Annotated in this window: 120 protein-coding genes and 2 tRNA genes (2 of these 122 running past the window's edge); 20 read left to right on the forward strand and 102 right to left on the reverse strand. The window is 69.7% G+C overall.

Going from position 1 to position 109,866, the window contains the following annotated elements; all coding sequences use genetic code 11:
• From nusG to C6C15_RS13060, 3 genes are all read right to left on the reverse strand, one after another.
• Nucleotides 1-538 carry the 5' portion of a transcription termination/antitermination protein NusG gene (gene nusG, locus C6C15_RS13050; protein ID WP_060923013.1) on the reverse strand. 497 nt of this gene lie to the left of the window's left edge, so only the first 538 of its 1,035 coding nucleotides appear in the window; its start codon is at nt 536-538; its stop codon lies beyond the left edge, outside the window.
• Nucleotides 539-580: 42 nt separating this feature from the next.
• Nucleotides 581-853: a preprotein translocase subunit SecE gene (secE, locus tag C6C15_RS13055; protein WP_025102339.1), complete on the reverse strand. Its 273-nt coding sequence runs from the start codon at nt 851-853 to the stop codon at nt 581-583.
• A 39-nt stretch (nt 854-892) separates the two neighbouring features.
• Nucleotides 893-965: transfer RNA gene (locus tag C6C15_RS13060), tRNA-Trp, on the reverse strand.
• A 192-nt stretch (nt 966-1,157) separates the two neighbouring features.
• On the opposite strand from C6C15_RS13060, the gene C6C15_RS13065 reads away from it, so the two are divergent.
• Together C6C15_RS13065 and C6C15_RS13070 are read left to right on the forward strand one after the other, a co-directional pair.
• Entirely contained in the window at nt 1,158-2,978 is a 1,821-nt protein-coding gene (locus C6C15_RS13065; protein ID WP_105950308.1) for an HSP90 family protein, read from the forward strand.
• Nucleotides 2,979-3,006: 28 nt separating this feature from the next.
• Nucleotides 3,007-5,799, forward strand: a complete 2,793-nt coding sequence (locus C6C15_RS13070; protein ID WP_105950309.1) for a hypothetical protein — start codon at nt 3,007-3,009, stop codon at nt 5,797-5,799.
• A gap of 62 nt (nt 5,800-5,861) precedes the next feature.
• Here C6C15_RS13070 and poxB read toward each other — a convergent pair whose 3' ends face one another.
• The 8 genes from poxB to gabT all read right to left on the reverse strand — a co-directional run bounded on the left by poxB (nt 5,862) and on the right by gabT (nt 16,373).
• Nucleotides 5,862-7,586, reverse strand: a complete 1,725-nt coding sequence (poxB, locus tag C6C15_RS13075; RefSeq protein ID WP_060923243.1) for a ubiquinone-dependent pyruvate dehydrogenase — start codon at nt 7,584-7,586, stop codon at nt 5,862-5,864.
• A gap of 40 nt (nt 7,587-7,626) precedes the next feature.
• On the reverse strand, nt 7,627-8,064 hold the full coding sequence (locus C6C15_RS13080) for a pyridoxamine 5'-phosphate oxidase family protein (RefSeq protein WP_105950310.1): 438 nt from the start codon (nt 8,062-8,064) through the stop codon (nt 7,627-7,629).
• 123 nt (nt 8,065-8,187) lie between these two features.
• Complete coding sequence (locus tag C6C15_RS13085; RefSeq protein WP_025102344.1) at nt 8,188-9,552, reverse strand: NAD-dependent succinate-semialdehyde dehydrogenase; 1,365 nt, start codon at nt 9,550-9,552, stop codon at nt 8,188-8,190.
• Nucleotides 9,553-9,618: 66 nt separating this feature from the next.
• Nucleotides 9,619-11,085 (reverse strand): NAD-dependent succinate-semialdehyde dehydrogenase, encoded by a 1,467-nt coding sequence (locus tag C6C15_RS13090; RefSeq protein ID WP_105950311.1) that lies wholly within the window; start codon nt 11,083-11,085, stop codon nt 9,619-9,621.
• 14 nt (nt 11,086-11,099) lie between these two features.
• Nucleotides 11,100-12,656, reverse strand: coding sequence for an APC family permease (locus C6C15_RS13095; protein WP_025102346.1), 1,557 nt, complete (start codon nt 12,654-12,656; stop codon nt 11,100-11,102).
• The gene (locus tag C6C15_RS13100; protein WP_085606317.1) at nt 12,656-13,540 is read right to left on the reverse strand and encodes a universal stress protein; all 885 of its coding nucleotides are present in this window, start codon (nt 13,538-13,540) and stop codon (nt 12,656-12,658) included. Before C6C15_RS13100 ends, C6C15_RS13095 begins: the two co-directional genes overlap by 1 nt.
• The gene (locus C6C15_RS13105; RefSeq protein ID WP_025102348.1) at nt 13,540-14,922 is read right to left on the reverse strand and encodes a flavin monoamine oxidase family protein; all 1,383 of its coding nucleotides are present in this window, start codon (nt 14,920-14,922) and stop codon (nt 13,540-13,542) included. Before C6C15_RS13105 ends, C6C15_RS13100 begins: the two co-directional genes overlap by 1 nt.
• A gap of 89 nt (nt 14,923-15,011) precedes the next feature.
• Nucleotides 15,012-16,373 (reverse strand): 4-aminobutyrate--2-oxoglutarate transaminase, encoded by a 1,362-nt coding sequence (gabT, locus tag C6C15_RS13110; RefSeq protein WP_105950827.1) that lies wholly within the window; start codon nt 16,371-16,373, stop codon nt 15,012-15,014.
• A gap of 93 nt (nt 16,374-16,466) precedes the next feature.
• Here gabT and C6C15_RS13115 point away from each other — a divergent pair, with 93 nt between their 5' ends.
• Nucleotides 16,467-17,975, forward strand: a complete 1,509-nt coding sequence (locus tag C6C15_RS13115) for a PucR family transcriptional regulator (RefSeq protein ID WP_105950312.1) — start codon at nt 16,467-16,469, stop codon at nt 17,973-17,975.
• A 29-nt stretch (nt 17,976-18,004) separates the two neighbouring features.
• Here the strand turns inward: C6C15_RS13115 and C6C15_RS13120 are convergent, their stop codons facing one another.
• Nucleotides 18,005-18,394, reverse strand: a complete 390-nt coding sequence (locus tag C6C15_RS13120; RefSeq protein WP_083370911.1) for a riboflavin kinase — start codon at nt 18,392-18,394, stop codon at nt 18,005-18,007.
• A complete protein-coding gene (locus C6C15_RS13125; RefSeq protein WP_105950313.1) occupies nt 18,391-18,900 on the reverse strand; it encodes a flavin reductase family protein in 510 nt (169 codons plus the stop codon). The genes C6C15_RS13120 and C6C15_RS13125 overlap by 4 nt, the downstream gene beginning before the upstream one ends.
• 103 nt (nt 18,901-19,003) lie before the next feature.
• Between C6C15_RS13125 and C6C15_RS13130 the strand changes: the two genes are divergently transcribed.
• Entirely contained in the window at nt 19,004-19,606 is a 603-nt protein-coding gene (locus tag C6C15_RS13130; protein ID WP_025102352.1) for a PadR family transcriptional regulator, read from the forward strand.
• A gap of 19 nt (nt 19,607-19,625) precedes the next feature.
• Here C6C15_RS13130 and C6C15_RS13135 read toward each other — a convergent pair whose 3' ends face one another.
• From C6C15_RS13135 to C6C15_RS13165, 7 genes are all read right to left on the reverse strand, one after another.
• The gene (locus tag C6C15_RS13135; protein WP_105950314.1) at nt 19,626-20,510 is read right to left on the reverse strand and encodes a ribokinase; all 885 of its coding nucleotides are present in this window, start codon (nt 20,508-20,510) and stop codon (nt 19,626-19,628) included.
• Nucleotides 20,503-21,882, reverse strand: a complete 1,380-nt coding sequence (locus C6C15_RS13140) for an NtaA/DmoA family FMN-dependent monooxygenase (protein ID WP_105950315.1) — start codon at nt 21,880-21,882, stop codon at nt 20,503-20,505. The genes C6C15_RS13135 and C6C15_RS13140 overlap by 8 nt, the downstream gene beginning before the upstream one ends.
• Nucleotides 21,883-21,990: 108 nt before the next feature.
• Nucleotides 21,991-22,839, reverse strand: coding sequence for an ABC transporter permease (locus C6C15_RS13145; RefSeq protein ID WP_060921266.1), 849 nt, complete (start codon nt 22,837-22,839; stop codon nt 21,991-21,993).
• A complete protein-coding gene (locus C6C15_RS13150) occupies nt 22,832-23,629 on the reverse strand; it encodes an ABC transporter ATP-binding protein (protein WP_029989074.1) in 798 nt (265 codons plus the stop codon). The genes C6C15_RS13145 and C6C15_RS13150 overlap by 8 nt, the downstream gene beginning before the upstream one ends.
• On the reverse strand, nt 23,629-24,732 hold the full coding sequence (locus C6C15_RS13155; protein WP_231919652.1) for an ABC transporter substrate-binding protein: 1,104 nt from the start codon (nt 24,730-24,732) through the stop codon (nt 23,629-23,631). Before C6C15_RS13155 ends, C6C15_RS13150 begins: the two co-directional genes overlap by 1 nt.
• Nucleotides 24,733-24,809: 77 nt before the next feature.
• The gene (locus tag C6C15_RS13160; RefSeq protein ID WP_105950316.1) at nt 24,810-25,940 is read right to left on the reverse strand and encodes a DUF6226 family protein; all 1,131 of its coding nucleotides are present in this window, start codon (nt 25,938-25,940) and stop codon (nt 24,810-24,812) included.
• 22 nt (nt 25,941-25,962) lie between these two features.
• Nucleotides 25,963-27,408: a helix-turn-helix transcriptional regulator gene (locus C6C15_RS13165; RefSeq protein ID WP_060921263.1), complete on the reverse strand. Its 1,446-nt coding sequence runs from the start codon at nt 27,406-27,408 to the stop codon at nt 25,963-25,965.
• 242 nt (nt 27,409-27,650) lie between these two features.
• Here C6C15_RS13165 and aceA point away from each other — a divergent pair, with 242 nt between their 5' ends.
• From aceA to C6C15_RS13180, 3 genes are all read left to right on the forward strand, one after another.
• Nucleotides 27,651-28,976, forward strand: a complete 1,326-nt coding sequence (gene aceA / locus C6C15_RS13170; protein WP_025102360.1) for an isocitrate lyase — start codon at nt 27,651-27,653, stop codon at nt 28,974-28,976.
• A gap of 108 nt (nt 28,977-29,084) precedes the next feature.
• On the forward strand, nt 29,085-30,719 hold the full coding sequence (gene aceB / locus C6C15_RS13175) for a malate synthase A (protein ID WP_105950317.1): 1,635 nt from the start codon (nt 29,085-29,087) through the stop codon (nt 30,717-30,719).
• Nucleotides 30,720-30,808: 89 nt separating this feature from the next.
• Nucleotides 30,809-31,240, forward strand: coding sequence for a hypothetical protein (locus C6C15_RS13180; RefSeq protein ID WP_025102362.1), 432 nt, complete (start codon nt 30,809-30,811; stop codon nt 31,238-31,240).
• Between the two features lie 16 nt (nt 31,241-31,256).
• Here C6C15_RS13180 and C6C15_RS13185 read toward each other — a convergent pair whose 3' ends face one another.
• Nucleotides 31,257-31,775: an Lrp/AsnC family transcriptional regulator gene (locus C6C15_RS13185; protein WP_029989076.1), complete on the reverse strand. Its 519-nt coding sequence runs from the start codon at nt 31,773-31,775 to the stop codon at nt 31,257-31,259.
• Between the two features lie 106 nt (nt 31,776-31,881).
• On the opposite strand from C6C15_RS13185, the gene ald reads away from it, so the two are divergent.
• The gene (ald, locus tag C6C15_RS13190) at nt 31,882-32,976 is read left to right on the forward strand and encodes an alanine dehydrogenase (protein ID WP_029989077.1); all 1,095 of its coding nucleotides are present in this window, start codon (nt 31,882-31,884) and stop codon (nt 32,974-32,976) included.
• An 81-nt stretch (nt 32,977-33,057) separates the two neighbouring features.
• Nucleotides 33,058-34,260, forward strand: coding sequence for a pyridoxal phosphate-dependent aminotransferase (locus C6C15_RS13195; protein ID WP_025102364.1), 1,203 nt, complete (start codon nt 33,058-33,060; stop codon nt 34,258-34,260).
• Between the two features lie 86 nt (nt 34,261-34,346).
• On the opposite strand, the gene C6C15_RS13200 is transcribed toward C6C15_RS13195, so the two are convergent.
• The 18 genes from C6C15_RS13200 to C6C15_RS13285 form a co-directional block, all read right to left on the reverse strand.
• Nucleotides 34,347-34,748 carry a VOC family protein gene (locus tag C6C15_RS13200; protein ID WP_025102365.1) on the reverse strand — a complete coding sequence of 134 codons (402 nt, stop codon included), beginning with the start codon at nt 34,746-34,748 and terminating at the stop codon, nt 34,347-34,349.
• Nucleotides 34,749-34,841: 93 nt separating this feature from the next.
• Entirely contained in the window at nt 34,842-36,263 is a 1,422-nt protein-coding gene (locus C6C15_RS13205; RefSeq protein WP_060921258.1) for a GntP family transporter, read from the reverse strand.
• 39 nt (nt 36,264-36,302) lie between these two features.
• The gene (locus tag C6C15_RS13210; RefSeq protein WP_060921257.1) at nt 36,303-37,193 is read right to left on the reverse strand and encodes an NAD(P)-dependent oxidoreductase; all 891 of its coding nucleotides are present in this window, start codon (nt 37,191-37,193) and stop codon (nt 36,303-36,305) included.
• On the reverse strand, nt 37,190-38,617 hold the full coding sequence (locus C6C15_RS13215) for a four-carbon acid sugar kinase family protein (protein WP_105950318.1): 1,428 nt from the start codon (nt 38,615-38,617) through the stop codon (nt 37,190-37,192). The genes C6C15_RS13210 and C6C15_RS13215 overlap by 4 nt, the downstream gene beginning before the upstream one ends.
• Before the next feature lie 136 nt (nt 38,618-38,753).
• On the reverse strand, nt 38,754-39,464 hold the full coding sequence (locus C6C15_RS13220) for a FadR/GntR family transcriptional regulator (protein WP_025102370.1): 711 nt from the start codon (nt 39,462-39,464) through the stop codon (nt 38,754-38,756).
• Complete coding sequence (locus tag C6C15_RS13225; RefSeq protein WP_105950319.1) at nt 39,461-40,591, reverse strand: UDP-N-acetylmuramate dehydrogenase; 1,131 nt, start codon at nt 40,589-40,591, stop codon at nt 39,461-39,463. The genes C6C15_RS13220 and C6C15_RS13225 overlap by 4 nt, the downstream gene beginning before the upstream one ends.
• Nucleotides 40,588-40,992, reverse strand: a complete 405-nt coding sequence (locus tag C6C15_RS13230) for a MaoC/PaaZ C-terminal domain-containing protein (RefSeq protein WP_060921254.1) — start codon at nt 40,990-40,992, stop codon at nt 40,588-40,590. Before C6C15_RS13230 ends, C6C15_RS13225 begins: the two co-directional genes overlap by 4 nt.
• Nucleotides 40,989-41,444, reverse strand: coding sequence for an FAS1-like dehydratase domain-containing protein (locus tag C6C15_RS13235; RefSeq protein WP_105950320.1), 456 nt, complete (start codon nt 41,442-41,444; stop codon nt 40,989-40,991). The genes C6C15_RS13230 and C6C15_RS13235 overlap by 4 nt, the downstream gene beginning before the upstream one ends.
• 92 nt (nt 41,445-41,536) lie before the next feature.
• Nucleotides 41,537-42,274: a GntR family transcriptional regulator gene (locus C6C15_RS13240; RefSeq protein ID WP_025102374.1), complete on the reverse strand. Its 738-nt coding sequence runs from the start codon at nt 42,272-42,274 to the stop codon at nt 41,537-41,539.
• A gap of 14 nt (nt 42,275-42,288) precedes the next feature.
• Entirely contained in the window at nt 42,289-43,203 is a 915-nt protein-coding gene (locus tag C6C15_RS13245; protein WP_105950321.1) for a PfkB family carbohydrate kinase, read from the reverse strand.
• Nucleotides 43,200-44,042, reverse strand: coding sequence for a carbohydrate ABC transporter permease (locus C6C15_RS13250; RefSeq protein ID WP_105950322.1), 843 nt, complete (start codon nt 44,040-44,042; stop codon nt 43,200-43,202). The genes C6C15_RS13245 and C6C15_RS13250 overlap by 4 nt, the downstream gene beginning before the upstream one ends.
• A 1-nt stretch (nt 44,043) precedes the next feature.
• Nucleotides 44,044-44,925 (reverse strand): carbohydrate ABC transporter permease, encoded by an 882-nt coding sequence (locus C6C15_RS13255; protein ID WP_025102377.1) that lies wholly within the window; start codon nt 44,923-44,925, stop codon nt 44,044-44,046.
• Between the two features lie 65 nt (nt 44,926-44,990).
• Entirely contained in the window at nt 44,991-46,274 is a 1,284-nt protein-coding gene (locus C6C15_RS13260) for an ABC transporter substrate-binding protein (protein ID WP_139833308.1), read from the reverse strand.
• Between the two features lie 19 nt (nt 46,275-46,293).
• Nucleotides 46,294-47,298: an SIS domain-containing protein gene (locus C6C15_RS13265; protein WP_158698561.1), complete on the reverse strand. Its 1,005-nt coding sequence runs from the start codon at nt 47,296-47,298 to the stop codon at nt 46,294-46,296.
• A gap of 191 nt (nt 47,299-47,489) precedes the next feature.
• The gene (locus C6C15_RS13270) at nt 47,490-48,287 is read right to left on the reverse strand and encodes a sulfite exporter TauE/SafE family protein (RefSeq protein ID WP_025102380.1); all 798 of its coding nucleotides are present in this window, start codon (nt 48,285-48,287) and stop codon (nt 47,490-47,492) included.
• 46 nt (nt 48,288-48,333) lie between these two features.
• Nucleotides 48,334-49,881: a tripartite tricarboxylate transporter permease gene (locus C6C15_RS13275; protein ID WP_025102381.1), complete on the reverse strand. Its 1,548-nt coding sequence runs from the start codon at nt 49,879-49,881 to the stop codon at nt 48,334-48,336.
• Nucleotides 49,881-50,441, reverse strand: coding sequence for a tripartite tricarboxylate transporter TctB family protein (locus tag C6C15_RS13280; RefSeq protein WP_105950324.1), 561 nt, complete (start codon nt 50,439-50,441; stop codon nt 49,881-49,883). Before C6C15_RS13280 ends, C6C15_RS13275 begins: the two co-directional genes overlap by 1 nt.
• 1 nt (nt 50,442) lies before the next feature.
• Complete coding sequence (locus C6C15_RS13285; protein WP_025102383.1) at nt 50,443-51,462, reverse strand: Bug family tripartite tricarboxylate transporter substrate binding protein; 1,020 nt, start codon at nt 51,460-51,462, stop codon at nt 50,443-50,445.
• 160 nt (nt 51,463-51,622) lie between these two features.
• Between C6C15_RS13285 and C6C15_RS13290 the strand changes: the two genes are divergently transcribed.
• On the forward strand, nt 51,623-52,843 hold the full coding sequence (locus C6C15_RS13290; protein ID WP_105950325.1) for a PAS domain-containing protein: 1,221 nt from the start codon (nt 51,623-51,625) through the stop codon (nt 52,841-52,843).
• Nucleotides 52,844-52,898: 55 nt separating this feature from the next.
• On the opposite strand, the gene rplQ is transcribed toward C6C15_RS13290, so the two are convergent.
• The 45 genes from rplQ to C6C15_RS13520 all read right to left on the reverse strand — a co-directional run bounded on the left by rplQ (nt 52,899) and on the right by C6C15_RS13520 (nt 83,362).
• A complete protein-coding gene (rplQ, locus tag C6C15_RS13295) occupies nt 52,899-53,471 on the reverse strand; it encodes a 50S ribosomal protein L17 (protein WP_025102385.1) in 573 nt (190 codons plus the stop codon).
• A 34-nt stretch (nt 53,472-53,505) separates the two neighbouring features.
• Nucleotides 53,506-54,495 carry a DNA-directed RNA polymerase subunit alpha gene (locus C6C15_RS13300; RefSeq protein WP_025102386.1) on the reverse strand — a complete coding sequence of 330 codons (990 nt, stop codon included), beginning with the start codon at nt 54,493-54,495 and terminating at the stop codon, nt 53,506-53,508.
• Between the two features lie 130 nt (nt 54,496-54,625).
• Entirely contained in the window at nt 54,626-55,024 is a 399-nt protein-coding gene (gene rpsK / locus C6C15_RS13305; protein WP_017829189.1) for a 30S ribosomal protein S11, read from the reverse strand.
• Between the two features lie 30 nt (nt 55,025-55,054).
• The gene (gene rpsM / locus C6C15_RS13310; RefSeq protein ID WP_025102387.1) at nt 55,055-55,429 is read right to left on the reverse strand and encodes a 30S ribosomal protein S13; all 375 of its coding nucleotides are present in this window, start codon (nt 55,427-55,429) and stop codon (nt 55,055-55,057) included.
• Between the two features lie 146 nt (nt 55,430-55,575).
• Nucleotides 55,576-55,692: a 50S ribosomal protein L36 gene (rpmJ, locus tag C6C15_RS13315; RefSeq protein ID WP_005050492.1), complete on the reverse strand. Its 117-nt coding sequence runs from the start codon at nt 55,690-55,692 to the stop codon at nt 55,576-55,578.
• Between the two features lie 97 nt (nt 55,693-55,789).
• Nucleotides 55,790-56,011, reverse strand: coding sequence for a translation initiation factor IF-1 (gene infA / locus C6C15_RS13320; RefSeq protein WP_017201569.1), 222 nt, complete (start codon nt 56,009-56,011; stop codon nt 55,790-55,792).
• A gap of 173 nt (nt 56,012-56,184) precedes the next feature.
• Nucleotides 56,185-56,856: a DsbA family protein gene (locus tag C6C15_RS13325; protein ID WP_105950326.1), complete on the reverse strand. Its 672-nt coding sequence runs from the start codon at nt 56,854-56,856 to the stop codon at nt 56,185-56,187.
• On the reverse strand, nt 56,856-57,707 hold the full coding sequence (map, locus tag C6C15_RS13330; RefSeq protein ID WP_060921246.1) for a type I methionyl aminopeptidase: 852 nt from the start codon (nt 57,705-57,707) through the stop codon (nt 56,856-56,858). The genes C6C15_RS13325 and map overlap by 1 nt, the downstream gene beginning before the upstream one ends.
• A 1-nt stretch (nt 57,708) precedes the next feature.
• Nucleotides 57,709-58,332, reverse strand: a complete 624-nt coding sequence (locus tag C6C15_RS13335) for an adenylate kinase (RefSeq protein ID WP_029989083.1) — start codon at nt 58,330-58,332, stop codon at nt 57,709-57,711.
• Entirely contained in the window at nt 58,329-59,651 is a 1,323-nt protein-coding gene (gene secY / locus C6C15_RS13340) for a preprotein translocase subunit SecY (RefSeq protein WP_025102391.1), read from the reverse strand. Before secY ends, C6C15_RS13335 begins: the two co-directional genes overlap by 4 nt.
• A gap of 153 nt (nt 59,652-59,804) precedes the next feature.
• Nucleotides 59,805-60,422: a 50S ribosomal protein L15 gene (gene rplO / locus C6C15_RS13345; RefSeq protein WP_025102392.1), complete on the reverse strand. Its 618-nt coding sequence runs from the start codon at nt 60,420-60,422 to the stop codon at nt 59,805-59,807.
• Nucleotides 60,422-60,607 carry a 50S ribosomal protein L30 gene (gene rpmD / locus C6C15_RS13350; protein ID WP_017201575.1) on the reverse strand — a complete coding sequence of 62 codons (186 nt, stop codon included), beginning with the start codon at nt 60,605-60,607 and terminating at the stop codon, nt 60,422-60,424. Before rpmD ends, rplO begins: the two co-directional genes overlap by 1 nt.
• Nucleotides 60,607-61,305: a 30S ribosomal protein S5 gene (rpsE, locus tag C6C15_RS13355; protein WP_025102393.1), complete on the reverse strand. Its 699-nt coding sequence runs from the start codon at nt 61,303-61,305 to the stop codon at nt 60,607-60,609. The genes rpmD and rpsE overlap by 1 nt, the downstream gene beginning before the upstream one ends.
• Nucleotides 61,302-61,661 (reverse strand): 50S ribosomal protein L18, encoded by a 360-nt coding sequence (rplR, locus tag C6C15_RS13360; protein WP_025102394.1) that lies wholly within the window; start codon nt 61,659-61,661, stop codon nt 61,302-61,304. Before rplR ends, rpsE begins: the two co-directional genes overlap by 4 nt.
• Before the next feature lie 2 nt (nt 61,662-61,663).
• Entirely contained in the window at nt 61,664-62,200 is a 537-nt protein-coding gene (rplF, locus tag C6C15_RS13365) for a 50S ribosomal protein L6 (protein WP_025102395.1), read from the reverse strand.
• 6 nt (nt 62,201-62,206) lie between these two features.
• Complete coding sequence (gene rpsH / locus C6C15_RS13370) at nt 62,207-62,605, reverse strand: 30S ribosomal protein S8 (RefSeq protein ID WP_025102396.1); 399 nt, start codon at nt 62,603-62,605, stop codon at nt 62,207-62,209.
• Nucleotides 62,606-62,737: 132 nt separating this feature from the next.
• Nucleotides 62,738-63,328: a 50S ribosomal protein L5 gene (gene rplE, locus C6C15_RS13375; protein ID WP_025102397.1), complete on the reverse strand. Its 591-nt coding sequence runs from the start codon at nt 63,326-63,328 to the stop codon at nt 62,738-62,740.
• Nucleotides 63,328-63,687 (reverse strand): 50S ribosomal protein L24, encoded by a 360-nt coding sequence (rplX, locus tag C6C15_RS13380; RefSeq protein ID WP_025102398.1) that lies wholly within the window; start codon nt 63,685-63,687, stop codon nt 63,328-63,330. The genes rplE and rplX overlap by 1 nt, the downstream gene beginning before the upstream one ends.
• Before the next feature lie 2 nt (nt 63,688-63,689).
• The gene (gene rplN / locus C6C15_RS13385) at nt 63,690-64,058 is read right to left on the reverse strand and encodes a 50S ribosomal protein L14 (RefSeq protein WP_025102399.1); all 369 of its coding nucleotides are present in this window, start codon (nt 64,056-64,058) and stop codon (nt 63,690-63,692) included.
• On the reverse strand, nt 64,055-64,372 hold the full coding sequence (gene rpsQ, locus C6C15_RS13390; RefSeq protein WP_025102400.1) for a 30S ribosomal protein S17: 318 nt from the start codon (nt 64,370-64,372) through the stop codon (nt 64,055-64,057). Before rpsQ ends, rplN begins: the two co-directional genes overlap by 4 nt.
• A complete protein-coding gene (gene rpmC / locus C6C15_RS17370; RefSeq protein WP_025102401.1) occupies nt 64,372-64,689 on the reverse strand; it encodes a 50S ribosomal protein L29 in 318 nt (105 codons plus the stop codon). The genes rpsQ and rpmC overlap by 1 nt, the downstream gene beginning before the upstream one ends.
• Complete coding sequence (gene rplP, locus C6C15_RS13400) at nt 64,689-65,108, reverse strand: 50S ribosomal protein L16 (RefSeq protein WP_025102402.1); 420 nt, start codon at nt 65,106-65,108, stop codon at nt 64,689-64,691. Before rplP ends, rpmC begins: the two co-directional genes overlap by 1 nt.
• A complete protein-coding gene (gene rpsC / locus C6C15_RS13405) occupies nt 65,108-65,860 on the reverse strand; it encodes a 30S ribosomal protein S3 (protein ID WP_025102403.1) in 753 nt (250 codons plus the stop codon). The genes rplP and rpsC overlap by 1 nt, the downstream gene beginning before the upstream one ends.
• Nucleotides 65,860-66,258 carry a 50S ribosomal protein L22 gene (gene rplV / locus C6C15_RS13410; protein WP_025102404.1) on the reverse strand — a complete coding sequence of 133 codons (399 nt, stop codon included), beginning with the start codon at nt 66,256-66,258 and terminating at the stop codon, nt 65,860-65,862. The genes rpsC and rplV overlap by 1 nt, the downstream gene beginning before the upstream one ends.
• 25 nt (nt 66,259-66,283) lie before the next feature.
• Nucleotides 66,284-66,565, reverse strand: a complete 282-nt coding sequence (gene rpsS / locus C6C15_RS13415) for a 30S ribosomal protein S19 (RefSeq protein WP_017201589.1) — start codon at nt 66,563-66,565, stop codon at nt 66,284-66,286.
• 12 nt (nt 66,566-66,577) lie between these two features.
• On the reverse strand, nt 66,578-67,417 hold the full coding sequence (gene rplB / locus C6C15_RS13420) for a 50S ribosomal protein L2 (protein ID WP_025102405.1): 840 nt from the start codon (nt 67,415-67,417) through the stop codon (nt 66,578-66,580).
• A 20-nt stretch (nt 67,418-67,437) separates the two neighbouring features.
• Complete coding sequence (gene rplW / locus C6C15_RS13425; RefSeq protein ID WP_025102406.1) at nt 67,438-67,761, reverse strand: 50S ribosomal protein L23; 324 nt, start codon at nt 67,759-67,761, stop codon at nt 67,438-67,440.
• Nucleotides 67,758-68,420 carry a 50S ribosomal protein L4 gene (gene rplD / locus C6C15_RS13430; protein WP_025102407.1) on the reverse strand — a complete coding sequence of 221 codons (663 nt, stop codon included), beginning with the start codon at nt 68,418-68,420 and terminating at the stop codon, nt 67,758-67,760. The genes rplW and rplD overlap by 4 nt, the downstream gene beginning before the upstream one ends.
• A gap of 2 nt (nt 68,421-68,422) precedes the next feature.
• The gene (gene rplC / locus C6C15_RS13435; protein ID WP_025102408.1) at nt 68,423-69,082 is read right to left on the reverse strand and encodes a 50S ribosomal protein L3; all 660 of its coding nucleotides are present in this window, start codon (nt 69,080-69,082) and stop codon (nt 68,423-68,425) included.
• Nucleotides 69,083-69,090: 8 nt separating this feature from the next.
• The gene (rpsJ, locus tag C6C15_RS13440) at nt 69,091-69,399 is read right to left on the reverse strand and encodes a 30S ribosomal protein S10 (RefSeq protein WP_017201594.1); all 309 of its coding nucleotides are present in this window, start codon (nt 69,397-69,399) and stop codon (nt 69,091-69,093) included.
• An 858-nt stretch (nt 69,400-70,257) separates the two neighbouring features.
• Nucleotides 70,258-70,470 (reverse strand): hypothetical protein, encoded by a 213-nt coding sequence (locus C6C15_RS13445; protein WP_025102409.1) that lies wholly within the window; start codon nt 70,468-70,470, stop codon nt 70,258-70,260.
• Between the two features lie 146 nt (nt 70,471-70,616).
• Entirely contained in the window at nt 70,617-71,810 is a 1,194-nt protein-coding gene (gene tuf, locus C6C15_RS13450; protein WP_025102410.1) for an elongation factor Tu, read from the reverse strand.
• 166 nt (nt 71,811-71,976) lie between these two features.
• Nucleotides 71,977-74,091 (reverse strand): elongation factor G, encoded by a 2,115-nt coding sequence (gene fusA, locus C6C15_RS13455; protein WP_025102411.1) that lies wholly within the window; start codon nt 74,089-74,091, stop codon nt 71,977-71,979.
• A gap of 96 nt (nt 74,092-74,187) precedes the next feature.
• Nucleotides 74,188-74,658: a 30S ribosomal protein S7 gene (rpsG, locus tag C6C15_RS13460; protein ID WP_017201608.1), complete on the reverse strand. Its 471-nt coding sequence runs from the start codon at nt 74,656-74,658 to the stop codon at nt 74,188-74,190.
• A 5-nt stretch (nt 74,659-74,663) separates the two neighbouring features.
• The gene (gene rpsL, locus C6C15_RS13465) at nt 74,664-75,032 is read right to left on the reverse strand and encodes a 30S ribosomal protein S12 (protein ID WP_018187369.1); all 369 of its coding nucleotides are present in this window, start codon (nt 75,030-75,032) and stop codon (nt 74,664-74,666) included.
• A 227-nt stretch (nt 75,033-75,259) separates the two neighbouring features.
• A complete protein-coding gene (locus C6C15_RS13470) occupies nt 75,260-75,907 on the reverse strand; it encodes a spermidine/putrescine ABC transporter substrate-binding protein (RefSeq protein ID WP_186326386.1) in 648 nt (215 codons plus the stop codon).
• A gap of 49 nt (nt 75,908-75,956) precedes the next feature.
• Nucleotides 75,957-76,385: a hypothetical protein gene (locus tag C6C15_RS13475; RefSeq protein WP_025102413.1), complete on the reverse strand. Its 429-nt coding sequence runs from the start codon at nt 76,383-76,385 to the stop codon at nt 75,957-75,959.
• Between the two features lie 71 nt (nt 76,386-76,456).
• Entirely contained in the window at nt 76,457-77,557 is a 1,101-nt protein-coding gene (locus C6C15_RS13480) for an ABC transporter (protein ID WP_105950328.1), read from the reverse strand.
• A 111-nt stretch (nt 77,558-77,668) separates the two neighbouring features.
• Nucleotides 77,669-77,821 (reverse strand): hypothetical protein, encoded by a 153-nt coding sequence (locus tag C6C15_RS17230; protein WP_167627836.1) that lies wholly within the window; start codon nt 77,819-77,821, stop codon nt 77,669-77,671.
• 64 nt (nt 77,822-77,885) lie between these two features.
• A complete protein-coding gene (locus C6C15_RS17135) occupies nt 77,886-78,536 on the reverse strand; it encodes an HAAS signaling domain-containing protein (RefSeq protein ID WP_060921242.1) in 651 nt (216 codons plus the stop codon).
• A gap of 2 nt (nt 78,537-78,538) precedes the next feature.
• Complete coding sequence (locus C6C15_RS13500; RefSeq protein WP_025102416.1) at nt 78,539-78,865, reverse strand: PadR family transcriptional regulator; 327 nt, start codon at nt 78,863-78,865, stop codon at nt 78,539-78,541.
• A 48-nt stretch (nt 78,866-78,913) separates the two neighbouring features.
• Complete coding sequence (locus C6C15_RS13505) at nt 78,914-79,828, reverse strand: sugar ABC transporter permease (protein WP_025102417.1); 915 nt, start codon at nt 79,826-79,828, stop codon at nt 78,914-78,916.
• A gap of 1 nt (nt 79,829) precedes the next feature.
• Nucleotides 79,830-81,434 (reverse strand): maltose ABC transporter permease MalF, encoded by a 1,605-nt coding sequence (gene malF, locus C6C15_RS13510; RefSeq protein WP_105950330.1) that lies wholly within the window; start codon nt 81,432-81,434, stop codon nt 79,830-79,832.
• Nucleotides 81,435-81,506: 72 nt separating this feature from the next.
• The gene (locus C6C15_RS13515; protein WP_025102419.1) at nt 81,507-82,718 is read right to left on the reverse strand and encodes a sugar ABC transporter substrate-binding protein; all 1,212 of its coding nucleotides are present in this window, start codon (nt 82,716-82,718) and stop codon (nt 81,507-81,509) included.
• 170 nt (nt 82,719-82,888) lie between these two features.
• Nucleotides 82,889-83,362, reverse strand: coding sequence for an NUDIX domain-containing protein (locus C6C15_RS13520; protein ID WP_234024152.1), 474 nt, complete (start codon nt 83,360-83,362; stop codon nt 82,889-82,891).
• 84 nt (nt 83,363-83,446) lie between these two features.
• Here C6C15_RS13520 and C6C15_RS13525 point away from each other — a divergent pair, with 84 nt between their 5' ends.
• Both C6C15_RS13525 and C6C15_RS13530 read left to right on the forward strand, forming a co-directional pair.
• On the forward strand, nt 83,447-83,935 hold the full coding sequence (locus tag C6C15_RS13525; RefSeq protein ID WP_025102421.1) for a YajQ family cyclic di-GMP-binding protein: 489 nt from the start codon (nt 83,447-83,449) through the stop codon (nt 83,933-83,935).
• 415 nt (nt 83,936-84,350) lie between these two features.
• Nucleotides 84,351-84,983, forward strand: a complete 633-nt coding sequence (locus tag C6C15_RS13530; RefSeq protein ID WP_105950332.1) for a GntR family transcriptional regulator — start codon at nt 84,351-84,353, stop codon at nt 84,981-84,983.
• On the opposite strand, the gene C6C15_RS13535 is transcribed toward C6C15_RS13530, so the two are convergent.
• The 6 genes from C6C15_RS13535 to C6C15_RS13560 are packed head-to-tail and all read right to left on the reverse strand — an operon-like array spanning nt 84,974 to nt 90,929.
• Nucleotides 84,974-85,984, reverse strand: coding sequence for an alpha/beta hydrolase (locus C6C15_RS13535; RefSeq protein ID WP_105950333.1), 1,011 nt, complete (start codon nt 85,982-85,984; stop codon nt 84,974-84,976). The genes C6C15_RS13530 and C6C15_RS13535 overlap by 10 nt on opposite strands.
• A gap of 36 nt (nt 85,985-86,020) precedes the next feature.
• Nucleotides 86,021-87,052, reverse strand: coding sequence for a hypothetical protein (locus C6C15_RS13540; protein WP_105950334.1), 1,032 nt, complete (start codon nt 87,050-87,052; stop codon nt 86,021-86,023).
• Nucleotides 87,053-87,112: 60 nt separating this feature from the next.
• The gene (locus C6C15_RS13545) at nt 87,113-88,486 is read right to left on the reverse strand and encodes an FAD-dependent oxidoreductase (RefSeq protein WP_025102425.1); all 1,374 of its coding nucleotides are present in this window, start codon (nt 88,484-88,486) and stop codon (nt 87,113-87,115) included.
• 58 nt (nt 88,487-88,544) lie between these two features.
• The gene (locus tag C6C15_RS13550; RefSeq protein ID WP_105950335.1) at nt 88,545-89,606 is read right to left on the reverse strand and encodes a polyprenyl synthetase family protein; all 1,062 of its coding nucleotides are present in this window, start codon (nt 89,604-89,606) and stop codon (nt 88,545-88,547) included.
• Nucleotides 89,607-89,649: 43 nt separating this feature from the next.
• A complete protein-coding gene (locus C6C15_RS13555) occupies nt 89,650-90,369 on the reverse strand; it encodes a class I SAM-dependent methyltransferase (RefSeq protein WP_025102427.1) in 720 nt (239 codons plus the stop codon).
• Nucleotides 90,366-90,929 carry a DUF402 domain-containing protein gene (locus C6C15_RS13560; RefSeq protein WP_105950336.1) on the reverse strand — a complete coding sequence of 188 codons (564 nt, stop codon included), beginning with the start codon at nt 90,927-90,929 and terminating at the stop codon, nt 90,366-90,368. The genes C6C15_RS13555 and C6C15_RS13560 overlap by 4 nt, the downstream gene beginning before the upstream one ends.
• Nucleotides 90,930-90,964: 35 nt before the next feature.
• Here C6C15_RS13560 and C6C15_RS13565 point away from each other — a divergent pair, with 35 nt between their 5' ends.
• The gene (locus C6C15_RS13565; RefSeq protein WP_105950337.1) at nt 90,965-92,218 is read left to right on the forward strand and encodes an isochorismate synthase; all 1,254 of its coding nucleotides are present in this window, start codon (nt 90,965-90,967) and stop codon (nt 92,216-92,218) included.
• Nucleotides 92,219-92,230: 12 nt separating this feature from the next.
• Here the strand turns inward: C6C15_RS13565 and C6C15_RS13570 are convergent, their stop codons facing one another.
• Genes C6C15_RS13570 through C6C15_RS13580 form a run of 3 tightly spaced genes read right to left on the reverse strand, consistent with a single transcriptional unit; the run spans nt 92,231 to nt 95,104 of the window.
• Nucleotides 92,231-93,073 (reverse strand): polyphosphate kinase 2 family protein, encoded by an 843-nt coding sequence (locus tag C6C15_RS13570; protein WP_060921231.1) that lies wholly within the window; start codon nt 93,071-93,073, stop codon nt 92,231-92,233.
• Nucleotides 93,074-93,089: 16 nt separating this feature from the next.
• On the reverse strand, nt 93,090-94,739 hold the full coding sequence (gene menD / locus C6C15_RS13575) for a 2-succinyl-5-enolpyruvyl-6-hydroxy-3-cyclohexene-1-carboxylic-acid synthase (protein WP_105950829.1): 1,650 nt from the start codon (nt 94,737-94,739) through the stop codon (nt 93,090-93,092).
• Nucleotides 94,740-94,753: 14 nt separating this feature from the next.
• On the reverse strand, nt 94,754-95,104 hold the full coding sequence (locus C6C15_RS13580) for a PLD nuclease N-terminal domain-containing protein (protein WP_025102432.1): 351 nt from the start codon (nt 95,102-95,104) through the stop codon (nt 94,754-94,756).
• Between the two features lie 74 nt (nt 95,105-95,178).
• Here C6C15_RS13580 and C6C15_RS13585 point away from each other — a divergent pair, with 74 nt between their 5' ends.
• The 3 genes from C6C15_RS13585 (at nt 95,179) to C6C15_RS13595 (ending at nt 98,438) form a co-directional block, all read left to right on the forward strand.
• The gene (locus tag C6C15_RS13585; RefSeq protein ID WP_025102433.1) at nt 95,179-95,598 is read left to right on the forward strand and encodes a hypothetical protein; all 420 of its coding nucleotides are present in this window, start codon (nt 95,179-95,181) and stop codon (nt 95,596-95,598) included.
• A 64-nt stretch (nt 95,599-95,662) separates the two neighbouring features.
• Entirely contained in the window at nt 95,663-96,316 is a 654-nt protein-coding gene (locus C6C15_RS13590; RefSeq protein ID WP_105950338.1) for a DsbA family protein, read from the forward strand.
• A gap of 49 nt (nt 96,317-96,365) precedes the next feature.
• Nucleotides 96,366-98,438: a bifunctional lysylphosphatidylglycerol flippase/synthetase MprF gene (locus tag C6C15_RS13595; RefSeq protein ID WP_105950830.1), complete on the forward strand. Its 2,073-nt coding sequence runs from the start codon at nt 96,366-96,368 to the stop codon at nt 98,436-98,438.
• 38 nt (nt 98,439-98,476) lie between these two features.
• On the opposite strand, the gene C6C15_RS13600 is transcribed toward C6C15_RS13595, so the two are convergent.
• On the reverse strand, nt 98,477-99,754 hold the full coding sequence (locus C6C15_RS13600) for an MFS transporter (protein WP_234024153.1): 1,278 nt from the start codon (nt 99,752-99,754) through the stop codon (nt 98,477-98,479).
• Between the two features lie 70 nt (nt 99,755-99,824).
• Between C6C15_RS13600 and C6C15_RS13605 the strand changes: the two genes are divergently transcribed.
• Nucleotides 99,825-100,490 (forward strand): TetR/AcrR family transcriptional regulator, encoded by a 666-nt coding sequence (locus tag C6C15_RS13605; RefSeq protein ID WP_025102437.1) that lies wholly within the window; start codon nt 99,825-99,827, stop codon nt 100,488-100,490.
• Here the strand turns inward: C6C15_RS13605 and arfB are convergent.
• Together arfB and C6C15_RS17140 are read right to left on the reverse strand one after the other, a co-directional pair.
• Nucleotides 100,456-100,896: an alternative ribosome rescue aminoacyl-tRNA hydrolase ArfB gene (gene arfB / locus C6C15_RS13610; RefSeq protein ID WP_105950339.1), complete on the reverse strand. Its 441-nt coding sequence runs from the start codon at nt 100,894-100,896 to the stop codon at nt 100,456-100,458. The genes C6C15_RS13605 and arfB overlap by 35 nt on opposite strands.
• A 41-nt stretch (nt 100,897-100,937) precedes the next feature.
• A tRNA-Ile gene (locus tag C6C15_RS17140) sits at nt 100,938-101,013 on the reverse strand.
• A 220-nt stretch (nt 101,014-101,233) separates the two neighbouring features.
• On the opposite strand from C6C15_RS17140, the gene C6C15_RS13615 reads away from it, so the two are divergent.
• On the forward strand, nt 101,234-102,061 hold the full coding sequence (locus tag C6C15_RS13615) for an SDR family oxidoreductase (protein ID WP_105950832.1): 828 nt from the start codon (nt 101,234-101,236) through the stop codon (nt 102,059-102,061).
• Nucleotides 102,062-102,079: 18 nt separating this feature from the next.
• Here C6C15_RS13615 and C6C15_RS13620 read toward each other — a convergent pair whose 3' ends face one another.
• From C6C15_RS13620 to C6C15_RS13640, 5 genes are all read right to left on the reverse strand, one after another.
• Nucleotides 102,080-103,486, reverse strand: coding sequence for a DUF6716 putative glycosyltransferase (locus C6C15_RS13620; RefSeq protein WP_105950340.1), 1,407 nt, complete (start codon nt 103,484-103,486; stop codon nt 102,080-102,082).
• Complete coding sequence (locus tag C6C15_RS13625; protein WP_025102446.1) at nt 103,483-104,355, reverse strand: N-acetylneuraminate synthase family protein; 873 nt, start codon at nt 104,353-104,355, stop codon at nt 103,483-103,485. The genes C6C15_RS13620 and C6C15_RS13625 overlap by 4 nt, the downstream gene beginning before the upstream one ends.
• A gap of 92 nt (nt 104,356-104,447) precedes the next feature.
• Nucleotides 104,448-105,608: an acylneuraminate cytidylyltransferase gene (locus C6C15_RS13630; RefSeq protein ID WP_105950341.1), complete on the reverse strand. Its 1,161-nt coding sequence runs from the start codon at nt 105,606-105,608 to the stop codon at nt 104,448-104,450.
• A gap of 11 nt (nt 105,609-105,619) precedes the next feature.
• Complete coding sequence (locus tag C6C15_RS13635) at nt 105,620-106,984, reverse strand: polysialyltransferase family glycosyltransferase (protein WP_105950342.1); 1,365 nt, start codon at nt 106,982-106,984, stop codon at nt 105,620-105,622.
• Nucleotides 106,984-107,961: a glycosyltransferase family 2 protein gene (locus C6C15_RS13640; protein ID WP_199787657.1), complete on the reverse strand. Its 978-nt coding sequence runs from the start codon at nt 107,959-107,961 to the stop codon at nt 106,984-106,986. Before C6C15_RS13640 ends, C6C15_RS13635 begins: the two co-directional genes overlap by 1 nt.
• Nucleotides 107,962-108,330: 369 nt before the next feature.
• Here C6C15_RS13640 and C6C15_RS13645 point away from each other — a divergent pair, with 369 nt between their 5' ends.
• Both C6C15_RS13645 and C6C15_RS13650 read left to right on the forward strand, forming a co-directional pair.
• Nucleotides 108,331-109,257: a hypothetical protein gene (locus tag C6C15_RS13645; protein ID WP_105950343.1), complete on the forward strand. Its 927-nt coding sequence runs from the start codon at nt 108,331-108,333 to the stop codon at nt 109,255-109,257.
• Between the two features lie 9 nt (nt 109,258-109,266).
• A complete protein-coding gene (locus tag C6C15_RS13650; protein WP_060922389.1) occupies nt 109,267-109,557 on the forward strand; it encodes a DUF4229 domain-containing protein in 291 nt (96 codons plus the stop codon).
• A gap of 234 nt (nt 109,558-109,791) precedes the next feature.
• Here the strand turns inward: C6C15_RS13650 and C6C15_RS13655 are convergent, their stop codons facing one another.
• Nucleotides 109,792-109,866, reverse strand: the 3' portion of a protein-coding gene (locus tag C6C15_RS13655) for a 1,4-dihydroxy-2-naphthoate polyprenyltransferase (protein ID WP_105950344.1). The gene runs 894 nt beyond the window's last position; the window shows 75 of its 969 coding nt (coding positions 895-969); its start codon lies off the right edge, out of view; its stop codon occupies nt 109,792-109,794.

Genomic DNA, 109,866 nt, shown 5'->3' on the forward strand with positions numbered 1-109,866 from the left:
CGAGCGTCGACTTGCGCTGCTCGATGTTCGCCTTGACCTTGCGCTCGAAGCCGGCGTACGAGTGGATGACGTACCACTTGCCGGGGAGCATGCGCAGGTCCATGCGGAAGGCCTCGTACGGGTCTTCCTCGGAAGCCGACTCGTCGTCGTCGGACTCGGCGGCGGGACGGTCGTCCTCGCCGTTCACGTCAGGTCCCTCGTACGGGGTGACCTCGTCGGCCGCCTCGGCCTCCTGCTCCGCGACCTCCTCGGCCACGGAATCGTTGAGGACCTCGGCGGCGGCTTCGGACTCCGCGGCTTCGTCCAGGTTCAGAGCGTCGTTCACGATGGCGTCCGCCTCCGGGTCGTCGATGTCGATGTCGATGTCTTCCGTCTCCTGCTCGCCGTCCTCGTCCTCGACGTGGACGGCGACGTGCTCGGCAGAGGTGACCGAGAGCTCCTCGGCGGCGAGCACGTTGCCCTCCTGGGCCTCGTCCTCCTCGCTGGACTGCTCTGCGGCGGTCGCCCAGTCGGCGTCGTCGGAATATCGTTCAGACACGTTGCTTCTTCTCCATAGCTGCGGCTGTCGCCGCGGGGGTCATCAGCCAGGGATTCCGAACACGTAGTGCGTCAGGAGCCCGAAGACGTAGTCGAGACCGTAGACGATGCCCATGACGATCAGGACGAAGACGAGCACCACACCCGTGAACTTGAAAAGCTCCTTGCGGGTCGGGGTGACGACCTTGCGCAGTTCGGCGATGACCTGGCGGATGAACAGGGCGATGCCCCCGAAGAACCGGGAGAAGGGGTTGCCCTTCTTCTGGCGCGTGGCGCCGGCCGCGACGACGTCGCCGCGCGGTTCGTCCTGATCCATCCTGAATGTACCTTTCGTGTGTCAGCGTGCGCTGACGCGCAGGGCGGACAGGAATCGAACCTGCAACCTGCGGTTTTGGAGACCGCTGCTCTGCCAATTGAGCTACCGCCCTAGAGACCCGGAGGTCTCGGGGATGCCCTCCCCACCCTGCCACCGGCCGATGTCGTAGACGCCAGGCACGGCGAAAGAATGCAGAGAACAACTGCTCACCAAGCATACGGCATCGATCCGGTGGTGCCGAACAGGAAGCGGAACCCGCGTTGTTGCTAGGCTCGGCGGGCGGACGAAGCAGGAAGGGACGCATGTGAGTGGGGATGTGCAGCAGTTCCAGGTGGATCTGCGCGGAGTCGTCGATCTGCTCAGCCGGCACATCTACTCCAGTCCCCGGGTCTATCTGCGGGAGCTGCTCCAGAACGCGAGGGACGCGATCGCGGCGCGCCGTGAGGTCGACGGGGGCGGGAGCCGCATCCGCATCACGCCGCTCACCGCGCAGACCGGTGAGTTCGTGCTCCGCGACGACGGGGTGGGCCTGACCGCAGCCGAGGTCGCCGATCTGCTCGCGACCGTCGGACGCAGCTCCAAGCGGGACATCTTCGACCTCCCCCGGAGCGACTTCCTCGGCCAGTTCGGCATCGGGCTGCTGAGCTGCTTCATGGTCGCCGACACCATCGTCATCCGCTCCCGCAGCGCCAGAGGCGGACCCGCGGTGGAGTGGACGGGCAGCGCCGACGGCACGTTCCGCGTCGCGGAGATCGACGACGACCTGCCGATCGGCACCAGCGTGCACCTCGTGCCGCGCTTCGACGCCGACGAGCTGCTGCGGCCGGCGGCCGTGCACGAGCTCGCGACCACGTTCGGGGAGTTCCTGCCGGTGCGGGTGACCATCGACGCGCCGGGCGGGGACATCGACGTGACGCGCGAGCCGCCCTTCCTCGACCCCGCCGCCGACATCGAGGCGGCCGTGCAGTACGGTCGCGACCTGCTCGGGGCCGCCCCGCTGGACGTGATCCCGCTGAGCGAGCCGGCGACCGGGACGCAGGGCCTGGCGTACGTGCTGCCCTTCGCACCCCCGCCCGGCGCCCGCCAGGCGACCCGTATGTACCTGGGGCGCATGCTGCTGTCCGAGCGCGTCGACGACGTCCTGCCCGACTGGGCCTTCTTCGTGCGCGCCGTCGTCGACTCCACCGGCCTCGCGCCGACCGCGAGCCGCGAATCCCTCGTCGAGGACACGGCCCTGGAGCGCGTCCGGGAGCAGCTCGGCGCCGGGATCCGCCGCTGGGTGCTCGAACTCGGGCTGCGCGAACCGCATCGTCTCGCGCAGTTCGTCGCCGTGCACGAGGTCGGACTCAAGTCCCTGGTGCGCCACGATGAGGAGCTCGCGCGCTTCATCACCCGCTGGCTCACCGTGGAGACGACGCACGGCACGATGCGGATCGGCGAGCTCGTGGAGCGTTACCCTCACGTGCGCTACGCCCAGACCGTCGACGAGTTCCGCCAGGTGGCGGGCATCTCCCCCTCGGACGAGGTGCTCGTCAACGGCGGCTACCTCTATGACGCCGATCTGATCCGCCTGCTCCCCGACCTCTACCCGCAGGTCACGGTCGAGCAGGTCGATGTGACCGGGGAGCTCGATCGCCTCGACCCGCCGCCGCTCGACGACCGGGACATCGCGATGGCGTTGGAGTCCCGCGCCGGCGCCGTGCTCGCCGCCTCCGACTGTGCCGTCGTGGTCAGGGCGATCGATCGCCCCGAGCTGACCGGGCTCTACGTCGCGGATCCCGAGGTGCTGCGGACGATCGATCGCGGACGCACCAAGGGCATCGCGAGCACGCTCTGGGGCGGGGTGCTCGACCGCATCGACCAGACGCTCTCGTCCGCGCGAGACGACGACCTCACGGCGCGGCTGTGCCTGAACTGGTCCAACCGCGTCGTCCGCGCCCTCGTCCGCGTCGAGGACGACGCCGTGTTCGCGCGCACGGTCCAACTCCTCTACATCCAGGCGCTCCTCGCAGGTCACCACCCGCTCTCGGACGCCGATCGGGCGCTCATGACCAGCGCCCTCTCCGACCTCGTCTCGCTCTCCGCCGGGATCGAGGGGGACACGCTCCCCTTCGACGCGCGCTGACACCCCCGACTACCCGAAAGGGCCCTCCATGGCACGTCCGAAGAAGCGCTTCCAGCAGCTCATCGAGGAGATCGATCGCACCCCGTGGGGCCCGGCCGAGCAGGCCCTCGTGGCGGAGGCCGTCGCGCTGGCCATCGAGATCGGCGATGAACGGCTGGAGTACGAGGCCCGGATGCGCCAGACCGCCTCGGCGAACATGGTCGGGGCCACCGACGTCATGCTCAACTCCTTCGCCTGGTGCCTGGCGCATCACGACGCCGACCCGCAGCGGTTCCCCGCCGACCTCGACAACGGCGGGGCCGACCTCATGTGGCAGTTCAAGTGGATGGCGTCGTCCCTGCGCTCCTCCCCCGCCTTCTCGCAGGAGCAGATCGCGGCGGTGCTCGACGACATGGAGGCGCACTACCGCGCCGCAGGGCTCGGCCTCAGCGGCGTGCTGACCGCCCGCTTCGAGGACGCCTGGGATGCCGGTCGGTTCGACGCCGCCGAGGCCCTCCGGGTGCAGCTCGAGGCCACGCCGCGCGACGAGCACAGCCACTGCGATGCGTGCAGCCGCAGCCAGTTCGCGGGATTCTTCGCGGAGACCGACCGGGACGCCGACGCGATCCGCCTCGTCGAGGAGATGCTCGAGGGCGGGTTCTCGTGCGGCGAAGAGCCGGAGCACGCCCTGTCCCGCGTGCTGCTGCCGTATCTGCGTGCCGGTCGCGCGGAGGACGCGAAGACCGCGCACCTGCGCAGCTACCGCCTGGCGAAGGACAACCCGGACAACCTGCGCATCGTGGCCAACAACATCGTGTTCGCCGCGATCACCGGCAACGAGGCGCGGGCGCTGGCCCTGATCGAGAAGCACATCGCGTGGCTGGCCCACGACGGCCTCAACGTCGACGCGCACTTCGCCGCCCTCACCGCCTTCGCGGTCGCTCTCGACCGCGTCACCGCCGCCGGACACGGCGACACCCCGGTCCGCGGCGCCGACGCCCCGGCGCTCGTGCCGCTGCTGGGCGCGCACGACGGCCCGTGGAGCGCCGCCGAGCTCGCCGCGACCGCCTGGTCGACGGCCGAGCGCATCGGCGCACAGTTCGACGAGCGGGACGGCACTGACGGCCACGCCCGCAGCCTCGCCCGGATGCGCGCTCTCGCCGACGAGAGCTACGACGTCCCGATCCGCTCCGACGCGTTCGTCGCCCCCGCGCCGGCCACGACCCCGACCGACCCGGACGGCTGGTTCGAGCGGGCGATGCAGCTCGCGCAGTTCGGCGCCGAGCAGGAGACCCTCGCCGCCCTCCCGCACGCCCTGGAGATCGACGACGCCGCCAAGCGCGCGCAGCTCCTGTCGATGCACCTCGGCATCCTCGTCGCACTCGATCGCGTGGACGAGGCCGAGCGCCTTCTCCCCGAACGGATCGCCGCGCTTCGGGCCGCCGGGAACGACGCGCAGGCCGACCTCGAGGAGCGGCTCGGCCTGGCGACCTTCGGCCTGCACACCGACGAGACCATGGCGGCGCTCGAAGAGGAACTGGCCGAGGCCGACCGTCTTCCCGCGTGGTCGCGCGGCGATCTGGCGATCAGCCGCGCGTCGCTGCACCTCCGGGCGGAGGAGCCGGATGCGGCGCTCGACCTCGCCGAGCTCGCCGCGCGCTCGTTCGCGGAGGCCGAGGACACCCGGCTGTCCAACACCACGACCCTCGTGGCGATCGGCGCCGTGCTGAGCAAGGGCGACCTCGACGCCGGTCGCACGCTCCTCGACCGCTTCCTCTCCCAGGAGGACCTGTCCGCCGGACACCGGGCCCACGCGCTGCAGACCCGGGCCCGCGTACGCGGCGGCACGGGTGCGTACCAGGACGGGGCCGTCGACGCCGACGAGGTGTGCCGGCTGCTCGCCGAACTCGGCGCCACCCGCGCTCTCGCCGAGGCCCATGTGCTCGCGGGCGCGCTCTGGGAGGACGCCGAGGAGCCCGAGAAGGCCGTCGCCCGCTACCGTCTGGCCGCTCGCCTGCAGGACGACGGCGATCGCACCGGCGTCGACTTCCGGCTGGCCAGGGCGATGCTCCGCGCGGGAGACGCGGAGGAGGCAGCCGAGCTCTTCGGCGACGTGCTCCAACGCGAGGAGAACGCCGAGACTCCTGCGGGTTCGCGCGCCATGACCGCCTCGCTCCTGGCCCGGTCGCTCGCCGAGTCCGGCGAGTTCGGTCAGGCGGTCGGCGCACACGGCTACGCGGCCGAGCTGTTCGGGCAGGCGGAGTCCCACGCCGACCAGGCCATGGCCATGACGGAGCAGGCGAAGATCCTCGCCCGGTTCGAGGAGCACGACGACGCCGTCCGGCTGCTGGAGGGCGCTGCGGACATCGTGCGGCGTGCCCCCGAGGCCGTCGGCGCGCTGTCCGAGGTGCTGCACAGCCTCGGCCAGGCCTACGCAGGCCGGGGTGACGAGCGCGCCTTCCCGCTCTTCGACGAGGTCGCCGAGCTCGCCCAGGAGCATGAAGCCGGCTGGCTGCTCGCTGACGTGACCGACTCTCGCGGCCGCGCGCTCGCTCAGCTGGGCCGGACCGATGAGGCCGTCGCCGCGGCTCTCACCGCCGCCGACGGTTTCGCGGCGCTCGGCGACCAGGGCGCCGCCGGAAGCTCGGAACTCTTCGCGGGCCGGGTGCTCGCGGGGAACGACCGCCCGGCCGATGCCGTGCCGGTGTACCGGAGCGCCCTGGAGCATGCCGAGGGCTTCCCACCGCTGCGTCAGGTGGCGGCGCTGGAGCTCGGCGACATGCTGGAGGCACTGGGGCGGCACGCCGAGGCCGCAGAGGTCAGGGCACTCGTCGAGAGCTGACACGACACCGGCTCGGGATCCGGAGGGGGTCCCGAGCCGGCGTCACGTGGCGGAGGGCCGCGTCAGAAGAGCTGACGCCAGTTCGCCCGTGCGAGGTCGAGCAGCTCGTCGCCGCGACCCGACATGACCGTGCGGATGGCGTAGAGCGCGAAGCCCTTGACCTGCGCGGCCTCGATCGCGGGCGGCATGGACAGCTCCTGGCGCTCGGTCACGACGTCGAGGAGCGCGGGACCGTCGTGCGCGAGGACCTCGCGGACGGCCTCCGGCAGATCCTCGCTGCGCTCCACCCGACGGGCGAAGATGCCCATGGCCTCGGCGATCGCCGCGAAGCTGGGGTTGTCCAACCCGGTGCCATAGGTGACGAAGCCGGCGGCCTTCATCTCCAGCTCCACGAAGTTCAGCGACGAGTTGTTCACCACGATCGTCTTGACCGGGAGACCGTTCTGGGTGAGCGTGAGCAGCTCGCCGAGCATCATCGCGAGGCCGCCGTCGCCGGCGAGCGCCACGACCTGACGATCCGGATGCGCGACCTGCGCGCCGATGCCGTGCATCAGGGCGTTCGCCATCGAGCCGTGCGTGAACGATCCGATCAGCCGGCGCCCCTCGGTCATGGACAGGTAGCGCGCGGCCCAGACGGTGGGCGAGCCCACGTCGGCGGTGAAGATCGCGTCGTCGGCGGCGTACTCGTCCAGCAGTCGGGCGAGGTACTGCGGATGGATGGGCCGCTTTCCCTTGGCCGGCACCGCGAGCTCGTCGAGCTTCTTCCGCGTCTTCCGGTAGTGGGCCACGGCGTCGTCGAGGTGGCCGCGGTCGTCCTTCCGCGCGAGACGGGGCAGCAGGGCTTCGGCGGTCGCCTTCACGTCACCGACGAGGCCGAGGTCGAGCGGGTGGCGCTTGCCGAGCTGGGACCCGCGGATGTCGACCTGGATGGTGGTCGCGTGCTCCGGGTAGAACTGCTCGTACGGGAAGTCGCTGCCGAGGACGAGGAGCGTGTCGGCGGCCTCCATGGCCCGGTAGCCGGACGCGAAGCCGAGCAGCCCGGTCATCCCGACGTCGAACGGGTTGTCGTACTCGATGAACTCCTTGCCCCGCAGCGCGTGGACGATGGGGGCTCCGAGCGCGTCGGCGAGCGCGATCACCTCGTCGTGCGCGCCCTCCACGCCGGCCCCGGCGAGGATGGTGACCTTCTTCGCCGCGTTCAGCATGGTCGCGGCCTTCTCCAGCTCCGGGCCGCTGGGCTGGATCAGCGGGCGGGTGCGCTCGATCACCACGGCGCGGTCGTCCGCGATCTCGGACAGCGCCACGTCACCCGGGATCACGAGGACGGCGACGCCGCGCTGCTCGATGGCCGCGCGCATCGCGATCTCCATCAGCCGCGGCATCTGCGACGGGTCAGCAACGTACTCGACGTACACGCTGCACTCGCGGAACAGCTCCTGCGGGTGGGTCTCCTGGAAGTACCCGGTGCCGATCTCGACGGTCGGGATGTGCGCGGCGATGGCCAGCACCGGCACGCGGGAGCGCTGCGCGTCGTACAGGCCGTTGATGAGGTGCAGGTTGCCGGGGCCGCACGAGCCCGCCACGACGGCGAGGTCTCCGGTGGTGCCGGCGTCGGCCGCGGCGGCGAAGGCGGCGGACTCCTCGTGGCGTACGTGCACCCAGCGGATCCGGCCGTCCTTGCGGAGGGCGTCCGTGAGTCCGTTCAGGGAGTCGCCCGGGATGCCGTAGACCCGGTCGACTCCGTTGGCGTTCAGAGTCTTGACGATGTTCTCAGCGACGTTGGCCATACCCCGACCCTACGCCCGCCGAGGCCTCCCCGGGCCGGGCTCAGTACTCCTGCGGGCCGTCCCGGTCGGGCTCGGGATCGCGCCGGAACGCGCGGCCGGACACCGACGCCGGGGCGATGCGCACGTACACGCGCTTGTCGGTCGGGATCCACGGACGCAGACCCGCCGCCTCCGCCCGCTCGATGTCGGCGTCGGTCTCCAGAGCCTCCGCACGCCCGCGCACGATGACGCTCCAGGCGGCGGTGTCCGTGTGGTCGTCGACCTCGAAGAGCACGTCGGCGTTGACCGTCAGCTCGAACAGCTTGCTCCCGGGGGCCGTGCGGAACAGGAGTCCTTCGCCGTCCACGGCATAGTTCACGGGGAAGATGTCGATGGTCTCGCCGACCCGGGTCACGAGCCGCCCGAGCTCCTGGCTGCGCAGGTGCTCCCAGCTCTGCTCCGCGGTGAGGGACTGGACCGGATCCGTGTGCGCACTCATGCCGCCATTGTGCCTCGTCTGTCCTCGACGCGCACCCCCGTCGACCCGGCCCCTCTCGTGCGAGCGGCCCCCTTGCGTGCGCACGCAAGGGGGCCGCTCGGCCGCAACGGGGTGGGTCGACGGTCAGCCGATGCGGATCAGCTTCTTGTTGACGAACTCGTCGGCGGCCAGGTGGCCGAGCTCCCGAGCCGTGCCGCTGCGCTTGATGCCGCCGAACGGGAGCTCGGGGCTGTCGGCGAGCACGAGGTTCACGTAGACCATGCCGGCCTCGATCCTGTCGGCCACCCGCTCCGCCTGCGCCTCGTCCGTCGTGAAGACGTAGGAGCCGAGACCGAACGTGGTGTCGTTGGCCAGCGCGACCGCCGCCTCCTCGTCCGCGACACGGTAGACGACGGCCGCGGGGCCGAACAGCTCCTCGCGGTAGACGTCCATCTCCGGGGTCACGTCGGCGAGCACGGTCGGTGCGAAGAACGCCCCGTCGCGCGTGCCGCCCGTGAGCAGGGTCGCACCTTGGGCCACGGCGGTGTCGATCTGCTTCTGCAGGTTCTCCGCCGCCGCCTCCGACGAGACCGGGCCGAGGACCGTGTCGTCGAGCGTGGGATCGGTCGCCTCGACGGCCGCCATCGCCGCCGTGAACTTCTCCACGAACGCGTCGTAGAGGTCGTCGACGATGATGAAGCGCTTGGCGCCGTTGCAGGCCTGCCCGTTGTTGTCGAGGCGTGCGTCCACGCCCGCCTGCACGGTGGCGTCGAGGTCGTCGGTGGAGAGCACGATGAACGGGTCGGACCCGCCGAGCTCCAGTGCGACCTTCTTGAGGTTGCGGCCCGCGACCTCGGCGACCGCGGCGCCGGCACGCTCGGAGCCGGTCAGCGACACGCCCTGCACCCGCCAGTCCGCGATCATCGCCGCGATCTGGTCGTTCGTGGCGAGCACGTTCTGGTACGCGCCCTTCGGGAAGCCGGCGTCGTGATAGATCGCCTCGATCGCGCTCGACGACTCCGGGCACTGCGGCGCGGGCTTCAGGAGGATCGTGTTGCCGACGATCAGGTTCGGCGCGGCGAAGCGCACGATCTGGTACGCCGGGAAGTTCCACGGCATGATGCCCACGAGCGGTCCCAGCGAGGAGCGGCGGATGATCGCCGACCCCTCCCCGAGGATCTTGATGGGCTGGTCGGCCATGATGTCCTCGGCCTGGTCCGCGTAGTACTCCGCGATGTCGGCGGCGAAGTCGACCTCGCCGAGTGCGGCTTCCCGCGGCTTGCCCATCTCGCGCACGAAGATGTCGGCCAGCTCCTCGCGGCGCTCGCGGTGCAGCTCGGCTGCACGGCGCAGCAGCGCGGCACGGTCGGCGACCGTGGTGGAGCGCGACCACTCGCGGTGGGCCTCGTCCGCGGCGGCGACGGCCTCCTCGATCTGCGCGTCGGTGAACGTGTCGTACGACGCCAGGGTCTCGCCGGTGGCGGGGTTGACGACGGCGTAGTCGGTCATGAGTTGTCCTCTCGTGTGCTGGGGCCCTTCGACAGGCTCAGGGACCCAGGCCGTTCAGGGGGAAGGTCAGGAGACCGGGATCAGCGTGTACTTGGTGGACAGGTACTCGTGGATGCCCTCGAAGCCGCCCTCGCGGCCGACGCCGGACTGCTTGACGCCGCCGAAGGGAGCCGCCGCGTTGGAGACGACACCCACGTTGAGACCCATCATGCCCGTCTCCAGCGCGTCGATCATCCGCTGACCGCGCTGCAGGTTCTCGGTGAAGACGTAGGAGACCAGGCCGTACTCGGTGTCGTTGGCGAGGCGCACGGCCTCGTCCTCGGTCTCGAAGGTCGCGATGGCGAGCACCGGGCCGAAGATCTCCTCGCGGAGGATCGCGGAACCGGGGACGACGTCGGTGAGGACCGTGGGCTCGTAGAACGTGCCGGTGCCCTCGAGCGCCTTGCCGCCCGCGAGCAGGGTCGCGCCGCGCTCGACGGCGTCGTCCACGAGCTCGCCGGCCTTGGCCACGGCGTTCTCGTCGATGAGCGGGCCGATCGCCACGCCCTCCTCCGTGCCGCGGCCGATCTTCATGCCGTTGACACGCTCGGTGACGCGCTTGGCGAACTCGCCCGCGACGTCCTTGTGCACGATGAAGCGGTTCGCCGCCGTGCAGGCCTGACCGATGTTGCGGAACTTCGCGGCGAGAGCGCCGTCCACGGCCTTGTCGAGGTCCGCGTCGTCGAACACGACGAACGGCGCGTTGCCGCCGAGCTCCATCGACACCCGGAGCACGCCCTCGGCGGCCTGCGCGATGAGCTTGCGGCCGACCTCGGTCGACCCGGTGAAGGACAGCTTGCGCAGACGCGGGTCGGCGATGATCGGCGCCGACAGGGCGCTCGACTTCGAGGTCTGCACGACGTTGACGACGCCCTTGGGCAGACCGGCCTCTTCGAGCAGGGTCGTGAAGAAGATGGTCGTGAGCGGCGTGAGTGCCGGGGGCTTGATCACCACGGTGCAGCCGGCGGCGAGGGCGGGGGCGATCTTGCGCGTGGCCATGGCGAACGGGAAGTTCCACGGCGTGACGAAGAACGACGGACCGACGGGGCGCTGCGACACGATCATGTGACCGGTGCCCTCGGGGTTCAGGCCGTAGCGGCCGCTGATGCGCACGGCCTCCTCGCTGAACCAGCGGAGGAATTCGCCGCCGTAGGCGACCTCGCCGCGGGCCTCGGCGAGGGGCTTGCCCATCTCGAGCGTCATCAGCAGCGCGAGGTCCTCCTTGCGCTCCTGCACGAGATCGAACGCCCGGCGGAGGATCTCGCCGCGCACGCGCGGTGCCGTCGCGGCCCACTCCTCCTGCGCGGCGACGGCGGCGTCGAGCGCCCGGATGCCGTCCGCGGGGGTGGCGTCGGCGATCGTGCGGATCACCTGGTTCGTCGAGGGGTCCTTGACGTCGAAGGTCGCGCCGGTCTCCCCCTCGATCCATTCCCCGCCGATGAAGAGGCCGGTGGGGATGCTGTCGAGCAGCGCCTGCTCGTTCTGAGTGCTCATGGATTCTCTCTCTTTCAGACGGACGTGGGACGACGACGACGGCTGGGCGGAGCGTCCATACCCAGCGTCTCGCCGCGGAAGAAGGCGGGGCGGCGGATGGCGTTCCAGATCATCACGGCGATGCCGACGACGATGATGAGGATGCCGAGGATGAAGACGATCCCGATGCCGCCGATCTCCGACCCGGAGCCGTAGGCCGGGTCCATGGAGTCGATCAGCGTGGTGAAGAACAGGATCGCCAGGATGATGCCGCCCACAAGCGGGAACAGGAAGGTGAAGAAGACGTTCCGCGCCGAGTCGAACCACTGCTTGCGGAAGTACCAGACGCAGGCGAACGCGGTGATCCCGTAGTAGAAGCAGATCATCATGCCGAGCGTGAGGATCGTGTCCCACAGCGTGTCCTCGCTGACCACGCGCATCACCGCGTAGAACGCGGAGGCCACGATGGCCGACACGATCGTGGCGTAGCCCGGGGTGAAGAACCGCGGGCTCACCTTCGCGAACGACTTCGGGAGCGCGCCGTAGTGGCCCATCGCGAGCAGGGTGCGGGCCGGACCGACGAACGTCGACTGCAGCGACGACGCCGAGCTCGTGAGCACCGCGAGGGAGACGAGGAACGCGAGCGGCCCGAGGATCGGTCCGGAGAGGTGGAAGAACACGTTCTCCTGGATGTCGCCGTTGCCGAGGCCGAGCTCCCCCGTGCCGACGCCCGCGAACATGATCATCGCGACGGCGAGGAGCAGGTAGAGCGAGACGATCGTGAGCACGGTGACGGTGGCCGCCCGCCCAGGGGTCTTCTCCGGGTCCTTCGTCTCCTCGTTCATCGTGAGGGTGACGTCCCAGCCCCAGAAGATGAAGATCGACAGCGACAGACCGGCGGCGACCGCGCTGAACGACGAGATTGCGAACGGGTTGAACCAGTTGAGGTCGAACGGCTGGTAGTCGAAGCCGTTGCCGCCCACGGCCTGCACGATCGCGGCGACCGCGAAGAACACGAGCACGAGGATCTGGAATCCGACGAGCCAGTACTGCAGCTTCTGCGTGGTCTGCATGTCGCGGTACGACACCCACGTCGCGCCCAGCATGAAGAGCAGGCAGACGCCGATGTTGATCCAGGTCACGCCGGCGAGATCGGCGATCTCCGCGTTGCCCGTGATCTGCGACAGCAGCAGGAACAGGAAGTCGACCGCGACGCCGGCGAGGTTGGAGAGCACGAGGATCGTGGCGACCACGAGGCCCCAGCCGGCCATCCAGCCCACCCACGGCCCGAACGCCCTGGCGGCCCAGGTGAAGGACGTACCGGAGTCGGGCATGCGGTTGTTGAGCTCGCGGTAGCCGAAGGCCACGAGGAGCATCGGGATGAAGCCGACGAGGATGATCGCCGGGATCTGCGCGCCGACCTCGGACGCGGTGGGGCCGACGGCGGCCGTGAAGGTGTAGGCGGGGGCGATGCACGAGATGCCGATCACGACGGCGCCGATCAGGCCGACGGTGCCGGCGCTCAGGCCCTTCGTCGAGATTCCGGTCGTGACGCCGGATGCGGGCTCCGTCGCCCGGTTGGTGCTGCTCATCAGCGGTCTCCTGCTTCATCGCGGGTACGCGGGACGACGATCATGGGGACGGGCAGCTCGTGCAGCATCTTCGCCGCCGTGGAGCCCAGGAAGAGTCGGCGTGGCTGCGCCAGCCGGCTGGAGCCGACGAGCACGACCTCGCCGGGGAGCCAGGAGAGCCCGGCGACGGCGTCCTCCACCGTCTCGCCGGGGGCCTCCTCGACGACGGCGCCGAGACCGTCCGGCAGCCGCTCGGCGGCGACGGCCAGCACCTGGTGCGCGTGCTCGCTGCCGGCGAGGCGGATCGCCCCGGTGTCGAGTCCCGGGGGCACGTCGAACGGCACGAGCGACACCAGCCGCAGGCTCACCTCGGCGGCGCCGGCGAGGGCGACGGCCTGGTCGAGCACGCCCTCCGCGCCGGGCCGGGTGCCCACGGCGACGGTGACGCGCGGGAGCACGTGGTCGTCCTGCTGCGCGAGACCGGACGGCGCGAGGGCCACCGGGATCGGCGAGGAATGCAGCAGCTCCGACGCGACGCTGCCCAGGCGGTGCCGGCCGAAGAGGCCTCCACCGGCCGTGCCGATCACGATGACGCTGGCGTCGAACTCCTCACCGGCGGCGATGAGGCCCTCGGCGAACGACTCCGAGAAGCGCACGTGGCCGCTGCGCACGAGCTCCTGCGGCAGACGCACCACCGCGTCCTGCAGCCAGCTCCGCGCCTGCTTCCGGATGACGTCCTCGTAGGCGCGCTCCGGTGGCACGGCGGCGCTCCGGGTCCCCTCGGTCGGCAGCACGATCACGAGGTGCAGGGTCGCGCCGATGCTGCGCGCCAGTCGTGCGCCCAGCGCCGCCGCGTCGGCCCCCGCATCCGTCGCCGTGTAGCCGACGACGACCGAGCCGGTCATCAGCCGATGCTCTCGGGAGCGCCGGCCTCGCGGCGGGCGTCGACGATGTTCGCCGCGACGAGGTGGCCCATGCGGATCGCCCCGTCGACGTGCTGGTAACCCGCTCCGGCCATGTCGCTGCAGGCGAAGTGGATCGGTCCGACCGGCGTGCGCAGGTCGGCGCCGTAGCGGTGCAGACCCCCGAGGTCGAAGCTCGCGGCGTACGCGCCGCGGGTCCACTCCTCGCTGCCCCAGTCGCTCTCGTAGTAGACGACCGGGTTCTTGGCCTCGGGACCGTAGTAGTGCGAGAGCGACTCGAGGATGCGCTCCTTGCGCTCCTCGGCCGACAGCTCGAACACGCCGTCGGCGTTGGCGTCGGACACGAAACCGACCAGGGTGCCGCGCTCGTCCCCGTGGTTGGTGTTGTCGTACGCCTCGTGCGAGAGCTCGTACGGGCTGAACGCCGTACCGCTCAGGCCCTGCTCGCGCCAGAACGGGCGGTCGTAGACGGCGTGCACCTTGATGACGAAGCCCATCGACAGGTGCTGGTGCAGCTGGTGCTGACGACGGGGCAGCGGCGGGACGAAGGAGATGCGGTTGTAGAGGATGGGGGCGTGCGCGAGGATCGCGTACCGTGCCCGGACCGTGAGGTCGTCGGTGGTCGCCACGACCCCGTCCTCCGACCACTCCAGGCTGCGGACGGGCTGGTTCAGCAGCACGTCGTCACCCAGGCGCTCGGCGAGGCGCAGCGGCACCTGCTGGAGCCCTCCCACGACGCGCTTGTCGAGGATGAAATCGGCGTCGACGAGATTCGAGTACGAGCCGGCGGACGCCGCCATCAGCAGCGACTGCAGGAGCGAGAAGGCATGGGTCGGCTTGGTCAGCATCGCCGAGCCGGTCGCGAAGGCGAGGTTGCGCACGGCCTCGTCGTCGTCGGTCTGCGACCGCAGCCAGGCGTCCCACGAGATGGAGTCCCACTCGGCCGCGTTCGGGTGCTCCCACGGCTTGTCCGGGTCGATCTCGGCGACGAGGGCATCGAGGATGCCGGTGATGCGGGCGATCACGGCCTCGGTCTCCGCCGACACCGGGAACATCTCGCCCGTGAAGCGGTGGGCCTGACCATCCGGGCCGACGTAGACGCTGTCACCCTCGCGGTAGCGGCTGTAGGTCTCGAGCCCCAGCTCCTCGATCGTGTCCTTGAGGGCGTCCTGGTCGGGCGAGACCCACTGGCCGCCGATCTCCAGCATGGCGCCGTCGATCACGTCGGTCCACAGCCGGCCACCCACGCGGTCGCGGGCCTCCAGCACGGCGACCGACAGTCCGGCCTTCCGCAGGTCGTTGGCCGCCGTGAGCCCTGCGGCTCCGGCGCCCACGATCAGCACGTCGCGGGTGATCTCAGCCATCTGCAACTCCTTCGTCGTCGGGGGATGCGGGGGAAGAAGTACCGGTCGCGTCCCGAAATCCCCCGATCCGGGGACGCGACCGGACAGTGTCAGGCGCCGGCGAGCGCCTCGGCCACGACGTCGAGGCCCTCGTTCAGCAGCTCGTCGCCGATGGACAGCGGCGGGAGGAAGCGGATGACGTTGCCGTACGTGCCGCAGGTGAGGACGATGACGCCCTGAGCGATGCACGCCTTGGCCACGGCGGCCGTGAGCGCGGCGTCCGGAGCCTTGGTCTCCGGGTCCACGAACTCGGCCGCGACCATCGCACCGTGACCGCGGACGTCGCCGATGCGGGCGTCCTCGGACTGGAGGGCGGTGAGGCGGCCGATGAGGATCTCGCCGATCTCGCGGGCCCGCTCGATGACGCCGTCGTTCTCGAACACGTCGATGGCCGCGAGCGCCGCCGCGCAGGCGATCGGGTTGCCGCCGTAGGTGCCGCCGAGGCCGCCGGAGTGCGAGGCGTCCATGATCTCGGCGCGACCGGTCACGGCCGCGAGGGGCAGCCCGCCCGCGATGCCCTTGGCGGTGGTGATGAGGTCGGGCTCGATGCCGAAGATCTCGCTGGCGAACATGTGCCCGGTGCGGGCGAACCCGGTCTGCACCTCGTCGGCGATGAAGACGACGCCGTTCGCGCGGCACCAGTCGACGATCGCGGGGAGGAAGCCGTCGGCGGGGACGATGAAGCCGCCCTCGCCCTGGATGGGCTCGATGATGACGGCCGCGAGGTTGTCGGCGCCGATCTGCTTCTCGAGCTGGAGGATCACGCGGGCCGCGGCCTCTGCGCCCTCGAGTCCGTCGCGGAACGGGTAGGACATCGGCGCGCGGTAGACCTCGGGGGCGAACGGGCCGAAGCCGCTCTTGTAGGGCATCGACTTCGCGGTCAGCGCCATGGTGAGGTTCGTGCGGCCGTGGTAGCCGTGGTCGAACGCGACGACGGCCTGGCGTCCGGTGTGCTTGCGGGCGATCTTGATCGCGTTCTCGACGGCCTCGGCGCCGGAGTTGAACAGGGCGCTCTTCTTGGCGAAGTCACCGGGGGTGACGCGGTTGAGCGCCTCGGCGACGCCGACGTACGACTCGTACGGCGAGATCATGAAGCAGGTGTGGGTGAACTGCGCGGCCTGCGCGGCGACGGCCGCGGCGACCTTCGGGTGCGCGTTGCCGACCGTGGTCACCGCGATGCCGGAGCCGAGGTCGATGAGCGAGTTGCCGTCGGCGTCGACGACCACCCCTCCCCCGGCGGCGACGGCGGCGACGGGCACGGTGTGTCCGACACCGGCGGCGACGGCGTCCGCCTTGCGGGCGAGGACCTCGGCCGACCGCGGGCCGGGGAGTTCCGTGACGAGGCGACGCTCCTGCGGGAGGTCGGGGCCGCCGAGGGGGACTGCGGGTGCTGCGGTGTCGAGGAGAGCCATGTCGCGAGCGTACGGCGGCATCGGAGACACCCGCATTCGCCGGGTCGTACAATCGGAGAACTGATTTCGCCGTCTCGTACAACCGGAGATCGCATGGCCCCCACCGATCCACCAACGCTGTCCGCCCTGCTGCGGCGCCGTGATCTGGATTTGCGCCTCGTCTCCGCCGCCGCGGACCTGCCGGACGGCGCACTCGACCGTCCGCTGCGCTGGGTGCACAGCTCGGATCTCGCGGATCCGACACCCTTCCTCGCGGAAGACCTGGTGCTCCTCACCACCGGCGCCCAGTTCGACGACGCGGACGCCATCCCGCCCTACGTCGTGCGCCTCGCCGAGCGCGGGGTGCTGGGGCTCGGGTTCGGCACCGACGTGCATCGCTCGGGCACGCCGGAAGAGTTGATCGCGGCGTGCGCCGACCAGGGCATCCCGCTGTTCGAGGTGCCGTACCGCACGCCGTTCATCGCCGTGGCCCGCGCCCACTCCGAAGCGATCGCGGCGCAGGCCTACGCCCGGCGCACCTGGGCGCTCGACACCCAGCGCGCCCTGGCCCTCGCCGCGCTCCGACCGCGCGGGCTGGACGCCATCGTCACCGAACTCGGCCGTCGGCTCGACGCCTGGGCGGGCATGTTCGATGCGACGGGGGACCTGCTCGTCACCCACCCCCGGGACGCCCTCTCCGCAGGCGTCCGGGAGGAGCTCGGGACGCGGGTCCAGGAGATCCTCGACCGCGGACTCGAGGCAGGGCAGTCCCTCACCCTCGAGGCACACACCTTCATGCTCTTCACGGTGGGGCGGGGCGGGCACCTGCGCGGCGTGCTCGCCGTGGAGGCCGACGCCCTCGACCAGGAGGCCAGAGCCGTCGTCACGTCGGTCATCGCGATGGCCGGACTCGCGCGGGAGCAGAGCGAGCAGCTCGCGCGCGGCCGTCGCCGCCTGCACACGCAGCTGCTGCGCTCGCTCCTGGGCGACGACCCCGGCCTCGCGCGCCGGGTGCTCGGGAGCCTCCCGCCCGCCCCCGTGGTGGTCGCCGTGACGGGAGACGCCCCGGCGGAACCGCTCCTGGACTGGTGGGAGCGCCGGCGCCTCGACCACGGCACTCCCGCGTTCCTCGCCGATTCCGAGGACGGCGTCGTCATCTGCATCTCCGCGACCGACGAGCCGCTTCTCGACGATGTGGCCGCCCGCTTCACCGCCCGCGTCGGCGTCTCCGCTCCGGAGGGGTACGACGCCTTCTCCCGGGCCCACGCGCAGGCGCTCGTCGCGCTCCGTCAGCCCGGCACGAGCGGTGCCGTCCGGTACGCCGACACGGTCGGGTCGAGCCTGCTCACCGCTCTGGCCACGGATGAGGCCCGGCTCGTCGCCGAGTCGCGACTCGCCCCGCTCCGGGAGCACGACGCCGCCCACGGCACCGCGCTCGAACACGCGCTGCGCACCTGGCTCGACCACGACGCGCGGGCCGAGCAGGCCGCCGCCGCCTTGGGCATCCACCGGCACACCCTCCGCTCCCGGGTCTCCCACGCCGGAGCCCTCCTCGGGGTCGACCTGACGACCTTCCCCGCCCGGGCCGAGGTGTGGGCGCTGCTGCAGACCGCGCGCGACTGACCCGGCCCCGAACCCGCGTCGACGGGGGCTCAGCCGGCGAGGAGCCGCCGGGAAGCGGCGACGTCCGCGGCGGTCCGGGCGACGAGCTCCTCCACCGCGTCGAAACGGAGCGTCGGCCGGAGCAGCGCCACGAGCTCGACCGACAGCCGCTGTCCGTAGAGGTCGCGGTCGACGTCGTGCAGGTGCACCTCGAGACGCCGCGCCCGGTCGCCGCAGAACGTCGGATTGACACCGACGCTCGCCGTCGCCTCCCACCGTCGGTCGTCGCCGGGCAGCCGCACCCACGCCGCATAGATCCCATCGTCGGGCAGCAGGCGCTCGGGCAGGGCGAGGTTCGCGGTCGGGAAGCCGAGCAGCCGCCCGCGACCGTCGCCGGGGACGACCAGGCCGGAGAGCACCGGGAGCGCCGGTCCGGTCACACGTCTGCGGCGGGCGAGATCGCGCAGTAGCGGCTCTGGTGGAACACGAGCGGCTCGACGTCGTCGAAGAGCGTCACGTCCTGGATCTCGTAGAGCGCGATCTCGTGGTCGCCGCCGTCGAAGGTGCTGTGCAAGCGGCAGGTGAGCCAGAGTGCGGCGTCGTCGATCAGCACGGCCCCACCCTCCGAGCGATGCCAGGCATGGCCGCCGAATCGGTCTCCTTCGCGCGCGGACAGCGAGCGGCTGAGCGGCTCGTGGTGCGCGGCGAGGACGCTCATCCCCAGTTCGGGGACGGCTCGGAGCACGGGCCACGTCTTCGAGGTGCGGGCGGCGCTGACGGCGACGAGCGCGGGCTCCAGCGAGATCGAGGTGAAGGAGTTGACCGCCATGCCGACGGCACGGTCCTCGACGTGGGCGGCCAGCGCGACCACACCGGTCGGGTAGACGGAGAAGGCGCGACGGAGAGCGCGGTCCCGCGGCAGGGCGTCGGTCACGGCAGTGGTCATCACAAAGTCCTTTCGTTAGTCAACTTTGACTAGTTCGAATCATATGCATTTTTGACCATGCAAACAACAGATTTCACGACACCGAGCCATTAGCATGAAGCGCATGTCGACCACCCGCCTCGTCGTCCTCGGCGCCGTCAAGCAGTTCCAGCCCGTTCACGGCTACTTCCTCCGCCGCGAGCTCATGACGTGGCACGTCGACGAATGGGCGCACATCCAGCCCGGTTCGATCTACAACGCCCTCCGCGCGCTCGAGGTCGACGGCTACGTGGCGGAGAGCGGCACCGAGACCGAGGGCAAGCGCCCGGCGCGCACCACCTACCGCATCACCCCGGCCGGCGAGGTGGAGCTGCAGCGCATGCTGCGTGAGAACCTGTGGAACGTCGCGGCTTTCGACACCCAGGCGATCATGACCGTGGCCTCGTTCATGTTCGTCCTCAGCCGGCAGGAGGTCATCGCCGGGCTCGAGCATCGGCTCATCAAGAGCGACGCGATCATCACGCAGAACGGCTTCGACGTGCAGGACACCCTGCGCTCGGAGACGACCCCGGAGTACGTCCGCGAGATCTTCGACCTCTCCACCGCCCGACTCACCGCCGAGAAGGAGTGGCTCCTGACGCTGCTGGAGCGGCTGCGCGCCGGAGCGTACACGTTCGCCGGCGAGACGGCGGAGACGACGGAGGCGGAACCCGCTCCCCCGCGGTGACCCGCAGGGCGCACGCGACTCAGCGCCCGGCCACCAGGGCGTCGAGGGCATCGGCGGTGAGCGCCGGGGTGGTCGCCCCGCGGTGTCGGGCGACGATCGCCCCCGCGGCACAGGCGCGCACGAGAGCGTGCTCGGTGTCTCGACCCTGGGCGAGCCCGGCGGCGAGGGCGCCGCAGAAGGCGTCCCCGGCTCCCGTCGTGTCGACGGCGTCTATGCGGAAGGCCGCCACGTGCGCCCCGGGCCGTCCCGGCCGATGCAGCGTCACACCCGCGGCCCCCTCCGTGAGCACGACCGCTCCGGCACCGGCGCCGAGGAGCCGCTCGACGCCGCCGAGCTCCGCGCACTCCGTCTCGTTCACGACCAGCACGTCCACTTCCGGGAGCAGCTCGACCGCCGCCTCGTGCGCGGGGGCGGCGTTGAGGATCGTGCGCGCCCCCGCACCCCGGGCGGCCACGAGGGCCGCGGCGACCGCGGCGAACGGCACCTCGAGCTGGGCGAGCACCACAGCCGCCCCGGCGATCCCGGCCACGGCGTCCTCCGGAGTGAGCTCGCCGTTCGCCCCCGCCGCCACGAGGATGCTGTTGTCGCCGTCGTCGAAGGCCAGCACATGCGCGACCCCGGTCGGCGCGGACGCGGAGCGGCGGAGCGCGGCGTCCACGCCCGCTTCCGTGAGCGCCGCCTCCAGCACGGCCCCCGCCTCGTCCGCTCCGACGACACCGCAGAACCGCGTCGAGGCTCCGGTGCGCGCCGCCGCGACGGCCTGATTGAGGCCCTTGCCACCGGGGAAGCGTCCCCCGGCCCGACCGAGCAGCGTCTCGCCGACGCGGGGTGGGCGCGAGACCTCGACCACGAGATCGAGGTTCGCGCTCCCCACGACGGCCACGCCGGCGAGGGTCTCAGACACGGGCCATCGTCCGCCGGAACGACGAGCCCACGTGGGACTCGGCGAGTGCGGGCGTCGGGGTGCCCATCAGCCGTTCCCGCAGCGACTGCGGCTCGGCGGCGGGGTCGGTGATCGCCCCGCGTTCCTTGAGAATAGGCAGCACGTGCTCGATGAAGTCGGCGGTCGACGCCGGGGGGATCACCGGGGCGAAGAGGAAGCCGTCGAGGTCCGCGCCGTCGGCGAGCTCCATCATCCGGTCCGCCACCTGCTCCGGCGTACCCACGATCGGCCGGGCGCCTACCCCGTGCGCGTGCCAGTCGCCCAGCACATCGCCGACCGTCTTGTCGGCGAAGCGGGCGACCTGCGTCTGCGAGAGTTCGGTGCTGAGCTCCGACATCGGCGTGCTCGGGTCGTACGACGACAGATCGAGGCCGGTGAACCAGGCGTAGGACGCCACGGTGACCTCGGGGTTCTGCGCGTCGGCGACCTCCGCATACGTGCGGCGCGCCTCTTCCTCGGTGCTGCCGACGACCGCGGCGAACGCCGACATGATCTTCACCTCGTGCGCGCCACGGCCGTTCTTCACCGCCTCCTCGCGGATGGCCGAGGAATGCGCACGGAGCTGCTCGACAGAGCCGCTCCCCACGAAGATCGCCTCGCCGTGCTTGCCGCCGAACTCGCGGCCCGCGGGCGACGCCCCGGCCTGGAACAGCACCGGCGTGCCCTGCGGCGAGCGCTGCGTGTTGCCGTAGCCGTGCGAGCGGAAGTAGGGCCCGTCGTGCGCGATGCGGTGCACCTTGGCCGGGTCGGCGAAACGGCCCGCCTTGTCGCGCTCCAGCGCGCCCTCCTCCCAGGCCTCCTCCCACAGCTTGTAGACGACCTGCATGAAGTCGTCCGCCATCAGGTAGCGCTCGTCGTGCCCGACCATCGGCACACCGAAGCCCTGCACCGCGGTGTCGGCGGTGCCCGTGGTGACGACGTTCCATCCGATCCGGCCGCCGGACAGGATGTCGAGGGTGGCCAGGCGCCGGGCGAAGGAGTACGGCGGCTCGAGCAGGGTCGACCCTGTGGCGACGAGGCCGAGGCGGGTGGTCTCCGGGATGAGCGCGGCGAGGATGATCGCCGGGTCGAGCCGCGGCAGGTCCAGGCCCTCGACCGAGCAGATGTCCGGGCGCTCGCCGGCGACGTCCGCCCAGCCCCACGCGTCGGCGAGGAAGAGGAAGTCGAAGCCCGCGTCCTCGACCAGGCGCGCGGTGTCGCGCCAGTAGTCGAGCTTGTCGAAGAGGTAGCGCCGGTTGTCGGGGTGGCGCCAGGTCGCGGTGCCGGAATCGTTCGCCTGGGCGTTCTCGAAGAGTCCGAGCCGCAGGGTCTTCACGGGGTGCTGAGCGGTCATGGCGGATGCCTTCCTGGGAGTGGGGGATGGTGTCGTTCGGAGTTTCCGGGCACGCCGGGGGAACCCGGGGGCGCAGGGGTCGCGCCCCCGGGACCGGGGGTCGTGAGCTCAGCCCTTCGCGGTGACCTCGCCGTCGCTCCACCACAGGACGCGCCGGCGCACGACCGCGAGAAGCACGATGAGCAGCACCCCGAGCAGACAGAGCAGGGCGATGCTCGCCCAGGTCACGGGCAGGTTCGCCTGTGCAGCCGACGTGGTGACGAGGGAGCCGAGACCGGCCTGCTGCCCTGCCGCGACGAACTCGGCCACGGCCGCGCCGACCACGGCGAGGGGCAGCGCGATGCGCAGACCGGCGAACACGTACGGCATGCTGCCGGGGAACCGCAGCTCGCGGAAGATCTCCCACCGCGAGGCATGCAGCGTCGTGAACACGTCGAGCGCCTTCTGGTCCACGTCGCGGAGGCCGGCGAGCGAGTTCACGAGCATCGGGAAGAAGACCACGAGGCCGGTGACGATGAACTTCGGCACCATGCCGAACCCGAAGGCGACGACCAGCGCCGGGGCGATCGCGACGATCGGCGTCACCATCACGATGATGACCAGCGGCATGACGGCCCGCTCGATGATCTGGAACTCGGCCATCACGACGGCCAGCAGGAAGCCCGCGAGGATGCCGGCGGAGGCCCCGACGACGACCTCGAGCAGCGTCACGAGGAAGTTCGACCAGTACATGCCCGCGTCCTCGACGAGGCTGGCGCCGATGGCCTCCAGCGTCGGCAGGACGTAGGGGTTGGTCCACGCCACGATCTGCCAGAGCAGAGCCGCGATCACGAACGTGATCAGGGTCGGTCCCCACGATCCCCAGCGGAGCCAGCCGGGGACCCCGCGGCGGGGCTGCGCCTTCAGGCGAGCGGTCGCAAGGGTGGCGGTGGTGTCTCTCATCGTCAGCTCAGACATGGGCCTTCTCCGTCTGCGCGCGCAGCGCACCGCGCACGACTGCCTCCAGGTCGCGGAACTCGTCTGTCGCGTACGCCTCCTCGGTCCGCGGCCGCGGGAGGTTCACATCGATCACCTCGGCGATGCGTCCGGGGTGGGCCGCCATGACCACGATGCGGTCGGACAGCATGATCGCCTCCGGCACCGAGTGCGTGACGAACATCACGGCCTTGCGGTTCGACTGCCAGAAGTCCAGCAGGGCGATGCGCTGCAGGTCCCGGTTCATCTCGTCGAGGGCCGAGAACGGCTCGTCCATCAGCATGATCGCCGGATCGAACACGAAGGCCCTGGCGATCGCGGCGCGCTGCTGCATACCGCCGGAGAGCTGCCCGGGGTACTTCTTCAGCGCATGGCCGAGCCCGAACGTCGACAGCAGCTCGGCCGGGTCGCGGAGGGCGCGGTCGCCGTTGGCCCCGCGGTTGATCCGCACGGGGAGCTCGACGTTCTCGCGCACCGTCTTCCACGGCAGCAGCGCCGGAGACTGCGGGACGAGACCGATCTTCTTGTCGCGGGAGGCCGCCGTGACGCTCTCGCCGTCGATCGTGACGGTGCCGGAGTCGGCGTCGAGGAGTCCGGCGACCACCTTGAGCAGCGTGGACTTGCCGCAGCCGCTGGGGCCGATCACCGACACGAACTCGCCCATGCCGATCGTGAGGCTCACGTCGTCGAGCACGGTCACCTGGGCTCCGTCGACGCCGAAGGCCTTCGAGACGTTCCTGACCTCGACGCCCGCCCCCTGTGCCGCGGTCATCACTTCTCCGCCCAGATGAGGGTGTCGCCGTCGTACAGGTCGGCCACGAGATCCGGGTCCATCATGTCGGCGATGGCGGGGAGGTCCTTCACGTCGCCGTACTCCTGCACGATCTCGTACTCCGGCTGCCACATGTCCGCCGTCTGCACGCCGGGGTTGCCGCCCGCGCTCTCGCGCACCCAGGCCGACTCGACCTCCCACGTGCGGGCGAGCTGATCGCGCGGGAATGCCGCACCCTGGCCGTTCTCCTCCGCGAGGGCCGCCAGCATGTCGATGCACTCGTCCGCCTCGTCGAGACAGAACTGCAGGGCCTTGAGGCTCGCGCGCATGAAGTCGGCCGCGACCTCGCGGTGCTCGTCGAGGAAGCGCGAGTTCACCTCCATGACGTTGTACGTGCCCTCGACGCCGAGGTCGGAGGGCAGGAACTCGCTGAACGGGAGGTCCTGTGCCTTGAGTGTCTGCGGCTGGTTGGAGGCGTAGCCGACGATCGCATCGACCTGCTCGCGCACGACGACGGTCGGGTCGTAGTTGGTCATCTTCACCATCTCGACCTTCGAGACGTCGACGCCGGCCTCGTCGAGCATGGCCGAGGCGATGGGCGTGAGGTTGATGAAGTACCCGAGCGAACCGCCTTCGAGGTCGGTGAGGTCGGTGAGCTTCTCATTGCCGAAGATCGAGAACGGCGGGGTCGTGCCGTAGGTCGCGACCGCGGTGAGGTTCTTGCTGTTCGCCGCGGCGAGCATCACGTCGGAGGCGGAGCCGAGCGCGGTGAACTGCGCCTGCCCCGAGGCGACGAGCTGCTGCCCGTTCGCGCCGGAGGCGTTGATCTCCACATCGAGGCAGAGGTCGTCGAAGTAGCCCAGCTCCTTCGCCAGGAACACGTCGAGCTGCCCGGCGCTAGCGGAGTAGCCGTAGCCGGAGATGTAGGTGATGGTGCCGGCATCCTGGTTGCGCTGGCAGGCGTCGCTGCCGCCCGCGCTCGTGGGGGCGGTATCGCCGCCGGGCGCCGGCGAGGAGCATGCTCCGAGCGTCAGCGTGGCGGCGAGAACGCACGTCAGGGTGGCAGTGGTGCGGAATCGGGTTTCCGCAGAGGAAGTAGCCATGAGGGTCCCTTCTCGGCCGTTCGTCATTGATGGCTCGATGAAAGTAACATAGTCAATCTTGACTAAGCAAGATCAAACTAAGTTTGTGCGGTCGAGCGGAGCGGCCAGGCAGGCCACCAGCCGTCGTCGAGTCCGCTCAGCAGGGCCGCCGCGCGCTCGTGATCCTCGGCGGAGTGGTCCGGGGCGGGGCCGGAACTGCTCTCCCGCCGCTCGCCGTCCGGCGACCGGATCTCGGTGTACAGCCACGCACGGCGACCGACGGGGTACTTCTCCCGGAAGCCGCCAGCGGCGATCGACAGCACGATCCGCTCCAGCTCGTCCGCCGCGGTCTCGGCGGTCTCGTCGCAGGCATCGCAGATGCACGACGGCACGATCGCGTGGAAGTGGGCGCCCGCCTCGATGCTGACGGAGGGAACGGTCGGCGTGAGGATGACTCGCGCACCGCACGCCGGTGCGAGCACGATGCGTTCCGTCCCGTCCTCCCCCGACTCTCGCCGCGCCTCGACCTCGTACTCGCGGGAGAGGTGCTCGACGAGCGCATCGACCACGAGAAGCAGCGGCGCGAAGCGCTCCGGGTGGCTCTCCCGAGAGTACGACTCCTCCGGCGCGATGCCATCGGGCCAGCGGCGTCCGTAACGGATGACCTCGCCGCTCTCGTCATGGAAGTCCAGGAGCGGGAGAGCAGGCCGGACATACGCGCGCGCCGGGACGACCACGACCGCGGGAGCGGAATCCTCCGCGGACAGCGCCCTCATCTCCTCGTCGTCGAGGTCGTCCTGCTCCCACGACGCGAGCATCTGCAGAAGCGCGTCCCGCTGCTCGGGCTGCTGCACCATCCCCTGCACGAGGCCCGCGACCGGGATCGAGAGGGTGTTGGTCCCGATCTCCGGCTCGCCCGTCATCCGCCATGTCGCGGCCGGATGCACGACCGCGATGACGTTCCCCACGAACCGCGCCGCCGCCGTGGCCAGCCTGTCGCTCTCGAGGACCTCCGGATGACCGGCGATGAAGTCCCACGTCGCCCCGAGATCGACGGCGAGCGCTGCAGGGTCGTTCCCCTGGCCCCGCGCGAACTCGACGAAGGGCTCGAAGCCGTCGACGAACCGGACCGGCCCCGGAGCGTCCGGCTGCGGGGGCATCCACAGGATCGCGGCGGCACCCGCCTCGGGCATCGGACCGAAGGGACCGGGGAAGACACCGCTGCTCATCGACCGAGCGTACCGAGCGGGATCACCGGGGCGCGTGAGACTCCAGGAACTCGTACACGTCGGTGGTGTCCACCCCGGGGAAGGCTCCCGTGGGCAGAGTCGCCAGCAGCGTGCGCGGGGTCTTCACGTTGGGCCAGGAGTTCTCGCGCCACCGCTCCTCCAGCTCGGCGGGGGCCCGACGACAACACACCTCGACCGAGTGCTTCGAGACGCCGCGGTGCGGGGTGTCCCTGCCCACGAACCACCTCGTGTCGTCGAACCGCACGCCCACGCTGACCGAGTGCAGGCCCTCGCTCGACGCCTCCACGCGGGCGGTGCACCAGTAGGTGCCGTTGCCGGTGTCGGTGTACTGGTAGTACGGATTGAAGCGGTCGTCCTCGTCGAAGACCACCCGGGAGGTCCACCGGCGGCAGCACATCTGCCCCTCGATGGCGCCGAGCCGGTCGGTCGGGAAGTTCACGTCGTCGTTCTCGTACGCCTTGGTGATCGTGCCCGACTCGTGCACCTTGAGGAAGTGCACGGGGATGTCGAGGTGCCGGGTGGCGAGGTTCGTGAAGCGGTGCGCCGCCGTCTCGTACGACACCGAGTACGCGTCACGGAGGTCTTCGATGGAGATCGCGCGCCGCTGCTTCGCGTCCTGCAGGGCAGGGACGACGTCGGCCTCCGGCATCAGCAGGGCGCCGGTGAGGTAGTTCGTCTCGACGCGCTGGCGGAGGAACTCGGCGTAGCTGCGCGGCTCGGCGTGCCCCAGGATGCGACTCGACAGCGCCTGCAGGACCGCGGTGCGGGCATCCCCCTTGGCCGGCACGCTGCTCGACAGGTACAGCCGGCCGTTGGCGAGGTCGGCGACGCTGCGGGTGGTCTGCGGCAGGTCGGCGGCGTAGTGGAGGGTGAAGCCGAGGTACGCCGCGATCTCGGATGCGGTGCGCTGGGTCAGCGGCCCCCCGGGATGACCGACGGCTGCGAGGATCTCGGCCGCCTTCGCCTCGAGGTCGGCGAAGTGGTTGTCCTGTCGCCGCATCAAGTGCCGGAGGTCCACATTGGCGCGCCGCGCCTCCTCGGGCGTCGCGGCGCGCTCGTCCTTGAGGCGGTCGATCTCGCCCTGCAGGGCGAGCAGCGCCTTGAGCGCCTCCGTCGGCACGCTCTTGGCGATGCGGAACGGCGCGATGCCCAGCGCCTGGAACGTCTGCCCCTTCATCGCGCGTTCCAGGGCGATCTCGATCGCGCTGCGCTCGTCGAGCGGCTCCCCGGAAAGCAGCGCGTCGATGGTCACCCCGAGCGCGCGGGCGATGGCCTGCAGCTGCGTGAGCTTGGGCTCGCGCTTGCCCGTCTCGATCATCGACATCTGGCTCGGCGCGCGATCGACCGCGGCGGCGAGCTCCTCGAGCGTCAGGCCCCGTGCTGTGCGCAGTTGGCGGATGCGTCGGCCGACGGTGAGGGCGTCGGCGTCTTCCGTGGTGTCGTCCATGTCGGATCCTCTCGGCCCACCGTCCGCGTCGGTGCGGGATCGGGAACGCTCCGCGCGAGACCGCGCCGGGGTCTTTTCTGATCCCGGCACGCCGGGTGAGCGGGGCGTGAGGGCCGAGTCTGTCACAAAAACAGAAATTCGCGCAAACTTCTCCTCGATCCGGCGCGGGCGAGCAGGGGAACTTCACGAAGAGTGGAGGCACGCCATCGGCACCGACGCCGATTCCCATCCGAGGAGACACCATGACGAACACCGCAGCGACCCCCACCCCGCGCCCCGCCGGCCTGCGCGCCGGCGACCAGGTCCAGACGGCCGCGGAGCTTCAGGAGATCTGGGACACCGACCCCCGGTGGGACGGCGTCGAGCGCAGCTACTCCGCCGAAGACGTCATCCGCATCCGCGGCTCGGTCCGCGAGGACGCCACCCTCGCCCACCGCGGGGCCGAGAACCTCTGGAACCTCCTGCACACGGAGGACTACGTCCGGGCCCTCGGCGCCTACACCGGAGGCCAGGCCGTGCAGCAGGTGCGCGCCGGGTTGAAGGCCATCTACCTCTCCGGCTGGCAGGTCGCCGCGGACGGCAACCTCGCCGGACAGACCTACCCCGATCAGTCGCTCTACCCCGCGAACTCGGTCCCGGCGGTCGTGCGCCGCATCAACAACGCCCTGCTCCGGCAGGACCAGCTCGAGCACGCCGAGGGCGAGATCACGCAGGACTGGCTCGCGCCGATCGTCGCCGACGCCGAGGCGGGTTTCGGCGGTCCGCTCAACGCCTACGAGCTCGCGCAGTCCCTCATCCAGTCCGGTGCCGCCGGCATCCACTGGGAGGACCAGCTCGCGAGCGAGAAGAAGTGCGGCCACCTCGGCGGCAAGGTGCTCGTGCCCACGCAGCAGCACATCCGCACGCTGAACGCGGCACGACTCGCGGCGGACGTCGCCGGCGTTCCGACCGTCATCATCGCCCGCACCGATGCCCTCGCCGCCGATCTGCTCACGAGCGACGTCGACGAGCGCGACCGGGAGTTCACCACCGGCGAGCGCACGTCCGAGGGCTTCTACCGGATCCGCCCGGGCATCGAGTCGGTCATCAGCCGCGGCCTCGCGTTCGCCCCCTACGCCGACCTGCTCTGGGTCGAGACCGGGGAGCCGGACATCGCGCTGGCACGGGAGTTCGCCACCGCGATCCACGCACAGTTCCCCGGTAAGCTCCTGGCCTACAACTGCTCGCCGAGCTTCAACTGGAAGCGCCACCTGTCGGACGCCGAGATCGCGACGTTCCAGCAGGAGCTGGCAGACCTGGGCTACAAGTTCCAGTTCATCACCCTGGCCGGGTTCCACGCCCTGAACCACTCCATGTTCGATCTCGCCCGCGGTTACGCCGAGCACGCCATGAGCGCCTACGTCGAGCTGCAGGAAGCCGAGTTCGCCGCCGAGGCCGACGGCTACACCGCCACCAAGCACCAGCGCGAGGCGGGCACCGGCTACTTCGACGTCATCTCCACCGCGCTCAACCCCGACAGCGCGACCCTCGCCCTGGCCGGCTCCACCGAGACCGCCCAGTTCCACTGATTCTCCCCCGAGACCCCCGGTTCTCGTCGAGACCCCGCCCCGCACACACCGGGAGCGCGGGGTCTCGACGACACCCCGGGGGCTCGGCATAAGGCAAAGGACACCATCATGACCACCGCACCGATTCAGACGACCCGGCAGGGGCCCGCGATCGAGATCGCCGGGCCGATGCGCGATCGCTACGACGAGATCCTCACCCCGGAGGCGATCGCCTTCCTCACCGAGCTCCACCACCGATTCGCCTCCCGCCGCCATGACCGGCTGGCCGACCGGATGCGCCGCCGCTTCGAGATCGGCAACGGGCACGACCCGCAGTTCCGCGAGGACACCGCGCACATCCGTCAGGACACCACCTGGCGCGTCGCCGGCGCCGGCCCCGGGCTCGAGGACCGCCGCGTCGAGATCACCGGCCCCACCGACCCGAAGATGACCATCAACGCCCTGAACTCCGGGGCTCGCGTCTGGCTCGCCGACCAGGAGGACGCCACGAGCCCGACCTGGAAGAACGTCATCGAAGGGCAGCTGTCCCTCCGCGACGCGATCCGGGGCGAGCTCTCCTTCACCTCCCCCGAGGGCAAGGAGTACCGCGTCACCGCCGAGCGCACCCCCACGATCGTGATGCGCCCGCGCGGGTGGCATCTGCCGGAGAAGCACCTCGCCTTCATCGACCGCTCCGGCCGCCGCACCTCGGCGTCCGGCTCCCTGGTCGACTTCGGCCTCTATTTCCTGCACAACGCGCAGGCGCTGATCGAGGGCGGACGCGGACCGTACTTCTACATCGCGAAGCTGGAGTCGAGCGAAGAGGCCAAGCTGTGGGACGACGTGTTCTCCTTCAGCGAGGAGTACATCGGCATCCCGCACGGCACCATCCGCGCGACCGTGCTGATCGAGACGCTGCCTGCCGCGTTCGAGATGGACGAGATCCTGTACGAGCTGCGCGACCACTGCGCGGGCCTCAACGCCGGGCGCTGGGACTACATCTTCTCCATCATCAAGAACTACCGCGGCCGCGGCGCCCGCTTCGTGCTCCCCGACCGCAGCGAGGTCACGATGACGGTGCCGTTCATGCGGGCCTACACCGAGCTGCTGGTGCAGACATGCCACAAGCGCGGCGCCTTCGCGATCGGCGGCATGAGCGCGTTCATCCCCAATCGCCGCGACCCCGAGGTGACGGCACGCGCGGTCGAGAAGGTGTCGGCTGACAAGAAGCGCGAGGCCGGCGACGGCTTCGACGGCACCTGGGTCGCCCACCCGGACCTGATCCCGACGGCGCAGGCCGAGTTCGACGCCGTGCTCGGAGACCGCCCGAACCAGATCGACCGCCAGCGCGACGACGTGCACGTAGAGGCACGCGACCTGCTCGACCTGCACATCGGTCGCCCGATCACGGCGCAGGGCGTGCGGGACAACGTCTCGGTCGCCATCCGCTACCTGGAGGCCTGGCTGCGCGGGCTCGGCGCCGTCGCGATCGACAACCTCATGGAGGATGCCGCGACCGCGGAGATCAGCCGCTCCCAGGTGTGGCAGTGGATCCACCAGGACCGCACCACGCAGGACGGCACCCCCATCACGGTCGAGTACGTCGAAGGGCTGATCGGCGAGGTGCTGGACGAGGTCGAGCGACGCGAGGGCGACCGCTTCGACGACGCCGCCGAGATCTTCCGCGAGGTCGCCCTCCGCGAGGAGTTCCCGACCTTCCTCACCCTGGGCGCCTACAGCCGGTTCCTGGTCGACGAGGACTGACGACGCCGGGATGCCGCGGGCCGCGAGGTCCGCGGCATCCTCACGTCCCACCCGGCCCGCACGCGCCCTGCCGGGCGTAGCCTGGAGCCATGATCGCCGTATGGGACAGCATCGCCGAGGAGTTCCTGCACCTCTATCCGCGGGGGCGACGGCTGGTCGCGGTCGCCGGGGCCGACGCCGAGCGTTCGCGCGTGGCCGCGGATGGCCTGGCCGCCGCGCTCACCGCTGCCGGCCAGACCGTCGAGCGCGCACACACCGCGGACGGGGAGGAAGCCGCCCTCCGCGCCGACATTGTGGCGCCGTTCCGCGCCACCGACAGCGACGCCGTGCTCCTCGTGTCCGGACCGGGCGCGATCGTGTCGCCGAGCGCACGCGGGATGTGGAACTACGTCCTCTGGCAGCTCGCCGGAGACGAGCCCCCGCACACCGCGGCGAACGCCCTGGTCGACGTGACCGATCCGGCCCATCCCACCCGGCGTTTCGCCGACTACTGCGCCGTCCCCTCCTCGTTCGAGACCTGAGTCGCCGCGCGGCGACTCAGTGGAACGACGCGGCGACCGAGTTGCGGTGGTAGTCGAACACGATGCTCGTGCGGGTCGATGCCACGCTGCTCTGAGCGGACAGGTGCTCGAGCACGAACTCGCGCATCTCCGACGAGTCGGCGACCGCGATGTGCAGGAGGAAGTCGTCGTCTCCGCCGAGGAAGAACACCTGGATCACCTGCGGCAGCGCGCGCACACGATCCGCGAACTCCACGATGCTCTCCCGTCGGGCGGCCGGGCGCAGGCTGACGCCGATGATCGCCTGGAGTCCGGCGCCGAGCTCGCGTTCGTCGACGCTCGCATGGAACCCGGTGATGACCCCGCGCTCGATCAGCCCGCGCAGCCGTGCGTGCGCCGTCGACGGGGCGACTCCCAGCCGTCCGGCCAGCTCGGCGTTCGTCATCCTCCCGTCGGCGGTGAGGAGCTGCACGATGCGCGCGTCGGTGGGGTCGAGCGCGGGCGCCCGAACGCTGTTCGGCTCGGATGACGCGGCGGCGGTGGTCATACGAAGCATTATTCAGGATTCGAGCCTTGGCCGAAGAGTCTTCATCGAATCTGTCGATGTCTCGACGTTTCTGCGATCCTTGGCTGCACCCTGCGCCCCGACACCTGGAGGATCGATGAAGATCGGCGTCCCGACCGAAGTCAAGAACAACGAGAACCGCGTCGCCCTCACCCCGGCCGGCGCCGATCGGCTCGTGCGGGAAGGGCACCGCGTGCTCGTGCAGTCCGGTGCCGGCGTCGGGTCGAGCATCGACGACGACGCGTACCGCGCGGCCGGTGCCGAGATCGTGGCGACCGCCGCCGACGCGTGGGGAGAGGCCGACCTGCTCATCAAGGTCAAGGAGCCCGTCGCCGAGGAGTACGGCTTCCTGCGTCCCGACCTCACGCTCTTCACCTACCTCCACCTTGCGGCCGACCGCCCGCTGACCGAGGCGCTCGTGGCGGCCGGCACGACCGCCGTCGCCTACGAGACCGTGCAGCTGCCGGATCGCACCCTGCCGCTGCTCGTGCCGATGAGCGAGATCGCCGGCCGCCTCTCCGTCATCATGGGGTCCCACTCGCTGCTGCGCTCGCAGGGCGGTCGCGGCATGCTGCTGGGTGGCATCGCCGGCACCCCGCGGGCGAAGACCGTGGTGATCGGCGGCGGCGTCGCAGGTGAGCACGCCGCGGCGAACGCGCTCGGACTCGGCTCGAAGGTCACCGTCGTCGACGTGGCGCTCCCCCGGCTGCGCGAACTCGAGCACCGCTACGGCGGCGCTCTGGAGACGCGCGCTTCCAGCCGGTACGACATCGCCGAGGAGCTGACGACGGCGGATCTCGTCATCGGATCCGTCCTGATCCCCGGCGCCGCGGCTCCCAAGCTGGTGACCGACGACATGGTCGCGGCCATGAAGCCGGGGTCCGTGCTCGTCGACATCGCGATCGACCAGGGCGGCTGCTTCGAGGGCTCCCGTCCGACCACGCACGACGACCCGACCTTCGCGGTGCACGACTCGATCTACTACTGCGTCGCGAACATGCCGGGAGCCGTGCCGACGACCGCGACCCGGGCGCTCACGAACGCCACCCTCCCCTACGTCTCGGCGATCGCGGCCAAGGGCTGGGAGCGGGCGGCCTCCGACGACGCTGCCCTCGCGAAGGGCCTCAACGTGCAGGGGGGACGCATCACGCTGGACGCCGTCGCCCAGGCGCACGGCCTCTCCACCGACTGACCTGTCGAACCCGAAAGAACCTCGGATCTTGGCGGCATCCCACACCTCCCCCGCCGTATCGACCCGAGTACGCTCGTAACCGTGACCGAACGCGCTCCTCTCTCCCGCAAGCTGTCCGCCATCGCCGAGTCCGCGACCCTCAAGGTCGATGCCAAGGCCAAGGCCCTCAAGGCCGAGGGCAAGCCCGTCATCTCGTATGCCGCGGGCGAGCCCGACTTCGCCACGCCGCAGTTCATCGTCGATGCGGCGGCCGAGGCGCTGGCCGACCCCGCGAGCTACCGGTACACCCCCGCTCCCGGACTGCCGGCGCTGCGCGAGGCGGTCGCCGCCAAGACGCTCCGCGACTCCGGCCTCGAGGTCTCCCCCGGTCAGGTCATCGTCACCAACGGCGGGAAGCAGTCGGTGTACCAGGCGTTCCAGGCGGTCGTGAACCCCGGCGACGAGGTGCTGCTGCCGGCTCCGTACTGGACGACCTACCCGGAGGCGATCCGTCTCGCCGACGGCACCCCGGTCGAGGTCTTCGCCGGCGCCGACCAGGAGTACAAGGTGACCGTCGAGCAGCTCGAGGCGGCGCGCACCGATCGTACGACGGTCCTCGTGTTCGTGTCGCCGTCGAACCCCACCGGCTCCGTGTACACCGCCGAGGAGACGAAGGCCATCGGCGAGTGGGCGGTGGAGCACGGCATCTGGATCATCAGCGACGAGATCTACCAGAACCTCACCTACGAGGGCGTGAAGGCGACCTCGATCGTGGAGGCCGTGCCGGAGGCTGCGAACCAGACGATCCTCGTCAACGGGGTCGCCAAGACCTACGCGATGACCGGCTGGCGTGTGGGCTGGATGGTGGGTCCGGCCGACGCCATCAAGATCGCCGGGAACCTGCAGTCGCACCTCACGAGCAACGTGAACAACGTCGCGCAGAAGGCGGCGATCGCGGCGCTCAACGGTCCGCAGGACGAGGCCGAGAAGATGCGCGAGGCCTTCGACCGCCGCCGCCAGCTCATCGTGTCGGAACTGTCCAAGATCGACGGACTCGTGGTCCCGAACCCGCTCGGCGCGTTCTACGTCTACCCCGACGTTCAGGGCCTGCTCGGTCGCACCTGGGGCGGCGTGACCCCGACCACCTCGCTGGAGCTCGCCGACCTCATCCTCGACCAGGCCGAGGTCGCCGTCGTCCCCGGTGAAGCGTTCGGTCCGTCGGGCTACATCCGCATGTCGTACGCGCTCGGCGACGACCAGCTCCTCGAGGGCGTGCAGCGCCTGCAGCGTCTGTTCTCCTCCTGACCCGAGACCCCGCTTTAGCGCCGAGACCCCCTCGTACCTGCGCAGGTACGAGGGGGTCTCGGCGTGAACGCGGGGTCTCGGGTCAGTCAGTCCTCGGGGTGGAAGCCGATCAGCCAGCGGACGCCGTAGCGATCGACGAGGGTGCCGTCGACGTCTCCCCACGGGCGCTGCAGCAGCGGGTCGATCACGCGGCCGCCGGAGGCGAGGCGGTCGTACCAGCGGGTGAGCGTCCCCGGGGCGGCGGTGCCGAGGAGCGAGAGGAACATCCCGCTCATCTGCACCGCGTCGTCATCGGCGCCCGCGTCGGCCCCGGCGAGCTCGACCGGCCCGCTGAGCTGTCCGTGCGCGACCGCATCGCCCGGGCCGTCGTGACGACCGGCGCTCGCGTAGTCCATCAGCTGGAGCTCGCCGCCGAAGACGTCGCGGTAGTGGCCGAGCGCTTCTGCGGCATTGCCGGGGAACAGCAGGTACGGGATCAGTCCGCTCATCCCGCGAGCGTAGTCCGCCGTGGCCCCGGTCACCACCCGCCGGAGACGCCGAACGGCCGCCACCCGGAGGCGACGGCCGTTCGTGCGGACGGGTCAGGAGACGGGGATCACCGCGTAGAGGATCCAGGTCAACGCGAAGCCGGTCACGCCGAGCACCGTCGTGAGCGGCGTCCAGGTGCGCAGACCGTCCTTCACCGACAGGCCGAGGTACCGCGTGACCACCCAGAAGCCCGAGTCGTTCACGTGGCTGAGGCCGAGGCCGCCGTAGCCGATCGCGACCGCGAGCAGCGCGGTGTGCACGGTGTCGAGCCCCATCGCGGAGACCGACGGCAGCAGGAGCCCCGCGGTGGTGGCGATCGCGACGGTCGCGGATCCCTGGGCGGCACGCATGATGAGGGAGATGAGGAAGGCCGCGAGCAGCAGGGGCATGCCGCTGGAGGCGAGCACCTCGGCGACCGCTCCACCGATCCCGGTCTCCGTGAGGATACGCCCGAAGGCACCACCGGCACCGGTGACGAGGATGATGACGGCGGCGGCCGGCAGCGCCGACTCCATGACCTCGCCGAGGTGGGAGGCCGACCAGCCGCGGCGCACGCCGAGCAGGTACATCGCGGCGGCGATCGCGACCATGAGCGCGAAGATCGGCTGGCCGACCATGCTGAGGAATCCGTTCCAGAACGTCCCGGCCTCGAACAGCGGCGCCACGGCGGTGCCGAGCATGATGAGCACGAGCGGCAGGAGGATGAGGCCGAGGACGGTGCCGGCGCCCGGCGCCTTCTCGCCCTCGCCGAGTCCGCCGGTGAGCGTCGACTTCTCCGTGCCGAAGTTGTCGTACATCTCCTTCGTGGCCGCGAGCATCGCGAACTCGCGAGTGTTGATCCACTTCGCCACCAGGTAGGACAGCACGCCGAGCGGCACGGAGATCGCGAGGGAGAAGATCGTCACCCAGCCGATGTCGGCACCGAGGATCGCGGAACCGCCGACGATGCCCGGGTGCGGGGGCACCGCGACGTGCACCGCGAGCATGATGCCCGCGACCGGCAGGCCGAACTTGATCGGGTTGAGACCGGCCACCTTCGAGAAGGCGAACACGATGGGGATGAGGATGATGAAGCCGGCATCGAAGAACACCGGGATCGCCAGGATGCCGGCGGCGATGACGAGCGCGATGCCCACGCGCTTCGGGCCCAGCCAGCTGGTGAAGCGTCCGGCGAGCGACTCGGCGCCGCCGGACAGCTCGATGATCTTGCCGAGCATCGAGCCGAGGGCGACGAGCACGGCCACCGAGCCGAGGGTGCCGCCGACACCGGCGATGATCGCCTGGATGACACCGAGCTGCTCGGGGGTGTCACCGTCGGCGGGGATCGTGGTCAGCGGCAGACCTGCCGCGATGCCGACGATGATGGACACGAGGATGAGGGCGTAGAACGCCTGCATCTTGAACCGGATGATGAGCAGGAGCAGCAGGCCGAGGCCTGCCAGGCCGATCAGGATGAGGATCGGAAGAGGAAGCATCTCTGGATCTCTTCTTTCAGTGAGGGCGCGACGTCGCGCTCAGGACAGTCGTTCGGGTGCGACGACGCGGATGACGGCGGAGTCGTCCAGGGCCCCGAGGCCCTGCGCTTCGCCGAGGAGGAACAGCTGCTCGGCCGCGGCAGCGACCGGCGTGGACAGGTGCGCACGGCGGGCGGCGTCGCCGACGATGCCGAGGTCCTTGACGAAGATGTCGAGGCGGCTGAGCACCTCGGCGCCGTCCTCGTCGTAGGCCTGCAGGGCGCGCGGACCGCGGTTGCCGAGCATGAAGGAGTTCGCGGCACCGGCCGTCAGCGCGTCCAGTGTGCGGGCGCGATCCAGTCCGAGGGCGTCGGCGAGCGCGAGCGCCTCCGCGGCCGCGGCGATGTGCACGCCGCAGAGGAGCTGATTGACGGTCTTCAGCGCCTGGCCGTCCCCGGGCTTGTCGCCGACGATGGACAGCGTCGAGGCGAGCTGGTCGAGCACGGGCCGCGCGGTCTCCAGAGCGGTCGGGGTGGCGCCGACGACGATGAGGAGGTCGCCCTCCCCGGCACGGACCGGCCCTCCGGACAGCGGAGCGTCGACGAGCTGCGCACCGTGCGCGGCGAGCTGGGCGGCGATGGCATCGATGCCGTCCGTGCCCACCGTGCTGGTGAGGATCACGACCGCGCCGTCCGCGAGGTGCGGGGCGAGCCCGTCCTCGCCGAAGAGCAGCGCCTCGAGCTGCGCGCCGGTCCGGACGGCGACCAGCACCGCGTCGGCACCGTCCACGGCGTCGGCTGCGGACGCCGCCGGCGTGACACCCGCCTCTGCGGCGAGGGCGACGCGTTCGGCAGCGATGTCGAAGCCACGCACCGCGAAGCGCTCGGCGAGGCGGGTGGCCATCGGCAGCCCCATGGCGCCGAGTCCGATGACAGCGACGGTGGATGTCATGAGTGTCCTTCCGGGTTGTTTCCATCGTCGCCTGCGAGCGTGGTGACGACCGTGACGAGGGAGTCCGCGTCGCCGACGTTGCCGGCGAACACGACGTAGGGGATACCGACGGCAGGGCCGGTCTCCGGCTGCCACAGCGACACGAGGCCGGGCAGCATGGGACCGAGCACGGTGGCCCGGCGGATCTCGAGGGCCTCGCTCGCGACATCGCTGGAGGTGATCCCGCCCTTCGCGATGACGAAGCGGGGCGGAGCGATGGCGAGGACCCGACGCACGAGCTCGACCACGCCGCTGGAGATGCGGCGGGCGATCGCGAGGCTCTCGTCGCCGTCGGCACCCGTGACGAGTTCGCGGGTGGTGTGCACGATCACGGTCCCCGTGGCGAGCGCTTCGGCGACGGCGTGCGCCTGCGTCTCGAGGTGGGTCTCGCGCTCGGAGCCGATGAGGGCACGCACGTCGAGTTCGATCGTGCGGGTGTTCGGCCGGGCCGCTGTGAGAGCTTCGAGCTGAGCGGTGGTGAGCGGCACGTGGCTGCCGACGACCACGAGGCCACCGCGGTCATGCGCGAAGGGGATGTCCTCCGCGCGCACCGGCTCGGCGATCTCCTGTCCGATGTGCGCGCGCACGTAGGGCGGGCCGACTCGGAGGAGCACGTCGCGGTCCCGCAACCGGTGCAGCGCGAGCGCGACGACGCGCATGTCCGATTCCTCGACCACGTCGACCACCACGACCGTGCCGTCGGTCAGTCCCTCGAGGAAGCCGGCCACGGCGTCCACCCCGGCGCGGATGGTGCGGATGTCGAGACCCGCGACCGCGGACGCCGGGATGCGTCCGCCGGTCTTCTCGGCGACCCACTCGCGCAGGTCGGAAGAGCCGTAGCCGAAGGTCGCGTCCGCCGCGAAAGGCGTCTCGCCGACCGGGGTGGCCTCGCCGTCGGTCACCCAGTAGTGCACGGAGTCGACCGTGATGCGCCCGGCGTCGGGGAACGCGGGGACGAGCAGGGTCAGTGCGGGGGTGCGACCGGAGCGGGAGCCGATCTCCGCGGAGAGGACGTCGGTCTCGAGCGGGAAGTGGCCGCGCAGCGTCGAGTCGCCCCGGGACACGAACGTCACGCGCCGCCCCTGGGCCTCGGCGGCGGCGAGGGCCACGTCGACGATCTCGCGGTTGCGGGCGGCCGCGGCCTCCTCGTCGAGGGACCGGGTGTTCGTGAGCACATAGACGGCGGCGGCGCCGGTCGCGAGCGCCTCGTCCAGGTCGGCGCGCTCCCATCGGGTGAGGACCGGGAGGTTCGCGACCGACTGCGTGCCGGTCGGGTCGTCGTCGAGGACGAGGAGCACGGCGGCGGGGTCGACCTCGGTGCGGACGTCGGCCGCGGTGACGGCGACGGGTGCAGGCAGGGGGGCCAGCAGGTCGTCGATGTGCACACGAACTCCTTCGTTCCGGAAGATGGCCCGTGGTGGGGGCCACGGGCCAGGGGAATCTGCATCGCTATCCGATATCAGATAACGACGAGCGTACCTCACGATCACCGTCCTTCCAAACCGACGGAGTGCGTGCTGCTCAGCGCCCGTGTACGTAGCGCAGCAGGTCGTCGCGGGTCTGGCGCATGTGGCTGCGCATGGCCTGGCGGGCAGCCGCGCCGGACCCGGTCCGCATCGCCTCCAGCACCGCCGCGTGCTCCGCCAGCGCGTGCTCCCGGATGTCCGGGATGGCACTCGTCTCGCTGCGGGTGGCCTGCAGCATCGTCGTCAGCGGACGCATCGAGGCCACGAGGATGCGGTTCTCCGCCGCGCGGATGATCACGTCGTGGAAGGCGAGGTCGGCGGCCACGAAGGCGTCCACGTCGGCCCGCTCGTGCGCCGCCTGCATCTCCTCGAGGAGCGCGGCCATCTCGGCGAGGTGCTCCTCGGTGCGGCGCCCCGCCGCGAACTCCGCCGCCCCGGTCTCGAACATCATGCGCATCTCGAGCATCTCCAGCGACGAGCGCTCTCGGGCGCCTGCGCTCTGGGCGTGCCGGACGACCGCGTCGAGGCCCGTCCACTCGTCGGTCGGCGCGATGCGGTGTCGGGTGCCGGGCACCGCGACGATCACGCCCTGCGCCTGCAGGAGGCGGACGCCCTCGCGCATCGTGAGGCGGGAGACCCCGAACTGCTCCGCGAGCTCCCCCTCGGGCGGCAGCGGCTGTCCGGCTTCGAGCCGACCCGTGATGATGGCGTCGAGCAGTCCGTCCACGACGGCCTGCGTCCGCGACACCCGCTCGAGCTTCGTCACAGGTCGACGCCCACCAGAACGGGTTCCGGCTGCAGCACCAGACCGAACTCGGCGTGCACGCGGTGCTGGATGAAACGGGCGAGCTCGGCGACCTCGGCCGCCGTGGCGCCGCCCCGGTTGGTCAGGGCCAGCGCGTGCTTGGTCGAGACGGACGCCCGCGAGCGGGGCAGCTTGAACCCCTTGCGGATGCCGGCCTGCTCGATCAGCCAGGCGGCGCTCACCTTCACGTCCGGGGCCTCGGTCTTCGTCGGCGGCACGTGTCCGTCGTAGGAGGCGAGGGGGATGACGGTCACGGCGTCGAGGTCGGGGGCGACCGGCCAGCGCGGGCACTCCGGCGGAAGGGACCGGGCCTGGGCGGCCGTGACGATCGCGTTCTGGAAGAAGGAGCCGACCCCGTGCGTGTCCGGGTCGTCGGCGTCGAGCAGCATGCCCTTCGATGCGCGCGTGGCGAGGATGCGCTCCCGGACCCATACCAGCGGCACCGGGGTGTCGTCGGTCAGGCCGAGAGCGCGTCGCAGCTGCTCACCGCGGACCACGCGTTCGCGGGCGACGAGGAGATCGACCGTGAGGGACAGGATCACGGCCCGGCGCTGCGGCTCGCTCCCGTGATGGTGCTTGAGCACCGAGGTGCGGAAACCGAGCCCGAGCTCGGTCGCCGGAACAGTGGAGATCTCGCCGGAATCCTCATCGATCAGCTCGACCTCGACCAGGGTCTCCTGGATCTCCTGCCCGTAGGCGCCGATGTTCTGCACGGGCGCGGCGCCGACCGTGCCGGGGATGCCGCTCATGGCTTCGAGCCCGGCGTAGCCCCGCTCGACCGCGTACGACACCAGGTCGTCCCAGCCGTGCCCGGCCTGCGCACGCAGGCGGATGCGGCCGGCGTGCGGCGACGGGAGCTCTTCGATGCCGCTCGTGCGGATGCGGATGACGGTGCCCTCGAACGGCTCGTCGCCGACGAAGAGGTTCGAGCCCCCGCCGAGCACCAGCCAGGGGTCGCCCTCCGCCCAGGTCTCCCGGAGAACCTCGACGAGCTCCGCCGTCGTCGTCGCCTCGCGCATGCGCGCGGGGGCGGCGCCGGTGCGGAGCGTCGTGAGCTCGGCCAGCCGGATCGGCTCGACGTCGCTCATCGGACGGCGACGCGCAGCTGCGCCTTGACGAGCACGGTGGTGTCGCCCGTCGTGACCTTGAGGTCGATGCGCGCGGACTCGTCGTCCACCGCGCCGACCGTCGCGACGACGTGCACGTCGGCGCCGGTCTCGGGATCGACCACCACGGGCTTCGTGAAGCGCACGCCGTAGTCGAGGATCCGGGTCTGCGGGTCGAGCGCGGCGACGACCACCGACGAGGCGATCCCCATGGTCAGCATGCCGTGCGCGAGCACGCCGGGAAGGCCCACCGCGGCGGCGACGTCGTCGCGGTAGTGGATCGGGTTGAAGTCTCCAGAAGCCCCGGCGTAGCGGACGAGCGACTCCCTCGTCAGGTGCACGGTGCGCTCGGCGAGCACGTCTCCCACGGTGAACGCGCTCATGCGGTCTCCTCCTCGGCGCCGACGAGGAGCACGCTCGTGGCGGTGACGACGTGCGCGCCTCCGTCGTCGGTGATCTCGGCCTCGCTCGTGATCATGGCGTTGCCGCCCATCATGCGGATGCCGGTGACGCGCAGCTGCGCCGTCAGCTCGTCTCCCGCGACGATCGGCCTGGTGTAGCGGAACCGCTGCTCGGCGTGGATGGTCCGCGCCAGGACGATGCCGGAATCCGGTTCGGCCAGCAGCTGCTGCAGCGTGAGGTCCTGCAGGACCATCGCGAAGGTCGGCGGCGCGACGACGTCGGCGAAGCCCGCCGCACGGGCCGCCTCGACGTCGGCGTGCTGCGGGGCGTCGGCGAAGACGGCGCGCGCGAACTCGCGCACCTTCTCCCGCCCGACGAGGTAGGGGGCGGTCGGCGGGAACTCCCGGCCGACGAGTTCTTGGTTCACTGCCACCCGTCGATCCTACCGAGGCACGCCGACAGTCCGGTCCGGGCGGGGCCGGCGGAAACCCGGACGATATGCGGCATCGCGAGACCCGGCGGGCCTCACCCCTGGGAGCGAACCACCATGTTCAGCGTCATCCGACTCGGAACGACCTTCACCCGTGACGTGTGAACGACCTCACCAGCCCGGTCGAGTGCGCGCTTCCGGACGACGATGAGCGGATCGTGCTCCGGACGGGCCAGCCACTCCGCGGTCTGCGCGGTCGTGAAGCCGACGTCGATCTCGCGGTACATCTCCGAGAACTCGACGCCGTACACGTCGCGGAGCACCTGATACGTGGAGGTGTCGTGGTCGATGTGCCGATCGAAATCCGGGAAGCGCGTCAGAGAATACCGGCTGTCGTCGATGGAGAGCGGGATGCCGTCGAGAGCGAAGACCCGCACCAACCGGAACACCGGGTCGCCGACGGGGACGCCGAGGCGGCGCGCGCGCTTCTCGTCGGCGGGGGTCGTCTCGGCGCGCATGATCCGTCGGGACTTGACCCCGTCTGCCACCACGGTGTCCGCGAAGCCACCGAGGGTCATGGCGCCGATCACCTCGCGTCGCGGAGCGACGAAGGTCCCACGGCCCTGCTGTCGACGCACGATGCCGAGGCCCTCGAGGTCGGCCACCGCCCGCCGCACGGTGATCCGGCTGACACCGAAGCGCTCGCACAGCTCGGGTTCGGACGGAAGCCGCTCGCCTTCGGCATAGGTCCCGGCGTCGATCTCCCGCATCAGCAGGCTTCGCACCTGTTCGTGCAGCGGGGTCGAACCGACGGCTGACGACAGCTGAGTCACGTCGGAGTCCTCCTCTACGGCGCCGGGTATCGTCGCAGCATCTGCGCGCGTGCGTCGTCCCCCGCATGCACAGGGTATCCGAACGCCCCGCGCAACGTGCAGGCGAGCGCTCCGCTGACGGCGGCGATATCGAGACATCCGGCGAGATCGGCCCCGCCCGCCCGCGCCGCGAGGAACCCGGTGAGGAAGGCGTCCCCGGCACCGAGCGCATCGACGGCGTCGACCTCGCGGATACCGGTGCGCCGCACGGAAGTGGCCTCGAAGCCCACAGAGCCGCGGGCACCCCGCGTCACCACGGCCGACCCCATACCGCAGGCCACGGCGAAGCGGCCGAGGGCGTCGATCTCGGAATCACTGCGGTTTCCTCCGGAGAAGAACCCCACGTCGACGTGCGGAGCTGTCGCCCGGATCACGTCCGGCGACGCGTCGTCGGAATAGTCGTACGACACGCGGCTCCCCCGCTCCGCGATGGCCGGAAGCTCCGGCTCCAACGACGAGTAGACCGAGGTGTGCACGCGGTCGAAGCCGGAGAGGTACTCGTGATCGGCCTCGCTCAGACGCAGCCGCAGCTCGGCCTGGACTCCCCCGCGGTTCGAGGCGACGAAGCGCCGGTCGCCGTCCTCGTCCAACGCGACGAAAGCCATGCCGTTCGCGCCGCGCACGCGTCTGATGCGGGCGCCGTCCACTCCGACCTCGTCGAGGACGCCCCACACGTGGTCCGCGAAACGGTCGTCTCCCATGATCCCGACGAATCCGGCTGTGCCGCCGAAGAAGAGCCGGCTGTACGCGGCGACGTTCAGGGCGTTGCCCCCGGGGTAGGCCAGGTCCTCATGCAGATAGCAGTCGAGGACGTTGTCCCCGACGCCGACCAGCGAGGGCGGTGGGACCGCGGCGAGCGCATCCCGGAGCTGATCCGTATCCATCGTCATCCCTTCACACTCCCCGCCGCGACGCCGGCGACGAAGTACCGCTGCAGCGCGAGGAACACCACCACGATGGGCAGGGCCGCGATGGTCAATCCTGCCAGGAGCACACCCCACTCCGTGGAGAGGGAATCGCGGAACGACATGAGTCCCGCGGGGATGGTGCGGAGCGCATCAGCGTCGATGTAGACGATCGCGAAGAGGAACTCATTCCAGGCGAAGTAACCGGTGAGGACGGCGGCGGTCGTCAGCACGGACGCGCTCAGCGGCAGGTAGACGTGCCGGAAGACGCCGAACGAGCGGCAGCCGTCGATGGTCGCGGCGTCCTCGAGCTCGCGGGGGATGCCGAGGAAGACCGAACGGATGAGCAGGATCGCCATCGGCAGACGGAACGCCACATAAGGGAGGATCATCGCCCAGTACGTGTTCAGCAGTCCCATCGTGTCGAGAAGGCGGTAGAGCGGGATGAGGCTCACCTGCGGTGCCACCACCAGCCCGCCCATCGCCACGATCAGCACGATGGTCGCCACGCGGCTCGACAGCCTCACCATGCCGTAGGCGCACAGTGCCGCGAGTGCGACGGTCGCGGCGGTGGAGATGACCGTGACGATGACGGAGTTGAGGAAGTAGTCGGAGATCCCGCGATCCCAGGCGGCGGCATAGTTCTGGACGAGCCAGACCGACGGCAGCCCCCACGGATCGGCGAAGATCTCGGATGAGGACTTGAACGAAGAGATCGCCATCCAGAGCAGGGGGTAGGCGATCACGACAGCGTAGACGGCCAGGATCACCTGGACCGGGGCACGGCGGATACGCTCCGCCGGACGAAGCCGGGTACTGCTCATGTCATTGCCTCCCGCTTCGGAACGAGACCATCTGCACGACGGACAGCACGAGCGTGATCACGAAGATCAGGCTCGCGATGGCCGAGGCGTAGCCCATCTCGTTCTGGAAGAAACCCTGGTTGTACATGTAGGTCGCGAGGACCTGGGTGGTGTTTCCCGGACCGCCCTTGGTCAGGATGTAAGGCTCGTTGAACACCGTGAAAGCGCCGGAGACGGTGAGGATCATCGCGACGAAGATCATCTCCTTGGCCTGCGGGACGGTGATGCTGAAGAACTGGCGAATCCGTCCGGCGCCGTCCAGCGACGCGGCTTCGTAGTATTCCTCCGGGATCTGCTGCAGTGCGACGACGTAGAGCATGCAGACGTAGCCGATGCTCTGCCACTGGGAGACGCCGATGACCGCTCCCATCGCCGTGTCGACATCGGCGAGCCACGCCGTCTGCAGGCTGCCGAGTCCGATCGCCTCCAGCAGAGCGTTGAGGAGTCCGCCGCGGGCGTTGTACACGAACGTGAACAGCAGCGCGATCACGGTCATCGAGATCACGGCGGGCAAGAAGTACACGCTGCGCAGGAATGCGCCCATGCGCGGACCGAGCAGCCGGGTCAGCCAGGCGGCGATCACGAGGGCACCACCCACCTGGCACACGATCGAGACGATCGCGTACAGGATGTTGTTGCCCAGGGCCGTCGCGATGATCGGATCGCTGAGGAGCCGCGCGAAGTTGTCGAGGCCGACGAAGCGCATCTCACCGCTGCCGGCGCTGAAGGAGAAGAAGCCGAAGGCCGCATTGGCGACCAGCGGGTAGTACACGAACACCCCGATCAGGATGATCGCGGGAAGCACGTAGAGCAGGTTCGACCAGGCTCGAGAGCGTGTTCTCATCACGGTGTCTCTTCCGAAAGGTGGGAGGGGCCGCCGGCCGAGGATGCCGGCGGCCCCGGTGCGGATCAGGAGGCGTCGCGCACGCGCTTCGCGGCTTCCTGCACGGCGGCCATGACCCCCTCGGGGGTCTGCTGGCCGCTGAGCATCAGCTGAGTCTCGGACAGGTACGCCTGCACGATCTGCGGATCGTAGGCGTTGTCGAGCCAGGTCGTCATCGCCGAGGCGTCGACGATCCCCTGGGCGAGCTCCCGTGAGATCTCGGGCACGTCCGCCTCCTCGACCGCACCCTTGACCGGGCTCAGCTCGCCCGCGCGCTCCGCATAGGCGATGCCGCTCTGCTTGCTGAGCAGGAACTCGAGGAACCGCTGCGCCTCCTCGGGGTGCTTCGTGGTCTTCGAGATCGCGAAGCCCTCCGGAGCTCCGGTCAGCTCCGCCGGATCGCCCTTGCCGCCCTCGACCGCAGGGAAGTTGAACGTGCCGTACTCGAACTGCGCGTCGCCGAAGTACCCCACCTCGGCGCTCTGCATGTACATGATCGGCGCCTCCCCCGCGATCCAGGCGTTACGCGCGATCTCATGCCCGACGGCCGTGAGGTCGTCGTTCATGTACTCGGCGAGTTCCTGGAAGCGCTCCAGCGCCCGGACATACCCCTCGTCCGTGAACGCGCCGGTCGCCGGATCCTGATCCGCTGCGAACACCTCCGGATCGACGACACGCTGATTCAGCGTGCCGACGTAGTGCGCGATCGTCCACTGCTCCTGCGCGCCGTACTCGATCGGGGTCATGCCGGCGTCCTGGATCGTCTCCAGGACGTCGATGAACTCGTCCCACGTCGCCGGCGGCTCGAGACCCAGCTCCTCGAACACGTCTTTGTTGTAGAAGAACAGCTTCGACTGCATCCCCACTGGCAGACCGTAGGAGGTGCCGTCCACCTCGAAGGCTTCCAGCTGGCTCGGGTAGAAGCTGTCCCGGAAGTCCGTGTCCTCCTCGAGCCACGGCCCGAGATCGAGCAGGGCGTCGTTGGAGACGAGCTCGTCCACGAACGAGCCGCTCCAGGTGAACAGGACGTCCGGAGCGTTGGCGGAGCCCGCGACGACCTTCACCTTGTCCTTGTAGGCGTCGTTGAGCACGCTCTCGACGGAGACCTTGATGTCGGGGTTCTCCTTCTCGAACTCCGCCACCATGTCGGTGTAGTACGAGTTCTTCGGCTCGTTGGGCCAGCGGTGGAAGAAGCTGATCTCCACCTGGCCGTCCGAGGCCTCGCTCTCGCCGCCGGCGCACGAGGCCAGGGGCAGGACGAGGGCGGCGGCGGCCGCAGCCGCCACGCCGATCCGGGCTGATGTTCGCATCGTTGCGATCCTTTCGTTCCTAGTACTCCATGCGCCACATGTAGCGGCGCACGCTGAGGGGGTGTCCTCGGTGGTCGGCGAGTGCATCCGCGTACGCGCGGAGCACGACGTTGAAGAGGAGGTGGGCGACGATGCCGCGCACCTCCGGAGCGACGACATCGAGGCCGAACTCCTGGGCGTCGATGACGAGCACCCGATCCGAGTGCTTCGTGACGAAGTCCACCGCGCGCTGCTCGACGGACCGAGTCTCATCGAGTCCGAGCAGCGCGATGAACGGCACATCCTCCTCGGTGATCTCGAAGGGGCCGTGGAAGTACTCGCCGGCGTGGATGGCGGCGGAGTGCACCCACTGCATCTCCTGCAGCAGGCAGATGGCGAACGAGTACGCGGAGCCGTAGTTGGAGCCTGCCGCCATCGTGTAGATGAGGGACTCGCGACGGTGGCGGTATCCCCAGGCATCGGCGGCTGCGGAGTGCGCTTCGCGCGCTGCCGGCACGAGGGTCGGCAACTGGGCGACGGCCTCGTCGACCACACCGGCGATGCCGGCCTGTTCACGGTCGTCCAGGATGCCGGCCGCCAGGCGCAGCAGCAGCGCGGGGCCGACGTGGGCCTCGCTCTTCCCCTCGCCGTGCTGATACGCCACCACGTGCTCCGATGCCTCGGCGAGCGGCGACGTCGGGTCGAACGTGAAGGCGACCGTGAGCGCACCGCGCTCGCGTGCGTGCTTCGCTGCGGCGACCGTCTCCGGCGTGGTGCCGGAGTGCGAGCAGAGCACGACGAGGGTGTCGGCGTCGACGCGCGACGAGGCGCGGCTGGTGAACTCGGCAGCATTGAGTGCGGTCGCCTCGAGCGACACCGCCTTGGTGCCGAACAGGTACTCGATGGGCTGCATGACGGCAAAGGAGCCGCCGCAGGCGGTGAGCACGACGCGCGAGATGGTGTCTCGGGTCGCGATCGCCTGGCGGGCCGCAGCGAGCTGGTTCTCGATAGCGGCGGAGTCGACGAACAGAGCGGTGGCAGACAAGATGGTCCCTTCTGATGACCTTCGATCAAACATCATGACTCGTTATATGACGTCATGTGATGACTGACGATAGCGAGCGCAGCACGGCCTGTAAAGAGGCGCGGCGAAAATCGTTCGCGGGAGTCAGGGAAAGGGACGGGTCCGGCGCGCTTCAGCGGTCGGCTCGCGCCGCAGGAACGGCGGCCGCGGCGTCAGCCGCGCCGACGCCCGCGGACGGCCTTGAGGGCCATCTGCACCGCGATCACGACGAGATACGCGGCGAAGAGGAGGTTGCCGACGGTCGGGTCGACGATGGTCGCCAGCCAGGCGCCGAGGGCCGTCGTGGTGCACGCCGAGACGCCGATCAGCAGCGCGGCGAGGAGATCGACGTTGCGGTTGCGGAGATTGCCGACCGTGCCGGAGAGCGCGGTCGGGATCATCATGAGCAGCGAGGTGCCCTTCGCGACGAGGTCGCTCGTGCCGAACGCGAGCATGAGCACCGGGACGACGATCACACCGCCGCCCACGCCGATGAGCCCGGCCAGGATGCCGGTTCCGATCCCCACGACCACCAGGGCGATCCCGGTGAGCCAGGTGAGCTCGAAGACGGCGTCGCGCGAGGGGATGACGAGGAAGAGGCTCACGATCACGACGACGAGGAAGCCGACGAACCCCCAGCGGAGGGCGGTCTGCGAGATCCGCGGGAGCAGGCGGGTGCCGATCTGCGCTCCGACCACGGCTCCGGCGGCGAGGATCAGCGCCGGGATCCAGGCGACGGAGCCCGACGCGGCGTAGGAGATGACCCCGACGGTCGCCGTCGGGACGATCGCCGCCAGCGAGGTCCCGGCCGCGAGCCGCTGGTCGAACGCGAGCAGCAGCACCAGCAGGGGGACGATGACCGTGCCGCCGCCGACGCCGAAGAGACCGGAGAGGAGGCCGGCGAGGAGGCCGATGCCGATGAACGTGGCGTAGGCGCGAGGCCCGCGCTTCAGGACCGTCGCATCGCTCACCGGACCAGCCTACTCCCGGCCTCTCCCCCGCCCGAATCGTGCCGGGTCAGACCTCCGAGTCCGCTTTGACGGGCACCGCGATGGACTCCGTGAGCGCCTGCTCGTACCGGCGCTGTCGGCGCCGCAGCCACAGCCCGCCGACGATGAGCAGCGCGAGGATGACGTAGGCGACTGCGGAGAACGGCTGCGCGATGAGCGTCGTCAGGTCGCCCTGGCTGAGCTGCAGCGCGCGCCGCAGCTGCTCCTCGCCCATCGGCCCGAGGATCATGCCCACCACCAGCGGCGCCACCGGGAACCCGTACCGCCGCAGGAAGTAGCCGAGGACGCCGATGATCAGCAGGATCAGGATGTCGACGACCGCGAAGTTCAGCGCGTACGCGCCGAAGGCGGCGAACAGGAGGATGCCCGCGTACAGATACGGCCGCGGGATCTGCAGGAGCTTCACCCACATGCCCACGAGCGGCAGGTTCAGCACGAGCAGGATCACGTTGCCGATGTAGAGGCTCGCCACCAGTGCCCAGACGAGGTCCGCCTGTCCGGTGAACAGCTGCGGCCCGGGCTGCAGACCGTACGTCTGGAACGCGGTGAGGATGATCGCGGCCGTCGCCGTCGTCGGAAGTCCCAGCGTCAGCAGCGGCACGAGCACGCCCGCGGCCGCCGCGTTGTTCGCCGACTCCGGGCCCGCGACGCCTTCGATGGCCCCGCGGCCGAACTCGTCCTTGCGGCGCGAGAGCTTGCGCTCGGTGGCGTAGGACAGGAAGGTCGCCACGTCCGCACCGCCGGCCGGGATCGTGCCGATCGGGAAGCCGATGGCGGTGCCGCGGAGCCACGGCTTCCATGAGCGGCGCCAGTCGTCCTTCGTCATCCAGCTGCGCCACCCGCGCGACACGGGGATCACGTCGATCGCGCCGTGCCGCAGCCGGGCCGCGACGTACAGCGTCTCGCCGACCGCGAAGAGCCCCACCGCCACGAGCACCACGTCGATGCCGTCCGCCAGGGGCAGCAGGCCGAGCGTGTACCGCTGCTGGCCCGAGAGCCAGTCCGTGCCGACCAGGCCGAGGAACAAGCCGACGCCGAGCGACAGCAGGCCGCGCGGCACGGAGGACCCCATCAGCGCACCGACGGTGACGAAGGCTACGACGATGAGAGCCACGTAGTCGGCGGGCCCGAGGTTCACGGCGAACTGCGCGAGCACCGGTGCGAGCAGCGTCAGGCCTACGGTGGCGAGGGTCCCCGCGACGAACGACCCGAGCGCCGCGGTGGCCAGCGCCGCCGCGCCCCGCCCGAGCTTGGCCATCTTGTTGCCCTCGATCGCCGTCACGATCGACGACGACTCCCCCGGGGTGTTCAGCAGGATGCTCGTGGTCGACCCGCCGTACATGCCGCCGTAGTAGATCCCCGCGAACGTGATGAGCGCTGCGGCCGGTTCCAACGTGTAGGTGAGGGGAAGGAGCAGGGCGACGGTCATCGCCGGCCCGATCCCGGGGAGCACTCCAACGGCGGTGCCGATCAGCACGCCGAAGAAGGCGAACACGAGGTACTGGGGCTGCAGCGCGGTCGCGAACCCCTCGAGGAGCAGACTCCAGCTGTCCATCAGAACATCCTTCCCAGCCAGCCGAGCGCCGGTCCCCAGGGGAGCGACAGCCCGAGCAGACCGCCGAACACGACCTGGACGACCAGCGCGAGGATGCTGCCGATGAGGAGCGCCATCCACCAGCGGCGGGCGCCGAGCGCCCACGCGACGCCGCCGAACAGCAGAGCCGCCGCCGGGGCCCAGCCGAGCGGCTCGATGAGGAGCAGATGAGCGACCACGAGCGCCACGATCTTCACGAGCGTGCGCCAGTCGGTCGGCAGGCTCTGATCGACGTCCTCCCCCTCCTCCGGCACACCGCGGTGGCCGCGGAGGATGCTCACCACGACGGCGAGAGACGAGCCCAGAAGCAGCACCGAGACGAACAGCGGGAAGACCGTCGGCCCGACCTGGCCGCCCGCGGGCACATGGATGGTGAACACACCGGCGAACGCGAACACGCCGAGGGCCACCATGAGCAGGGCGAAGACGAGCTCCCCCCGCGGCAGGGACGCGACGAGACGTGCGGACCGACGGGCGTCGGTCCGCACCTCCTCGCCGGGTCCGGAAGACCCGGTCGTCATCTCAGCCGACCAGCCCGATGTTCTGCAGCGTCGTGGTGACCTCGGCGATGTTGCCGTCGAGGAATTCGTCGAACTCCGCGCCGGTGAGGAACGCGTCCGCCCACCCTCGCGTCTCCAGCTCGTCCTTCCACGCGTCGGACGCCTCCAGCTCGGTGACGAGGCGCTCGAGTTCCGAGCGCTCGGCGTCGCTGATCCCACCCGGAGCGATCACGCCGCGCCAGTTGGTGAGCACGACGTCGTACCCGGACTCGGTGATCGTGTCGACGTCCGGCAGCTGCGTGACCGGCTCCTCCGACGAGACGGCGAGGGCCTTCATGGTGCCGGCCTCGATATGCTGCAGGAACTCGCCCACGCCGGAGATGCCGGCCGAGACCTTGCCTCCGAGGATCAGCGAGGTGGCCTCGCCGCCGCCCGAGTTGGGCGTGTAGTTCAGCTTCTCGGCGATCTCGGCGCCGTCGAGTCCCGCCTCCTCGAGCAGCAGCCCGGCGAGGATGTGATCGGCTCCCCCGGCGGAGCCGCCCGTGATCGTGACCTCCTGGCCCTTGTCCACGACATCCTCGACGAGGTCCTCCAGCGTGTCGTACTCCGAGTCCGCGGGGACGACCACGACGAGGGGCTCGTCCGTGAGTCGGGCGATCGGGGTCATGTCCTCGATGCGGACGGCGGAGGCGTTGGTCTCCACCGCGCCCACCATCACGAGGCCCATGACCATGAGGGTCGCCGGATCCTTCTCGTTGGCGAGCTGCGCGAGACCCACCGTGCCTCCCGCGCCGCCGACGTTGGTGACGGGCGCCGAACCGACGATGTCCTCCTGCGTGAGCAGCTGCGAGAGGGCGCGGCCGGTCTGGTCCCAGCCGCCGCCCGGGTCGGCGGGGACGACGATGTTGACGTCGGTGATGGCGGCCGCGTCGTCGCCGCCGTCGGAGCCGGCCGTTCCGCCGTCGGCGGTCGAGCACGAGGTGAGGACGAGGGCGGTCGCGGCGACTGCCGCGGCGAGGGTCCCGATGCGGGCGTGATTCATGGCGCTCCTCCTTGAGCGTTCGAGTGCAATCCGTCCACTGTCGAGGCGCCGATGCGCCCGCTCAAGCTTCGGAAACCATTGGTCGCGTTCCGTAACTATTGGTCGCGAACAGCTCCGGCGCCGGCTCGCGGCCCGTCCACCCACCCGGGAGAATGGATCCGTGGCCTCGAAGATGACGCTCCGTGTGCAGCTGCTCGCGCTGCAGGCGCTGATCGTGTTCCTGGTGACCCTCGGCACCGGCATCGCCGCCGGAGCGTTCCAGGAGAACGCGCTTCGCGAGGCCTACAAGGACCGCATGCAGGCGGTCGCCCAGTCCGTCGCCGCTCTCCCCGTCGTCCTCGATGCGTTCGACGACGAGGACCCGGCCGCTGCCATCCAGCCGGTCGCCGAGGTCATCCGCGAGGCCTCCGACCTCGCGTACGTCGTGGTCGCCAACGACGAGGGCATCCGGTACTCGCATCCGAACACCGACCGCATCGGCGAGCGGGTGTCCACCGACCCGTCGATCCCGCTCGGCGGCGAGATCTTCGTCGGCACGCAGACCGGCACGCTCGGGACCTCGTGGCGGGTGAAGGTGCCCATCCGCGACGAGGACGGTGCCGTCATCGGCACGGCCTCCGTCGGCATCCTGGAGTCCGAGCTGAACGAGGAGTTCACCAGCAACCTCGTGGGTCTCATCTCCGCCATGCTCGTGGCAGCGGTCCTCGGGGTCTTCGGGGCCGCGTGGGTGACGTCGTTCATCCGGCGACGCATCTACCGGCTCGAGCCGCACCAGATCGCGGCGCTGGTCAAGAACCAGGAGACGACCCTGCACGGGCTCAGCGAAGGCGTCGTCACCGTGGACGGCGCCGGTCGGATCACCCTGGTCAACGACGCGGCTGCGAGGTTCCTCGGCCGCGATGCCGCCGATCTCGACGGTGCTCCCGCCGACGAGGTGCTCGGCGCCGACCTCGCCACCGTGCTCCGGGAAGGCGAGGCCGCGGGCCGCCCCGTCATCGTCGGCTCGCATGTGCTCGTCGCCCGCAGCACCGCCTCCGAAAACGGATCCGCCGACGTGGGGGCGACGCTCCTGCTCCGCGACCACACCGAGCTGCACGACGTCGTCCGCCGAGTCGAGGCGGCCGACGCCATCATCGCCTTCCGGGAGCGGTACGGGTTGCCGAAGGGCTTGAGTGCGGAGACCCTGGAACGGGTCTCCGCCGCCCTCGCCGCCCGACCGGATGCCTCGGCGACCGAGATCGGGGACGACCTCGCCATCTCCCGCGTCAGCGCCCGTCGCTATCTCGAGCACCTCGCCGCCACGGGCCAGGCCGTGCGGTCCCTGGACTACTCGACCAAGGGGCGCCCCGGAGCGCGCTATCGGGTCACCGATCCCCGCTGAACGACGAAGCCCGCCACCCCCAAGAGGGGCGGCGGGCTTCGTGGGAGAGCGGTCCTTACTCGGACTTCTTCTCGACAGCGTCCTCGGCGGCGGCCTCAGCGGCCTCGCCCTCGGCCTGCGACTCGGCGCCGGCCTCGGCAGCCGTGTCGTCGGCAGCGGTCTCGTCCGCGGGAGCCTCGACGGCCTCCTCAGCGGGAGCCTCCTCGGCAGCGGGCTTCTCGTCCTTCGGAGCCGCGGCGGCCTTCTTGGTCGACTTCGCCTTCGGGGTGACGGGCTCGAGGACGAGCTCGATCACGGCCATGGGAGCGTTGTCGCCCTTGCGGTTGCCGACCTTGGTGATGCGGGTGTAGCCACCCTCGCGGTCCGCGACGAGCGGAGCGATCTCGTTGAACAGGACGTGCACGACTTCCTTGTCACCGATGACCGACAGCACGCGACGGCGGGCGTGCAGGTCCCCGCGCTTGGCGAAGGTGATGAGGCGCTCGGCGAGCGGACGCAGGCGCTTGGCCTTCGTCTCGGTCGTCTTGATCGACTTGTGGGTGTACAGCGCAGCCGCGAGGTTGGCAAGCAGCAGGCGCTCGTGGGCGGGGCCGCCTCCGAGGCGGGGACCCTTGGTGGGCTTGGGCATAATCGTCTAACTCCTGGTCAGAAAGGGTCGGGTATCAGAAGGACTCGTCTTCGCTGCCGCCGTAGAAGTGGGCGCCGTCGAAACCGGGCACCGAATCCTTGAGCGACAGACCGAGCGAGATGAGCTTGTCGCGCACCTCGTCGACCGACTTCTGGCCGAAATTGCGGATGTTCATGAGCTGCGTCTCCGACAGGGCGACGAGCTCAGAAACGGTGTTGATGCCCTCACGCTTCAGGCAGTTGTACGAGCGGACCGACAGGTCGAGGTCCTCGATCGGCATCGACAGCTCGCTGGAGTTCACAGCCTCCACCGGCGCCGGGCCGATCTCGATGCCCTCGGCCTCGACGTTCAGCTCGCGGGCGAGACCGAACAGCTCGGTGAGCGTCTTGGCGGCCGAGGCGACGGCGTCGCGCGGGCTGATCGCCGACTTGGTCTCGACGTCGAGGATGAGCTTGTCGAAGTCGGTACGCTCACCGGCACGGGTGGCGTCGACGCGGTAGCTGACCTTGAGCACGGGCGAGTAGATCGAGTCGATCGGGATCTGACCGGCCTCGGCGTACTCGTTGCGGTTCTGCGTCGCGGAGACGTAGCCACGGCCGCGCTCGATGGTGAGCTCGAGCTCGAACTTGGCGGTGTCGTTGAGCGTCGCGATGACGAGCTCGGGGTTGTGCACCTCGACACCGGCCGGAGCCGAGATGTCGGCGGCGGTCACTTCACCGGCACCGGTCTTGCGGAGGTACGCGGTGATGGGCTCGTCGCGCTCGCTGGAGACGACCAGCTGCTTGATGTTGAGGATGATCTCGGTGACATCCTCCTTCACGCCGGGGATCGTGCTGAACTCGTGCAGCACACCGTCGATGCGGACGCTGGTGACAGCGGCGCCGGGGATCGACGACAGCAGGCTGCGACGCAGCGCGTTGCCGATCGTGTAGCCGAAGCCGGGCTCCAGAGGCTCGATGATGAACCGGCTCCGGTTCTCGACGATCTTTTCCTCGGTCAGTGTGGGACGCTGTGCAATAAGCACTCTGTGTTCCTTTCGATCACATGCCCGCTATATGACATGTGGTGGGGTGAGGTCTTGAGTTGTGGAAGTCGATGCCCCACGCGGGGCGCCGAGCCGCTCGACCCGAAGGACGAGCGGCTCGGCACACGCATCAGACGCGGCGGCGCTTCGGCGGACGGCAGCCGTTGTGCGCCTGCGGGGTGACGTCCTGGATCGAACCCACCTCGAGGCCGGCGGCCTGCAGCGAGCGGATCGCGGTCTCGCGGCCGGAGCCCGGACCCTTCACGAGGACGTCGACCTTCTTCACGCCATGCTCAGCGGCCTGGCGGGCAGCGGACTCCGCTGCCATGCCTGCGGCGTAGGGGGTCGACTTGCGGGAGCCCTTGAAGCCCACGCCACCCGACGAAGCCCAGGCGATGACGGCGCCGGACGGGTCGGTGATCGAAACGATGGTGTTGTTGAACGTCGACTTGATGTGGGCCTGGCCCAGCGCGATGTTCTTCTTCTCCTTGCGGCGCGGCTTGCGCGCGGCGGCCTTGGGTGCAGCCATGAAAGTGTTCTCCTAGTCCCTGGCCGCTGCTTAGCGGGCCTTCTTCTTGCCGGCGACGGTGCGCTTCGGGCCCTTGCGGGTACGGGCGTTGGTCTTGGTGCGCTGACCGCGGACCGGAAGGCCACGACGGTGGCGGAGGCCCTCGTAGGAGCCGATCTCGACCTTGCGGCGGATGTCTGCGGCGACCTCGCGGCGCAGGTCACCCTCCACCTTGTAGTTGCCTTCGATGTAGTCGCGGAGGGCGATGAGCTGGTCATCGCTGAGGTCCTTGACGCGGATGCTCTCGTCGATGTCGGTCGCCTTGAGGATCTCGACCGAGCGGGTACGGCCGACGCCGTAGATGTAGGTAAGGGCGATCACCACGCGCTTGTCGCGCGGGATGTCAACGCCGGCAAGACGTGCCATGCGGTTCTCCTGGGTGTTGTGGAGGTGTGGAGCAGGATCGGTGCCCGGGCCTCCGCCCCGAGGTGTCCCCCGCTTCCGCGGGTTCTGATCCTGCCGTTTCGTATTGAGTTATGAGATTGCGAGAGCGGCGCTCACGCAGCGGGGGCTCAGCCCTGGCGCTGCTTGTGGCGCGGGTTGCTCTTGCAGATCACCATCACGCGGCCGTGGCGGCGGATCACCTTGCAGTGGTCGCAGATCGGCTTGACGCTGGGGTTGACCTTCATGATGTTTCCTGTTCGCTGTCTTCGTGCTGCCCGATGTCCGACCTCCGAGACCGGGGTCCCTGAGCCCGTCGAAGGGCAGCCGTTACTTCTCGACCGATCAGCGGTAGCGGTAGACGATGCGGCCGCGGGTCAGGTCGTAGGGGCTGAGCTCCACGACCACACGGTCCTCGGGGATGATACGGATGTAGTTCTGCCGCATCTTTCCGGAGATCGTTGCCAGGACCTTGTGTCCGTTGCTGAGCTCAACGCGGAACATCGCGTTGGGAAGAGCCTCGGAGATCACGCCCTCGATCTCGATGACACCGTCTTTCTTAGCCATAGCCTCGCTGACGCTTCTGCAGATCGGTCGATCTGCGGTGGGTGGGTGGTGTGCGGTACCGGGCCGGATCGGACACGCCGAACGCATGGCACAAGGCACCAAAGATCTATGTTATCCGACGACGCCCCATCCGGCAACTTGGCCGAATGGGGCGTCGAGCGGGTGAGCGGGTCTCAGCCGAGCAGGTCGGTGAACCGCTTCATGTCTTCCTGGTTCTGGAGGTCGAGCCGCTCGCCGTCGATCTCGACGGTCGGCGTGCCCTGGATGTCGTTGGCCTTCGCCTGCGCGGCACCGAACTTGCGGTACGTCTCGTCCGTGATGCAGGACACGACGTCGTCGCCCGCGCCGATCTGGGTGGCGAACTCGGCGAGCTGTTCGTTCGTGAGGCCGGGGGTGTTCTCCGCCGGCTGGTTCTCGAACAGGACCTTCGCGTAGTCGAAGTAGAGGTCGGAGTCCGACTCGGCGACGCAGAACGCGGCACCGGCCGAACGGGAGGAGAACTCGGTGCCCTGCGAGAAGCGGTCCAGGATCGCGATGGGGTGCTGCTCGAGGGTGATCTCGCCGCTCTGCGCCTTGGCCTCGAGGGCGGCGCCGAACTGGTCCTCGAAGGACTTGCAGACCGGGCACTGGAAGTCGAGGAAGACCGACACCGTCGTGTCGCCGTCACCCATGGAGATGGAGCCGGCCTCGGCGTCGAAGTTGTCGTTAGCGGTCGGGGTGGCGCCGGGAGAGGTCGCCTGGTTGTTGAGGAACACCACGAGTCCGCCGAGGGCCACCAGGACCACGACGACGGCGATGGAGACGCCGATCGCGAACCAGTTGGTGTTGCTCTTCGCCGCTGCCATTACTTTCCGATCTCTCGAGGCTCGACCCCGAACGGGGCGAGTCCGGCTCTTCCACCATCGGGCGCGGTGAGCACCCAGATGCCCCCATCATGCAGGGCGACGCTATGTTCCCAATGTGAGCCGTCAGTGCCGTCGACCGTCGTGACGGTCCAGTCGTCATCCTCCACGAACGTCGCCTCGCCGCCGGCGGTGACCATGGGCTCGATGGCGAGCACGAGCCCGGGCTTCACGTCCGCGCCGCGGTCGGGCGTCCGGTAGTTGAAGACGCTGGGGGCCTCGTGCATCTTCCGCCCGATGCCGTGTCCGACGTACTCGCGGAGGATCCCGTAGGGCTCACCGCTCACGGCGGACGGCCCCTGCGCTTCGATGTAGTCCTGGATGGCGGCGCCGATCTCGTCGATCGACGAGGCCGTGGCCATCGCGGCGATCCCCGCCCACATGGACCCCTCGGTCACGCGGGAGAGCTCCTCGCGGCGCGCGACGAGCTCGGGGCGCTCGGGATCGGGGACGACGACCGTGATCGCACTGTCACCGTTCCAGCCCTCGAACTGGGCGCCGCAGTCCACCGAGACGATGTCGCCGGGCTGGAGGACCCGCTCCCCCGGGATGCCGTGCACGACCTGCTCGTTGACCGAGACGCAGATCGTGTGGTGGTACCCCTTGACGAGCTGGAAGTTCGACTCCGCCCCCCGCTGCAGGATGGCGCGGTTCGCGGCGGCGTCGAGCTCGATCGTCTTCACCCCCGGCTTGATGAGGGCCCGGACGGCATCGAGGGCTTCGGCGGTGATGAGGCCGGGTTCGACCATGGCTCGCAGCTGAGCCGGGGTCTTGTAGATCGAGCGGCGGAACATCTCAGACGGCGGACGTGGTGGAACGCAGCCCACGAGCGGCCAGGGCGGCGGAGATGCGCTCCGTGATCTCCTCGAGGGAGCCCACACCGTCGATGCGGTCGACGATGCCGCGGCTGCTGTAGACCTCGATGATCGGCGCCGTCTCCTTCTCGTAGATGTCGAGTCGGTGCGCGATGGCCTCGTCCGTGTCGTCGGAACGCCCCTGCTCGGCGGCCCGGAGCGCGAGGCGGGCGATGCTCTCCTCGCGCGGGACGTCGAGGAGGATCACCGCGTCCAGCGCCTCGCCGCGTCCTTCGAGGAACGCGTCCAGGTGCGCGACCTGGGCGGTGTTGCGGGGGTAGCCGTCGAGGAGGAAGCCGTTCTGCGCGTCGTCCTGGCTCAGCCGGTCGCGCACGATCTCGCTCGTCAACTCGTCCGGCACGAGGTCGCCCTTGTCGAGGATCGCCGTGACCTGCTGGCCGAGAGCCGTCCCCTCCTTGATGTTCGCGCGGAAGATGTCGCCGGTCGAGACGACGGGGATCCCGTAGGACTCGGCGATGCGCACACCCTGCGTGCCCTTGCCGGAACCCTGGGGGCCGACGATGAGCAAACGGGCAGTGGGTCGGTGAGCCTGTCGAACCGTCATCGGAGAAGTCCTTCGTAGTGTCGCTGCTGCAGCTGGGCATCGATCTGCTTGACCGTCTCGAGACCCACGCCGACGATGATGAGGATCGACGCGCCACCGAACGGGAAGTTCTGGTTGGCGCCGACCGTGGCGAGGGCGATCAACGGGATGAGGGCGATCAGACCCAGGTAGAGGGAACCGGGGAGCGTGATGCGGGTGAGCACGTAGTCCAGGTACTCCGCGGTCGGACGGCCGGCCCGGATCCCGGGGATGAAGCCGCCGTACTTCTTCATGTTGTCGGCGACCTCGACCGGGTTGAACGTGATCGCGACGTAGAAGTAGGTGAACCCGATGATCAGCAGGAAGTACGCCGCCATGTAGATCGGGCTGTTGCCGGTGGTGAAGTTCGCGCTGATCCAGCTGACCCACGCGGGCGGCGTGGAGCCGTCCTGCGGGGTGTTGAACTGCGCGATGAGCGCCGGGATGTACAGCAGCGACGAGGCGAAGATGACCGGGATCACGCCCGCCATGTTGACCTTGATCGGGATGTACGTGTTCGTCCCACCGTACGTGCGGCGGCCCACCATGCGCTTCGCGTACTGCACGGGAATGCGCCGCTGCGACTGCTCGACGAAGACCACGAGCCCCATCACGATGATGCCGACGAGCAGCACGAGGAGGAACACCTCGAAGCCGCGGGTCTGCCAGATGATCGACATCGCGCCGGGGAAGGTCGCAGCGATCGAGGTGAAGATCAGCAGAGACATGCCGTTGCCGATGCCCCGCTCCGTGACGAGCTCGGCGAACCACATGATCAGACCGGTGCCGGCCGTCATCGCCATGATGATGAGCACCTGCGCCCACCACACGTCGTTCGTGAGGAGCTGCGTGCACGCCCCGATGTCGGTCGTGCCGAAGAGCTGGCCTGTACGAGCCACAGTGACGAGTGTCGTCGACTGCAGGAGCGCGAGGGCGATCGTGAGGTACCGCGTGTACTGGGTCAGCTTGGCCTGTCCGGCCTGGCCTTCCTTGTGCAGGGCCTCGAAGTGCGGGATGACGACGCGCAGGAGCTGCGTGATGATCGTCGCGGTGATGTACGGCATGACGCCGAGCGCGAAGATCGACAGCTGCAGCAGAGCGCCGCCGGAGAAGAGGTTGACGAGTCCGAGCAGGCCCTCGGTGCCGGCGTTGGCAGCGAGACACTGCTCGACGTTCGGGAAGTTGACGAACGGCGCAGGGACGTTCGAGCCCAGACGGTAGATCGCGATGATCGCGAGAGTGAAACCGATCTTCCGACGCAGGTCGGGCGTGCGGAAGATCCGCGCGATGGCGCTAAACAAGAACGTTCCTCCTGAAAAGGTGGCCGAACCCTCGAGGGGCGGCTGAAACACCAGGGTAACCCACTCCGAGGTCCGGGGAATGCGAGCGGTCGGCTTCTCCCCCGCCGAACCAGAAGAGGGGCCGGAGAATCTCCGACCCCTCTTCCGCAGTGGTTACTTGACGGATCCGCCCGCAGCCACGATCTTCTGCTCGGCAGAACCCGAGACCTTGTCGACCGCGACGGTGAGCTTCACGGCGATGTCGCCGCCTCCGAGAACCTTGACCTTCTCGTTCTTGCGAACCGCACCCTTGGCGACCAGGTCGCTCACGGTGACGTCGCCACCCTGGGGGTAGAGCTCCGCGAGCTTCTCCAGGTTCACGACCTGGTACTCGACGCGGAACGGGTTCTTGAAGCCGCGCAGCTTCGGCGTGCGCATGTGCAGCGGCATCTGGCCACCCTCGAAGCCGACGCGCACGGTGTTGCGGGCCTTGGTGCCCTTCGTGCCGCGACCGGCCGTCTTGCCCTTCGAGCCCTCACCGCGACCGACACGGGTCTTCGCGGTGTTGGAGCCGGGGACGGGACGCAGGTGGTGGACCTTCAGCACACCGGGGCGGGACGCCGGGGCGTCCTTCTTCGGCGCAGCCTTGGCGGAGCCATCGGCCTTGGCGTCGGCGGCAGCGGTCTTGGCCGGTGCCTTCTTCGCGGCGGGCTTCTTGGCGGCGTCGGCCTTGGGAGCCGCCGCCTTCTTGGTGGCCTTCTCGGCCTCGACGGCCTCGTTCTTCTCAGCCATTAGTCGATCTCCTCAACCTTGACGAGGTGGGCGACGGTCTTGACGTAGCCGCGCGTCTGCGCGTCGTCGGGGCGGACGGTGGTGTCACCGATCCGCTTGAGACCGAGGCTGCGCAGCGTGTCGCGCTGGTTCTGCTTCTCGCTCACCTTGGACTTGATCTGCGTGACCTTGAGTCGCGCGGCCATCAGGCACCTACCTTCTGTGCGGCGATGGCCTCGGCCTCGGCGCGGACGAGCCGGGCCGGGGCGACCTGGTCGAACTCGAGACCACGACGTGCGGCGACGGCGCGGGGCTCCTCGAGCTCCTTCAGGGCGGTGACCGTCGCGTGCACGATGTTGATCGTGTTCGACGAGCCGAGCGACTTGGACAGCACGTCGTGGATGCCGGCGCACTCGAGCACGGCGCGGACCGGACCACCGGCGATGACACCGGTACCGGCGGCGGCGGGGCGCAGGAGCACCACACCGGCGGCCGACTCACCCTGCACGGGGTGCGGGATGGTGCTGCCGACGCGCGGGACGCGGAAGAAGTTGCGCTTCGCCTCTTCGACACCCTTCGAGATCGCCAGGGGGACCTCACGGGCCTTGCCGTAGCCGACGCCCACCAGACCGTTGCCGTCGCCGACGACCACGAGAGCGGTGAAGCTGAAGCGACGACCACCCTTCACGACCTTCGAGACGCGGTTGATGGTGACGACGCGCTCCAGGAACTGGTTGTCGCCGCGGTCGCGCGAGTTGCGGTCGCGGCCGCCCTGGTTGCGGTCACGTCCGCCGCGGCGGCCGTCCCGCTGGTCGCGAGTGGGCTCAGCCTGCGCGGTGCCGGCGGCCGTCTCGGAAGTGGCAGCAGCCGCTTCGGTCACTTCGTTCTCCTTGTTGTCACTCACAGTGCCAGACCCCCTTCACGGGCGCCGTCGGCGATGGCGGCGACACGACCCGCGTAGCGGTTGCCGCCACGGTCGAACACTGCCTCGGAAACGCCTGCGGCCTTCGCACGCTCGGCGAGGAGCTCGCCGACCTTGCGGGCCTTGGCGGTCTTGTCGCCATCCAGCGAACGCAGGTCGGTCTCGAGCGTCGAGGCCGAGGCGACCGTGTGGCCCTTGCTGTCGTCGACGAGCTGCACGAAGACGTGACGCGCCGAACGGTTGACGACGAGGCGCGGACGCACCTCGGTGCCCACGATCTTCTTGCGAAGACGGGCGTGACGACGCGCGCGGGCGTCGGACTTCGACTTCACAGCCATGGTTACTTACCAGCCTTTCCGGCCTTGCGACGCACGACCTCGCCGGCGTAGCGCACACCCTTGCCCTTGTACGGCTCGGGCTTGCGGATCTTGCGGATGTTCGCAGCCGCCTCACCGACGGCCTGCTTGTCGATCCCGCTGACGGTGAGCTTGTTCGTGCCCTCGACCGTGAGCGTGATGCCGGCGGGCGGGTCGACCAGGACCGGGTGCGAGAAGCCGAGGGCGAACTCGACCGAGTTGCCCTTCTGCTGCACGCGGTAACCGGTGCCGACGACCTCGAGACCCTTGGTGTAGCCCTGGGTCACGCCGATGATGTTGTTGTTGATGAGCGTGCGGGTCAGGCCGTGAAGCGACCGGGACTCGCGCTCGTCGTCGGGGCGGGTGACGAGAACCTGGTTCTCCTCGACCGACACCTCGATGGGGCTGGCCACCGTGAGGGTGAGCTCACCCTTGGGGCCCTTCACCGCGACCTCACGGCCGTCGACCGAAACGGTCACGCCCGCGGGAACGTCGATGGGAAGTCGTCCAATACGCGACATTTCGGATTACCACACGTAGGCGAGAACTTCTCCGCCCACGCCCTTCTGCTCAGCCTGGCGGTCCGTGAGGAGACCGGAGGAGGTGGACAGGATGGCCACGCCGAGGCCGCCGAGGACCGTGGGGATCTCGGTCGACTTCGCGTACACGCGGAGGCCGGGCTTCGACACGCGCTTGATGCCCGCGATCGAGCGCTCGCGGTTCGGGCCGTACTTCAGCGTCAGCGTGAGGTTCTTGCCCACGCGCGCGTCGGAGGTCTCCCAACCGGCGATGTAGCCCTCCTGCTGGAGGATCTCTGCGATGTGCGTCTTGAGCTTGCTCGACGGCAGCGTCACGGTGTCGTGGTGCGCCGAGTTCGCGTTGCGCAGACGGGTCAGCATGTCTGCGACCGGGTCTGTCATTGTCATTGTTGTCTACTTTCGTTCATGAGGTTCCGGCTGCCGTTACACGACAGACGGCCTGCGATGAGCACGCAATCTTCAATTGTACGTGCACATCGACGGGCTCAGTGACACGAGACCACTGAGCCCGTCGAAGGGTCACGCCTGGGCGTCGTCCGCGCGGAACGGGAAGCCGAGGTGACGGAGCAGTGCCCGGCCCTCGTCGTCCGTCTTCGCCGAGGTCACGACGGTGATGTCGAAACCACGGACGCGGTCGATCTTGTCCTGATCGATCTCGTGGAACACGCTCTGCTCCTGGAGACCGAAGGTGTAGTTGCCGTTGCCGTCGAACTGCTTGGCCGACAGACCGCGGAAGTCGCGGATGCGGGGCAGCGCGAGCGAGACCAGGCGGTCCACGAACTCCCACGCACGGTCGCCACGGAGGGTGACGTGCGCACCGATGGCCTGGCCCTCACGCAGCTTGAACTGCGCGATGGACTTGCGGGCCTTGGTGACGATCGGCTTCTGGCCGGTGATCTTGGTGAGGTCGTCGACCGCACCATCGATCACCTTGCTGTCGCGAGCAGCCTCGCCGACACCGGTGTTCACGACGACCTTGACCAGGCCGGGGATCTGCATGACGTTCTCGTAGCCGAACTCGTCCTGCAGAGCCTTCTTGATCTCGGCGTTGTACTTCGCCTTCAGGCGGGGCTGGATCTTGCCAGCCACCGCAGCGTCGGTCGTTGCCATCAGAGGTCCTTACCGCTCTTCTTCGCGAAGCGCACGCGGACGGTGCGCTTCACGCCGTCCTTGGTCTGCTCCTCGACCCGGTGGCCGACCTTGGTCGGCTTCTTGGTCGAGGGGTCGACGAGTGCGACGTTCGAGATGTGGATGGGGGCCTCGACGGTCTCGAGGCCACCCGTCTTCGTGCCACGCTGCGTCTGACCGACGCGCGTGTGCTTGGTGACGTAGTTGACGCCTTCGACGACGACACGGTTCTGCTCGACGAGGACGTCGAGGACCTTGCCCTGCTTGCCGCGGTCGCCACCACGCTCGGGCTTGGCGCCCGAGATGACCTGAACCAGGTCGCCCTTCTTGATCTTCGCCATGATCAGATGACCTCCGGTGCCAGCGAGACGATCTTCATGAACTTCTTGTCGCGAAGCTCACGGCCGACCGGCCCGAAGATACGGGTGCCGCGGGGCTCCCCGTCGTTCTTCAGGATGACGGCGGCGTTCTCGTCGAACTTGATGTAGGAGCCGTCGGGACGACGGGTCTCCTTCTTGGTGCGGACGATGACCGCCTTGACGACGTCGCCCTTCTTGACGTTGCCACCGGGGATCGCGTCCTTGACGGTCGCGACGATGGTGTCGCCCAGACCGGCGTACCGGCGGCGCGAGCCACCGAGGACGCGGATCGTGAGCAGCTCCTTGGCGCCGGTGTTGTCGGCGACCTTGAGACGGGACTCCTGCTGAATCACTTGGCCTTCTCCAGAATCTCCACCAGACGCCAGCGCTTGGTGGCGCTCAGCGGGCGGGTCTCGTTGATCAGGACCAGGTCGCCGATGCCGGCGGAGTTCGCCTCATCGTGCGCCTTGACCTTCGACGTGCGGCGGATGACCTTGCCGTAAAGCGGGTGCTTCACGCGGTCCTCGACCTCGACGACGATCGTCTTGTCCATCTTGTCGCTGACGACATAGCCACGACGGGCCTTGCGGTACCCGCGGGCGTCGGCGTCGCGCACGTCGTGAGCGGCGTGCTCAGCCTCGACGGCGGCTTCCTTCTTGGTGGCCATCACTCAGCCTCTTCCTTCGGGGCGTCCTCGGCGGCGTCCGCCTTCTTCGCCTTCGACTTGGTCGCCTTCTTCGCGGGAGCCTCGACCGGAGCGGGCGTCGCACGGATGCCCAGCTCGCGCTCGCGGATCACCGTGTAGAGGCGCGCGATGTCGCGCTTGACGGCGCGGATGCGGCCGTGGCTCTCCAGCTGGCCGGTGGCCGACTGGAAACGGAGGTTGAACAGCTCCTCCTTGGCCTTGCGCAGCTCCTCAACGAGGCGCTGGTCTTCGAACGTGTCGAGCTCTGCCGGAGCGAGCTCCTTGGTGCCGATCGCCATTACGCGTCGCCCTCCTCGCGCTTGATGATGCGTGCCTTGAGCGGCAGCTTGTGGATTGCACGGGTCAGTGCCTCGCGAGCGAGCTGCTCGTCGACACCCGCGACCTCGAAGAGGACGCGGCCCGGCTTGACGTTGGCGACCCACCACTCGGGGGAACCCTTACCGGAACCCATGCGGGTCTCGGCAGGCTTCTTCGTGAGCGGACGGTCCGGGTAGATGTTGATCCACACCTTGCCGCCACGCTTGATGTGACGGGTCATCGCGATACGAGCGGACTCGATCTGACGGTTCGTCACGTACGCGGGGGTGAGGGCCTGGATGCCGAACTCGCCGAAGGAGACCTTCGTGCCGCCGGTGGCCTGACCCGAGCGCCCCGGGTGGTGCTGCTTGCGGTACTTGACCTTACGGGGGATGAGCATTATGCCGAAGCTCCTTCTGCAACAGGTGCCTCGTTGCGCGGGGCACGGCGGCGGTCACCACGGTCGTCACGGCGCGACTTCGGCGCGTTGGCCTGCTCGCGCGCGAGCTCCTTGGCGGTGAGGTCGCCCTTGTAGATCCACACCTTCACGCCGATGCGGCCGAAGGTGGTCTTGGCCTCGTAGAAGCCGTAGTCGATGTTCGCGCGCAGCGTGTGCAGCGGCACACGACCCTCGCGGTAGAACTCCGACCGGCTCATCTCGGCGCCGCCGAGACGGCCCGAGACCTGGATGCGGATGCCCTTGGCGCCGGCGCGCTGCGCGCCCTGCAGACCCTTGCGCATCGCGCGGCGGAACGCCACACGAGCCGAGAGCTGCTCGGCGATGCCCTGGGCGACCAGCTGAGCGTCGGCCTCGGGGTTCTTGACCTCGAGGATGTTCAGCTGGATCTGCTTGCCCGTGAGCTTCTCGAGGTCGCCGCGGATGCGCTCGGCCTCTGCACCACGACGACCGATCACGATGCCCGGGCGGGCGGTGTGGATGTCGACGCGGACGCGGTCACGGGTGCGCTCGATCTCGATGTTCGAGACGCCGGCACGGTCGAGCTGCGTCTGCAGCAGGCGACGGATCTTGATGTCCTCGGCCACGTAGTCGGCGTAACGCTGACCCGGCTTCGTCGAGTCGGAGAACCAGCGCGACACGTGGTCCGTGGTGATGCCGAGGCGGAAGCCGTACGGGTTGACCTTCTGTCCCATTACTTGCTCGCCTTCTTGTTGCTGTCGCCGGCCGCAGCAGGAGCCGCCTCCGGCGTCGAGAGCACGACCGTGATGTGGCTCGTGCGCTTCTTGATCTGGAAAGCGCGACCCTGTGCACGGGGCTGGAAACGCTTGAGCGTCGTGCCCTCGTCCACGTACGCGTTCTTCACGTACAGGTCCTGCTCGTCGAGGTACTCGCCGTCACGATCCGCCTTGACCTGCGCGTTGGCCATGGCCGACGCGACAAGCTTGTAGATCGGCTCACTGGCGGACTGCTGAGCGAACTTCAGGATCGCCAGAGCCTCCTGGGCCTGCTTGCCCTTGATGAGCGCGACGACACGACGAGCCTTCTGAGGGGTCACGCGGATGTGTCGCACGCGTGCGATGGACTCCACCATTTCTCTCTCCTCTATCGCCACCGCGTCAGCGGCGGCGGCCCTTCTTGTCGTCCTTCTCGTGGCCGCGGAAGGTGCGGGTGGGCGCGAACTCGCCCAGCTTGTGACCGACCATGGTCTCGGAGACAAACACGGGGATGTGCTTGCGACCGTCGTGGACCGCGATCGTGTGACCCAGCATGGCCGGGATGATCATGGACCGGCGGGACCAGGTCTTGATGACGTTCTTCGTGCCGGCTTCGTTCTGCACGACCACCTTGCGAAGCAGGTGCTCGTCGACGAAGGGGCCCTTCTTGAGACTGCGAGGCATCTTCTCTTACTCCTACTTGCGCTTCTTGCCGGCGTTGCGACGACGCACGATGTACTTGTCGCTTTCCTTGTTGGCGTGGCGGGTGCGGCCCTCGGCCTGACCCCACGGGGAGACGGGGTGACGTCCACCGGACGTCTTGCCCTCACCACCACCGTGCGGGTGGTCGACCGGGTTCATCGCGACACCGCGGACGGTCGGGCGGACGCCCTTCCAACGCATGCGGCCGGCCTTGCCCCAGTTGATGTTCGACTGCTCGGCGTTGCCGACCTCGCCGATGGTCGCGCGGCAGCGCGCATCGACGTTGCGGATCTCACCGGAGGGCAGACGCAGCTGGGCGTAGGGGCCGTCCTTGGCGACGAGGCGGACCGACGCACCGGCCGAGCGCGCCATCTTCGCGCCGCCGCCGGGGCGGAGCTCGATGGCGTGGATGACGGTACCCGTGGGGATGTTCTTCAGCGGGAGGTTGTTTCCCGGCTTGATGTCCGCCGCGGGGCCCGACTCGACGATGTCGCCCTGCTTCAGCTTCGCCGGCGCGAGGATGTAGCGCTTCTCGCCGTCGAAGTAGTGCAGCAGCGCGATGCGCGCGGTGCGGTTGGGGTCGTACTCGATGTGAGCGACCTTGGCGTTCACGCCGTCCTTGTCATTGCGACGGAAGTCGATGACGCGGTACTGGCGCTTGTGGCCACCACCGATGTGACGGGTCGTGATGCGGCCCTGGTTGTTGCGACCACCGGTCTTCGAGATCGGGCGCAGCAGCGACTTCTCCGGCGTCGATCGGGTGATCTCGGCGAAGTCAGCCACCGACGAGCCGCGACGGCCCGGGGTCGTGGGCTTGTACTTGCGAATAGCCATGATTGTCCTTATCCCCCGGATCAGCCGATTGCCGTGAAGATGTCGATGGTGCCCGACTTCAGGCTCACGATTGCGCGCTTGGTGTCCTTGCGCTTACCGGTGCCGAAGCGGGTGCGACGGGCCTTGCCGACGCGGTTGATCGTGTTGACGGACGCGACCTTGACGCCGAAGATCTTCTCGATGGCGAGCTTGATCTCGGTCTTCGAAGCGCGCGGGTCGACGAGGAAGGTGTACTTGCCCTCGTCGATCAGGCCGTAGCTCTTCTCGGACACGACCGGCTTCAGGATGATGTCGCGCGGGTCCTTGTTCAGGGCCGTCTGGAGAACAGATGCCTGCTCGCTCATGCGGAGACCTCCTGGTTGGCGCCGGACTTGGAGGCGATGAAGCCCTCGAGCGCGGCCTGGGTGAAGACGATGTCGTCGGAGACGAGAACGTCGTAGGCGTTGAGCTGGTCGAACGTCAGCACGTGGACGTGGCCGAGGTTGCGGATGCTCTTGAGCGCGAGCTCGTCGCCGCGCTCGATGACCACGAGGACGTTCTTCGACGTGGCGACCTGGGCGAGGAAGCCCGCGGCGGCCTTGGTCGACGGCGCGCCGTCGGTGCCGAAGGTGTCGATCGCGTGCAGACGGTCACCGCGGAAGCGGTCGCTGAGCGCACCCAGGAGGGCGGCAGCGATCATCTTCTTGGGGGTGCGCTGCGAGTAGTCGCGCGGCTTCGGGCCGTGCACGATGCCACCGCCGGTCATGTGCGGCGCGCGGATCGAGCCCTGACGGGCGTTACCCGTGCCCTTCTGCTTGAAGGGCTTGCGGCCGGCGCCCGAGACCTCGCCACGACGCTTGGTCGAGTGCGTGCCCTGGCGAGCCGCCGCGAGCTGCGCGACGACGACCTGGTGGATGAGCGGGATGTTCGTCTTGACGTCGAACAGCGCGGCGGGAAGCTCGACGGAGCCTGCCTTCTTGCCGTCTGCCTTGAGGACGTCGAGCGCGAGAGTGGAGTCAGCCATGATCAGGCACCCTTCACTGCGTTGCGGACGTAGACGATGCGGCCGCGAGCACCGGGGACGGCGCCCTTGACGAGCATGAGTCCCTTCTCGATGTCGATGGCGTGCACCGTGAGGTTGAGGACGGTCACGCGCTCGCCACCCATACGGCCGGCCATGCGCATGCCCTTGAAGACGCGGCTCGGGGTCGACGATGCGCCGATGGAGCCGGGCTTGCGGTGGTTGCGGTGTGCACCGTGCGATGCCGAGACGCCCTTGAAGTTGTGGCGCTTCATGACACCGGCGGTGCCCTTGCCCTTGCTCGTGCCGACGACGTCGACGAGCTGGCCGGCCTCGAACGTGCCGTCCACCGTGAGCTCCTGGCCCAGGGTGTAGTCGGCGGCGTCGGCCGTGCGGACCTCGGTCACGTGACGACGCGGCGTGACGCCGGCAGCCTCGAAGTGAGCCGAGAGGGGCTTGTTCACCTTGCGGGGGTCGATCTGGCCGTACGCGATCTGCACGGCGTTGTAGCCGTCCTTCTCGGGGGTACGGATCTGGGTGACCACGTTCGGCGCGAGCTCGATGACGGTGACGGGAACGAGCTTGCCGTTCTCGTTCCAGACCTGGGTCATGCCGAGCTTGGTGCCGAGCATGCCCTTGGAAACCTTGGAGTTGATGTCAACCATGGCGGACCTCAGAGCTTGATCTCGATGTTGACGTCGGCCGGAAGGTCGAGACGCATCAGCGAGTCGACAGCCTTGGGCGTCGGGTCGACGATGTCGATCAGGCGCTTGTGGGTGCGCATCTCGAAGTGCTCGCGGCTGTCCTTGTACTTGTGGGGCGACCGGATGACGCACACGACGTTCTTCTCGGTCGGAAGGGGCACGGGTCCGACGACGGTCGCGCCCGCACGGGTCACGGTGTCGACGATCTTGCGTGCGGACGTGTCGATGACCTCGTGGTCATACGACTTCAGGCGAATGCGGATCTTCTGTCCCGCCATTGTCTGCTCTCTCTCTTTAAGCGTCTTACCGTCCGAGACCGGGTGGCCTTGGGGCATTGGACGCACGTCGGCGCTGTTCGCGCCTCGGCACTCGTCTTCTCCGGCTCTCGACCTCGCGGTCAGGGAGCTTGTCGAAGAGGCTGCACCACTGTTCTGCTGTCAGCCGCACACCCGAAGGTGACGGATGCCCGACGCCCGCCGCGCACGGCAGTGCCCTCGATGATGAAGGTGTCGGGATTGTGTTCTGCTGCCCGCGGCCTAGAACCCTGCAGCCTCCCGGAGGAGGCGCCGTCTATGCACTGCCCTGGCAGTGATCCGGCGCACGCACAGCGGCGACGGAATATCGAACCTGTCTATTCTGCCACGACGGATTTCACTTCTGCAAACCCGGGCGTGTCGCGCTCACCGGACTCCCAGTGAACGCCTCTTCCCGGGCGCCTCAGCCCGCGGAGGAGCGCGGGGCGAGGCATCCCCATGCCTCGCCCCGCTTGGGGAGGGCGTCCGGTGCGAGGGGGCACACCGAACGCGAGGAATCCAGCGTGAAGGGACGCCGGATGCCTCGACCGAGGGCGCGGCGGAAGACCCGCCGCGCGGGCGGGGAGACGCTCAGGCGCAGAGAGTGCGCGCGTCGCACGATGATCCCCAAGATCGCTTTCCCCAGTGTGAACGCGGATGAACCCGCGTGATTCGGGAGCCGAACCCCTTCGGCACCCCGACCGCAAGATCCCCAGGCGGTCGACACGATCCTACTCGATGTCTTCGAGAATCCGCCACATCCGAGGGCGCCATGCGTCCCCTCGACACGGAAGAGCGGCGGCCCCCTCTCGGGACCGCCGCTCTCCGCGGAGATGTCGGGATCTACTCGTTGCCCACGCTCTTGTCAGCGCTCTCGCGGATCTCATCGATCTTCTCGGCGGCACCGGGTGCGATCTTCTTCGCGAAGTCGGCGACGCCGTCGAGCACCTTGTCGCTGATGTCCTCGGCCTGCTCGCTCTTGACCGCTTCGGCCAGCTTGTCCTTGTTCTGCTCGTACAGGTCCTTGCCCTTGTTGACGGCGTCCTCGATACCCATGTGAATCCCCTTCGGAGGTGTGTGCTTCCGACGATCGCGCCGGACACCTCATTGTGCCGGGCGGAACCGGGCGACGGAACCCTCGACCCGGAAACGACAGAGGGGTCGAGCCCGAAGGCTCGACCCCTCTGCGAGGAAGCGGTTGCTTACTTGATGATCTTAGTCACCGTACCGGCGCCGACCGTACGACCACCCTCACGGATGGCGAAGCCGAGGCCCTCCTCCATGGCGATCGGCTGGATCAGCTCGACCGTCATGTCGGTGGTGTCGCCGGGCATGACCATCTCGGTGCCCTCGGGCAGCGAGATGACGCCGGTGACGTCCGTGGTGCGGAAGTAGAACTGCGGACGGTAGTTCGTGTAGAAGGGGTTGTGGCGGCCACCCTCGTCCTTGGACAGGATGTAGGCCGTGCCCTCGAAGTTGGTGTGCGGCGTGACCGAACCCGGCTTCACGATGACCTGGCCGCGCTCCACGTCCTCGCGCTTGGTGCCGCGGAGGAGCAGACCACAGTTCTCGCCGGCCCATGCCTCGTCGAGCTGCTTGTGGAACATCTCGATACCGGTGACGGTCGTCTTCTGCGTCGGGCGCAGACCCACGATCTCGACCTCGGAGTTGATGGCCAGGGTGCCACGCTCGGCACGACCCGTGACGACGGTGCCACGACCGGTGATCGTGAAGACGTCCTCGACGGGCATGAGGAACGGCTTGTCACGGTCACGCTCCGGGTCCGGAACGCTGTCGTCGACAGCCTGCATGAGCTCGAGGATCGCGTCGACCCACTTCTCGTCGCCCTCGAGGGCCTTGAGAGCGGAGACACGGACGACGGGAGCGTTGTCGCCGTCGAAGCCCTGGCTCGAGAGCAGCTCGCGAACCTCGAGCTCGACGAGCTCCAGGATCTCCTCGTCGTCGACCGCGTCGGACTTGTTCAGCGCGACGAGCAGGTAGGGGACGCCGACCTGCTTGGCGAGCAGAACGTGCTCGCGCGTCTGCGCCATCGGGCCGTCGGTGGCCGCGACGACGAGGATCGCGCCGTCCATCTGCGCCGCACCCGTGATCATGTTCTTGACGTAGTCGGCGTGGCCGGGGGCGTCAACGTGGGCGTAGTGGCGCTTCGGGGTCTCGTACTCGATGTGCGAGATGTTGATCGTGATACCGCGCTGGCGCTCTTCCGGCGCCGAGTCGATGGAAGCGAAGTCGCGCTGCACGTTCGTGTCGGACGGGTACTTGTCAGCAAGCACCTTCGAGATCGCTGCGGAGAGCGTGGTCTTGCCGTGGTCGACGTGACCGATCGTTCCGATGTTGACGTGCGGCTTGGTCCGCTCGAACTTGGCCTTAGCCACTGGGTCCTCCTCAGGACGTCGTTGTAGAGGTGCCGGGCACTGGTTTGCGACCGGTTCTCTACGGGTTAGGTTCTCAGTTTAGTAGAGAGGGAATGTGAAGTTGTAGGTGACCTGGGAACCCCGGGTGCTTTGACTTGCTCAGCACCCAGGGCTCCCAGAAGAGCGATTACTCGCCCTTGGCCTTCTGGACGATCTCGTCGGCCACCGCGCGCGGGACCTCGGCGTAGCTGTCGAACTCCATGGAGTAGACGGCACGGCCCGAGGTCTTCGAGCGCAGGTCGCCGATGTAGCCGAACATCTCGGACAGCGGCACCGCGGCGCGCACGACCTTGACGCCGGCGGCGTCCTCCATCGACTGGATCTGGCCACGACGCGAGTTCAGGTCGCCGATGACGTCGCCCATGTACTCCTCCGGAGTACGGACCTCGACGGCCATCAGCGGCTCGAGCAGCACGGGGTTGGCACGACGCGCGGCCTCCTTGAAGCCCATGGAGCCCGCGATCTTGAACGCCATCTCCGAGGAGTCGACGTCGTGCGCCGCACCATCGACGATGGTCGCCTTGACGCCCACCATCGGGTAGCCCGCGAGGACACCGACATTCATGGCGTCCTGGAAACCGGCGTCGATCGAGCCGATGTACTCGCGCGGGATGCGGCCACCGGTGACCGCGTTCACGAACTCGTACGTCTTCTCGCCGTCGAGCTCGAGCGGCTCGATGTTGAACTGGATCTTGGCGAACTGGCCCGATCCACCGGTCTGCTTCTTGTGCGTATAGTCGTGCTTCTCGACGGCCTTGCGGATCGTCTCGCGGTACGCGACCTGCGGCTTGCCGACGTTCGCCTCGACGCGGAACTCGCGCTTCATGCGGTCCACGAGGATGTCGAGGTGCAGCTCGCCCATGCCCTTGATGGTCGTCTGACCGGTCTCCGGGTTGAGCTCCGTGCGGAAGGTCGGGTCCTCCTCAGCGAGCTTCTGGATCGCGAGACCCAGCTTCTCCTGGTCGGCCTTGGTCTTCGGCTCGATCGCGACCTCGATCACCGGCTCCGGGAACGTCATCGACTCGAGGACGACCGGCTGCGCGATGTCGGCGAGGGTGTCACCGGTGGTGGTGTCCTTCAGGCCGATGACGGCGTAGATGTTGCCGGCGGTCAGCTTGTCGACCGGGTTCTCCTTGTTGGCGTGCATCTGGAAGATCTTCCCGATGCGCTCCTTCTTGCCCTTGGTCGAGTTGATGACCTGGGCGCCCGACTCGAGCTCGCCCGAGTAGACGCGCACGTACGTCAGACGACCGAAGAACGGGTGCACGGCGACCTTGAAGGCCAGGGCCGCGAACGGGTCCTTCGCGTCGGGGTGACGCTCGATGATCTTCTCCTCGTCCTTCGGGTCGTGCGCCTCGATGGCGGGCACGTCCAGCGGGGACGGGAGGTAGTCGACGACGGCGTCCAGCATCGGCTGCACACCGCGGTTCTTGAAGGCGGAGCCGCAGAGGACCGGGTAGATCTCGCTGGCGACGACCATCTTGCGGATGGCGCCCTTGATCTCCGCGACGGTGAGCTCCTCGCCGCCGAAGAACTTCTCGAGAAGCTCCTCATCGGTCTCGGCGACCGTCTCCAGCAGCTGCTGGCGGTAGTCCTCGGCCTTGTCCTTGAGGTCGGCCGGGATCTCCTGCACCTCGTAGGAGGCGCCCATGGTCACGTCACCCTTGGCATCGCCGGGCCACACCAGAGCACGCATCTCGACGAGGTCGATGACGCCGACGAAGTCGTTCTCGGCACCGATCGGGAGCTGCAGCACCAGCGGCTTGGCGCCGAGGCGGTTGATGATCGTGTCGACCGTGAAGTAGAAGTCCGCGCCGAGCTTGTCCATCTTGTTGACGAAGCAGATGCGGGGCACGTTGTACTTGTCGGCCTGACGCCACACGGTCTCGGACTGGGGCTCGACGCCCTCCTTGCCGTCGAACACGGCGACCGCACCGTCGAGGACGCGGAGCGAACGCTCCACCTCGACCGTGAAGTCCACGTGACCGGGGGTGTCGATGATGTTGATCTGGTTCTTGTTCCAGAAGCAGGTCACGGCGGCAGACGTGATCGTGATGCCGCGCTCCTTCTCCTGCTCCATCCAGTCGGTGGTCGACGCACCGTCGTGCGTTTCGCCGAGCTTGTGGTTGACGCCCGTGTAGAACAGGATGCGCTCGGTCGTCGTGGTCTTGCCGGCATCGATGTGCGCCATGATGCCGATGTTGCGGACCTTACTCAGGTCCGTGAGCACGTCTTGTGCCACAGGAGTGTCCTTATCTTTTGGAGCAGCAGGTGTACTGCGAAGAGGGGGTGCGACGGGCCCAGGAACGCGGAAGGGTCCCTGAGCCCGTCGAAGGGGTTACCAGCGGTAGTGAGCGAACGCGCGGTTCGACTCGGCCATCTTGTGGGTGTCCTCGCGGCGCTTGACCGCGGCACCCAGGCCGTTCGACGCGTCCAGGATCTCGTTCTGGAGACGCTCGGTCATCGTCTTCTCACGACGACCCTTGGCGTAGCTCACGAGCCAGCGCAGCGCGAGGGTGTTCGCACGGTGCGGCTTGACCTCGACCGGAACCTGGTAGGTCGAGCCACCGACGCGGCGGCTGCGGACCTCGAGCGTGGGGCGCACGTTGTCGAGCGCCTTCTTCAGGGTGGCGACGGCGTCCTGGCCGTTCTTCGCCTCGACACCGCGGAGGGCGCCGTAGACGATCGACTCGGCCAGCGACTTCTTGCCGTCGACGAGGATCTTGTTCACCAGCGAGGTGACGATCGGAGCGCCGTAGACCGGGTCGTTGACGACGGGGCGCTTGGGGGCGGGACCCTTACGAGGCATCTAACTCAACCCTTCTTCGCGCCGTAGCGGGAACGAGCCTGCTTACGGTTCTTGACGGCCTGGGTGTCCAGAGCGCCACGGACGATCTTGTAACGCACACCGGGGAGGTCCTTCACACGACCGCCGCGGACGAGCACCAGGGAGTGCTCCTGCAGGTTGTGGCCCTCACCGGGGATGTACGCGGTGACCTCGGTCCCGTTGCGGAGCTTCACACGAGCGACCTTGCGCATCGCCGAGTTCGGCTTCTTCGGGGTGGTGGTGTAGACGCGGGTGCAGACCCCGGCCTGCTGCGGGTTCGCCTTGAGCGCGGGCGCCTTGGTCTTGGTGACCTTGGGCGAGCGACCCTTGCGAACCAACTGCTGAATGGTTGGCACGTTCTCTCCTCATAGTGCTGCACGGTGACAGCGTGATGGGTTTCACATCATGACCCACCGGCACGCCGGAACCGACGAGCTTTTGGTGTGGTGGGTATGCCGTGGGGGCGGACCGGCGAGGTGCCGACGCCCAGCGCGCACGTCAGGACGTGCACACACCTGATCAAGTGTAATGCCGCGTAACCTGACGGTCAAATGATGGCCGCACCCCCCCGCGCCACCCGAAGTCAGGGGATGTCGGGGTCGAACGGCGAGTCCAGCGACTCCGTGAGCTCGGCGAGAAGCGCCTCGATCTGCGGCTCGACATGTCGCGACACTGCAGCCTGGATCGTGATCCGGTGTCGGAGCAGGATCCCGCAGATCTCGCGCCCGACGAGGTTCGCGTACTCGTCGGCCAGGGCGACCTCCTGCCGGAGAGCGGTCTTCGCCTCGTCCGACAGCGGGGGCAGCGGCGGCAACTCCGCAGCGGAATCGTCAGCGAGACCGGCGATCGTGAAGAGGAAGGGGGCGCCGGGTACCGGCTCCGGATCCAGCGGCATGCCCTCGAACTCGGGGTCGAGGTCCTCCGTCGGCCGGTAGCTGCGGGCGCGGTTGCGCGCTGCCTGCTGATCGAGCTCGCGCTGCAGGGTCGGGAGGTTCCGCGCCGTGTACTCCGCGACCGCGTGGTCGACGATCGTCTTGATGCGCGTCGACAGCCCATGCTGGACACCGTGCGGCGTGGTGCCCGCAATGCCTGCGGCGGCGAGGACGGGCGAGCCGAGACAGCGCCGGCACGGCGCAGTCCTTCCGCGGTGGGTCGCCGGCTCCCAGCGCGGCACCCAGCGCAACCAGGCCTCGACGGCCTGGTCGACCTGCGTCTCCAATGAGCGCTCCACCCCACCAGCGTACGGCGCGTCGCCGCTCACGGCGCGGATTTACGGGGTGTCACTCCCCCTCGTCACGCTCCCACGGCCATCGCGGCTGTGCGGACCTCGTCCGGCGGAGGGCTATCCCACCCCAGGCGGCCACCGCTGCGGCGGCGAGGAGCACGAGGCTCGCGCCGCCGCGGACGAGATCTCCGGCGACGGCCGTGGCCACGACCACATCGCTCGTCGCGACGAGCACGGCGATCCAGACCGCGGCCAGGTGCACGAGTGCCGTGAGCAGCGCGATCACGGGAGCAGACCCGAAGGAGGCGTGTCCTCTCCGCACCGTCGCCCACAGCGTGAGTGCGAACACGACGACGGCCGCGACCATGCCGGACACCCCGGGGACCTGCCCCAGGCCCGGGACGTCGATGATGTCGCGGTCGGTGGCGACGCTGAGGGCGCCGAGGCCGAAGACCGCGAGGGCGAAGAAGGCGATGGTGGCCATGACCGCCGCCAGGACAGCCGAAACCCCCGCGGACTCGGGCCCGCGGGGGTTCGGCGTGGTGGTGTTCGTGATTACCTCGACAGGGTGGGACCGGCCTCGAGGGTGCGCTCGTACTCGCGCTGCGCCTCCTCGTTCAGCTCGGTCTTGCGGGCACCGCTGCGGGCCACCCAGGCGCCGAACCAGATGGTGAGTTCGCGGGCGAAGACGAAGGCCGCGATGGCCAGCGGGGCGAGCAACTGGTCACCCGCGAGTTCGAGACCCTGCGACGCCGTGAGCTTCCAGAAGGGCGCCTCGAAGAGCTGGCCCAGGATGTGTCCGGCGTAGGCGATCAGCCCGACCACGATGCCGAACACCACCCACAGGCCCCAGCGGCCGCGGTTGATGATGGCTCCCAGGAGCCAGAAGCCGAGGAAGAACACGACCACCGGGGTCCAGAACCCCCAGGTGAGCAGCGGGGCGACGAGCGCCTCGCCGATGTTCTCCCCGTTCACATCGCCGGCCAGGGCGCCGAGGCCGAGTGTGGTGGCAAGGTAGAGCAGCGCGAAGGCGACGGTGGCGAGCAGGCCGATGGCCCCGGCGGTGCCGCGGTTGCCACGCTCGCGCGGTGGCTCGGGCGCCTGCACGAAGATCGGCTGCGGCTGCTGCGGCGCGGCGGCCGCGCCGTTCGTGAGCGGTTCGGACGGCACGATGCGGGTGTCGGTGTCGTCGGCGTGCGATGCGTAGGCCGCACCGGCCATGGCCGACTCCTCGTGCGCGTGGCTGCTCGGCGTGGAGTACAGCGAGGTCTCCGGCGTCGCGTACAGCGAGGTCTCGGGGGACGCATCGCGGCGGTCGGCGTCGCGGAGGTCCGCGTCACGGCGGTCGCCGTCGGTGCGCGAGGGCATCGGGGCGGCGGAGCTGAAAGTACCGGGGTGGTCCCGCTCGGCGGCCTCGAAGGCGGCGAGATCGGGGTCGACGGCGGACTCCTGCCGGGTCGCGGCCTGGTCGGCCACTGGCTCGGAGGAGGCCGCGGTGACGTCTGCGGCGCGGGAATCATCCGCACGGGCGTCGTCGGCGTGGCCGGGGACATCTCCGCGGGCCGCCGCCGCGGCGTCGAGACCGGCGTTCGCGCTGCCGACGACGTCGTCGACGTCGTTCGACTTCTCGGGCTGACGAGCCTCGGGATCACTCATGGGGTGCGCCTCTCATCGGGGATGTGCAGTGCGAGATTACCGCCGCCTGTCCCGGCGCTTCCGCAGGCGTGCCGTCGTGTCGCCATACGCGTGGTCCCGCGGTTTCGCCGCTCAGGGAAAGGTACTGCGAAGCGCATCCCCGGCGAACTGCGCGAGGATCGGCACCATCGGCAGCGAGAGCCAGACGAGTCCGGCGACGATCCCTGCGCACACGATGCCGGCGAACCAGCTCATCCCGAGGTTGCGTCCACCCACCCGTGCCATGGTCTCACCGTAGGCCCGAGCCGTCGCGAGGGTCGTGAGCAACGCCGCGTCGAGGTGGTGTCGCTCAACGGGCGCTACGACCGCGCATCCGCCAGAGCAGCCAGAGCCCGGAAGCCGGGACCAGTAGGAACCCCAGAAGCAGGAGCAGGTGCCACTCCCCGAAGGAGGGGACGAGTGGGTTCACCACCTCCGGCATGGTTTCGCCGCCGGTCGAGCTGCCGGACGCCGATCCGGTGGAGAAGCCGGTCATCGTCGATGCGATCAGGACGGTCAGCCCGGTGGCGACGAAGGGCACCAGGATCGCAACCGCTTTCTCCCACGTCCGCCACATCGCACTCAGGCTCACGAGCACCGCACCCACGAACCAGCCGACGACCGGCACCACGATCCCGCCGAAGCTGAGGGTGAGCGCGGCTGCGATCGCGAAGCCCCGCGTCGCGGTCGTCGGCGTGCGCGGAGCCGAGGGTGCGGGCGTGGGCGCAGGGAGCACGACGGGCGGCGCGGTCGGAACCTCGTCCTCCGCCTCGCGGGCGATCCCTCGGGGGTCCCCCAGCCGGTCGATCCGCTCCGCGGTCGCCTCCGCATCGAGCCCGTCGAGTTCCTCCGCGATCCCGCCGCGGATGTCCGACGCGACACCGTGCGGTAGCCCGCGCATCGCCTCGTCCAGCCGAGCCAGGTAGTCGTCACGCAGCTCGGCTGCGGTCTTCTCGGTCATTGTCATCCTTCCCCCACCATGCCCGTGACGGCACGGGCGAACGGCGCCCACTGCGCCCGGAAGCGCGCGAGCTGATCGATACCGGCATCCGTGAGCCGGTAGTACTTGCGCACCGGACCGCTCTCCGACGGCCGGTCGAACGTCGTCACCCAGCCGTTGTCGCGCAGCCGCCCGAGGAGCGGATACAGCGTGCCGATGCTGGCGATCAGCCCGGCGCCGGTGAGTGCATCCGACAGCTGCCAGCCGTACATGGGCTCGCGCGAGAGCAGACCGAGTACGCAGTACTCGACCACTCCCTTGCGCATCTGCGCACCGACGTCTGCTGTCATGCCTCACAAGGTAGCATGTGACGCAGGATAGCGGCAGCGGTTCTTCGATCAGCCCTTTGTGGCTCCGGCGGTCAGACCGCCGACGATGTACTTCTGCAGGAAGAGGAACAGCACCATGACCGGGATCGCGGCCATGACCGCGCCGGCGGAGAAGGCCGACCAGTCGGCATAGCGGGGGTTCGCGACGAGCTTGGTCAGACCGACGACAAGGGTCTGCTGATCCACGTCGACGAGCATGACGCTGGCGATCACGTACTCGTTCACCGTGCCGATGAAGGAGAGCAGACCGACGACCGCGAGGATCGGCGCGACCAGGCGCAGGATGATCGTGAAGAAGATCCGCGCGTGCCCGGCGCCGTCGATGCGGGCGGCCTCGTCGATCTCCTTCGGGATCGTGTTGAAGAAGCCGTACATCAGGTAGGTGTTCACGCCCAGCGCGCCGCCGAGATAGACGAGGATCAGGCCCGTGTGCGTGTTGAGGCCGATCGCCGGGAACCAGTCCCCCAGCGTCGACATCAGCAGGAAGATCGCGACGACCGCGAGGAGCTGCGGGAACATCTGCACGACGACGATGGTGACGAGCCCCACGCGGCGGCCCGCGAAGCGCATGCGGGAGAAGGCATATGCCGCACAGGCTCCGATGAAGACGGTGACCGCGCCCGTCACGACCGCGATGAGCAGCGTGTTCAGGAACCACGTCCCGTACGGGTTCTGCGGGTCGCTGAGGATGCGCACGTAGCTGTCGATCCCGATGGCCGAGAAGAGCTGGTTCGACCCGGTGAGCGTGCCCTTCGGGTTGAGCGAGGCCGACACCACGTACAGCAACGGGAAGAGGGCGAAGGCGCTCACCACGATGGCGACGAGATGACGCCAGCCGGTGTCGGCGAACCAGGCGCCGAACGAACGACGCCGCGGAGCGGTGCGGTGGGCGGTGGCGGTGGCGGTGCTGGGGACGGTGCTCATGTCAGTTCAGCTCCTCGAGGGCCTTGGTCTTGCGGAAGCTGATGATCGAGATCGTCGCGACCACGACGAAGATCAGGATCGTGAAGGCGGAGGCGAGTCCGTAGTCGCGGGTCTGTCCGGTGAAGGCCACCTTGTAGACCATCGAGATGAGGATGTCGGTGTGGCCGACGGGGATCGACACGTCGCTGAAGCGCGGGCCGCCCTTGGTCAGCATGTAGATCAGGTTGAAGTTGTTGAAGTTGAACGCGAACGACGAGATCAGCAGCGGCGCCACGGTCACCAGCAGCAGCGGCAGCTTGATGCGGCGGAAGATCTGCCACGCGTTCGCGCCGTCCATGACGGCGGCCTCGTTCACGTCGTCCGGGATGCCCTGCAGCGCGCCCATGCAGACGAGGAACATGTACGGGAAGCCGAGCCAGAGGTTCACCAGCAGCACGGACACCTTCGCCAGCACCGGGTCGGTGAGCCACGGGATGGCCGCGCCGCCGAACAGCACCTGGTTGATGAACCCGAAGCTCTCGTTCATCATCCCGGCCCAGACGAGCGCGGAGAGGAACGCGGGGAAGGCGTACGGGAGGATGAGGATGATCCGGTAGCCGTTGCGGAAGCGCATGCGCGTGTTGTTGAAGACGAGCGCGAGCAGCAGGCCGAGGAAGAAGGTCGTCGCGACGGACACCAGCGCGAAGACGAAGGTCCAGACGGTGACGGAGATGAGCGGACCGCGGATGGACTCGTCGGTCACCGCGCGGACGAAGTTGTCGAAGCCGACCGTGGTCTGCCAGCCGGGCAGCAGCTGCTCGCCGTCCTCCGCCGTGAACGCACCGTCGCCGGTGTCGCTGTAGACCGTGCCGGTCGCGGTGTCCGTGATCGTGTCCGCAGCGGCGTCGTAGGTCAGCGTCGAGACGTAAAGGTAGCCGTTCTGACCGTCGGGTGCACGGAGGCTGCCGTCGTTGGGGTCGTCACTGAACGGGACGGAGAGCTGCTCCAGCTCCTCCGACAGGGTGAAGACGGTGGCGAGCGGAAGAGTGGTCCACCCGTCCACGGCGACGGCCTTGCCGCCTTCGAACTCTGCGTCGACCTCGGCGAGAGGCTGCTCCGCCGTGCCGAGGAGCGCATCGCCGTCCTCCGGATCCGTGACGAGGAGGCCGTAGGTGCCGAACTGCTCGACCACCGTGACGGGGTACGTCGGAGAGTCCTCGACGCGCTCCTGCGCGGAGGCGAGCAGCGACGAGATCGCCTGCTCCTTGCTCCCGTTGTGACCGGTGCCGTAGTTCGTGAAGCCGATGTAGCCCGTGTAGAGGAGCGTGAAGACCTGGAACAGGACCAGGAAGATGATGCCGGGAGTGAGGTACTTCGCCGCGATGCGCTTGCGGGAGAAGTAGATGTAGTTGACGAGGACCGTCACCGCGACGACGAGGCCGAGGACCAGCCACTCGTGCTGCACGAGCAGCACGAACACGGCGTAGACGGCGATCGCGTCCACGATCGCCAGCAACAGGATCTTGAGCAGCATCCACCCGATCGGTCGGGAGGCCGCCTCGGCGATCTTCGCCGCCTGGCGCTGCCGAGGAGTGGGGGGCGCGGTGCGCTCTTCGGTGTCTGTCATGTCGTCCTCGTCATGGTCCTGCCGGGGCGGGCTGGTCGGCCCGCCCCGGCAGGGTCGTCATCTTGTCGGCCGTTACTCGATCGCGGCGGTCACGTCGTCGACGAGCTTCTGCCACGTCGCCTGCGGGTCCTCGCCGTTGATGATGGCGGCCTCGGCCACGCCCCAGAACTGCCAGACAGCGCCCATGGCGGGGATCGCCGGCATGGGGACCGCGTCGGCGCCGACGGCCTGGAAACCGGCGATGATCGGGTCGGACGCCGCGGTGTCGGCGGCAGCCGTGAGGGCCGGGAGCACGTTGCCGGCCTTGAACAGCTCCAGCTGCACGTCCTCCGTGCCGAGGTAGTTGACGAGGAAGTCGTTGGCCGCGACCTTGTTCTTCGACTCGGCGCTCACGAAGAAGCCCTTGACGCCGGCGAACGGCGAGGCCGTCTCCCCCGTCGGGCTCGGGATCGGGTCGATCTCGACGTTGATGCCCGCCTCGGTGGCCGCGCCCACGTTCCACGGGCCGGTCAGCCAGAAGGCGGCGGTGCCGTCGAGGAACTGCTGCTTGGCGATCTCACCGTCGATATCGGTGTTCAGCGTGCCGGCCGCGCCCTGCGCTCCCAGCCAGTCGGCGAAGGCGAAGCCGCCCTCGCTGCCGAGCTGCAGGTCGGTCGGGTCGTAGCTGCCGCTGTCGTCGGTGCCGAAGACCGGAGCGCCGAACGCGGTCTGGAACGGGTACAGGTGGTACGGGTTGCCCTCGGCGCCCTGCTCCACCACGAAGGTGCCCTTCGCGACCATGTCGTCGAAGCTCGTCGCGGGCTCGGGGACGAGGTCGGCGTTGCGCAGGACGGCGATGTTCTCGACCGCGTACGGGAGCATGTAGACGGTGCCCTCGTAGGTCGCCGCCTGGAGCGCGACGGGGAGGTAGTCCTCAGAGCTGTCACCGAGCTCGATCGGCGCGACGACGCCGTTGGTCGAGAGCTCGCCGAGCCAGTCGTGAGCGCCCATGACCACGTCGGGGCCCTTGCCGGTCGGGACCTGCTGGATGAAGTCGTCCTTCATGTCGTCGACGGACTTCCCCACCAGCTTGACCGTGACACCGGTCTTCTCCTGGTACGCGTCCGCCGCGCCCTGCAGCGCGTCGACCCGCTCGGCGTCGACCCAGACGGTCAGCGTGCCGCCGCCGTCTCCACCGGAGGAAGAGTCGTCGCCGCCGGAGCCGGTCGAGCAGCCGGCGAGCGTCAGAGCCGAAACGATGGCGATGGCGCCCGCGGCGACCATGCCCCTCTTGTTCACCTTCATTGGTGTGTGCCTCTCTCAGTGCTGAGCGCCTGCAAGACTGCAAGCGCTTACAGTATGCATCGTTTCGAAAGGCGATCACAATCCGCGAGCGCGTTGATATCAACCCGTGATCGGCACGACGAGACTCTCCTGATATGAAAACGCTTCCATATCAGCCGATGGTGAGGGCATCAGCGCGCGGCGTCACCGCCAGCACGATGCGGCGCATCGCGGATGACGCGGTCGATCCAGTCACGCCGCGGCAAGGCGGCGATGGCCTCTCGCGGGAACCAGCGCAGTTCGACGATCTCGTCCATGTCCGGTGCCGGGTCGCTGAGCAGCTCGCACTCGTAGGCGACCGTGACGTAGCCGACCTGGTCGCCGTTCGGATAGGTCACCGCCATCGGGTCGCCACCGTACGCGCCGATGAGTCCTGTGATCCGCAGACGCGCTCCCGTCTCTTCGAGGACTTCCCGGGCGACCGCGTCCGTGGGCTCTTCACCGGGCTCGATGCCGCCCCCGAGCAGACTCCACACGCCGGAGTGCGCGTGCCGGGCCAGCAGGAACCGTTCGCCGTCGCGGATGACGGCGGTGACACCGGGCAGCAGGAGGAAGTCGTGTCCGATCCGCGCACGGATCGCCTCGACGTAGGGCGACATCGGCATCGACGAAGTCTAGGCGCCGGGGCGGCGCGCGCCCCGTGAGCCCGCTCACGGGACTTTCCGCACCCCCGCGGATACAGTTGAGTCATGGCTGACAGTTCCTTTGACATCGTCTCGAAAGTGGATCGCCAGGAGGCCGAGAACGCCCTGAACCAGGCGCGCAAAGAGGTGGAGCAGCGCTACGACTTCAAGGGGACCGGCGCTTCGATCGCCTGGAGCGGCGAGCAGATCCTCATCACCGCGAACACCGAGGAGCGCGCGAACGCCGTCCTCGACGTGTTCCAGTCCAAGCTCATCAAGCGCGGCATCTCCCTGAAGAGCCTCGACTCGGGAGAGCCCTTCGCCAGCGGCAAGGAGTTCCGCATCCTGTCGAGCCTGAAGGACGGCATCTCCTCGGAGAACGCGAAGAAGATCGGCAAGATCATCCGCGACGAGGGTCCCAAGGGCGTGAAGAGCCAGATCCAGGGCGACGAGCTCCGCGTGCAGTCCAAGAGCCGCGACGACCTCCAGGCCGTGATCGCGCTCCTCAAGGGCAGCGACCTCGACATCGATCTGCAGTTCATCAACTACCGCTGACGCCATTCGCGTCGGAGGCGAGGGCTCGGGAGTCATCCCGGGCCCTTTCTTTTCCCCGGTCAACGCATACCGAGATATCGGTGTTCTTCGTCGAGACTGGAAGCGGTCGTGATTCGTCACGACTCCGACGCCATCCCCGTCCGACACCCGATCGCCGCGGTGGATGCGCTTCGAGGATGCCACGCCGGCTCAGGGGAGGGAGCGGCGCGGGCCCCCGAAGCTCGCGTCGGCCTGGGGTCTGCCGACGTCGCACGCCGACCGGTCCCGGGTTCATGACAAGCCTCCCCGCCCGCTGCGCGCCCCCACGCGGATCGGCCCCCCCCGTGGAGGCATGACGGCAATCCTGCGACCGTCGCTCCCTCACCGCCCGGGAGTGGACGTCGGTCGCAGACCAAGAACGACCGGGGGCTGGGCCATGGGGCAGATCGAGTCGAAGAGCATCGGAGAGAACAAGCAGCTGCTGGCGGATGAGGTGTTCCACCACATCGGGCGGCTGATCACGGAGGGAGAGTTCGCCGAAGGCGACCGGATCCGGGACGTCGACGTGGCGGACGAGCTCCACGTCTCGCGGACGCCGGTGCGCGAAGCGCTCCAGCGCTTGGAGCGACTGGGACTGGTGACGATGTACCCGAGCCGGTACACGGAGGTGACGATGGTCACGCCGCAGGTGGTGGCCGAATCGCTGGAGTTCGCCGGCTACCAGGGCGGCATCACGGCGCGGATGGCGGTGCCGAGACTCAGCGCCGTCCAACGCGAGCGGGTCCTGGAGCTCATCGCGCGGATGCAGGACTCGCTCGCCGACGGCGCATCGACGGCACGGGCGCGATGGGCCGTCTTCGCCTACCTCGCCGACCACAGCGGAAACCGCCAGCACCGGATGCTCATCGACGATGTCGCCGTCGCCGTGACCCGGAACCTGCGCGGGTGGGTCGTGCGTCCCGGCGATCGCGAGCGGATGCGACAGGTCTATGCGGGGTTCGCCGACGCGGTGCGCTCCGGCGACGGCGATGAGGCGGAGCGCCTCGCACGCGCGATGTACTACGTCTGAACGGCGCGCCAGCCGACGACCCAGCGGTGCAGGCGGCGGTACGCGTCCTCCCGGGCTTCATGTCGGGACAGGAACACGTCGTGCAGGGCGCCGTCGATCCGTTCGACGGTCACCGTGGAACCCAGCCGCAGGGCCGCGCGGGCGATGTCGTCGACGACGAGCACGGAGTCGGCGGAGGTCAGCTCCTCCGACCACCGGGTCGGCGGCACGAACCGCTTCGACAGCAGGACGCAGACCGGCGCCGCGATGTCGAGACCCGCGGCGACGGCCTTGTGCCCGGTGAGGATCGCGTTGAGCCACCCGGCGTACACGGCCATCGTCTGCACGGGACGCCAGGCGGTGTTGACCTCCATCGGGTCGTCGGGGTCGGCCACCTCCTGCTGCGCCCGGGTGTAGTAGCCGAGGTCGACCTGCGGCGCGACGTCGAGCGGCCGGATCCGTGCCTGGAACTCGACCATCGGGGCGATCGCGGCGCGCACGGGGGCGAACTGGAACTCGAGCCAGGGACTGTTCAGGATGAGGGCATCGGCCGCGCCGGGATGCCGGGCCGCCCACAGGCTCAGCGTCAGGCCGCCGGTCGAGTGTCCGAACAGGATCAGGCGTCGCCCGCTCTCCTCGCCGTCCTCGCCGTGCCCCATCGCGTCCAGGGCCGCGGCGATGTCCTCGTCGTAGGTGGACAGGTCGGTGATGTAGCCCGGGGTCTGGCCCTCGCGCAGGCTGCGCCCGTACTTGCGCAGGTCGAGGGCGAAGAAGCGGGCACCGCGAGCCGTCCAGAATCGGGCCAACCGCTTCTGGAAGAAGTAGTCCGACCACCCGTGGATGTAGAGCACGTCCACGCCCTCGAGCAACGGGCGACGGCGCCGGGCGCGCTCCCACCACGGAACCGGAGCCGGCAGAGCCCGCACGAGGGTGGCGACCACCGGACCCTGCTCGTCGCTGCCGAGGTCGAGGGTGAGCTGGGCGAACTCATCGCCGAGAACATCCGGAACCCACTCGGCCATGCGTCCTCCCCCTCGCGCCCAGGCTAGCCCACGGCGTCACTCGCCGCCCGGACGGGCGACGGCGAAGTCGTCCGCGATGGTGGCCGCGATCGGCGCGAGGTCGTCGATCCCCGACCCGTCGAACGTCGTGAGACGCAGCCAGTCCGCACCCACGCGAAGATCGAGCACCGGACGGCGGAGTTCGTCGACGCCGGTGCGGGCGGCATCCACGCCCTCGATCGCGATCTCCTCCCCGTCCTCGAGCTCGTCGAACGCCCACGCGCCACCGGGCAGCGTGGTGAGCATGATGTACCCCTGGGCCGCGTACTCGTCGTCCCCGGAGGCGTAGTAGCAGATCCGCGCACCGTTGCGCTCCTGGTAGACCTCGGCCGGGATGGACCATCCGCCGAACGCGTCGATCACGTGCACCTCGGCGTCGACCTGCTCTGCGAGCTCCGTCGCGGTGAGGAACCGCGTGCAGTCCACACCCTCGACCGCACTCTCCAGCACATCCACCTCACGCAGCGACGCCACGGCTGCGGCGCCGAGTCCGCGCAGGGCCTCCTCGAGCGTCGCGGTATCGTCAGGCCCCTTCTCCGGATCCACGACGGTCGCCGAGACCAGGACGTCGCCGTCGACCAGCTGGAAGAAGCAGTATCCGCCGCTCTCGCAGCGGGACTCCTCACCGTAGTACCCGCCGCGGGACTCCGCGCCCGTGATCGTCTCCTCGGCCCCGGGGAGGATCGTGACCTCCCAGTTGCGCTCAGCCGTCCCCGCCGAGCAGGCGATGCCGCCCGCCCGCTGGAACATGTGCTGCGCGGGACCGGGGTACCAGCTCGGTGACGACCACACGCCCAGCACCTCCGCCACCTCACCCTCGACCTCGCCGGCGGAGCCCGACATCGCTTCGGCGACGTCGGCGCAGTCCACATCGAAGGCCGGAGTGGGCGCTTCCGCCGACGCGGGAGTGGGCGCGACCGTGGCGGCGGCCGTCGGCGTGCCGGTGGGCTTCACCTCGGGTTCGGGCGCACAGCCGGACAGCAGGAGCACGGCCACGGCGCCGAGGGCCAGGAGTGCACGAGGTCGCATGGCCTCAGCCTAGGGCTGCGGGGACCCGGCGCCGGGAGCACGCCCCGGCGCCGAGACGACTCACTCGCCGCGGGAGACGCGCACCATCTCGTCGCGCGGGACGACCTTCACACGTGCACGCTCCTGGGGCGCGCCGAGGCTGATCTCGTGCTCGTCGAGGCGGTGCCAGCCGTCCAGGTCGGTCCAGGCGACGCCACGCTCGGCGAGCAGTGCCGGGATGGCCTCCTCGGACGGGTCCTCCGGGTGCCACCACGAGCCCTGGTCGTTGATGAGGTGACGGACGGTCTCCATGGCGTCGGACTTCGTGTGGCCGATGAGGCCGACCGGGCCGCGCTTGATCCACCCCGTGGCGTACACGCCGGGGACGCGGTCGTTGGAGTCCTTCGCGAGCACCTGGCCCTCGTGGTTCGGGATGACGCCGTGCTTCTTGTCGAAGGGGACGCCGGGCAGCGGCGAGCCGAAGTAGCCGATCGCGCGATACAGCGCCTGCACGGGCACCTCGCGCAGCTCTCCGGTGCCGACCGCGCCACCCTGGCCGTCCGGCTGGGTGCGCTCGTACACGAGAGCGGCGACACGGCCGTTCTCGTCGGTGCGCACCTCGACCGGGCGCGCCCAGAAGTGCAGGTGCAGGCGGCGCGAGGCGGTGCCGCCGGCGTTGTTGACGGAGTCGCGCTTGCGCCATGACTGCAGGATGCGGTCGATGACCATGACCTGCTTGTTGCTCGCGACCGCGTCCTTCGAGGCCTCGTCGTAGTCGAAGTCCTCGTCGTAGACGACCATGTCGACGTCGCGCAGCTCCCCCAGCTCGCGGAGCTCCAGCGGCGTGAACTTCACCTGGGCCGGGCCGCGGCGGCCGAACACGTGCACGTCCGTGACGGCGCTCGCCTTGAGTCCCTCGTACACGTTCTCGGGGACCTCGGTGACGAGAAGGTCCTCCGCATGCTTCGCGAGCATGCGGGAGACGTCGAGGGCGACGTTGCCGTTGCCGAGGACCGCCACCGAGGCGGCGTCCAGCGGCCATTCCCGCGGCACGTCGGGGTGGCCGTCGAACCAGCTCACGTAGTCGGCGGCGCCGTAGGAGCCCACCGCGTCGATGCCGGGGATGTCCAGCGACGTGTCACGGATCGCTCCGGTGGCGAAGATGACCGCGTTGTAGTGCTTCTTGAGGTCGTCGAGCGTGATGTCCTCGCCGAACCGGACGTTGCCGAAGAGGCGGATGTCGCCACGGTCGAGCACGTCGCGCAGGGCGGTGATGATGCCCTTGATGCGGGGGTGGTCGGGGGCGACGCCGTACCGGACGAGCCCGTACGGGGCCGGAAGCTGCTCGAACAGGTCGATGGACACGTCGAACTTGCGCTCGGCCTTCAGCAGGATGTCCGCGGCGTAGATGCCCGCGGGGCCTGCGCCGACGATGGCCAGTCTCAGCTTGGTCATGGAGGTCCTTTCGTGTGCCGTCGCGGCAGACACCCGGGCCCGGGGCCCGTGCGCGGTGTCAGCTGGAGCGCTCGGCGAGGGTCTCGGCGAATCGGGTGAGCGCTTCGCGCACGGTGCCGCGCGGAAGTGCGGTGAGGGCGTCGATCGCCTCCTGCGTCCACGCGTGGGCGAGCTCGAGGGTCTTCTGGGTGACGACGTGGTCGCGGAGCTCGTCCAGCGGTCCGTCGAGGATCGCCGGGTCGGCGCCGTCGGCGATGAGGGCCACGCCGTCGTCGATGCGGGCGGCGAGGTCGGCCGCGGCGTCGTCGCCCTCCGCCTTGAGCAGGAGGTACGGCATGGTCGGGACACCCGCGCGCAGGTCGGTGCCCGGGACCTTGCCCGTCTCCTCGGGCTTGGCCGACAGGTCGATCACGTCGTCGAGGAGCTGGAAGGCGACGCCGATCTTCTCGCCGTAGACGCGCAGCGGCTCCTCGTACTCCGCGGGGGCGTTCGAGAAGATCACGCCGCCCTGGGTGGCCGCGGCGATCAGCGAACCGGTCTTGTCCGCGAGCACCTGGATGTAGAACGCGATCGGGTCGTCGTCCGGCTGCGGACCGAGGGTCTCGTGCATCTGCCCGAGGACCAGGCGTTCGAACGTGTCGGCCTGGAGCCGGATGGCCCGCTCGCCGAGCCGCGACATGAGCTGGCTGGCGCGCGAGAAGAGGATGTCGCCGGTGAGGATGGCGATGTTGTTGCCCCACACCGTCTGCGCGGCGGGGACACCGCGGCGGCGGTCGGCGCCGTCCATGACGTCGTCGTGGTAGAGCGAGCCGAGGTGCGTGATCTCCAGTGCCTTCGCGACGTCGATCACCTCTCGGGTGTTGCCGTCGCCGAGCTGCGCCGCGAGCAGCGTCAGTACGGGGCGGATGCGCTTGCCCCCGGCCTCGTACAGATAGCGGCTGGCGGCGTCGGCGAGGGGGTCGGCGACACGCACGTCGTCCGCGAGCCCGGTCTCGACCAGCTCCAGTCCGTCCTCGATGGTGCGGGCGATGCGACGCGCGGCGGGACCGACGAAGACGCGATCGCTGAAGCCGAGACGGCTCGCGAGTCGCGAACCCGGGGCGCTGGGGCTCGAAGTCACGCTCCCAGCCTACCTGCGTCGGGTGCCGCCGTTCGCGCCGTGCTCACGCGGGCTTGCGCGCCCGGTGCAGGGCCACGATGCCGAAGGTGAGGTTGCGGTAGGCGACGTCCTGCCAGCCGGCCTCCCTGATCCATGCGGACAGCCGCTTCTGGTCGGGCCAGTCGCGGATCGACTCGTTCAGATAGTCGTAGGCGTCGCCGTTCGTTCCGGCGACCCGGGCCACGCGCGGGAGCACCTGCGCGTTGTAGAACCGGTAGGCCCCGCGGAAGAGCTTCCCCGGAGGGGTGGAGAACTCGTTGATGACGAGGCGGCCGCCCGGCTTGGTCACCCGGTAGAGCTCACGCAGCGCCTTCTTCGGGTCGTTCACGTTGCGCAGGGCGTACGACATCGTCACCGCGTCGAACTCGTCGTCCGCGAACGGCAGGGCGGTGGCATCCGCCTGCACGAACGAGAGGTTGCGCATCGCTCCGTGGCGGCGCTGGCCCTCGGCGAGCATGCCGGGCGAGAAGTCCGCTGCGACGACCTGCGCGCCGCTGCGGGCGAGGGAGGCGGAGGAGGACGCCGTGCCCGCGCCGAGGTCGAGGATGCGCTCCCCCGGCTTCGGGGCGACGGCGCGGGTGGTCGCGGCCCGCCAGAGCGCGTCGTTGCCGAACGTCATCGCGGTGTTCGTGCGGTCGTACCCGGCGGCGACCTGGTCGAACATGCCGCTGACGCGGGCGGGGTCCTTGCCGAGATCGGCGCGGTTCTTGTCGTTCGCGGTCACGCGTCCAGTCTAGGCGCGAGGTCCAGCGCTTCGAGCCGGTCCAGCCAGGGATCGGCCGTGGCGTCGTCGAACGGCGCCGTGCGTTCCCTGACCCTCGTCTCGAGGTCGAGCGCCAGCTCCTCCAGATGCCGCATGACGGGGGCCGGGTAGCCGTAGCGGGCGCTGTGCTCCGCCCATTCGTCGCGGTCGTCCACCCAGGTGCCGCGCTCCCCCTCCACGCGGACGACGTCGAGGTCCATGTCGATCCCGGTCGCGAGCAGCGGGTCGTCCGACCACCGGACATCCCACCCGAGGTCGATGTAGATGCGCATCCCCCGGGGGTGGCGGCGATTGACGGTGAGCGCGAAGTCGGCGCTCGGCGGGACGAGGGTGACGTTCGGCGTGGCGGCGTGGAACTCGGCTCCCGGGCGGGCGCTGTGCCAGCCGGCGGGCTGCCCCACCCAGTCTCCCCATCGATCGGCACCGAGGTACACGCACTCGTGGCGCCAGTGCGGCGACCCGTCCCACTTGCGCCACTGGAAGATCATCTCGGCACCGGCTGCGGGACGCGCATCGCTCATCCGCCCACCCTACGTCCGCGGAATAGGCTGGAGTCGTGCAGCACACCCCCCTGGTCGTGGAGACCCGAGAGATCGACCCGGTCGAAGACCTCCTCTCCTTCGCGGACCCCGCCCGCCCGCTCGCCTGGTTCCGCCGCGGCGACGGGATCGTGGCGGTGGGCGAGCCGTTCGCCGAGCTCCGCCCGTCGGCCGAGGAGGGGCGCACCCGCACCGAGACCCTCGCGGCGCACTGGCAGGGTCTCGCGGCGGCGGCCGCGGTCTCCGACCCGCTGCGACTCCCCGGAACCGGACTCGTCGCGTTCGGGGCCTTCACCTTCGACGAGGACTCGCGCGCCGACAGCGTGCTCGTCATCCCGTCGCGGATCCTCGGCCGCCACGGCGACCGCTTCTGGGAGACCCGCATCCGCCGGTCCGACGACGAGCGTGCGCCGGGTGCCGTCGAGCCCGCGGAGTACGGACCGCACTGGGCGGGGACCGTGGGCCCCGGAGCGCAGAGCCCCCAGGGCTACCAGGACGCCGTGCGGGGCGCGCTGGACCGCATCGCGGACGGCGAGCTCAGCAAGGTCGTCCTCGCCCGCGACCTCCAGGGCACCATCCCCGCGGGCTCCGACCTGCGGCGGCTCGTCCGCGCGCTCGCCACCGGGTACCCGGACACCTGGGTCTTCGCCGTGGACGGACTCATCGGCGCGAGCCCGGAGACCCTCGTCACGGTGCAGGACCGGACGGTGACCGCGCGCGTGCTCGCCGGGACGATCGGACGCGGGGCCGACGCCGACGCGGACACCGCCGCGTCCGCGCACCTCGCCTCCAGCACCAAGGACCTCGACGAGCACCAGTACGCCGTGCAGAGCGTGCTCGCATCCCTCCGCCCGTACACCAGGGCCCTCGCGGCGAGCGAGCAGCCCTTCCTCCTCAAGCTGCCCAACCTCTTCCACCTCGCGACCGATGTGGAGGGCGAGCTGGAGGACGGTCGTTCCGCCCTCGACCTCGTGCGCGCACTCCATCCGACCGCAGCCGTCGCCGGCACCCCGACACCGACGGCCATCGCCGCCATCCGGGAGCTCGAGCCGTTCGACCGCGGGCGCTACGCCGGACCGGTCGGCTGGGTCGACGCGGACGGCAACGGCGAGTGGGCCATCGCCCTGCGGTGCGCGCAGTTCACGACGACGGAGGACGCGATCACGGTCACCGCCTACGCCGGGGCCGGGATCGTCGCCGGATCGGATCCGGAGAGCGAACTTCTCGAGACGCGGGTGAAATTCCGTCCCCTCGTCGACGCGCTGGCCTGACGTCCGCCGCGGTCAGCTCGCGGCGAGGCGCTTCTTCTCGGCCTCGACATCGAAGTCGGCGACCGGCCACTGTGGATCGATGTCCTCGAGGGCTGCGAGCAGCAGCTCCTGCACGGCCAGCCGCGCGTACCACTTCGCGTTCGCCGGCACGACGTACCAGGGCGCAGCCTCGGTGGAAGTGCGATCGAAGACGGTCTGGTACGCCTCCATGTACTGCGGCCACAGCATCCGCTCGTCGACGTCGCCCGGGTTGTACTTCCAGTGCTTGTCCGGGCGCTCCAGGCGCTCCATCAGCCGCGCCTTCTGCTCCTCCGGGGAGATGTGCAGCATGACTTTGACGATGCGGACGCCGGAGGCCGCGACGCGCTCCTCGAACGCGTTGATCGCGTCGTAGCGCCGCTCGATCTCGGCGGCGTCGGCGAGCTGCCGTACTCGTCCGATGAGCACGTCCTCGTAGTGCGAGCGGTCGAACACCCCGATGAACCCGGGCTCCGGCAGTCTCTTCTCGACGCGCCACAGGAAGTCGTGCTGCCGCTCCTCCGCCGTCGGCGCCTTGAACGCGGCGAGCGCGACGCCCTGCGGATCGACGCCCCCGACCACGTGCCGGACGATGCCGCCCTTGCCTGCGGAGTCCATCGCCTGCAGGACGAGCAGCACCGCGTCCTGCGCCGTGCCCACCCGGCTCTCGGCGAACAGCCGTTCCTGCAGGTCGTTCAGGCGCTCGAGACCCGCGTCGAGGTCGGCCGTGCCGCGGGACTTGCCGTGGTCATAGCCGGGCTTGCTGTCGGGGTCGACGTCGGCGAGGCGGAAGCCGGGCCGCACCCGCAGGTTCTGCGTCCAGGTGTGCGCGTTCATACGCACATGATGCCAGTCACCGCGGCAGCGGCACCTCGATGATCTGGCGACCGCCGCGCGGCGTCGTCAGCGCCTGGTCGAGAGCGGTGCGCGTGGTGACCCGCTGATACTCCCAGCCGTAGGCGAGCGCGAGGTGCTCCAGGCGCACCCCGTGCGGGGTGTAGAACACGCGATCGAGATGTGCGGCCGGCGCGGTGCCCGCCACCTCCAGGCCGTCGAAGATCGTCCCGCCGCCGTCGTTGCCGACGATGACCTGGAGGCGCGGCTCCCTCTCGTCGCTCGGGAACAGCAGCGCACCGACGTCGTGGAGGAACGCGAGGTCGCCGAGCAGCACGCGGGTCACGCCGGGGGCCCCGGCGGCCTGACTGGCGACGGCGATACCCGTGGCGGTGGCGATCGTGCCGTCGATCCCGGCGAGTCCGCGGTTGGCGTGCACGGGGACCTTCTTGCCGCCGAGCACCTCGTCGGCGACGCGGACGAGGCGCGACGATCCGAAGACCAGACGGTCATGCGGCCAGGTGGCCCGCCACACCGCATCCACGAGGCGCTCCCGGTCGAGCGGGCGTCGCACCGCGTCGAGTTCCGCGCGCACGGCTTCACGACGGGCGGCGAAGTCGGTGGAGGAGAGCCCCTCGGTGTCCGGGGCGTTCTCGCTGAGATCAACGGCCTCATCGGCGGCGGCCCGCATCCACGCGCCGAGCCACTCCCGGTCGGTCTCCCCCTGGGCGACCGTGACGGCCGCGACGGCGCGCGTGCGGTGATTCAGATTCAGCTCCTCGCCGCCCTTGCGGACCGCGATCACGTCCACGTCCGCGCGGGAGAGCAGCCGTGCGGCCTCGCGGCTGAGCGTCGGGTGTCCGAGCACGACCACCCGTTCGACGCGTCCGCCGAGGTCGTCCCGGGACAGCAGCCGACGATACCCGTGCACCACCTGGCGTCCGAAGCGCGCGCCGCTGACGATCTCCGCGATGAGCGGCCACCCACCGGCATGGGCGATCTCCTCCGCCGCGGCACCCGCATCGGCGCCCGCGAGGACCACGGTGCGCGGCCCGCGCTCCAGCGCGAACGCCTCCGGCTCCGGCAGGCGCGGCGCCTCCCCCGGCGTCAGCGTCCGTGTCGGCATCGCACCCGACAGCGGCTCGCGGGACGGAAGGTTCAGGTGCACGGGGCCGGCGACGCCGGGAAGGCCGGACTCGGGCTCCGCCGCTCCGAGCGCGAGGCCGACCACGCGCGCGGCGAGGCCGTCCCACGTGCCGTCTCCGGGGACGGGCGCGTCGAGCTGCGCACGGACCCAGGGGTGGAACAGCCCCTCCTGGACGGTCGCCTGATTCGCCCCGACTCCCCGCAGCTCGGGAGGCCGGTCCGCGGTGAGCAGCAGCAGCGGCACCCCGGAGTGGAAGGCCTCCATCGTGGCCGGGAGGAGGTTCGCGACAGCCGTGCCGCTGGTGCATACGAGCGCGACGGGGACCCGGGTCTCCCGTGCGATGCCGAGGGCGGTGAATCCGGCGACCCGCTCGTCGATCCGCACGTGCACGCGCAGCGCGCCCTCGTCGGCGAAGGCCGCCGCGGCGAGCGCGAGAGCCTGCGACCGCGAGCCGGGAGACACCACGACATCACGGACGCCGTGGGACACGAGGTCGGCGAACAGGGAGGCCGCGGCCTCCATCGCCGGCGACGACGTCACGGGCGCGGATCCGCGGCGGGCGGCTCGTCGGTCTCCTCGTCGAGCCGCGCGAGCTCCTCCTCGAGACGACGGATGCGGGCGTCCTGCTCCGCCTTGCTGATGCTGCGGAGGAACGCGGGGTCGTCGTCGGGGGCGACGGTGCGCGGCACGCCCTGGTCGTTGGCCCGGCGACGGCCGATGACGAACCAGAGGATCCCGCCGATGACGGGGATGAGGACGACGATGGCGACCCAGGCGGCCTTGGGCACGCCCCGGTGCCGCGTCGCCGGCTGCACGGCACAGTCGACGATGCTGTACACCCAGAACACGGCGGCGAGGAAGCCGCCGACGATCAGTAGTCTCGCCACCCCTCCAGTGTAGGCATGTCGGGGTCGGACGGGCCCGGGGCGGGCAAAGCGTCCGTTGCTAGACTGCGCGGGACATGCCGCCCCTCGCCCCCGTCCCGACGCCGCGAGCGCGCGCCGAGCGGATCCTGCAGAGCCGGATCGTCATCGCCGTCGGCCTTGCGCTCCTGCTCGTCGTCGGCGCGTGGTCGGCCTCGCACGGGACGGCGGATGCGCACGCGACCCTGTGCCTCGCCCCGGGCGTCTCGCAGCCGGTCGACACCTCGGCTGCGGGACCGGTCACCGAGGTCGCACCGGCGGATCCGGCCGCCGCGGCGGCGTGCGCGGCGGCAGCTCTCTGCTGCGTCGCCCTCGTCCTTCTCTTCCGGCACCTGCGCACCAGAAGCGGCCTGCGGTTCCGCGATCTCCTCCCCCGGGCGACCACACGGTTCCGCGCCGGCCCCCGCCCGTTCGTGCCCGCGGTCTCGCTCATCCAGCTCTCCATCTCCCGCACCTGATCCGACGCCGGTTCCAGCCGCCTCCGCGGCACCTCTCGTCGTATCACCCGTGTTTGGAGACCCCATGAAGACCCCCGTCAAGGCGACCCTGATCGCCGTCGCCGTCGCCGTCGTGCTGCTCGTCGTCGGCATCGTCTATGCCCTCAGCCAGCAGCCCGCGCAGCCCGACCCCGAGGCCGGCGAGAAGCTGCCCACCGTCCGCACCGACTCCCACGTGCTCGACGAGGGCGGCCCCGACGCCGTCACGGTCGTCGAGTTCCTCGACTTCGAGTGCGAGGCCTGCGGCGCGTTCTACCCGATCGTGGAGGAGTTGCGCGCCACCTACGACGGCGACATCCGGTACGTCACCCGGTACTTCCCCCTGCCCGGGCACGTGAACTCGACGCAGGCCGCTCTCGCCGCCGAGGCCGCCGCGCAGCAGGGCCGTTTCGAGGAGATGTTCCACATGTTGTTCGAGACGCAGGCGCAGTGGGGCGAGCAGTCGGCGGAGACACCCGAGGTGTTCCGCGCGTTCGCCGAGGACCTCGGCCTCGACCTGGCCGCGTACGATGCCGCGGTCGCCGATCCGGCGACCCTCGCCCGTGTGCAGCAGGACAAGCGCGACGGCGAGCGGCTGGGCGTGAGCAGCACGCCGACCTTCTTCGTCGACGGCGAGAAGGTCGAGCTCGTCGAGTGGAACGACCTGGAGGAGGCGATCGCGAAGGCCGTCGCCGAGTGATCCGGTGGGTGGGGTCGCCGTGCGGCGGCCCCACCTCTACGCTGAGCGCATGACCTCGGAGCGCCCCTCGTCGGCCCGCCTCCTGTTCGGGGCCCTGCGGACCACGCCGGCGACGCTGACGATGATCGGTCTCGTGCTGCTCACCGGCGTGATCTGGCAGGGGCTGTGGCGGCCGTTCGAGGACTCGGCCCTCTTCCCCGCCGTCGCCTACGGGCTGCCGAGCCTGGCCGAGGGCAAGTGGTGGACGCCGGTCACGGGGACGTTCTTCGTCAATGAACCCTGGGTCTACCTCTTCACCATCGCCGGGTTCTGGGGCATGGGCTTCCTGGAGCACCGTCGCGGCACGCGGGTCGCCGTCGCCTACTTCGCGGTCGGACAGCTCTTCGCCGTCTTCGCCACCGCCCTGTTCCTGCTGCTCGTGTCGCAGCTGCCATGGGCGTGGGCGCAGACCCAGGCGCAGGCCCTCGACGTCGGCGCATCCGGGGGCACCATGGCCTGCATCGCCGCCGCCGTCGGGCTGTTCCGTCCGCCGTGGCGGGTGCGCGCGTGGCTGGTGCTGCTCGGATTCGTGTTCGTCGCGATGATGTTCTGGGGAAAGCTCGCCGACCTCGAGCATCTGTTCGCGGTGCTGCTCATCCTCTTCGTCGACCGGAGCCTGCGCGTGCGGCGCACGACGGTCCGGGAGCAGCGGCTGATCGCCGTGATGGCCGTGCTCACGCTCGTGGCCATCGAGATCATCACGGTCCTCGTGCCGACCGATGGCCCGTTCGGCCCCACGGACCCGGCGTCCGGCGGGTTCATCGACACGGCGATCGACGTCGCTGTGATCCTGTTCATCGCGAACGGCCTGCGGCGCGGTCGCCGCTGGGCGTGGGTCGTCGCCGTCATCCTCGGACCTCTCAACGTGCTGGCCGCCACCCTCGTCCTGGTCCTCATCATCCTCACGAGCGAAGCGCAGCTCGAGACGGTGATCGACGCGGAGACCGAGCTCACGCTCGCCACGGGCGTGCTCTGGGCACTGGTGCTGGTCTACCTCGTCGCGGTGCGGCGGGCGTTCCGCGCTCGCCGCTCGACCGGAGTCGGCCGGCAGCCCGCCCCGACGCCGGACGAGCTCCGCCGCGAACTGCGGGCACATGGCGGCGGCACGCTCTCCTGGATGACGACGTGGGAGGGCAACGGCTATGCCCGCGTGGACGGCGGGATCGTCGCGTATCAGCGTCGCAACGGCGTCGCGCTGGCGCTCGCCGACCCGATCGGGCCGGCGGAGTCCCGTGCGACGGCAGTGCGCGGCTTCATCCGCACGGCCGAGGACGCCGGCCTCGTGCCGTGCTTCTTCAGCGCGGACGAGGCGACGAGGGAGGCCGTCCCGGAGACCTGGCGCAGCCTCGTGGTGGCGGACGACACGATCGTCGACCTCCCCGGCCTCACCTTCACCGGCAAGCGCTGGCAACCGGTGCGCTCCTCCCTCAACCGGGCGGGGCGGGAGCAGATGACCTTCCGGCTCACCCACCTCGCCGCGGAGACCTGGGGACTGCGGCAGCAGCTCCGCGCGATCTCCGAGGCATGGGTCGGCGACAAGGACCTACCGGAGATGCGGTTCACGCTCGGGACCCTGGAGGAGGCGGAGGACCCCGAGGTCCGCCTCGCGCTCGCTATCGCTCCGAACGGCGACGTCGACGGCTTCCTGTCCTGGCTGCCCGTGTACGGGGAGGGCGGGGTGGTGCGCGGCTGGACCCTCGACCTCATGCGACGCCGCGAGGGCGGCTTCGGACCGGTGATGGAGTACCTGATCGGCGCCTCCGCCCAGCAGTTCTCGGAGGAGGGCGCCGAGATCATGTCCCTCTCCGGCGCTCCGCTCGCACACGACTACCCGCCGGACGCGGGGGTGATCGCCGCGTTGAGCGAGCGCCTCGCCGACGCGCTCGAGCCCGTCTACGGCTTCCGCTCGCTGCACCGGTTCAAGGAGAAGTTCCACCCCCGCTACGAGACCATGTACCTGCTCTTCCGCGACGAGAGCGACCTCACCCGCATCGGCGGCGCCCTCACCCGGGCCTTCCTCCCCGATGCCACGCTGCGGCAGTTCGCCGGGGCGGGGGTGGAGCTCGTCCGCGGGGAGCGCTGACCCCCGCGGACCCTGGACGCCGCGCCGGGTCCTTCTGCTCAGACCCGCGCTTCGGCGACGCCGACGGCGTCCTGCGTCTCCGAGACGGGACGCTTCGCGGTGTTCGCGATATGCGCTCGCGCGACGACGAATGCGGCGACGACCATGATCCCGACGCCCAGCCAGTACGGCGCGGCATGGCTGACCGCGGTGTAGAGGGCGGCCGCGATCAACGGGGCGATCGTGCCCATCGCGGCGTTGAGGGACTGCGTGGCGCCTCCGAGCCAGCCCTGCTCGTCGTCGCCGACGGCGTTGGACATCGCCCCGTCCATCGCGGCCTGCGACGCGCCCTGACCGGCGGCGAGCAGGAGCGCCCCGACGATGAAGAGCCACGGCTGGGCGAGCAGGGAAGCCACGACCGCGAGACCGGCGAGACCGACCGCCTGCGCGGTGATGGCGCTGACGATCACGCCGCGCTCCCCCATCCGCGGCAGCAGGATGCCGAGCAGCACGCCCTGGATGAGGATGTCGATGATGCCGACCCCCGCCGTGAGCAGGCCGATCTGCGTCGGTCCCCACTGGATGGCGTCGAGGGCGAGCACGCTGAAGTTGTTCACGAAGAACCCGAACGGCAGCGCGAGCAGTGCGAACGCGATCATCAGCCCGCGGAGCTCGGGCCGACCGAACGCGGTACGGAACACGCCGAACGGCTGGACGTCGCGGAGAGCGATCCGGGCGATGCGGTTCTCCGGCCGCAGGCTCTCCGGCAGCAGGAAGATGCTGAGGACCGCGATCGTGAGACCGACCGCCGCGGTGAGGAACACGGGCAGGCGCAGGTCGATCGCGGCGAGCAGACCGCCGATGGCGGGGCCGATCATGGTGCCGATCCCGGTCAGCGCGCCGAGGAGCCCGAAGCGCTGCGCGCGCTTCTCGGGTGGCGTGATGTCGGCCAGGTAGGCGAACAGGGCGGGAAGGTCTCCCGCCGTCAGCCCCTGGATGACACGCGCGAGCACGAGCACCCAGATCGCCCCACCCAGGCCGAACAGGGCCATCGAGAAGGCCGCTCCGAACGCCGCGACGATGATGACGGGTCGTCGTCCGAATCGGTCGGAGAGCCGCCCGAGGAGCGGTGCGGCGAGGAAGGCGCACAGTCCGTTGACCGCTTCCAGCACCCCGACCCAGAGGGCGAGGTCGTCTTCGTGCGCGACGTACTGCAGCACGACGAACGGCAGGACAGGAAGGACGACGGTCATGCCGATGACCGTGAGCATCGTCAGGACGACGAGCATGACCCAGGCGCGGCCGGCGCCGCGAACGGGGAGATGAGGTGAAGTCATACCGAAAGTGTAGCGATACCAGTTTTGGTGTCAATACAGTTTTGGTTCGGATGCGCGATAAGGTGGCCGCATGACGACGCCCCCACCCCCGGGCCGCCGCGAGCGCAAGAAGGCCGCGACCCGCAAGAACATCTCCGACGTGGCCACCCGGATGTTCCTGGAGCGCGGATTCGACAACGTGAGCATCCGCGAGGTCGCCGACGCCGCCGATGTCTCCCCCACCACCGTGTTCGCCCACTTCCCGCAGAAGGAGGCGCTCGTCTTCGACGAGGACGACGAGCAGCGCGATCGCCTCGTCTCGGCGGTGCGCGACCGGCCGACCGGCGTGACGATCAACCGGGCCATCCACGACTTCTATGCGGCCGAGGTCGGCGCCAACCTCGACGAGCACGGTGACGACGTGGCCCGCGTCTTCCTGCGCTTCCTCAACGACACGCCGGCGCTCCGCGACTACGCGTCGAAGATGTGGCTGCGCCATGAGGATGCGCTCGCCGCGGCCATCGCCGAGGAGCTCGGCATCCCGACCCCCACCCCCGAGGTCCGGGTGTACGCGCGGTTCGTCCTGCAGATGCAGATCCTCGTCACCGAGAGCGACGACCAGCAGGCGGTGCTCGACGCCGGCTCCGCTCTCCTCGAAAACGGCTGGGCCCCGATCGAGGAGCGGCTCACCGGCTCGCGGAGCGCACAGACGGGTCCGGACGTCAGTCCTCGCGGGGGCGCCGCCGCAGGCTCTTGACGTCGGTGCGGCGGTGCTTGGCCGTCAGCCGCCGCTCCTTCGACCCCCGACTCGGCTTCGTCGCCCGCCGGGCGGGCGCCGGCGGACGCACCGCCTCCGCGACGAGGGCGGAAAGCCGATCCCGCGCAGCTTCCCGATTGCGCAGCTGCGCGCGGTGCTCGGACGCGGCGATCGTCAGCACGCCGTCGACCAGCCGTCCGCCGAGCCTCTCCAGGATCCGGTCGCGCTGCGTCGGCGACAGGGCCGCGGAGTTCGCCGCATCCCAGACCAGCTCCACCCGGGAGTCCGTGGTGTTCACGCCCTGACCGCCGGGCCCCGACGATCGCGAGAACCGCCACGACAGTTCGGCCTCCGGGATCGTCAGCCCCGCGGACACCCGGAGTCCGGGGCGAGGGGCGGAAGGCATACCTCCATCATCCGGGATGAACGGACGAGCCGAGGACGGAGTGGACGCGACGGCGGGAGTCGAACCCGCAACGCCTCCGGATATTAGCCGGGGCCCGGGACCGCCCGGATCGCCGCGATGGGGATGACGTTACCCGGCCGTGATCATCCCCGCCAGAACCGTTGCCTGGGATAACACCATGAGTCGCCGGATGACGGAGACGGCTAGCGTCGCCGTCGCTCGCCGTCAACCGGTTCGACCGCGCCGCGCCGCCGCCGTACCGTCGCTCGCACCGATGACGCCCGAGCAGGAGGCCGACATGTCCGAATCTCAGCACAACGACAAGACCCCTACGCCGATGGCGGAGGCCGGAGAGCCGCAGGCGCGGCTGGAGGCCGAGGCCCGCCGCGCGATCGTGACCGGCGCCGACTCCGGGATCGGCCGCGCCACCGCCGTCGCCCTCGCCGCGGCGGGTATCGACGTCGGCATCACCTGGCACAGCGACGAGGCCGGCGCCCAGGAGACCGCGGACGAGGTGCGCAGCCACGGCGCCCGCGCGGTGGTGACACAGCTCGACGTCTCCGACATCCCCGCGTGCGGCGACGTGGTCGACGGGCTGATCGCGGAACTCGGCGGCGTCGACGTGTTCGTCAACAACGCGGGGGCCGGGCTCCAGACCCCGTTCCTCGACGTGACGCTCGAGGAGTGGAACCGGGTGCTCGACACCGACCTCACCGGAGCCTTCGTCTGCCTGCAGCGGGCGGCCCGGTCGATGGTCACCGCGGGGCGCGGTGGGCGGCTGATCTCCGTGACCAGCGTGCACGAGCACCAGCCGATGGTGGGGGCGAGCGCGTATGACACCGCCAAGCATGGCCTCGGCGGACTCATGAAGAACCTCGCACTGGAGCTCGGCCGGTATGGGATCAGCGCCGTGAGCGTCGCTCCGGGTGAGATCGCGACCCCGATGACCGGGCAGACCGACACCGACCCGCACACCGAGGACCGCCCCGGCATCCCGCTCGGACGCCCCGGCGACGCCCGCGAGGTCGCCGCCCTGATCGCGTTCCTCGCCTCGCCCGAGGCCGCCTACATCTCCGGCGCCTCCGTCGTGATCGACGGCGGGATGCTGCAGATGGGACCCCAGGCGGGCGCGGCGATCGAGAGCCACGACTGGCGCACGGTCTGAGCGCGGACCGGCCGTGACTCAGCGGCGGATCGAGTCCTGGAACGGGTTCGGTTCGAGCGTGTAGTCCGTGGTCGGGTCGGCCCAGGTGTCCTGACCGGTCCGACGGCGGCCCGAACGCAGCACCGAGAGCGCACGCGTCGCGGGCACGCCGGCGGCGAGCGCGAGGCGTCCGGTGAGGGAGCGGTCCGTGCGGCCGAGCACGCTCGCGCGACGCCAGGCTTCATGCCAGGCCCCACCCCGGGCCGGGGGCACCCGGCGATGCGGCAGGGCGCCGGCCCGCCGCAGCGCGACGAGCTCCTGTACCCGGTCCCACCAGTCCGACTCCGCCTCCGGGTGGAAGTAGTTGTCGCGGAGCCAGGACGGGTGCGGGTGGCGGAATCGGCCGGCGACGACCTCGCCGGCGCCGCCCAGCAGACCGCTTCCGATGAAGACCGTGTTGAGCAGGCTCTTGTGCACCCCGAAGCGGTCGAGCGCGATCACGGGAACCCCGTGGGCCAGCGCCTCGACCGCCGCCGTCGAGCTCACCGTGACCAGGCCGGCGGCGGACTCGAGAGCGGTCGCCATCGGCGCGTGCGAGAAGACGAGGTTCGCCGGGCGGCCATGGATGAAGAGCCGGGTGTACGGATCACGGTCGAGGTGGGTCTCAGCCTCCCCCGGACGGGACCGCAGCTTCACGACCACCCGGCGCGACGGTTCGGCCTCCGCGGCGCGCACGAGCAGGGCGGCGATCGCCGCTCGCTGCTCGGGGCGGGCAGGGACGAGGGCCTGCCCGGCGAAGACGACGTCCGTCGCCCCGGGCCGGCGGAGCGCCGATGGCGTCGCGGCGACACGACGCTCCGCGAGAGCGACTCCGCCCGTACCCGCGGAGAGGGATCCGGCCGCCCTGGATTCCCGGAGACGGCTGCCGCCCCACCGCTCGCGTCCCCGCGCGAAGGGGAGGGTCGCCAGCGCGAGCGGCATCTGCACCCCGATGCGCTCGCCGAGCTCGGCGAACGCCCGGCGCTCGCGGTGCGAGTGCACGATCAGCAGGTCGGTGTGTCGTCGATAGTCGAGCGCCCCACGCTGCGCGGGGATCGCCATGCCGGGAAGCCCGGAGACGGTCACGGGGCGATGCGGCAGCGCATCGACGATTCCGCCGAGGAGCCGGACGAACGGTCCCCGCCCGGCGAGCAGCACGACGTCAGGGCGCTCGGCCTCGAGCCATCCGACCACGCGATCGAGGTCTAGCCGAGTGACGTCAGCGGCGCCGAAGCCGGTGCCCGCCAGTGCCGCATCCTGCTGCGCGCCACTCACCGTCAGCGGCGTGCGCACCAGCAGGAGCTGCGACCGCAGACCAGGCACGGCCCCCAGCAGCGATGCCGCCCACTTCACGAACGAGTCGGCGTCCGCGATGGCGACCACACGCATCCCGGCATCGGCGGTCATGCGGGCACGCGGCGGAGCTTCGCCATCGGCGCGCGCTCGCTGTCGAACACGCGCTTGACGCCGTCGCCCACCGCGCTCTCGATGACCCGGATGTCGCGGACCAGGTGCTCCAGCCCTCCCGGCTCCAGGGATGCGGCATGGTCGGAGCCCCACATCGTCCGGTCCAGCGTGATGTGGCGCTCCACGGCGACCGCCCCCATCGCGACCGCGGCGAGCGAGATCTGCAGGCCCCGCTCGTGTCCCGAGTACCCGACGGGGATCCCGGGGTAGCGGTCTCGCAGGGTCGCGATCACCCGCAGGTTCGCCTCCTCGGGCTCGAGGGGGTAGGTCGAGGTCGCGTGCATGAGGACGACGCGGTCGGTGCCGAGCGTGTCCAGCGCACGATCGATCTGCTCCATCGTGGACATGCCCGTCGAGAGGATGACCGGCTTCCCGGTCTCCCGCAGCGCGACGAGCAGTTCCGTGTCGGTCAAGCTCGCCGACGCGACCTTGTGCGCCACGACGTGGAGGTCTTCGAGGAACGCGACGCTCGGCACGTCCCACGGCGAGGCGAACCAGTCCAGGCCCTGCATCGTGGCGTGGTCGCCGATCTCGACGTACTCGTCACGGCCGAACTCCACCCGACGGCGATAGTCGAGGTACGTCATCGTTCCCCACGGCGTCTCCCGCGGCACGTCGCGCATGTGCTCCGGCGTGGAGATCTCGGGCGTGCGCTTCTGGAACTTCACCGCGTCCGCGCCGGCTCGGGCCGCGACGTCGATGAGGCGCTTCGCGATGTCGACGTCGCCGTTGTGGTTGAGGCCGATCTCCGCGATGACATAGGCGGGACGGCCGCCGCCGATCACGTGCGATCCGATGCTGACAGTCATGATTCCTCCGGTCGTCGAGCGGTTTTCACCCCGTCCTTCCTGACTACGGGCCACGGGTGAACACCGGCCGACGGGACGGTTACCGGGGACCGTCAGCTCGACAACACCCGCTCGACGAGCTCACGCACGGCTCCATCGCCGCCGCGCCGCCGCAGCACGACGCGTGCCTCCGCCCGCACAAGCGGGTACGCGTCCGCGACGGCGACCGGCCAGCCCACGATCCGCATCGCGGGGAGATCGTTGACGTCATTGCCGAGGTAGGCGACGTCGGCGAGCGCCACATCCTGCTCCCGGGCCCACTGTCGGAGCGCAGCCTCCTTGTCGTCGATCCCGTGCAGGACGGGGACACGGAGCTTGTCGGCTCGGGCTCGCACCACCGGGTTCACCTCGGTGGAGAGGATCAGCATCGGCACCCCCGCCCGCCGCAGGAGCGCGACGCCCATCCCGTCCTCCCGGCTGACCCGCACCCGCTCCCCGCCCGAGGCGTCGATGATCGCGGTGTCGTCCGTGTGCACGCCGTCGAAATCCGTGACCACGGCGCGGGCGGGGACGCGCCCGGGCCGTTCGTGCAGAACGGCGAGGGCCCGAGCGGCCTGTAGCTGTGCGTCGTCGTCGATCTCGATCGCGGTCTCCTCAGGCACGGGGGCGATCCCGATACGACCGAAGAAGCGGTGTCGATGGGCGCGGAACCCGTCGGCCCGGAAGACGTAGAAGGCTCCGGTCTCCAGGTAGTGCGGCTCTCGGTCCTGGCGGCGAGGGCGCTGGCCGGCCTCGTGATTGATCGCCTCCGCCGTGCCGTCGGTCCCCCGGTGCCAGAGGAAGCCGTAGGTCTCGACGGCGGAGAAGGCGCTGTCCGACTCTCCCCGCCGCACGTCGCCGACGGCACCGGCCAGCGCCGCGCTCGGGAGGAAGGGCGAGGTGGCCTGCAGGAAGGCGACGATCTCGAAGCGCTCGCCGTCGCGCTCCAGCTCATCGAGCGCATGGAGGATCGCCGCCTCCGAGGCCGCGGTGTCTCCGGAGAGCTCGGCCGGACGCCGGACCACCCGTGCACCCGCCTCCTCGGCCACCGCGGCGATCTCGTCGTCGTCGGTCGAGACGACCACGAGATCGAAGCACGCCGCCGCCCGCGCGGCGTGCACGGCTCTGGCCACCAGCGGAACCCCTCCCACACGCTCGAGGTTCTTCCTCGGGATCTGCTTCGACCCGCCCCGCGCGGGGATGATCGCCACCGCCGGCCGCACGCGTTCGTCCATGTCGTGTCTCCTCATCGTCCCCGGATCTCCCGCCAGGCTCGGCCCGCACGGCGGCGGGCGCCGACAGCCGTGAGCCGCCATTCCTCGACCCGACCCACGCCTCCGCGTGGACGCAGCAGGCCGCGCGCGCCGCGCGGTGCCGAGCCCCCGGGAAGGGCGAGCGCAGCCAACCGGTCGGGGGCGAAGTAGCGGCGGCGTTCCTCCTCGTCGAGGCCGTCGAGCAACTGCTCGGCCCGGACGCGGAGGTGTCCTGCGATCTCCGGCTGCATCATGTAGCCCACCGCGTCGACGAGGAGCTGCAGCCGATCCGAGTCGGCGTAGGGCGAGGGCGTCCGGGTGAGCGCATCGACGATCGTCAGCGGGATGCGGTTGCTGTTCTCCACCGGGGCGAGGGTGCGGAGCAGTTCCGTCGTCCCTGCGGCACCGATCGTCCGCCCGAACAGGGTACGGACCGTGGGCAGAGCCGTCGAGAAGGTCGCCACGACGGCGCGTGCGTCGAGGCGCTCCGCCAGGAGTTCGGCAGGCAGGCGACCGCGATCCTCCACGAACGTGAGACCGCGACTCTCCGCATGCGCGCGCACGGCGTGGGCGAGCTGCGGCGGTGCCGCGGGATGGGGCTTGAAGACGATCCGCTCCGGGCGCTCTTCCGCCGCCCGGTCGACCAGGCGCCGTTGGAGCGCGACCTCCTCGGCCGCAGTCATCAGGCCGAGGGCCGCGACGTACTGTCCCAGTACGAGCACGGTCGCCGGCCCTGCAGCAGGGGGCCCCTCTGAGGATTCGCCCGTCTCGCGCAGAGCAGCGGCGAAGGACTCGGGAGGCACCGGGACAGGCACCGCGTGCGGAGACCCCACCAGCGGACGGACGCCGGGCACCACGTCGGCGTACACGACGCGCTCGATGCGTGCCGCAACCGCATGCGGCAGCCGGACCCGCATCGGCGCGTAGGTCATGAGGCCGTCGCCGACGATGGTCACCCGGGCCTCCGGGAACAGGGAGAGGAGCGTGCGAGCGGGTGCGACCTGGGGGCTCTGCACGAAGAGCTCGATCTCCCGCGGGTCGAGCCGCCACGCTCGCGCGAGAAGCCGGCCCAAGACGGGGAGGTCGGCATCCGTCGGCTCCCACGCACTCGGATGCAGGGGACCGAGCACGTCGGCCAGCGCCTCCACTCGATGGAAACGGCCGCGGAGGGAGCGCAGCGCAGGATCCTCGGCGATGCCCACGACCGTCTCCGGGACGCGCGACGAGGTGAACGGCACGAGCACCCGCTCCGCCATCCGACCGCCGCCGTCGGCGCCCGCGTCGAGCAGCCCGGCGTCGATCGCGGCGGCCGCGGTGGCGAGTCCGTAGGCGCTGTGCAGGGCGAAGAGGCGACTCATCAGGCGTGACCTCCGCGGCGCAGGCTGCGCGCCAGCACCCGCCGACGTGGTCCGTCGAGCCGGGCGAGCACCCCGGCGACCTCCGCGGCGGGGAGGTCCTGCAACAGCAGCCGGATCCGCCGGCGCATCTCCCTCCGCACGGGCGGCGTCATGCGCCGTGAGCGCACCAGGTGATGCGCGCTGAGGGCGAGCGCGGTCCAGACGGCCTTCGGAAAGAAGCGGTCGGCCTCGCGGTCCGCCCGGACGAGGTCGAGCACCTGGGTCAGCGCCGGGGCGAAGTCGAGCTGGCGGCGGTCGTGCACCTGGGTGAGCGAGCTCTCGACGCCACGACGGTAGAGCAGCGCCGGGGCGTCCACCACGGCGAATGAGGCGGCCTCAAGGTGCAGGCGCCAGACCCACGGACGATCCTCGGCCGTGAAGAGGCCGGAGGGGAACGCGGCCAGCCCGCGGTCGAGCACGCGGCGGTGCAGCAGTCCCGCCCAGGCGAACGGGTAGTCCACCATGCTCGGCTCATCGACGGGGAGGATCGCCTCCCGGGGCGGCACGACCCGTTCCCGCCACGGATACGGAGCACGGACGAGCGCGCGTCGCATCCCGGAGACGGTCACATGATCCGTCCGGAGGAAGTCGCATCGGAGCTCTCGCAGGCGCGCGGCGAGGACCGCGAGGCGCTGCGGCTGCATCCAGTCGTCGCCGTCGACGAAGCAGAACGCCTCTCCTTCCACATGCGCGAGCCCTTGGTTGCGTGCCGAGGCGAGCCCGCGCGGTTCCGGATTGCGGAGCACCTCAGCGCGCGGGAACCGATCCGCGTAGTGCTCCAGAAGCGCGCCGGTGTCATCTCGCGAGCCGTCGTCTATCGCCACGAGCTTGAGGGCGGCCGGATCATCGAACTGCCGGGTGAGCGTCTCCAGCGTGGTGCCGATGTACGGCCCGGCGTCCTTGGCAGGCAGGATGACGGTGACGAGGGGCGTGCGCACGGAGCTCCCGGGATGGACGATGGGCTCGTCATCCTGACAGGCGACGGTGTCCGGAGGGCGACCGCGTGGTGAACGCCCGGTGACGGCGCGAGATGCGCGCTGAGGTGTGGCCCGCACCCGAACGAGCCACACCCCCAGTGCGTTGCACTGCCGGATGCGAACACCCGGTGAACCGCCACCGTGAGGCGACGGCCACCCCGCGGCGGTACTGGCCCCCACCAGCGAACCGCGAGGCGTCGTCGAGAGCGACTCCATGAAGATCAGCACTCAACACGTAACACGATACAACTGTCCGTTCGATCGCGCGGATCGACCTAGGTCAATCCGTGAAAATTCGCACACCACCGTCGGATCGGGGACGATGGAGGCATGCGGTGGCCCTGGAACACGATCTCGCGACCGGTGCTGCGGCGGCGGCGGAGCGGCGGCGTCGAGGTGCGCTGGCTGACCGCGCGTTCGTGGACCCAGCGGTGGTACCCCCAGGGCATCGACGTCGGAGAGCGCCGGGGACGCCGAGCGCTCGCGGTGAGCTGGTTCCGCCAGGATGCCTCGGGGCGCCACCTCGCCTCGCGGGTGACCCTCGTGGATCGCGAACGCGCCCGCCGCATCGACATCGTGCTGGCCATCACCGACGAGAACGACGTCCTTCAGCCTGCCCCGATCCACGCCGGCGGTCTCGCCTGGGTCGGCGACCGGCTGTTCGCCGCCGCGACAGGGCAGGGCATCTGGGAGTTCGACCTGGGCGCGCTTCGACGGGTGCACGGCGCCGACGCCCAGCGGGTGCGCGGAGGAGCACGCCGTCGGGACCGACGCACGGCCGTGGTGGCGGTGCGGACCCGCCGTCATCCCGTCGCCCTCCGGTGCTCCTTCGTCGGTCGGGTGTTCGACGCGGACGGGACACCGCTCCCCCGCGTGCTCATCGGCGAGTACCGGGGTCAGGAGACCGGGGTGGTCGGCGAGTTCGCGATCCCCGAAGACTCCGCCGACGGCTTCGTCGAACTCGAGCGCTTCATCCCCGGCATCCGGCATATGCAGGGAGCCGTGCGGTGGGGCGACCACTATCTCGTGTCACAGTCGGATCACCTGCGCCCCGGAGTGCTGTGGTCGGGACCTCGCCAAGCCCTCACCCGCCACCCGGTCGCCCTGCCGGTCGGCTGCGAGGATCTGGCCCTGGACCCGGATGACGAGCTGCTGTGGACCCTGGGCGAGCATCCGTGGCGACGCATCGTGCGGGGCATCCCATTCGCGCGCGTCGGACTCCGGCGTCACAGCGGGAGCACGGAGCGGCGAACGTAGACTGAACGGGTGAAGAAGCCCGCCCCCCTCCTCGTCTACACCGTGCTGCGCCTGCTGGCGTTCCTCGTCCCGCTGGCCATCCTGTGGTTCTTCTTCCCGATCTTCCGCGAGTTCTGGTGGCTGGCGGCGATCTTCGCGGCCCTCATCGGCGCGAGCATCTCGATGCTGTTCCTGCGCACCCCGCTCTCCGACGCCTCCGCGCGCCTGCACGAGCGCCGGCAGGGAAGGGTCTCCGGGCAGCAGGCCGACGCCGCGGCCGAGGACGAACTCGTCGACGGCGCCCCCGACGACCGCCCCTGACGCAGGTCCGCCGTACACAGCTTCGGACCTCTGAGGCAGGTCCGATTGTTGGACCGCGTCTCAAAACTCTCGGCTGACCCATAGGTTCGACCGGCATCTCGGTCCCTGCGCCCGGGTCGCCGGGCACGACTTCGGAGCGACCGCACGACGCACCGAGGACAGGTCCGAGATGACGGCGTGTCGGTCGCGAGCTCCGAAGCTGTGCCCGGAGAGGCGCAGGAGACGGGGAGCAGCTCAGCCGACGAAGGCCCAGAACAGGGCGCCCGCGTAGAGCAGGGAGGTCAGCGACGTCAGGGCGAGGGCGATGAC

Source organism: Microbacterium sp. str. 'China' (assembly GCF_002993305.1).
GTDB classification, from domain to species: Bacteria; Actinomycetota; Actinomycetes; order Actinomycetales; family Microbacteriaceae; genus Microbacterium; species Microbacterium paraoxydans.

What these genes read in the sequence shown, in the direction of transcription:
- secE (WP_025102339.1), bottom strand. Translation starts at nt 853, where the DNA reads ATGGATCAGGACGAACCGCGCGGCGACGTCGTCGCGGCCGGCGCCACG.
- C6C15_RS13070 (WP_105950309.1), top strand. Translation starts at nt 3,007, where the DNA reads ATGGCACGTCCGAAGAAGCGCTTCCAGCAGCTCATCGAGGAGATCGAT.
- poxB (WP_060923243.1), bottom strand. Translation starts at nt 7,586, where the DNA reads ATGGCCAACGTCGCTGAGAACATCGTCAAGACTCTGAACGCCAACGGA.
- C6C15_RS13080 (WP_105950310.1), bottom strand. Translation starts at nt 8,064, where the DNA reads ATGAGTGCGCACACGGATCCGGTCCAGTCCCTCACCGCGGAGCAGAGC.
- C6C15_RS13085 (WP_025102344.1), bottom strand. Translation starts at nt 9,552, where the DNA reads ATGACCGACTACGCCGTCGTCAACCCCGCCACCGGCGAGACCCTGGCG.
- C6C15_RS13090 (WP_105950311.1), bottom strand. Translation starts at nt 11,085, where the DNA reads ATGAGCACTCAGAACGAGCAGGCGCTGCTCGACAGCATCCCCACCGGC.
- C6C15_RS13095 (WP_025102346.1), bottom strand. Translation starts at nt 12,656, where the DNA reads ATGAGCAGCACCAACCGGGCGACGGAGCCCGCATCCGGCGTCACGACC.
- C6C15_RS13100 (WP_085606317.1), bottom strand. Translation starts at nt 13,540, where the DNA reads ATGACCGGCTCGGTCGTCGTCGGCTACACGGCGACGGATGCGGGGGCC.
- C6C15_RS13105 (WP_025102348.1), bottom strand. Translation starts at nt 14,922, where the DNA reads ATGGCTGAGATCACCCGCGACGTGCTGATCGTGGGCGCCGGAGCCGCA.
- gabT (WP_105950827.1), bottom strand. Translation starts at nt 16,373, where the DNA reads ATGGCTCTCCTCGACACCGCAGCACCCGCAGTCCCCCTCGGCGGCCCC.
- C6C15_RS13115 (WP_105950312.1), top strand. Translation starts at nt 16,467, where the DNA reads ATGGCCCCCACCGATCCACCAACGCTGTCCGCCCTGCTGCGGCGCCGT.
- C6C15_RS13125 (WP_105950313.1), bottom strand. Translation starts at nt 18,900, where the DNA reads ATGACCACTGCCGTGACCGACGCCCTGCCGCGGGACCGCGCTCTCCGT.
- C6C15_RS13130 (WP_025102352.1), top strand. Translation starts at nt 19,004, where the DNA reads ATGTCGACCACCCGCCTCGTCGTCCTCGGCGCCGTCAAGCAGTTCCAG.
- C6C15_RS13140 (WP_105950315.1), bottom strand. Translation starts at nt 21,882, where the DNA reads ATGACCGCTCAGCACCCCGTGAAGACCCTGCGGCTCGGACTCTTCGAG.
- C6C15_RS13145 (WP_060921266.1), bottom strand. Translation starts at nt 22,839, where the DNA reads ATGTCTGAGCTGACGATGAGAGACACCACCGCCACCCTTGCGACCGCT.
- C6C15_RS13150 (WP_029989074.1), bottom strand. Translation starts at nt 23,629, where the DNA reads ATGACCGCGGCACAGGGGGCGGGCGTCGAGGTCAGGAACGTCTCGAAG.
- C6C15_RS13155 (WP_231919652.1), bottom strand. Translation starts at nt 24,732, where the DNA reads ATGGCTACTTCCTCTGCGGAAACCCGATTCCGCACCACTGCCACCCTG.
- C6C15_RS13160 (WP_105950316.1), bottom strand. Translation starts at nt 25,940, where the DNA reads ATGAGCAGCGGTGTCTTCCCCGGTCCCTTCGGTCCGATGCCCGAGGCG.
- C6C15_RS13165 (WP_060921263.1), bottom strand. Translation starts at nt 27,408, where the DNA reads ATGGACGACACCACGGAAGACGCCGACGCCCTCACCGTCGGCCGACGC.
- aceA (WP_025102360.1), top strand. Translation starts at nt 27,651, where the DNA reads ATGACGAACACCGCAGCGACCCCCACCCCGCGCCCCGCCGGCCTGCGC.
- aceB (WP_105950317.1), top strand. Translation starts at nt 29,085, where the DNA reads ATGACCACCGCACCGATTCAGACGACCCGGCAGGGGCCCGCGATCGAG.
- C6C15_RS13180 (WP_025102362.1), top strand. Translation starts at nt 30,809, where the DNA reads ATGATCGCCGTATGGGACAGCATCGCCGAGGAGTTCCTGCACCTCTAT.
- C6C15_RS13185 (WP_029989076.1), bottom strand. Translation starts at nt 31,775, where the DNA reads ATGCTTCGTATGACCACCGCCGCCGCGTCATCCGAGCCGAACAGCGTT.
- ald (WP_029989077.1), top strand. Translation starts at nt 31,882, where the DNA reads ATGAAGATCGGCGTCCCGACCGAAGTCAAGAACAACGAGAACCGCGTC.
- C6C15_RS13200 (WP_025102365.1), bottom strand. Translation starts at nt 34,748, where the DNA reads ATGAGCGGACTGATCCCGTACCTGCTGTTCCCCGGCAATGCCGCAGAA.
- C6C15_RS13205 (WP_060921258.1), bottom strand. Translation starts at nt 36,263, where the DNA reads ATGCTTCCTCTTCCGATCCTCATCCTGATCGGCCTGGCAGGCCTCGGC.
- C6C15_RS13210 (WP_060921257.1), bottom strand. Translation starts at nt 37,193, where the DNA reads ATGACATCCACCGTCGCTGTCATCGGACTCGGCGCCATGGGGCTGCCG.
- C6C15_RS13225 (WP_105950319.1), bottom strand. Translation starts at nt 40,591, where the DNA reads ATGAGCGACGTCGAGCCGATCCGGCTGGCCGAGCTCACGACGCTCCGC.
- C6C15_RS13230 (WP_060921254.1), bottom strand. Translation starts at nt 40,992, where the DNA reads ATGAGCGCGTTCACCGTGGGAGACGTGCTCGCCGAGCGCACCGTGCAC.
- C6C15_RS13245 (WP_105950321.1), bottom strand. Translation starts at nt 43,203, where the DNA reads ATGACGATGGATACGGATCAGCTCCGGGATGCGCTCGCCGCGGTCCCA.
- C6C15_RS13250 (WP_105950322.1), bottom strand. Translation starts at nt 44,042, where the DNA reads ATGAGCAGTACCCGGCTTCGTCCGGCGGAGCGTATCCGCCGTGCCCCG.
- C6C15_RS13255 (WP_025102377.1), bottom strand. Translation starts at nt 44,925, where the DNA reads ATGAGAACACGCTCTCGAGCCTGGTCGAACCTGCTCTACGTGCTTCCC.
- C6C15_RS13260 (WP_139833308.1), bottom strand. Translation starts at nt 46,274, where the DNA reads ATGCGAACATCAGCCCGGATCGGCGTGGCGGCTGCGGCCGCCGCCGCC.
- C6C15_RS13275 (WP_025102381.1), bottom strand. Translation starts at nt 49,881, where the DNA reads ATGGACAGCTGGAGTCTGCTCCTCGAGGGGTTCGCGACCGCGCTGCAG.
- C6C15_RS13280 (WP_105950324.1), bottom strand. Translation starts at nt 50,441, where the DNA reads ATGACGACCGGGTCTTCCGGACCCGGCGAGGAGGTGCGGACCGACGCC.
- C6C15_RS13285 (WP_025102383.1), bottom strand. Translation starts at nt 51,462, where the DNA reads ATGAATCACGCCCGCATCGGGACCCTCGCCGCGGCAGTCGCCGCGACC.
- rplQ (WP_025102385.1), bottom strand. Translation starts at nt 53,471, where the DNA reads ATGCCCAAGCCCACCAAGGGTCCCCGCCTCGGAGGCGGCCCCGCCCAC.
- rpsK (WP_017829189.1), bottom strand. Translation starts at nt 55,024, where the DNA reads ATGGCTGCACCCAAGGCCGCCGCGCGCAAGCCGCGCCGCAAGGAGAAG.
- rpsM (WP_025102387.1), bottom strand. Translation starts at nt 55,429, where the DNA reads ATGGCACGTCTTGCCGGCGTTGACATCCCGCGCGACAAGCGCGTGGTG.
- rpmJ (WP_005050492.1), bottom strand. Translation starts at nt 55,692, where the DNA reads ATGAAGGTCAACCCCAGCGTCAAGCCGATCTGCGACCACTGCAAGGTG.
- infA (WP_017201569.1), bottom strand. Translation starts at nt 56,011, where the DNA reads ATGGCTAAGAAAGACGGTGTCATCGAGATCGAGGGCGTGATCTCCGAG.
- C6C15_RS13325 (WP_105950326.1), bottom strand. Translation starts at nt 56,856, where the DNA reads ATGGCAGCGGCGAAGAGCAACACCAACTGGTTCGCGATCGGCGTCTCC.
- map (WP_060921246.1), bottom strand. Translation starts at nt 57,707, where the DNA reads ATGTTCCGCCGCTCGATCTACAAGACCCCGGCTCAGCTGCGAGCCATG.
- C6C15_RS13335 (WP_029989083.1), bottom strand. Translation starts at nt 58,332, where the DNA reads ATGACGGTTCGACAGGCTCACCGACCCACTGCCCGTTTGCTCATCGTC.
- rplO (WP_025102392.1), bottom strand. Translation starts at nt 60,422, where the DNA reads ATGGCTGAGAAGAACGAGGCCGTCGAGGCCGAGAAGGCCACCAAGAAG.
- rpmD (WP_017201575.1), bottom strand. Translation starts at nt 60,607, where the DNA reads ATGGCCGCGCGACTCAAGGTCACGCAGATCAAGTCCAAGGTGAGCGAG.
- rplR (WP_025102394.1), bottom strand. Translation starts at nt 61,661, where the DNA reads ATGGCTGTGAAGTCGAAGTCCGACGCCCGCGCGCGTCGTCACGCCCGT.
- rplF (WP_025102395.1), bottom strand. Translation starts at nt 62,200, where the DNA reads ATGTCGCGTATTGGACGACTTCCCATCGACGTTCCCGCGGGCGTGACC.
- rpsH (WP_025102396.1), bottom strand. Translation starts at nt 62,605, where the DNA reads ATGACAATGACAGACCCGGTCGCAGACATGCTGACCCGTCTGCGCAAC.
- rplE (WP_025102397.1), bottom strand. Translation starts at nt 63,328, where the DNA reads ATGGCAACGACCGACGCTGCGGTGGCTGGCAAGATCCAGCCCCGCCTG.
- rplX (WP_025102398.1), bottom strand. Translation starts at nt 63,687, where the DNA reads ATGGCGAAGATCAAGAAGGGCGACCTGGTTCAGGTCATCTCGGGCGCC.
- rpsQ (WP_025102400.1), bottom strand. Translation starts at nt 64,372, where the DNA reads ATGGCCACCAAGAAGGAAGCCGCCGTCGAGGCTGAGCACGCCGCTCAC.
- rpmC (WP_025102401.1), bottom strand. Translation starts at nt 64,689, where the DNA reads ATGGCGATCGGCACCAAGGAGCTCGCTCCGGCAGAGCTCGACACGTTC.
- rplP (WP_025102402.1), bottom strand. Translation starts at nt 65,108, where the DNA reads ATGCTCATCCCCCGTAAGGTCAAGTACCGCAAGCAGCACCACCCGGGG.
- rpsC (WP_025102403.1), bottom strand. Translation starts at nt 65,860, where the DNA reads ATGGGACAGAAGGTCAACCCGTACGGCTTCCGCCTCGGCATCACCACG.
- rplV (WP_025102404.1), bottom strand. Translation starts at nt 66,258, where the DNA reads ATGGTGGAGTCCATCGCACGCGTGCGACACATCCGCGTGACCCCTCAG.
- rpsS (WP_017201589.1), bottom strand. Translation starts at nt 66,565, where the DNA reads ATGCCTCGCAGTCTCAAGAAGGGCCCCTTCGTCGACGAGCACCTGCTT.
- rplB (WP_025102405.1), bottom strand. Translation starts at nt 67,417, where the DNA reads ATGGCTATTCGCAAGTACAAGCCCACGACCCCGGGCCGTCGCGGCTCG.
- rplW (WP_025102406.1), bottom strand. Translation starts at nt 67,761, where the DNA reads ATGAGCGAGCAGGCATCTGTTCTCCAGACGGCCCTGAACAAGGACCCG.
- rplD (WP_025102407.1), bottom strand. Translation starts at nt 68,420, where the DNA reads ATGGCTGACTCCACTCTCGCGCTCGACGTCCTCAAGGCAGACGGCAAG.
- rplC (WP_025102408.1), bottom strand. Translation starts at nt 69,082, where the DNA reads ATGGTTGACATCAACTCCAAGGTTTCCAAGGGCATGCTCGGCACCAAG.
- rpsJ (WP_017201594.1), bottom strand. Translation starts at nt 69,399, where the DNA reads ATGGCGGGACAGAAGATCCGCATTCGCCTGAAGTCGTATGACCACGAG.
- C6C15_RS13445 (WP_025102409.1), bottom strand. Translation starts at nt 70,470, where the DNA reads ATGGGTATCGAGGACGCCGTCAACAAGGGCAAGGACCTGTACGAGCAG.
- rpsG (WP_017201608.1), bottom strand. Translation starts at nt 74,658, where the DNA reads ATGCCTCGTAAGGGTCCCGCCCCCAAGCGCCCCGTCGTCAACGACCCG.
- C6C15_RS13475 (WP_025102413.1), bottom strand. Translation starts at nt 76,385, where the DNA reads ATGGCCACCATCGCCTTCTTCGCCCTCGCGGTCTTCGGCCTCGGCGCC.
- C6C15_RS13480 (WP_105950328.1), bottom strand. Translation starts at nt 77,557, where the DNA reads ATGAGTGATCCCGAGGCTCGTCAGCCCGAGAAGTCGAACGACGTCGAC.
- C6C15_RS17230 (WP_167627836.1), bottom strand. Translation starts at nt 77,821, where the DNA reads ATGGCACGGGTGGGTGGACGCAACCTCGGGATGAGCTGGTTCGCCGGC.
- C6C15_RS17135 (WP_060921242.1), bottom strand. Translation starts at nt 78,536, where the DNA reads ATGACCGAGAAGACCGCAGCCGAGCTGCGTGACGACTACCTGGCTCGG.
- C6C15_RS13500 (WP_025102416.1), bottom strand. Translation starts at nt 78,865, where the DNA reads ATGACAGCAGACGTCGGTGCGCAGATGCGCAAGGGAGTGGTCGAGTAC.
- C6C15_RS13505 (WP_025102417.1), bottom strand. Translation starts at nt 79,828, where the DNA reads ATGAGCACCGTCCCCAGCACCGCCACCGCCACCGCCCACCGCACCGCT.
- malF (WP_105950330.1), bottom strand. Translation starts at nt 81,434, where the DNA reads ATGACAGACACCGAAGAGCGCACCGCGCCCCCCACTCCTCGGCAGCGC.
- C6C15_RS13515 (WP_025102419.1), bottom strand. Translation starts at nt 82,718, where the DNA reads ATGAAGGTGAACAAGAGGGGCATGGTCGCCGCGGGCGCCATCGCCATC.
- C6C15_RS13520 (WP_234024152.1), bottom strand. Translation starts at nt 83,362, where the DNA reads ATGCCGATGTCGCCCTACGTCGAGGCGATCCGTGCGCGGATCGGACAC.
- C6C15_RS13525 (WP_025102421.1), top strand. Translation starts at nt 83,447, where the DNA reads ATGGCTGACAGTTCCTTTGACATCGTCTCGAAAGTGGATCGCCAGGAG.
- C6C15_RS13530 (WP_105950332.1), top strand. Translation starts at nt 84,351, where the DNA reads ATGGGGCAGATCGAGTCGAAGAGCATCGGAGAGAACAAGCAGCTGCTG.
- C6C15_RS13535 (WP_105950333.1), bottom strand. Translation starts at nt 85,984, where the DNA reads ATGGCCGAGTGGGTTCCGGATGTTCTCGGCGATGAGTTCGCCCAGCTC.
- C6C15_RS13540 (WP_105950334.1), bottom strand. Translation starts at nt 87,052, where the DNA reads ATGCGACCTCGTGCACTCCTGGCCCTCGGCGCCGTGGCCGTGCTCCTG.
- C6C15_RS13545 (WP_025102425.1), bottom strand. Translation starts at nt 88,486, where the DNA reads ATGACCAAGCTGAGACTGGCCATCGTCGGCGCAGGCCCCGCGGGCATC.
- C6C15_RS13560 (WP_105950336.1), bottom strand. Translation starts at nt 90,929, where the DNA reads ATGAGCGATGCGCGTCCCGCAGCCGGTGCCGAGATGATCTTCCAGTGG.
- C6C15_RS13570 (WP_060921231.1), bottom strand. Translation starts at nt 93,073, where the DNA reads ATGAACGCGCACACCTGGACGCAGAACCTGCGGGTGCGGCCCGGCTTC.
- menD (WP_105950829.1), bottom strand. Translation starts at nt 94,739, where the DNA reads ATGGAGGCCGCGGCCTCCCTGTTCGCCGACCTCGTGTCCCACGGCGTC.
- C6C15_RS13585 (WP_025102433.1), top strand. Translation starts at nt 95,179, where the DNA reads ATGCCGCCCCTCGCCCCCGTCCCGACGCCGCGAGCGCGCGCCGAGCGG.
- C6C15_RS13590 (WP_105950338.1), top strand. Translation starts at nt 95,663, where the DNA reads ATGAAGACCCCCGTCAAGGCGACCCTGATCGCCGTCGCCGTCGCCGTC.
- C6C15_RS13595 (WP_105950830.1), top strand. Translation starts at nt 96,366, where the DNA reads ATGACCTCGGAGCGCCCCTCGTCGGCCCGCCTCCTGTTCGGGGCCCTG.
- C6C15_RS13600 (WP_234024153.1), bottom strand. Translation starts at nt 99,754, where the DNA reads ATGACTTCACCTCATCTCCCCGTTCGCGGCGCCGGCCGCGCCTGGGTC.
- C6C15_RS13605 (WP_025102437.1), top strand. Translation starts at nt 99,825, where the DNA reads ATGACGACGCCCCCACCCCCGGGCCGCCGCGAGCGCAAGAAGGCCGCG.
- arfB (WP_105950339.1), bottom strand. Translation starts at nt 100,896, where the DNA reads ATGCCTTCCGCCCCTCGCCCCGGACTCCGGGTGTCCGCGGGGCTGACG.
- C6C15_RS13615 (WP_105950832.1), top strand. Translation starts at nt 101,234, where the DNA reads ATGGCGGAGGCCGGAGAGCCGCAGGCGCGGCTGGAGGCCGAGGCCCGC.
- C6C15_RS13620 (WP_105950340.1), bottom strand. Translation starts at nt 103,486, where the DNA reads ATGACCGCCGATGCCGGGATGCGTGTGGTCGCCATCGCGGACGCCGAC.
- C6C15_RS13625 (WP_025102446.1), bottom strand. Translation starts at nt 104,355, where the DNA reads ATGACTGTCAGCATCGGATCGCACGTGATCGGCGGCGGCCGTCCCGCC.
- C6C15_RS13630 (WP_105950341.1), bottom strand. Translation starts at nt 105,608, where the DNA reads ATGGACGAACGCGTGCGGCCGGCGGTGGCGATCATCCCCGCGCGGGGC.
- C6C15_RS13635 (WP_105950342.1), bottom strand. Translation starts at nt 106,984, where the DNA reads ATGAGTCGCCTCTTCGCCCTGCACAGCGCCTACGGACTCGCCACCGCG.
- C6C15_RS13645 (WP_105950343.1), top strand. Translation starts at nt 108,331, where the DNA reads ATGCGGTGGCCCTGGAACACGATCTCGCGACCGGTGCTGCGGCGGCGG.